The sequence below is a fragment of the Paraburkholderia nodosa genome (assembly GCF_001718195.1).
Classification (GTDB): Bacteria; Pseudomonadota; Gammaproteobacteria; order Burkholderiales; family Burkholderiaceae; genus Paraburkholderia; species Paraburkholderia nodosa_A.
Genome location: NZ_MCNV01000029.1, coordinates 1 through 85118, shown reverse-complemented (window position 1 = coordinate 85118; position 85118 = coordinate 1). Strand labels below are relative to the sequence as shown.

The window sequence follows — 85118 nt, the reverse complement described above, 5'->3', positions numbered from 1 at the left end:
GGTCGGAATCACCGCGTCGCATGCGCACAAGGATGTGACGATACTCAAACAACTCGAACCTCCTGTTGGCCATAGGCGCTCCGTTCAAATGAACGGAGCGTACCGACTTGGAAAGTTCGAATTGCGCTTGTGCCCGCTACCGCTGGCTTCTGCACGCCGCCCGCAGGGTGGCTCCTTTGCGCCGCCCATGCAGTGGCTCGATTACGCCGCCCCTGGACTGGCTCTATTGCGCCGCCCATCAGGTGGCCCGATTACGCCGCCCCCGAATTGGCTCTATAACTCCGCCCGCTGACACTCGCCGACCCGGCTTCTTGTGCTCGCCGTCGCGTATTCGGTCGCGAATCCGCTGTTACATCACCTCTGGTTTGCGTTGACCGGTGCGACGGGGCATTTCTCCGAAAGCCTGTTCAGCATGTTTGTGGGCGACCTCGCCGGCACGCTAATCATGCTGTATGCGATGAAGGGATTGCTGGCTTTGCTCCCGAAACGGCCAGGCGATTCCCGCCTCACGAACGGGATGTTCAGCATTCACGTTGCACTAACGAATGCATATAACAATCAGGCTCCACGCTAGCGTGACGAAGGGGTTGCGATGAGGCGCAATCGCAGCCCGTCTCGTGGCGCTATGTACGATTGTCGCCATCGTGCGTCTCGACGTTGTGTTGCACCCAGGCTGCAGTGTCGCGATTCGCGACGACCGCTAGGCGCACTCAATGCTGGGCGGCCTGCCCCGACTCACGCCCTCAATCCCGCAAGTGTGAGAGCCTTCAACGGCCCTGTTCGAGCCCGGACGGGCCGTGCGCCCCATATCTGCCGTCAAGCCAGGCGGTTGTTGTAGGCGAGATCAAGGGCTAGCCGGATCCTGAACATGCCGTCGGTCATGCGTGAGGACTGGCTGGGATGCCTGGGCAGCAGGGCAAGCGTGCCCTTCACGATATAGACGAGAATCAGCGCGCCCAGCAGATCGCCCACAAACATCGTGAAGAAACTCTGCAGGATGTCCTGCGTACTGCCCGTCATTGCGAACCAGAGATGATGCAGCGTCGAGTTCGTGAGTGCGACAGCAAGCGCGAGCACTATAAGGCGCCTTGGCGTGAGATTCGTCAGCGACGCCTTCAGGCCATAGCGTTCCAGGGCGAGGCGATGGACCGCGTACGGGCCGGCCGAACTGAAGATCGCGCCCGCGATTGCCCGCACGGGGTCGTTCGGGAAGTAATGAAAGAAATCGACCAGCAAGGCGGAGACCAGCAGCCCGATCGCACCGTCCGAGCCCAGCAACAGCGTACTCAAAAGCCGGATGCCAGTCGGAAGATAGTTCCACTTCCACCCAACGCGGAAACGCGGCATGCAGGAAGATCAGTTCATCGACCTCATCGACCCAGAGCGTCAGCACATAGACAAACACAGTCCCAGCCATCCGTTGCGAGTCGACTTCGGCATCCTCGTCGTTGAGCCGCGCACCTGCATATGTCATATTGCGACATATTATTTATGGGAGCCTTACGGTGACCGGTACTGCGGTGGATGACAGTCTACGCAGAGACAGACGCGATTCACGTGGGCGGCGCATGGCCTTGAGGGAACTGCACCTAGCCCCGACCGACGCAATCCGGGCATCGTGAAGGCCTTGGCGGGGTCACGCGAGGGGATGGGACCGCGATCTCCGACGACAGTGCAACGCGATCGCACACGACCATCGCCGAACACATACCCGGTTCCAACATCCGGGAGCAATACGATGTTTGCCACACCGATGTTTCTCGTCGCCCTTTTCGCTTTAATTGTGGCCATGCACCGCGGCGTGACCCGCAAGGCAGACGCGAGCCTTCGCGCACAATTCGATGCGCAAGGCTCTGGCAGCGCAGTGTCGCGCCAGATGATGCGAGTTGCGGGATTTAGCGTCTGAGGACGGAAGCAGACCATCGCGTCCGGGTAGCTCACGCGAAAGGGAGAAAACGCGGGGCGCCTCGGCCCCGCGGTTGCGCTACTGGCGCGGCGCCAGCCATTTAGGTCCGCTCTAACATCTCTACTGCGAGCGCGGCGGTGGCGCGGCGTTCGCTACAGCGGCCACAGGATCGAACCGCCTGAATCCAGAGCCTCGGCTCGTCCTGATAACCGGAGATCTCACGGACGAGGGTCTCCCGGAAGAATACGAAATGCTGCAACTGCTGGCGCAGTTGACGCACCCCAATATGGTCTTACCCGGCAACCAACGATGACCGCAGATGTCTGCGCGGCGCGCTCGACAATCAACCGCGGCTAACATGCGCGGGTGGACTCAATTTTCGGCGTCGATGTCGGCTATGTGCGCATCCTTGCGATAGACACAAGAGTCCCAGGCTCCCGCCACGGTGAAACCGGTCCGGCGGCGCAGTTGTGGCTGGAACGCGAGCTCGTCGAATACGTGAACCGACCGGTTGTCATCCATGCGTCATCCGCCGTTTCGCACCGGCATCCCCCATCTCGAACTTTTCGGCATGCAGACGACTGACGCCTTGCGACTTCTTCTATCCGGACATCACAACGTTGAGCGCATCGTCACCGGGCACGTTCATCGCGCGTTGCACGCGCGTCCTGGCGCCGTACCCGTGTTGACCTGCCCAAGTTACGACAACGCAGATTGCATTGCGACTCCAGCCAAATGCGAATCCCGCGTCGTTGCTCGAACCTCCGGCCATCCAGTTGCACTGCTGGCAGGATGGCGCGAGTAGTGGTGCATCGCATCTTTGCCATATCGGCGAATTCGGTGAACAGTTTCCCTTCGCATGACTGAAGTTGCGCTGTTCGACACAGTGCTTTCCGTAACAGTTGCAAACTTCGAGAGCGCGATCAGTCGCCGGACCAGGCGGTGATGCGTCGCCGCAGACATCACCCGCGGCGTTTCGCGGTTTTCGATGCAGCGGGCGCACGCACAGTGGGCTTTGGGGATGCAGCCGAACGTGTCGCCTTCGAGACGCCGGGGTCGGTTTTACCCTTTGGCTTCTTCACGGCAGAAGCACTGGCTTTCACGTCTGGCGGCACGGCCTTGCCTTTCGGTGTCACTTTCGCGTTCGAAGACGCCTCCGATGCCGTCGATCCCGGCGTGCGTGCCTTTTGTGAGGCGGTTTCCTTGCGCGTGCGCTTGCTCCGGGCCGGGGGCGCATCGGCAAAGGGCTCCGTGTCGATAACGATCCCGAACACATCCCCCAGGTCCACGTTGTCGAGTACCTTGCCGGACGCCAGGCCGGCTCCTGCCCCGGAGAGGTTCGCACCGGTGCTGCTGACGAGATCGCCAGGGTCGACACCACGTAACGTAAAGAGCAATTCTGGCTGCTGGTCGAGCCGCGCGCCGACGCCATAGAGTACGGCGGCGACGTGCTTGCACATCGCCGCCCAGTCCAGGCAGTTGCAGCCGAGTTTGATCTCCTTCGGCGCGGGGAAGAGCCCGCTGCCCGGCTTGCAGATGCGGCCCATCACCGCAGCCGACAGCTTGCCCTGCAGCAGTTCGACCATGGAGTCAACCGACGATGCGCACTCGACACTCAACGCCCGCCACTGTTTTTCCGGGCAGGCTGTGACATCGATTTCGATCTCGTACACGCTGGACCCCATGACCTGTGCGCGGATCCTGCCCGTCGAAATCTGAAGATCGATCACGGAACCATTGCGCACATAGGTGCGACCGCGTGGCAGGCGACTGGCGTAGTCACTGTAGTGCTCAAGGTTATCGCACCATGCCTTGCCCCAGAAGGTCTTCGCAATGGCCCCTCGATAGGGTGCGATGGGCGACAGCGTCTTGCCGGACTTGATCGCTTTCGCAACCAGTTGCTCCGCCTGCTTTCTGCGCTCGGCCACCGGGACGTAGGGTTTCCATCCACCGTAGTCAGCCATCGGCGTTCCTCTCCCTGATCAGTTTGCCTGCGCGGAATGGATATCGAGCCTGACCAGATCGAGCAGTTCGCGGTCACTTATCTCGGTCAGCAGCAGCTCCGCGCCGCCCTCAAGCACATCCTTCACCAGCTGCTGCTTTGTTTCGATTAACTGATCGATCCGGTCCTCGACCGTACCCCGGCAAACGAACTTGTGTACCAGAACATTCCTGCGCTGGCCAATGCGGAATGCCCGGTCCGTCGCCTGATTCTCGACCGCCGGATTCCACCAGCGATCGAAGTGGATCACGTGGGAGGCGGCAGTGAGATTCAACCCCGCGCCGCCCGCCTTGAGCGAAAGCACAAAGAACGGAACCGATTCATCTTCCTGGAATTGCCGGACGAGTTCGCGGCGTTTGGCGACGGGCGTTCCACCGTGGAGAATCAGACCTTCCCGGCCAAAAAGCGAGCCGAGGTGGGCAGCCAGGGGCTCCGTGGTTTCGCGGAACTGCGTAAACACGAGCACCTTTTCCTGTTTCGCTGCGATCACGTCGACCAGTTCGCGCAACCGCGCGAATTTGCCGCTGGCTTCCGGCTGCCACGCCGCATCGCCAAGCCACTGGGACGGATGGTTGCAGATCTGCTTGAACCGCATCAGGTAGCTTAATACGATCCCTTTACGTTCAATGCCCTCGGTACCATCGAGCGCCGCAGCCAGGTCCTTGACCGCGCGTTCGTACAGGGCGGCCTGGATGGGGCTCAGGTGACACCACGCCTTGAGTTCGGTTTTTTCCGGGAGATCGGTAATGACACGCCGGTCTGTTTTCAGGCGACGAAGGATGTAGGGCCGCACAAGAGTGCGAAGCGGGCCGAAATGTTCGGCTTTTGCCAGACGCCGGGTCAGACCGGCAAAGTCCTTCGCCGAGCCCAGCAGGCCGGGATGCGTGAAATCGAAAATGGACCACAGATCCGACAGGCGATTTTCCACCGGGGTGCCCGTCAGGGCGATGCGTGAGCGGGCCTGAAGCTTCTTCACCTGTTTCGTCTGCCGCGCGCCGGGGTTCTTGATCGCCTGGGCCTCGTCGACAATGGCGACGCGCCATTGCATTGTTTCCAGAACGGGCTGGCGCAGCAGCGAGCCGAAGCTGGTAATAACGAGGTCCGTCTGCGCGAGCCGGGCGCTGTCCAGGGCGCGCAGTTCGTCGGCAGGCGTCATGGACGGGTGCACCACCAGCACGCGCAGGCCCGGCGCGAAACGCTCCGCTTCCGCGGCCCAGTTTGCCAGCAGGGACGCCGGGGCGACCAGCAGGCTCGGGCGCGGGTCGACCGGGTCGCGCCTGAGGATCAGTAGCAGGGAGAGGACCTGCATCGTCTTTCCGAGACCCATATCGTCGGCAAGACACGCTCCGAGCCCGAGCTGGCTGAGCAGGTAGAGCCAGCGCACACCGGCCTGCTGGTACGGTCGAAGCTGCGCTTTCAGATCGGGACCCGGATCGACCTGCGCCAGCCCTTCCGGCTGGCGCAACTGCTGCAGCATCTGTGCAAGCCAGTCGCCAGCCACGACCTGCGCCCAGTCGCGCTCGCCGAACGCGTCATCTTCATCACCGGAGACGCCCGCCAGCAGACGCAGCGCATCGTTCAGCGGCAGTCCCGCCTGCGCGGCCTTTTCCAGACCTTCAAAGCGCTGAAGCAGGCGGCCCAGCCTCTTCGTGTCCACCTCGATCCAGCGCCCGCGAATCCACTGAAGGCCGTCGGCCCCCTTGAGCAGACTCCGGATCTCGGCCGGACTCAACGCCTCGCCATCGAGCGACACCTCCATCCTGAAGTCGAGCAGTGCTTCCCTGCCCAGGCGTGACGGAGGCCGCGTCCCGACGCTCGCCCTGACCGCGGGCCGCGCGGGGCGTCCCGCGGCCCAGCTCGCCGGTAGTCGAACCATGATGCCGGCCGATTCCAGGGCCGGCAAATCGGAGAGCAGGCGAAACGCGTCGGCCGGCATCCAGCGCAACGGGTGGTAGATTTCGCGCGATTCAACCATCGCGCGCAACCAGTCGCAGCGTTCAGCGGCACGCTGGACCGGCATCAGGAGGGAGAGAAGCTGTGCCTTGTTGCGCGCACCGGAGAACTCTTCGAGCGCCCGCGAAAGGGGTTGATGCTGCGTCTTGCCATGGGCCGACAGGCGCGCAGCGTATGTAGCCAGGAACGCGAAAGGTGCTTCGGGATCCTTGCGGTTTTCGGCAAGGTTGAAGTGAACCCGGCCCACCAGATTCCATGCAGGATGACGCGACCTGAGGAATGCCTGAAGTGACTCTCCCGATTCAGCGAGCTCGTCGCGCAGGGCGCCATCGATTTCGCTCCACAGTGCCGCCAGAACATCCGGAGTGAGATATTCAGCACCCGTCATGGGTGGCGCGTCGTCGATCAGTGTGCCGAGCTCCGTTGGGTCTGGCTCTGCGACCGCGATTTCCCCACTTTCCGTCGTAGTGCACAGGGCCGTGACATAGCGGGCTCCCAGTTCTCGCCACCACGCCCAGGCGGGCGGCAATGCCCGCCCGATGGTCGCGCTTCCCAGATAGAGCAGCCCGTGACCGGCGCCGCGCGCGAAAGCTGCGCCCAGCGCTACGTCATCGGGTAATGCAGGCGCCTCGATGTCGGGTGCGGCAAGCAGATGGCCGGCCGGGGTGATTCTTGGCGAGAGGCGATCGGTATCGGTCAAGGACATGAACAGATGATGGGGAAGGCCCGGTTTCAAATGCAGACGGAAACGATCACGTATCGGCTGCGCCGTGGGAAAAATGACCGGTCCTGGTCGTGGGACGGATTGTTTCGCAGCACGTCACATGACATCGCCGGGCAACGCATCCGTTCACCGCGCGCAACGCCAGGCCCTTCCGGGTGCGGGCGCGCTCAGCATTGCGACGCGGGCGCCGGTCCGTTACCGGTTACCGGGGCGATGTCGCGCATGTTGACCGTGCTGAATGCTTCGGCCAGCGCAGCCCCATCGGTCGGGAACGGCTCGTCCCAGACGGTGGACGTCCCGGACGCGTCGATGATTTCCAGTATCCAGCCGTCGCGACCTTCATCGCCGGCGCGATAGATGTGCGCATCGACAGACGTGCCGCCACGCGTGATGCGCGTAGCCAGCGGGGACAATGCCAGCGGGTGAAACGCGTCGTCCGTCAGTCGACCGATCGAATCCACGAGGAACACATCTTTGGACACGCTCCCGTCCCGCGCGGCCCGATTCCTCGCGGTGATCTGCGTCGCCGGCTTGGCTTTCGACCACGAACCCGCCGGAATCGCACCTGGCTGCTCGCCCTGCTCCAGCGATCTCCGACGTTCCTCACACACGTAGCGATGGATATTGAGTACCGATGCTGCGAGCTGGAGGACAAACGACCGGCGTTGCCCGACCGTGTAGTCCCGTCGCGCCAACTCCTCGTATCCGGAGGCGGTGCCGAACAGCAGGATGATATTGAACCACCAGGGGTGCCGTTCGATCAGCGGCTCCCAGGCCTCCCGGTCGATGTCGATGCCCTTGCAATACCCCTCGCACCATTCGTCGAGGACGGGAACCTCTTCGCCCTCGTATACGCTCGTGCGCAGCGGGAGTTCGAACAGGTCGGGGCATTGATTCAGGGTGTCGTTGATGTCGTTCCAGTACTGAAAAATCAGTCCTGTGACCTTGCGAGCCCGGCCTGCCGACAGGAATCTGGGTTGACGGGTTGCGTGCCTGGCATCCCAGATCCAGGGAAGGATCGCGCCCGGCATGATCGCGTTCGGTCCGGAGATGACGGCAGTCAGAAATCCATGCAACATGACCGCACCCATCGCATCGTCGCAGACGGCATTGCCCGAAAGAAAGCGTTCGAGGAATTCCAGCTCTTCGTCAGTTAACGGATTGTTGAGTTCGGGATCAGGATGATCGAATTTCATGATTTGTCCGTGCAGTATGCGGCAACCGCGATGCAGTTCACTCGCGCTGGCGTTTCCGTTGCCGTCGACGTTCAGCGCTACGCCGCGCTCGTGAGGCATTTCGGCCAGTGTCGCAGTCCCGGCATTTTATCCGAGGCGCGATGCATGGACCGGACGCCGGGCGACACGCGATGAATGCTTTGGCTGCCCTGTCGGCAGTTTTTTTGCCAGGGTGTACCCGTCACCATGGCAGGCGCGCGCGGCTCAGTCCGAACCGCACGTGCTGGCTGGAACGCATCCACGCCGGCCAGGCATCGCGGATGCCCGCGGTGCGGCGGCGCATTGTCATCACGCCACCGGTCAGCCAACCCGGGCTGTTGGGGCGACGTCGTCGCAGCAGTGTCGGCCCGCGCCCGGTTCGCAGCGGTCGCGGGGTAGCCCCATTGCTTACCGACAGTCGTACGGCGAACTGCTGGTCTCGGCCAGAAACAGACCTTAGCTCTGCCTGCCTGACCGTCAGCTTTGGTAGCGTTCGCGGCCTTTCGACCCGAGGCCGCAAACAGTTACTCCGCCGCCTGGCGGCGAACGAGCGCGCAGGTAGCGTCCCGTTTCGTGCCACTAGGCCTGACCGGTCGGCCGGGAATCTGGACGAGCACTTGTGGGCGCGGGTCGCAGTACCAGTACCATCGTCCCCGAAATCGCGCCGGGCTTGACATGGCAGTTCGGCAATTCAATGCGAGCGGTCGACCATTCACGAGCGACCGCCGTGAGCGTCCCCACTTCAGCTTCTATTAGCAAATTCCGCGATGCTGGCATCGTATCGACCACCCTTGCCGCCGAGCGCAACGGTCGCGCGTTTTGCACTGACAAGTAAGGCCGCAACGGCCGCGTCGATGGTCGAAGGAGTACAAAATCTCTCTTTCGGTCCCGACAGCGTGAGCGCACCCACCAACTCGCCAGTCGAGTCGAACACGGGGACGGACGTCGAAGCGGTTTCGGGATCGCGTTCACCAAAAGACGCCGCCCAAAGAGCGTCGCGCACTTCGCTCCAGCGAGGATCCTGTGCCTCAGTGAAAGCGAGCAGCACCTTGCCGGAGGCACCTTTGTCGATCGGGAACTCTTCGCCGACGCGAATTGACACACGCACGCTCCTCGTCGGCTCGACACGATAGAGCACCAGTCGATGATCGCCCTGCCGCACATAGAACGACGCCGTTTCCCCCAGGTCGCGGCTCAATTGCTGAAGCAACGGCTCGATAACGGGCCCGACCTGGAAGGATCGCTGATAGAGCGCGGCGAGCCGTAGTGGCTGGTGGCCGACGCCGTACTGCCCGTCACTCATTTTTCGGATGAAGCCTCCATGCTCCAGCGCGCCCAGCAGGCGCAAGGCCGTGCTTTTGTACAACCCCGTGCGCCGCGAGAGTTCGGTAAGCGTCAACTGGTCGTCGGTCGGCCCGAACGCGTTGAGGATGGCGAACGCACGGTCGAGCACAGCTACGCCGCTGGAACTGTCATTGGCAGTGTCGGATGGCTCAGGCGTTGAAAGGGCATCAGCGGTCACGGCGTGTTTGGTCGTCTTGATCATAAGTGGCATCGTATCGTTCTATCTGACAGAACTCAAGTTCTATTTCCGTGGGTTTACCCCGCTTTCGCGGGTGTTTGGATGCGCCTATAGTTCTGTCTAACGCAACATTGGTCTGTCTGCCAGAACTAAGGAGCCAAATATGAGCACTTCAAGTCCGAAGGTGCTGATCAGCGAGGTCGGGCCGCGCGACGGTCTACAAAGCATCAAGAGCGTCATGCCCACTGCTGCGAAGCTGCGATGGATTTCCGCACTCGCGGCTGCGGGAATCAAGGAAATCGAAGTGGGATCGTTCGTGCCGGCGAAGTTGCTGCCGCAGATGGCTGACATCCGCGAAGTCGTGGTGCATGCCCTCTCAATCCCGGATCTGCACGTCGCGGTTCTCGCACCAAATCTTCGTGGAAGCCAGAGCGCCTTCGAAGCGGGTGTGCATAAGGTGACGCTTCCCGTTTCGGTGACCAACGAACATTCGCTGGCCAATATCCGGAAAACCAACGAGCAGATGATCGAAGAAGTCCGCAATATCGTCGCGCTTCGCAACGAACAGTTTCCGGGCGTGCAAATCGAGGCAGGCGTTTCCGTTGCCTTCGGCTGCACGATTGCGGGCACCGTGAGCGACGATCAAACGATGCGCATGTGCCAGGCAATGGCCGAGAGCGGCGTCGACGAAATTGGCCTCTCCGATACCGGCGGCTATGCGAATCCGGCACAGGTTCGCCGACTGTTCCGTCGGTTGCAATCGGAATTCGGCGCGAAGGCTGGCGGCGCACATTTCCATAACACGCGCGGACAGGGTTTAGCGAACGTCGTCGCCGCGCTCGAGGTCGGTGTGACGACAATTGATTCGAGTCAGGCCGGCCTGGGCGGCTGTCCTTATGCGCCAGGCGCCACCGGCAACATCGTGACCGAGGATCTGGCGTTTCTGCTCGAAGCGATGGGCTACGACACCGGTGTGGACATCGACAGGCTCATTGCCGCGCGCGCCATTCTCGCGGAGGCACTGCCTGGCGAAGCGTTATATGGACACGTGCAGGACGCGGGTCTTCCAAAGGGATTCGCGTATGCGGATGGCCGCGCGCCCAGCGCGCCGCAACCGGAAGGCTGCCTGATTGGAGTAGCGCAATGAGCGACGTGCAAGCAAACCAGAATCTGCCGTATGGCGGCGTACGCGTCGTCGAGATGACGCACATGGTGATGGGGCCGACATGCGGCATGGTGCTGGCGGACCTGGGCGCGGAAGTGATCAAGGTCGAGCCTATATCCGGCGACAGCACACGTGTTTTGCGCGGTTCCGGCGCGGGCTTCTTCAGCACGTTCAACCGCAACAAGAAGAGTATCGCGGTCGACGTAAAAGATCCGCGCGGCGTCGAAATCGTGCACAAGCTTCTTGGTGGTGCAGACGTTTTCAGCGAAAATTTCAAGAGCGGCACGATGGATAAGCTCGGCCTCGGTTACGCCGCGCTGTCCAGGCTCAATCCGCGTCTTGTCTACGTGTCGCATAAGGGCTTTCTGCCCGGCCCGTACGATCATCGCACCGCGCTCGACGAGGTCGTGCAGATGATGGGCGGCCTCGCTTATATGACCGGACCCGACGGCAGACCGTTGCGAGCAGGGACGAGTGTCAACGACATCATGGGTGGAATGTTCGGCGCGATCGGTGCGATGGCAGCGCTGGCTCAACGCGTACGCACGGGGCGTGGTCAGGAAGTACAGAGCGCGCTGTTCGAGAACAATGTATTTCTCGTCGCCCAGCACATGATGCAGTACGCGGTGACCGGTAAGGCCGCGGCACCGATGCCGAGCCGCATTTCAGCATGGGCGGTCTATGACGTGTTCTCGGTCAAAAACGGCGAGCAGATCTTCCTCGCGGTTGTCTCGGATACGCAATGGCACCTGTTTTGCGACGCTTTCGGGCTTGCAGAACTCAAGGCTGATGAGCGGATCGCTTCCAACAATCAGCGTGTGCAGGCCCGTGAATGGTTGTTGCCGCAGCTTCGAAAACATATGGAAGCGTTCTCGGCTGCCGAGATCAGCGCAATCTTCGAGCGCTGCGGTCTGCCGTATGCGCCGATCACGAAACCGCAGGATCTGTTCGATGATCCGCACCTGCTCGCTACCGGCGGACTCGCCGAGGTGACTTTGCCGCCCGACGCAAGCGGCGCAGGGCAGGCTATTGCGACGCGGACTGCGCTGCTGCCTTTGACGCTTGGCGGTGAGCGTCTGCACCTGCGTGCGGCGCCGCCTTCGCTGGGTCAGGATACCCAGGCGCTGCTGACGGGTCTCGGCTACACGCCGGAGGATCTCAGGCAGTTGACCGAGGCCGGGATCGTCAAGTGTCAGGACGCTCAGCCTGGCGATGCGTCGAACCCATCGGCGAACGAACTCGCCAGCGCCTGACGTTGCAACACCCACAAAGAATCACCGAGCCGCAGAGGCCACTGAGCCTTCTGCGCGCCTTGATTCGTCTGGAGACGAGACATGACATCCATTTCATCGAACACCACGACAGGCAGCGTGGTGGCTTCCACCGTCGAGCAGTCTGCGGTTAGAAAAGCCGCGTGGCGGTTCATTCCGCTACTCGCGCTTGCGTATTTCTTCAATTATCTTGATCGCACCAGCGTCGGTTTCGCGGCGTTGACGATGAATCACGATCTTGGCTTGAGCGCCACGCAATTCGGCTGGGGTGCGGGCATCATGTTCGCCGGGTACTGTGTGTTCGAGGTTCCGAGCAACCTGGCGCTATACCGCTTCGGCGCGCGACGCTGGCTTGCCCGCATCATGATCACGTGGGGCTTTTTCGCAGCGGCAACCGCGCTCGCCGTGGGGCCAAAAAGCTTCTACGTGATCCGCCTGCTGCTCGGTATCGGTGAGGCCGGCTTCTTTCCGGGTGTGATCTTTTTTCTCGCGGTCTGGTTTCCGGCTAGCTATCGCACTCGCGTGCTCGCATGGTTCACCGTCTCCACGCCGCTGTCGTCGCTCGTCGGTGGTCCGCTGTCCGCGGGACTGCTCCATATGGACGGTGTCCTGGGACTGGCGGGCTGGCGGTGGATGTTCATCGTTCAAGGACTGCCCGCGTGTGTCCTCGGTTTTCTGGTACTGAAAATGTTGGCGGACAAACCCGCCGATGCGAAGTGGTTGTCCCAGGAGGAACGGCAAGCTCTTCAAGGCGCGTTCGATCGGGAAGGCGCGTCCGGTCAGAAAAAGAAAAATTTCGTCGCAGCGTTGAAGGACGTACGCACCTACATTCTTGCGATGATCTCCTTCGGCTTCACGATGGGCTCTTACGGCATCGGTATCTGGCTGCCTCAGATGCTGAGGGCTCACGGGATGAGCGTGACGCAGACCGGCTGGATGTCGGCCGTGCCTTATTTCTTTGCCACAATCGCATTGCTCTGGTGGGCAAAGCGGGTCGATCGTCGCGGCGGCCCGATCGCCAATCTCGCCGCAGGGCTTTTGATTGGTGCGATTGCGCTGGGTGTCTCGACGTATTTCCATCAACTGGTTCCGGCCATGACCGGCATTACGCTGGCGTTGATCGGTACGATTGCGGGCCGCACGATCTTCTATACGCTCCCGGCCCGGTTCCTTTCCGGACAGGCGGCTGCGGGTGGCCTCGCCTTCATTAACTCCATTGGTGCGCTCGGCGGATTTGCGGGACCGTACCTGGTGGGTTATCTGAAGGACAGTTTCGGTACGTTCTCGGCCGGCATGATTGGTCTTTCGATCGTGCTAGGCATCACGACTTTGCTGACCTTGTCGCTTTATGCCTTTGGCCGCGGGGAACAGGAATGAACAAATGCCCTTCGCCGCGGCGCCGGCAGCTGATTGGCGCTGCCGCAGCATCATTGATTTTCCCCGCTGTCACTCTGCGTCAGGCATTTGCAAGAGAGGAAACGCATCCCGTGAGTACAACCAGCAACTATCTTTCCGTTCGGGCTGACTGGCTCGCTTCCGGCACCGAAGCGGCGCTTGAGCCCGACCTGCCGATCGTCGACGCGCATCATCACTTTTATGATCGTCCGGGCTGGACCTATCTTCTCGATGAGTATCTTCAGGACGCGCAAGCGGGCCATAACCTCACCGCGTCGGTGTTCATGCAGGGGCTGACACGATATCGCCCGTCTGGTCCTGAGTCGCTGCGCCCGGTCGGAGAAATCGAGTATGTTGCTGGCGTCACGGCACCTTTGCAAAAAAGCAAGCCGGAGGTTGCGAAGGGTATGGTCGGCTATGCAGATCTTCGCAGGGGAGCGGCGGTTCGCGATGTTCTCGAAGCAGAACTGCATGCCGGAGATGGTCGGTTCCGTGGCGTTCGACATCTCGTTACCTGGGATGCTGACCAGACGCTCGTCAATCCATTGTCGGCGGCGCCTCGAGGGCTGCTGCTCGACTCCGGCTACCGGGCAGGCGTCGCACAACTGGCTCCGCTGGGCCTGTCGTACGACGCATGGCTATTCTTCCCGCAGTTGCCGGAGCTGTTCGACCTGGCGAAGGCCTATCCTGATACGCCTTTCATCATCAACCATTGCGGAGGCGTGGTCCGGATTGCCAGCTATGCAAATCAGCGCGCAGAAGTGTTTGATGCCTGGTCCCGCTCGATGCGTACGCTCGCCCAGTTGCCGAATGTCTATGTGAAGGTGGGCGGCCTCGGCATGCGCATTAATGGCTTCGAGTTTGAAAAGGGCGAACGTCCGTCGTCCTCGGACGATTTGGCCAAAACATGGAAGCCATGGATGTACACATGTATCGAGGCGTTCGGTGCAGAGCGCTGCATGTTCGAGAGCAACTTCCCGGTGGACAAGGGTTCCTATCCATTCAGCAACGGTTGGAACGCCTTCAAGAAGTTGACTGCGCACGCTAGCGCTGGCGAACGCGAGGCTTTGTTCCGCGGGACCGCGCGCAAGGTTTATCGCCTTACGTGAGCGCGTCGCATGGAGCGGCGGCAGGCGGCAGGCGGCAAGCCTGGAATGACCGCTGTCCTTCCGACAGCTGCCTTCGGGCAATCCGTTGCGTATGACCGGATGGGGTCGGCTGCTGCCGAACGTCTGGACTTCGTCAAACGCTGAACTCCTATACCTTTTCCCAAATTCGGCGTAAGCCGCCGACGAACGACCCTGGCGAAGTGTGCCCACACGTCGTCAACGCTTACGTCGGGGGCAACAGATCAGAAAACCGCATCCGTTGTCATTGCTCGCCAGACCGCCACGCGGCGACGTGACCTGCCCGAGGAAAAGCCCTTTGTCGGACGTGCCGTCGCCGAAGTTCGGCGCTGGCGATTAAGCGCCCGTTCGCAGCGGCCCACCGGAAAGTGACGAACCGGCCCAAGTCGATATGCCCCCTGTTTAACGCCCACCTGCCGTAAATGTATGAGCGGGGAAGCGGCTCCCGAAGAACCCGGCTAAGGATCTGCTAAGTCTGAGTGTTCAGACTGCAGGTCTGTCACCCGATTTCCGAGGAGCCACCGCATGACCTACACGTCCGATCGACCGGCGACACGCTGGCTCAACAAGGTGCCCGCGATCACTTTCGCGTTCTGGATCATCAAGATCATGTCGACCACGGTCGGCGAGACTGGTGCCGACTTTCTCGCGGTCAACGCGGGATGGGGACAAGGCGCAACGCGCGCGCTGATGACGTCGCTGCTTGCGATCGCGCTCATTCTGCAGATGCGCACGCGCAGGTACACACCATGGATCTACTGGCTTACGGTCGTGCTCGTGAGCGTCGTCGGCACGCAGATTACCGATTTGCTCACCGACGGCCTCGGTGTCAGCCTCTACATCAGCACGGGCGTATTCGCCATTGTGCTCGCGGCATTCTTCGCGATCTGGTATCGCGTCGAGGGCACCCTGGCGATCGACGCGATCGACACGGCGCGTCGCGAAGGGTTCTACTGGGCCGCGATCCTCTGCACGTTCGCGCTCGGCACGGCCGCCGGGGATCTCGCGACCGAAGCGCTGGGTCTCGGCTTCTCGCTCGGCGCGATGTCGTTCGGCATCCTGCTGGCTGCGGTCTACACAGCATGGCGAATCGGCGCGAACGCGGTTCTCACGTTCTGGATCGCGTACATCCTGACGCGACCATTCGGGGCCTCGCTCGGCGACCTGCTCACGCAGTCGCGCAGCTACGGCGGGTTCGGCATGGGGGCCGCTTCGACGAGCCTGCTGTTCCTCACCGTGATCGTCGTGCTCGTCGCCGTCGCGCAGATCGGCGCGAGTAGCCGCGCGCGCGTCGAGAGCGCCGAGTGACCGTCACGTTTCTTTCAACATCGAATCGAGGATTTTTCATGCGTTATCCCACCACGCTTTCGCGTCTGCTCGTTGCCGTTTCCGTGTGCGCTGCGCTCGGCCTCGCGGCCGGTTGCTCCAGACAGACCGGCAGCGCCGCCGCATCGACCACGGCGTCCGCCGCCGCACAGGGCGGTTCGCCCGCAAGCGCGTCGAAGCTCGGCGACCTCTCCCAGTTCCGCAGGATCGCGACCGATGTGTCCGTTCTCGTTGCCAGGGGCGACCTGGCTGGCGGCAAGACACGCATCAAGGATCTCGAGATCGCATGGGACGAGGCTGAAGCTGGCCTGAAGCCACGCGCGGCCGGCGACTGGCACGTACTCGACAAGGCGATCGACCGCGCGCTCGAAGCGCTGCGCGCCGACCACCCGCAGCAGAGCGACTGCACTGCCGCGATGGACGACCTCCTGCACACGTTCGACACGCTCGCCGGCAAGACCTCGTGACGCGCATGCGAAAATCACAGACGCTGATTCCGGCTATCGCTCGTGGAGTGGAGGCATGCGAATACTGCTTGTCGAAGACGACCCGATGATTGGCGAAGCTGTCCAGGCTGCGCTGAAGGACGCGTCGTACGCGGCGGATCGCGTCACGGACGGCGCGCTCGCGCTGACCGCGTTCGCCGCGCAGCGCTATGACCTGATCCTGCTCGACCTCGGCCTGCCCGGCCGGGACGGCCTCGGTGTGCTGGCCGGCATCCGCGCGAAGGGCAGCGCGGTACCGGTCATCATCATCACCGCGCGAGACGGCCTCGACGACCGCCTGCGCGGGCTCGACGGCGGCGCCGACGATTACATCCTCAAACCCTTCGAAATGGCCGAACTGCTCGCGCGGATTCGCGTGGCGATCCGGCGTCAGGTCGGCTCGGCCGCGCCCGTGATGAGCAACGGCATCGTGTCGCTTGACCCGGCGACACGCGAAGTCGCGGTCGGCGAGTGTACGCCGGTACAGTTGTCGAACCGTGAGTTTTCGTTGCTACGCGCGCTGCTCGTACGCCCCGGCGCGATCCTGTCGCGCAGCGAGCTCGAGGACCGCATCTACGGCTGGGGCGAGGAAGTCGAAAGCAACGCAGTCGAAGTCCTGATCCACTCGCTGCGCCGCAAGCTCGGCAGCACTGTGATCAAGAACGTCAGAGGTGTCGGATGGATGGTGTCAAGAAACGGCTGAAAGAATCGATCCAGTTCCGCCTGTCAGTCGCGCTCTCGGTTGCGATCCTGGTCGTCGCGACCGCGGCGGCGGCCTTCTCGTTCTCGTCGGCGTACGTCGAGGCACATGAATTCCAGGACGACGTGCTGCGTCAGATTGCGACGCTGCTCGATCGTCAGAGCGCGCCGATGCCTGCTTCGCCGACCGGCAGCGCCACACGCACGCCGGAAAGCGACGAAGTACCGCGCGTGATCGTCGAACCGCTGAACCGCGACGGGGCGCCGCTTGCTGCCAGCGACCGGCGACTCGCCGGTGCAGCGACGCTGCCGGACGGTTTCCATACGCTCGATGCGGACGGACAGACGCTGCGCGTGCTGATTCACACGCTCGCGAACGGCGAGCGTATCGCAGTCGCCCAGGATGCGGGCGTGCGGGATGACACCGCGCGCGAAGGCGCATGGCGGACAGCGATGCCGCTCATCATCCTGCTGCCGATTCTGCTGCTGGTCGTCGCCGATCTCGTACGCAAGATGCTGCGGCCGGTCGCGTCGCTGTCGGCCGAAATCGACGCGCGCAGCGAGCACGACCTGCAGCCAGTCGAGACCGATCACCTGCCCGCCGAGGTGCGGCCGTTCGTCGTGGCGATCAACCGGATGCTCGGACGTGTGGCGCAGTCGGTCGATGCGCAGCGCCGCTTCGTCGCCGACGCAGCGCACGAGCTTCGCTCACCACTCACGGCGATGTCGCTGCAGGCGGAGCGGCTCGGCGAGACGGATCTACCTGTTGACGCACGCGCGCGCCTGACCACGCTGCGCGGCGGCCTTGAGCGCAGCCGCAATCTGATCGAGCAGTTGCTCGCACTCGCACGGATACAGGCGAAGACAGCGCGGCCCATGGAACCGGTGTCGGTCCACGCGACCTGGCGGCGTGTGCTCGAAGACCTGATGCCACTTGCTGAAGCGAAGCATATTGATATCGGCGTCGAAGACGGGCCGGATGTGCGAGTGAGCGTCGACAGCATCGAGCTGACGACACTGATCAAGAATCTCGTCGACAACGCGATTCGCTACACGCCAGACAGGGGACGAGTCAATCTGGCCGTCCGGGAGACAGGAAGTCAGGCGCTGTTGACCGTTACCGACAACGGCCCGGGCATCTCGCCGCACGAGCGTGCTCGTGTGTTCGATCCGTTTTATCGCATCCCGGGTAACGAGCAGATCGGCTCAGGGCTCGGACTGGCAATCGTCCGGACGATTGCCGAGCGGATGGGTGCCGAAGTGAGTCTGGCACCCACCGACACGCATACGCAACGCGGCTTGCGCGTGTCGATGCGGATTCCATCGCAATCTCGCTGATCTCGCTGATCTCGCTGTGAGCGCACATCTTCCCGCCTCCGTCAGTCCGTACCCGGGGTGTCGTCAAGCCTCGGAAGTTTAAATTGACCCGGGCGGCGAGCGCTGATGGTCGCAAAGCCACGGACTTGATGAGCGGCCAATCCGCGATCTGACGTCCTCGTACAGGGAGCAGGGACGTAACTGTGTCATGGATGAAGCGGAACACCACGGCCACTACCACCGGTCACTCCGCAAGCGCGCCATCCTGATCAGAAAAGGCCGCCCTGCCGCGTGTCCCGCGCCGGGGGCAGCGACGCCCGGGCGCGCCGGGCCGCCGCACGTGCGCGACCAGTTCCGCCCTCGCCGCTCAGGAAGCCCGTCTCGCTGCCAAGCGTCAGGCCATCGGATCGATACGAGCCCGACACGTCAGGAGGTACACCACTCCCGCAGTTACCTCACTTGCTGGAGACGGGGGTTTTGCACCGTCTGCCTATGCTGGGAGGTTGGGCGCCGAAAGACCGTTAGTCGCATTTATCGGCCGGACGACCATCGCGGTTGGCAGCAGACGGGATTTGACAGTTGGCCCGGTAATGTTGAAAAAGGCGCATTCGGTAATGGGCGCCCCGCAGCCGTCAACCATTGCGCACGGCCGCAACGATATTCACAACGGTCGGCAAGCTGTGACGCCCCCCAGCATGGCCGCTACCCAGGCGTCGTGGTCGGCGTCGCGCTGGTGATGGCGCGTGAGTCGCCGGCAAGAAGCGGAGCATCAATCAGAAAGATGAGCGGCTGACGGGGCACCGTGAATCGTTCAGACTGGCCTGGTCTGCGAAACACCGGCGAGATGCAGGATCTTTGCTGCGACCCTGCGGAAAAACGCGTCGTCCCGTTCCTTCTGGGCAGCATCATCAGCGACGCGATGCTCGATCAGAATGCCGCGGCGCTTCATGATTTCCTGAGTACGCAACTTGCGCTCGAGGTAGTCAGGATCGTCGGCGCCCATCGTCTCGATGACGATACGGTGCAGCCGTGCCGCAACGCCAACCGCTGCCACCGATCGGAACGTCAGTTCAAAGTCGGGGCGGCACCACTGGCTCGGCGCGTCGGTCCGCCTCACCTCCCGGTCAAAGAGCGGTTTCCAGAGCGTCACGTCAACGCCGTGCTTTTTGACCCACGCCATGACGTCGAACAGCAATTTCAGCGTGACTCGCTCATACCGGCTGTCCAGAGGTACGGGGCGCGCAAACGAATACGCATGCTGCGCGAACGCTTCCCGAACGCGCGCGTTGCCGTCGCGATCGCGGTCTACCACGCCGAGCACCCAGTAAGGGGGCTGCGTCAGTCGCTGATCGCGGCCTCCGGCGCGGATACCCTTTTCCGGGCGAAGAATGCACTCGCCCATGCTCGTTTTCTTGATTGCAGCGCCTGCGCGAAGCTCGTCGGCGACGAACAGCAGTAGCGCACTGCGTGCCTTCTTTTTCGGCCATACCAGGGCGTCGACCTCTGTCATCTTCTCGTTGAGATGTGTCCATGGCTTGAAATAGAGTATCTGCGAGAGTGATAGCTGCGGGCTCAGCGCCTGATCTGCTGCATATGCCTCGAGCCGCTCCCACGTTCTGGACTTGTCATTTAACGCGTCGACGTGCAGCCGTGCGAACCCGGCGTCGTCAAGAAGCGTGTGCAGGATGCGTCCGAGCCGCGGCAGGCGGCGCCCCCTTTCGCCAACGCCGCCCCCTGATCCCGTCGAGCCGCCCGGTCGTGCCGCGCCTTCATTCAGATCATCCAGGTAGTCAAGCGCGTCGCCCACTGGTCTGAGCGGATTGTGCTGGCCAGGGCGCGCGCAATCATCGTCCGGCTCAACGTCTTCCGGCTCCGGTGTCTGCCGGAACGACGCCAGGGCGCAGTGGTGCTCGCCGTATTGATGCATGCGCACGAAATGACGCGGGCCGTCTTCACGCATCCGAGCGGTCAACCGCGGCCGGCCACCGGGTGCTCTGACGCAGTCGCACTCGAGCCACAGACGCACATGTCGTCCGTCGTGCATCTCTTCGAGCACGGCTTCCACGAGTCTGACGTCCTCAGGCCGCACTTGCTGTCCGTCGCCGCAGAACCGCCGCACAGCTGCAGCTTCTTCAGCACTCAGATGTCGCCTCACCGTCCCGGGGTGATCCCGCTCGACAAGTTCCATGTTGCGCTCAGTGTGAGAGTCGGACGAGCATTGCGAGGCTGTGCACGCGCAGGAGCGAAGCCTTGTAGTCCAGAAACCCGCCATGCATCTGGCGGGCGAACGGTGGGATGGATACAGCTGCGCGTGTAGCCGTGTCTGATACAAGCGGTGCCAATGGTTCGGGGCGCGAACGACAGCCGTTGAAGGCGGACGATGCGTGATGACTGACTGCTCATGCGCACAAGACCGTCTTCGGCAAGAGTGCAAAGCATGTCGTTGATCTGCACCATCGACGTATCGAATCGCCTGGCCAGCTCGCCCGCAAGGTACTCGCGGCTCGACTCCATGATCTCAAGCATTCTTGCAGAATTGAGTTTCATCGGACTCCCCAGGAACAATGCTGAGAATATACTGCCGTCGCCAGGGTCCCGTCGCCGCCCGCGCATGAAAAGCCCGAAGTGCACAGCTGGGAGCACGCCAATTTCGTGCTCACGGACATCGCGCACGCCGACGCCTTTGCGAAGATGCGCATACAATTCCTTTGGTGAAAAACTCCTGGTGCGCCCAGACGCACGTGCCACCGGTCTGTCTGCAAAGCAGCGCCGAGCGCGCTCGTTGGCGGCGGCTGCCGGGTTCTCCAAGGGGTATCCCCTTGGAGCACGCTATATGTAGACGGAAATGCGTCAGCATTTCCGTCTACATATACGTCGTGCCTCGCCCCGCAGCCAAGCGCCGGTCGATAGATCACGTATGGACCAAAATGAATCGACGCTCAATCATTTCTGGACGGCCTGCGGATCATGAAAGATCGCATACCTAACAGATAGGATGCACCTTTCGATCATTCGCGGCATACTGTGTCCGTTCCCCCTGACGTGAGCGCTCAAAATGGACGCCCTGATTGCGGTACAACGCGCGCAACGCCTCGACACCCTCGCGGCTTCGTCCGATGGCCGGTCCAAGACCGCCCAGCTTCGCGACGTGTTCGAGAGCGTTGAACGTGCCATTCGCTCGGGCGTCCGGTACGCCGCGATCATCCAGGAACTCGCCGCAACCGGACTCGTCTTCACCTATCAGACCTTTGCTCTGACACTCAAAAGAATCCGGCGCGAACGGGGCATCGTGTCCCGCCTCACGCGCGCGCCACAGGCGGAAACTGGCCCGGCAGTCAGTCGCGCTCCCGCAGACGTGCCAAGGCAGGCGGCTAACCCGGTAGCAGCCGAACGCGGTGTGCCCGACAGTGAAACTGGCGTGGCCCCGGCTGTGGCGGCCGCGCGCCCCGCGGTGCGTGAGCGGCGCCCGATTGCGCCTGTCGGTGCAAAGCTGCCCGACGACTGGCTCACCGCAGAACTGACGCTTGAGCAGAAACACCTGTTGACGCACGAACAACGCATAGCGCGCGCAGATGCCAAGGTCAAACAGTACTGGCCCAACCCGTTCGACCCGGTGCCCCCCGAAAAAGACCAACCGGCATGAGCGCCGGTAATTTGACCCTGCATTCGCACGTGCAATGAAAAACCGCCCGGACTTCCATCCGGACGGCTTCGTGTGGACTACTCGAATGCGCGCGACGCGCGCTCAGTACGGCGCGTCTTCCTCCTCGCCAGGCGAGGCCTGCGCTTCGGACACTCCGTCCGCTTCGGCTGCAGCGGCGTCGCCGTTTTCGTCGTATTCCTCCTCGTCATCCTCGTGGTAGCCGTACGTGACGCGCTCCGGTACCTCCCGGTTACGCAGCACTTCCGGCAGCCAGCCCGAGTCCGTCATGCGAAGTTCCGCCGTCGTCGCTGCAGCGTCCTTCTTCATGCCGCGCACTTCGCTTGCCGCCTGGGGCGATACGCTTTCGCCCACAACGGCAGCAATCCGGTCTTTCGCCACGTGTTCGAAATACCCGGAGCGCGTCGGCTTCCAGTAGCGCGAAAGATCCACCGCAAGCGTGTTCGAGATCTCGTTCACCGCGTGCGGGCGGTCTGCGCTGCTGATCCCGTCCACCGTCGCCGCCACGCAGAACGCGAAGAGATTCGACAGCACGTCCTCGCCCTGTTCCAGCAGCCATGGCAGCAGGTCTGCCGCGCGCCTGGGCAGCATGCGTGACCACTTCTCGCGTTCGCCTTCCAGTGCCTCCCAGGCCACGCTCTCGCCCATGTCGTCGGCATTCGATACCAGCGCCTCGCGCGTCGTGTGCACGTCGATCCTGACCGCGTAGTCCAAATACGCGCGCCCGTACACGTCATCGAAAACGACCGGAATCATGCGCTGCATCAGCACAGCAAGGGCTACGGTCGGTTGCTGCGCAAGCTCGATCTGGACGGCGGCGGTACGGTGCGCGGTCAATCGTTTGCACAGCTTCTCTCCGTGCAACGGACGCTCCTTCGGTGCGCGCGCCGCACCTGCGCTCACCGCGTGCGTTGCGCGTGCCTGCGCAGTCGGTGCCTCCTCGCGTCGCACCAGCCCCCGCTCAATACAGACTCGGCCCTCGTCATCGAGATAGACATATGCGCCTGCCTGCTTCATCTCTTCCGGGTCGAACGCCTCGAAGCGCTCCGCGTACTGGTCCACGGCAAACGTCGCCGCCGTGGCCTCAGCCTCCAGACGCTCGCCCCGTTCTTCGTCCGGCTCACCGTCCTCGTCGTTGTACGCGTTTAGCGCGGCCTGAGCGGCGTCGGTCGTTGCGGTGAGCGCGGCCAGTTCGGCTTTCTCGTCCTTCGTCGGCTTGCGGGTGGTCGAGCCGATCCGGCCACAACGCAGGATCTCCATCGCCGGGTATTGCGTCCGTGCCTCGATCCATTGCCAGCCTTCCCTTCCGACCGCCTGGGATAGCTCGATCAGCCGTTCCGTTGCGAGCCGGTGCAACAGTTCGGCATCTTCCAGGTATCCCGCGTTTGCGTCGTCGCTGAACAGGTCGCGCCTCACGCGTCCGCCTGCCGCCTCGTAGGCGTCCAGGCCAACAAACCGCGCCAGGGCGCTTTCGCGTGCATCGATTGCCGCGAGCGTGATGGCCTTGCGCAACTCGTCCGGTCGGCGCTGCCAGCTATTGACGGCTTCGCCCCATACGCGTTCCTGCGTCGCGCGGTCATCAGCCAGGGCCAGCACCTTCGCCTGTTCGTAGTCGAGCCTGTCATTACGCAACAGGTCGAGCAGTGACGGCGAAAGGTTGGCGATTTTCAGCGCGCGGCGTACCGCAACATCCGGCACCGCGAACAGCGCTGCGATATGCGCCACGCTCTTTCCTTCCTCCATCAGCAGCCGGAATGCCACGCACTCATCCGCCAGATGCATCGCCTCACGTTCGCGGTTTTCGATTAGCGACGCGGCGACGGCTTCGCCCTCGCTGACGATCAGGACAGGTACTTCGTAGTCTTTAGTAATCCGCCCCTGCTCAACCAAAAGGTCGAGTGCAGCCAGGCGGCGCTGGCCCGCGCATACGCCAAGTTTCGGCAACTTCGCGCGGCCCTTCATTTCATGCACGACGAGGTTCTGCATCAAGCCTTTTTCGCCAATGGTTTCGGCCAGGGCTTCGATGCCGGTCGGCGCTTTCTTGCGAACGTTCAGGGATGACAGGCAAAGGCGGTTGTATGGAACGTACTGAATTCCACCGGCTGCGTTCGAGGTGGGTTCGGTCATCAGATTTCTCCGGTTCGGCCATCGCTTCATTGCGAGGCACAACTCTATTATATAGGGCTTTTAGCCCTTATAATGGCAATTGAAAAATATGATTTATCATCTATTTCAGTATACACATCCAATCAAAAAGCCGTAATCATTCATTTATAGTTAGGGCTTTTAGCCCTAATATAAACGTGTGCCTCGCAATGAAGCGATGGCCGAACCGGAGAAATCCGATGACCACTGAAGTTCAAAACCGCGTTACTTCTTCTGTCGTTCCCGACGAGTTGCGCCTGAAAGTGCTACTGCGCTACCTCGGTCGTCACTACCTCACAGGGGAATCCTTGGTGTATGACTGGGCCGCTCGTCTGTGCAGCAGATACGAGGGAGGTTTCTGGCATTTCTTCTCCCTCTCCAATGACGGCTTTTACATGGCTCCGGCCGATTCGGGCCGCGTGCATGTGCGCTGGCATATGAACGGCTACAGCGACATGATGGGCGCGGATGCCTTCGGCATTACCGTCACCCTCTTCGCCCTCTGTCACCTCGCGGAAAAGACCCTTGATGACACGATCATCGAGCGTTACCACCAGTTGCGTGAGTTCGCCACGCAGCACGTTGAAGCCGCGAACATCCTGCGCGCCATCGACTAACCGACCGGCCCCGGCCCCCGGGCCGGGTTGGCTCCTTCATTGGGGAATCAAATGAACAAGCTTACAACTCGTTTTAGCGGGAATGCCGTCGCGCTGCGTTCGCAGCATCCTCTGACGAATGACCAGATTGCAGAGGTTGCGCCTTCCATTCTTGCCCACACCGCGCACGAAAGCCGTTCGGCGCGCTACAGCTACATTCCGACAGTCGATGTACTCGACGCCCTGCGCAAGGAAGGGTTTCAGCCTTTCATGGTCTGCCAGACCCGAGTGCGCAATGAAGACATGCGCGATTTCACCAAGCACATGATCCGCCTGAGGCATGCCGACCAGATCGGCGGTCGCGAAGCCAACGAGGTTATCCTGGTCAACTCGCACAATGGCGCATCGAGCTACCAGATGATCGCCGGAATGATTCGCTGGGCCTGCCAGAACGGCATCGTATGCGGCAACGTGACGAACGATATCCGCATCCCGCACAAGGGTGATGTGATTGGCGAGGTCATCGAAGGCGCATTCAAGGTGGTGAAAAGCTTTGATGAGACGGCAGCGCAACGCGAAGGGATGGCGGCAACGGTGCTCGATGAGGGCGAACAGGTCGCCTTCGCCCGCGCAGCGCTCGCGTTGCGCTACGACGAGGGCGCGCCTGTGCCAGTGACGGAACGGCAGATTCTCGCGCCGCGTCGCGTCGAGGATCAGGGCTCCGATATCTGGACCACCTTCAACCGTGTGCAGGAAAACATGATTCGCGGTGGGCTGCACGGTCGGAACGCGAAGGGCAAGGCGACCACGACCCGAGCCGTCGCGGGCATCGATCAAAACATCCGTCTGAATCGTGCCTTGTGGGTGCTGGCTGACGAACTGCGCCGCCTGCGCGGCTAACCGGATCGCCCCGGCTTTGCGGTCGGGGCGCACCCAGAAAGGGGATCTCACATGGATCTGCTCAACACCCGTCCTACGTGGCTGTCCGCGCTGCTGCCGCTCCTGGCTGTTTGGCAGTACGGAGACCGTGACATCGTTCGCGGCGAACTATATCGCATGGCCCTGTCGGCTGACGCGGCGGCACAATCCGCCGATGCGCTCCGGCGCATTGCCAGCATGCTCGATCACAACGGCAATCCGGTAGAGATGCGTCGCGAGGAATTGCGCGCCATCGCCCGCGTCGCCCTGGCTGGTTTCGAGCGCGTGCCACCCTACGCACCTGTTGCCACGCTCATGGAGCACGACGGGAATCTGCATTAAATTTTGACATCCTTAATAATATTCAACGCCCGCGTAGAAATCGCGCGGGCCCGTGACGCAACCATGACTACCGTCTTAACCATTACTGAAATTGAACAGGCAATCAACTACTGGTGCGCACAGGAATCGCGTGGCCAGGGCGGGGCGCTGTGTGCGAAAGCGCGCCCCCTGGCTGAAGTGTACGGCCTGATGATCTACGAGCGCGCCACGTCTGTAGCGGTGTCGCGGCTCACGCCCGAACAGGTCGACGCCGTCCGCAAGGCGCTTGGAAACCAGCAACCGCCACCGTGTTAGCCTCGCGATCTGTCGCGACGCTAACCGAACTGCCGCGCGCTGGCGTCCATCCCCCTGCAGGCCAGGAGGTTGGATAATCGCGGGAGCATCGCGCGCGCCGCGCGCCCGGATCGAGGCGCACGGGGTCCCCGATGGCCGCATCGTCGGACATGGGGAGAGCGCCGGCGCGCCGCGTAAGCGGCGGGACGATCCGGTACGGCCCAGGCCGACCAGCCCGGGTCGTCAAGCGTCCGCAGGGCGCGTGTATCCCCCGCGGCGTAAGCCGTGGGGGCTGGATAATTACGGGAGTATCGCGCGCGCCGCGCGCCCGGATCGAGGCGCACGGGGTCCCCCATGGCCGCGTCGTCGGACATGGGGAGAGCGCTGGCGCGCCGCGTCAGCGGCGGGACGATCCGGTTTAGCCCAGGCAGACCATGGGCCGGGGTCGTCAAGCGCCCGCAGGGCGCGTGTATTCCCCGCGGCGTAAGCCGTGGGGGCTGGATAATCACGGGAGCATCGCGCGCGCCGCGCGCCCGGATCGAGGCGCACGGGGTCCCCCATGGCCGCGTCGTCGGACATGGGGAGAGCGCCGGCGCGCCGCGTCAGCGGCGGGACGATCCGGTTTAGCCCAGGCAGACCATGGGCCGGGGTCGTCAAGCGCCCGCAGGGCGCGTGTATTCCCCGCGGCGTAAGCCGTGGGGGCTGGATAATCACGGGAGCATCGCGCGCGCCGCGCGCCCGGATCGAGGCGCACGGGGTCCCCCGTGGCCGCATCGTCGGACATGGGGAGAGCGCCGGCGCGCCGCGTCAGCGGCGGGACGATCCGGTTTAGCCCAGGCAGACCATGGGCCGGGGTCGTCAAGCGCCCGCAGGGCGCGTATTTCCCCCGCGGCGCGAGCCGTGGGGGCTGGATAATCACGGGAGTATCGCGCGCCGCATGCTCGGATCGAGGCGCACGGTGTCCTCATGACCGCAAGTCGAACATGGGAAGAGCACCGGAGCGCCGCGTAAGCGGCGGGACGATGCGGTAGAGCCCAAGGCGGCCACCAACCGGGGTCGTCAAGCGCCACAGCGCGCATGTTTCCCCCTCGGCGTAAGCCGTCGGGACTGGATCGTCACGAAGTACATGGAAGAATTAGCGGTTCGAGGTAAGGATGAGCTATCAAATTGAAATCCGGGCCGCCTGCCTGCGATCGGCGGAGGACGGCTGGGAACAGCCGAACGGAGCCGAAATTCAGGAGGTTATCCGTCGCACCGGCTTGCCGGGACGCGCGGTTGCGCGTTATCTCGGCTTGTCAGAATACGGCGGTCGGCAGGTGCGCCGCTGGATCAGCGAAGACGCCGCAATCCCTTACTCGGCTTGGGCCTTGTTGTGCGACCGGGCCGGGCTCGGGTGTATCTGGCGCCCAGCAGCAGACCGCGCCGGGCTGGATCCACTCCCATGACCGTGCATGTTTCGCCCGCGCAGACTCGAGGGGATGCTTTCTAGATGCAGTTGGCAATCGGGAAGCGGGAACTGGAAAGCGGGCGGGTGATGCACGAGCTCGTCAACGCCCGCCGCGCGTCGACGAACTGCGAGGCGGAAATCACTCACCTGCGGGTGACGACCCACAAGATTTGCCGCATGTGATCCATCACGCTTGAAACAGGCAGGTCGGCAGTATTCTTGCCTGACTGGGCGCCTCGGGCCTCCTGCTTCACGACGCGCGGGTTCGGTAACGCATAGCGGCGATCGCACCACGGTGCGTTCTAACAGCTATCGATCGATCCCTGCTGATGCCCAACTATGCTGATGCGGATTTTCGCTTGCACGCGATGCGAAATCTCAGCTAGGAAAATCGCCATTCTATTTTCAATGCCATTCGATCAGGTCTCTCACGCACCCGACCTATAACTCGGCAATCCGGACGAATTGTTGCGGAAGGTGAATACCCGTCATAAAGCGAGATCGAGTGGAAGATCGATATGCGCGCTACCCATCAACCGGTCTGTCTCCAACTCAATAGGCAAAGCGTGGAGGTGCATCCGCGACGCGGCCACCTTCAGCTGCCGCACGAGAAGCATGGTGGTGAAACGGTCTCGGTTAACGCAACAACCGCGAATGCGAGCTAGCGAGCTAGAGGGAGATGCTGAGCAGGTCTACAAGGTGTAAAGCCGAGAGCTCGCGTACCGTTAAGCCTTGGAGGCGGCCTTCGCTTTGGTGCGCAGAAACACGAACGAGTAGAGCGCAAAGGATAGATCCTTATGCGCCAGCACGTCCGACTCATGAATCGTCGCCGGGTTGAGCTTCACCCGCTTGATGGCCAGTTTACCGGCCGCGGAGGCGATAAAGGAACGCATGAAGTCTTTTTGCGCCTTACCGTCCGCCTTGTGATACGCCTCACGGCCGAGGTCAGCATTCTCGACGGTCTGTGTTTTGCTGCGCTCCTCTGCCGCCGCAGTGCTTGCGGCGACGGCCGCTGTCGCCAATTGCTTCGCGCTGAACTCCACCCTCTCCTGTTCCTGCTGCTGTTGCTGTACCGTTAGCATTTTGCGATCAGCGTCCGATAGCTTGTAGCCGTCGGTGATAGCTTTTAGCAGGTAGGCGCCCGGACTCTTCTTGACTTGGCCGGAGTCGACCTTGGCGCGGGTGTATTCGATCGCCTGAAGAATACGCTCATCCGACCACACGGCGCGGTTTTGCGAGATGGTGTTGAACTGCTTTTCTGTGAAACCGAATTCGTTCTTCAGCGTCGTGTATATCTCTTGCGCGCCAAGCAGGCTCGCTCGAACGGCCCCAGCGGTTTCCTTTCGCGTCAGCCTGAAACGAATCCGGTCAATCTTTTTCGACTTCGGGCTCACGGTGCGAGTCTCGTAGCTCAGATCGATGTCCGAGACTGCGTTTATCTGCTTAACCGCCTTGTCGAGGTTGTCGCGTTTGAAATACTTGAATTCGGTTGCAGTCGACGCAGCCTTCCCTGGCCAAGCACGTACCACATCGATTTCGATCCACTCGGTTATGCCTTCCGCCACGTAACCGATGACGTGGTCGTAAATGGCTCGAGCATAGGTAAGCGTAAAGGCAGAGGTGATTCTCAGACTCAACCAGTGCGACTTTACCGGGTCCTTGATGTGCGGAATGAGCGGCTCAGGAACCGCAAAAGTGATGCGCCCTTTGTCGATACCCACGATACCGATGAGCTGTACGGACACCCACTTCTCGTCCTCCGCGGACGTACTGCCAGGGGGCGAGGCCGAAACTTGAATTAAGGCTTTTTGAGCCTCGGACACCACTGTTCGCAGGTGCTTGTAGTTGTAACTGTCATAACGCATGAGCCATCGGAAGTAGCTCAGCTCGACGTCATAAACCTTCGGGGTGGTCGGCTCCTGCGCCACGATGAAGTGCGCTGCATCCAGGAATCGCCTGGCTGTAATGCCAACATCGGTAATGTCGATAAAAACGTTGTTACGCTGATAGCCAATCTCCTTCGTCGATTCGTTGATTGGCGTATCGGTGGCGAGCATCTCCTCGAACAGCTCAAACGACAGCTGGCGCGAGGTTGCGCGCGTCATGATGTTGTTTGCCATCGAGGTGCCTGTCCCTAGTTGCCGGTCGCGCAGACTGTAGCACACGTAGGTGAGATGTCAAAACAAAAAGACTCACCATGACGGGGACCGTTTCAACAAATCTGCTCACCTTCCTCTAGGCACATGTCCGTTCAACAAATCTGCTCACCTTTCTGCTTTCGAGAGGCAGAAAGCCTCGGGGCGACGGTTGTATGTTTTTCAGAATCTCTTAAAAAGCAAAACGAACGAACAAACTACAGCGAAAAACAAAGATTCTTAAAAACAATGGGTTAGTCCCATGTAGGTGAGCAGTTTTGTGCCTGAGGTGAGGACTTTTGTGGACCGAAAGTGAGGAGAAATCCATTGCGAGCGTGAGAAGTTTACCAGCGCAAAGTGAGGGATTCTGTGGCCGCAGATTGACGGTGAGCATTTTTGTTGAATGTTGCACCCGGTTGCGGAAAGCCTTACCTGACGGGGTCCTCGGCCGAAAATCGCTCGAAATGGGTGAGTCGTTTTGTTGAAGCATGGTGAGTGCTTTTGTGGCGCAGCGCAGCTGGGCTGCTCGGTTTACCGGCATGAACCGTAACAAGGCTCGCCGCACGGCAGGTTGCGGTCTGGGCATCTGTGGATAAGTCGATAGCCGGTGGACGATGGTGAGCACTTTTGTAGGCAAGTTGCCGTCGACCCTGCGTTCAACGCTTACGTTATGGGCTGCCGGGCGACTTACGACCAGGCTGCGGAGGAGGTTTCTGAGGCAAAGGTGCCTCGCGTTGTGTGCCAAGGCGATATGCCTGCAATTGGATGGTGAGAGAAATTGTTGAAAGTGCGAGGCAGGGCGCATCAATTGGCAGATTTCAACAATTCTTCTCACCCACCTTCACCCCTCCTCCACCGACTCCTCCAGCGAATTTCAACAATTTTTCTCACCATGAAACGTCGGAATGCTTGCGCACGAACCGCCAATTCTGGCCCTTCCGTTGCTTCGTTCGATCTTTTTGTGTTGTTTTCCAATGGGTTAGGTGGAAAATTTAAGAAACTTACTATCTGGAAGCGATTTTTCTAATGTTTTCGAGTATTCTACGCTTCGTCCCGATTTCCGGTGAAAGTGTAAAAACCATGTCTAAAGCCGAATTTCCCGCTATCACACGCAAGGTTCCCCTGGCGAAGATTGCCAAATTTGCGAAAAAACTGGACGGGCTGACGGCGGAGCTGCGCGAGCAAATCCTCACGCCGAGGCCGCGAAAGGCGCCGCCAAACTTTACGACTGCCGAAGTGGCAGACCTGTGCGGCTTGGACCGAACCAAGCTCCACTACCAAGCGACGCGGGAAGGAAGCGCGTTGCCGCCGGGCGTTGCGCACGGCACGGGCCGTAGCCGCCTGTTCACCTTGGCCGAGGCGCGTACCTACGTACAACAGTTGTCGGAAATCTATCAGTCGCCGCTCGTGACTGGTCGCGACGCCGACGGCAAGATTCTTCTGGTTGCCAACTTCAAGGGTGGGTCGACGAAGACCACGACGACGATGTGCATCTCGCAAGGGTTGTCGTTGCGCGGACGGAAGGTGCTCGTGGTTGACTTGGACCCGCAGGCCTCTCTGTCCGAACTCTGTGGACTCTATGCCGAGAACGAGGTCGACGAGGATTCGACCGTTCTGCCTTTTATCTATAACGAGGAGATGGAAGGCGGACTGGAATCTGCCATCAAGGAAACTTACTGGGACGGGCTGGATGTAATTCCCGCGCATCCATCGCTGTTCAGTGCTGAGTTCTTCATCCCCTCGATGCTTAAGACTCGCCCGAGCTATCAGTTTTGGGCAATCCTGCGCAAAGGCCTGGAGCCGCTGCGCAAGAAGTACGACTACATCATTCTGGACACAGCTCCCTCCCTCTCCTACCTCACATTGAACGCGCTGATGGCAGCTGATTCGATGGTGATGCCCTTGGTGCCGGAGAGCCTGGACTTCATCAGCTCGGTATCGTTCTGGGGGCTGTTTTCGGATATTGCCGCGAACTTCATGGAGAAGGAGTCAGACAAGGTCTACGACTTCATCTCCGTGATTCTGTCGAAGGTGGATACAAGCCCGACGTCGTCAGCACCCATCGTACGCTCGTGGACGCAACGCGCCTACGAAGACTGGCTGACCACCACCGAGATTCCCGCGAGTTCGGTGATGAGCAACGGCGCGCTCGCGCTCTCGACAGTGTTTGACCTCAGCAAATCCGACGGGGTCTCAAAGACGGTGCAGCGTGTACGCCAACCACTGGTTGAATACTGCAGGTGGATTGACAACATGTACATCGACGAATGGAGTCTCGCACAATGAGCAGTATTCGTGACCGTATGGCTCTCCAAACCGCCAACCTCCGGAAGACGTCCTCAATCTCTGACGATGAGATGGACGCGACCAAGCTCGCGGTCGAGAAGCCGAAGACAGGGCCTGGGATGGCAGGGGCGTTGGCAGCCGCACAACTCAAAATTCAAGAGTTGGAAGCGAGTGGTGGCCAGGCAACGATTCCTGTTGCGGAGGTTGTGCCTAATCCATGGCAACCGCGGCGGATTTTTGCCGAGGCCGAGCTTTCGGATCTTGCCGAGTCTATTCGCGAAAAGGGGTTGGTTCAGCCGGTGGCGGTGCGGCGCGTTGATTCCGTCTACCAGCTGGTCGCTGGCGAGCGGCGATTGCGTGCGCACAAGATGTTGGGCATGGAGCAAATCAAGGCGGTCATAGTCGACTGCTCTGATGAGGACATGGTTGTTCTTGCGTTGGTAGAGAACATCGGGCGGTCCAACCTAGCCGATTATGAAATTGCGATTTCGCTGCGTCGTGCGGAAGCAGAGTTTCCGAATCGAAAGCGGCTCGCCGAGTCCCTCGGTATGTCTCGCACCGGACTGTATCAGTTCTTGGCGTTCGACAAGCTGCCTGATTTCATTAAGGATCAATTGGACTTGCAGCCCGCGCTGCTTGGGTGCAATGCTGCAGAAGAAATTGTGTCGGCTATCAAAAAGCATGGCGCTGCCGGTTTGGCTGCGGCAAAGGACTTGTGGCCAGACGTTGTCAAAGGAGAAATTCTTCAGGGACGATATGCTGCCGCGATCGTAGCGCAGGCCACCCGTCAGGGTTCGAGAGCGGCGGCCCGCGAGCGGAGTATCGCGAAGTTCTTTTCGGGAAAGGAACAGGCCGGGAGCATTACGAAGGACGTGAACTCGTTCACCGTCAAAATCAAGACCGGGTCCCTTAGCGAAATTCAAGAGACTCGAATCCGGCAACTTATCAGCGAGCTTTACAGGGAAGAACCAAGCGCGCAGCAGTAATCGAACTTATTGGACAGAAGCCCGCAACTTTGCGGGTTTTTTTCGTCCCCAAAGCGATACGCCCGTAACACTAGAGTGTCGGCAATAAGGGAAGTTACAGGGAGCGCTCGGAGAGCGCGTGCCCGCGAGGTTTCGACGCGCTGAACCCGACATGGCCCCACGGCTCGGACGACGTCGTGCGGTGTCAGTAGTACCGACACTTCGGCCTTTCGTTCCGACCTGACCCGCACCGCACGTTGTACCTCGAGCGGACGTCAAGGTGTCAGTATTACTGACGCGCTGAACCTCCGGATAGCGCCATGGCTCGGGCGACGTCGTGCGGTGTCAGTAGTACCGACACTTCGGTCTTTCGGTGCGGCTTGACCCGCGCTGCACGTTGTACCTCGAGCGGATGTCGAGGTGTCAGTATTACTGACACGCTGAACCTCCGGATAGCGGCCATGGCTCAGGCGACGTCGTGATGTGTCAGTAGTACCGACACTTTGGCGACCTGTGCTTACGCCAACTGCAGGTTAGGTGTTGCCTGAATGAGAACAGGCTTAAACGAGGCCTGCCTGTCTGGAAGACGTTCCGTCGAATGGACCATGTGACGGAAGAACACGCCAAGCAACTCGAACGCCAGTATCCATGGCCTCCAGTGTTCCCGTCATCCTGACTTGAGGTCGATCGCTAGGCGTGCCCACCTAGTGCATCGCCGTCCGCCAAACGCTAATTCAAAGCGCCGCCGCCGGCCCTTCGCCGGCACGGTGTCGGCGACGCCATGCGGGCCCGTGGAGCTTCTGGCTTGGCGTATCAGAGACCCGCCGGTTCAGCGCGCCGGCAACCTTGCATGATGTCGTTGAGACTGACCGGAGAAGGCGGTGCCGGCATTTACCGTGAGCCGTGCGAGGCGATCTGCAAGTCGTTAGCAGCCTGTTTTGCGCGGGGATGGTTGCGCGCAGCCGGCGGTCGGGGCGGCCGAGATGCCGCGGTTCAGTCTTGCCTGCGGTGTGCGGGTGCGAATCGTGGTGTCGGCCCGGAGATGATCGTTTGGCATGAGCAGGAAATATCATTCATCAAGCCTCCACGCCAGCATCAACTAATAACTTCTAGGTGGCGCGCACCGTCCGGCACCGCATCGACCACCAGCCGGCGGTCGAAGGTGCCCAAGGCGCCCTCATGCAGGCGCGCGATCGCGAGCAGGTACGTGTCGGTCACCTGGTCGGTCGCGAGGATGCGGCTCGCGTCGACGTGCTCCCGATCGAGCAGGCTCAGGCCGTTGGACCAAAAGATGTGGCCAGGATGAGCGCGCAGCTTTGCGACGAGTGGCGCGACCGCGGCCGACGTCTCAATTGCTTTCGGGTAGCGCGATGATGCGCACGCCGTTTTCGATCAACGGGCAGGTTGCCCACGCCGGGTGGTTGACCCGACCGAACCATTCGTGTGCAGCTTCGCTCTGTACGTGCCCGGCGTCGAGCAGCGCAATCAGTACGTTGATGTCAAGCAGATACGCCATCAGGGTGCCTCGTCGCGGCATCTGGTTGACGGGTTCGGGCGTGACGGAGCCGGCGGCGTGAGCATGGCAATACCGGCAGGCCGTCGCGCGTGGTGGTTGCGGCTGAAGGGCGCTGCAGCGCCGTGCGGGCGAGCTGCGAGATGACGCGGCCGATCGACACGTGCTCGCGGTCGGCGCGCGCGCGGGCGAGGGCGAGCACGTCGTCATCTATATCGAGGGTGGTTCGCATACAGGGGCCTCCGCAGATACCCGGTTGTTCCACACCCGTCAGGATCGTCCGGTTCGCATCAAGCATCAAACATCATTCAGGAGTCCTTCTGACTTGGGCTGCGTTCTCCGGTAATCTGCGATGAACGACAAAAACCGGTTGTTGAGATCCGCTCTAGGCGGCACTTTGCGAAACCCGATCGCGATGAGGGCCGAAGAAACCTAGGGAACCTTCAGGCGATAATAGGGCCAATCTGTCGTCCCCGTGAAACATTCCATGGCGCATGCCGTGTCGGCGAAAATCGTTGTCTGGCAAGGCTCGCACAGTGATCGCCGAGGAATGTTTCACGAAAAGCAGGGTGCCGGCGCGTGGCCCGTTCGCCATTCCGACCTTGACCGATGGGCGACAGTGCTTTTGTCCCCATTCGCCTGCACGTTGTAGCAAAAAGAACGTAATTTGTAGCGTTCCCGCGCGCCCATGTGTGGTGCATGATCGCTGGGTGGCGGTCTCCGGAAACTGCCGACGGGACGGGCGAACTTGCGGCGGCCGTCACATGACCCATTCCGGCAGCAGAACATTGGCCGGCGCGCGCCGTCGTCAGCGGTACTAGCCGCCTTGCCGGCGGCGTGAAAGACCGCGGGAGCAGTAGATATCCATTTCACATAATGAGAAACAGTTTGTAACCGTTCCACGATTTGAACAGGTTCTTCCTCAGACTATTCGTGTCGTTGAAGTCTTAGGGGAACCAGCGATGGCCTTGTCGAAATTGCAGAGAGCTGCCTTGGCTCCTGGTCGTCTGGCCGAAGTTTTGAGCGCCTACGCGGACCGCACTTTCACGTTCCCGCTTGTCGCGCTGGTGTTAATTGCGTCTATCTGGGCAGTTACCGTTCAACGTATTCACGACGAGGGTGAGCAGGCCCATACCGCCGCGGCCGTCACGAGTTCACGGCTGGCCAGCGCCTTCGCGGCGCACATCGCAAAAACTGTTCACGACGCCGATGTAGTCGTGCAGTGGGTCAGGTATGAGTACGAGCGTTCGCCGGCGACATTTTCGCTCTCCGACTACAAGCAGCGAGGGCTTGTCTCGGCCGATACAGCGTTACAGGTAACGATCGTCGACGCGGCGGGGCAGGTTGTGCAAACAACGACGCCGGACGCGCGCGCCGTGAACCTATCAGATCGGCTGCACTTCCGGGTTCATGAGAAAGGGAACATCGGGCTCTATATCAGCCAGCCAGTGCTCGGACGCGTTTCGTCACACTGGACCCTTCAGTTCACCCGCCGACTCAATCATCTTGACGGTACATTCGCAGGGGTGGTCGTTGTCTCAGAAGATCCAAATTTTCTGACTGACGGGTTCTACAACCTTGATGGCCTTGGCCTCCACGGGATGCTGACTGTGCTGTCCGACAACGGCTATTTGCTATCGCGACTGGCCGGTGGGGCGCCCGCGTCGCCCAATGGGCCACCCGCCTCGGCCTATTCGGCAATGACCGGAGCGAAGGGAAAGGTTGTTAAGGATCCGGTGGATGGCGTTCAGCGTGTAGTTTCATATCGCCATCTGTCTGCGTATCCCGTCTCAGTAGTCGCGGGCGTTTCGGCCGAGGACGCACTGGCTCCGTATCGCCGAGCCAAGGTGCTCTACTGTGCGATCGCCTCCTTTTTGAGCCTGTCGCTTTTGGCTGCTGCTGCTTGGCAGGTGGTAGTGACCTGTCGATTTCGGAAACTGGCCGAGACGGACTCACTAACTGGACTGCCGAATCGGCACCTCATGCTGCAAACCGCGCGCCGATGGATGCGCAATGAAGAACCAGGCATGGTAGGGCTCCTATACGTCGACCTGGATAACTTCAAGGTCATCAACGATACGTTGGGGCATAAGGTTGGGGACGACCTGTTGCGTAACGTTGCCTTTCGTCTTCAAGAGTGTGCGACATCAGAAGATTTGCTCGCGCGGATAGGTGGCGACGAGTTCGCGTACGTCCTGCGAGGCGAGCACGCACTCGCGCACGCCGAACGGATAGCTGTCGATATCATTCAGGCGTTCAAACGTGTATTCGTCATGCGTGGTCACGACTACACCGTCAACGTCAGCATCGGTATTGCCTTGCATAGCGATCCGGATGACAGCGAGTTTGGACTACTGTCGAAAGCTGACCTGGCGATGTATGCGGCCAAAGAACGTGGTCGCCAGGGCGGGGAAAGTCGGTTTCATATCTATACCCGTGACCTTTCGGATCGCGCGCTATCGCTGATCGAGCGACAGCAGGCGTTGCAATACGCAATCACCAATCGTGAATTTTTCGTGCTCTATCAACCGATTGTTAGCGTCGAAGGTACGCTACGCGGCGTAGAGGCGCTTGTCCGATGGAGGCATCCGCAGAAGGGCGTATTGAAACCCGACCAGTTCATCCCCCTCGCGGAATCCTCCAGTCTGATAGTGCAACTTGGTGAGTACGTCTTGCGGCAGGCGTGCCGCGAGTTCCAGGCCTGGCAGGAAGCGAGTGACAACCGGCTCTTTCTGTCGGTCAATGTGTCGCCGGTTCAACTCGCCCGGGGAGGGTTGGCGCACACCATCAAGGAATGCCTTAACGACAATCTGATGGATCCCGATGTACTCCAGCTCGAGATAACCGAAACGGCGGTGCTTTCCGGAAGCCGCGAACTGCGATCACGGCTTCAGGATATTCGCCGACTGGGCGTCAGGGTTGTGCTGGATGATTTTGGCACCGGTCAATCGTCGCTATCGCATCTGACCTCGCAGACCGTCGACGGTATCAAGGTCGACCGGCAATTCACCGAAGCGGCGCCGGGCCAGAAGATGGCAGCGGCCCTGGTTGAAAATCTTGTTCGGCTTGCGCGGGACGTCGGGCTATCGTTGGTGGTTGAAGGTGTCGAGACCCGGGAGCAGGCAGCATGGTTATCGCGTTTCAAGGACGTGTCACTTCAAGGATACCTTTATGGTCGTCCGGCACCGATCACTGAACTAACGGCAATGCTCAAGGTAGGTCAGTAATGTTCGGCTCGGTGGTCGAAAAGTTACCAAATGCTCGCGCGAACGTCGTGTATCAACGACGTGAGAGGGGCGGGTCGGATAGCGTCATTTTGCGCCTGCGGGATTATGGCGAGGGACGCTTGATCCTCGAGCGCGTGATCTCCCGTCCGGATGATGTGAGTCTTACGCTCCTTCTACCGCTGCGGGGCGAGCGGGCGCTGCAGGAATTTTCGGGCGCTGATCCGTGGGGCGACATTCTCGCGCCGGCCTACGATGCGATCAAGAGTGCGTGCCGACAGACGTTCAATGGGAGGAAGCGCCCGCCACGGCGCGTTCGATCCGTGAGCGTCGACGATGTGCTGGCAAGCATGCCTGCCTGCACCAATGAATACGATCTCGCAGCGCTGTTGGATGACCTTTCTAGTTCGCTTGGTGCTGAACAATACTGCATCACCTGGATCGATTTCGATAGTCGTGGCGACAGGGCGGAGCATCGGTATCTCGTCGGATGCGATCCTGCTTGGATGCAGAAGTACGTGTATCGATCGGGCTACATGAATGACCCATTGCTCGAATATGCGAAGCGAAACGCATCTCCGGTAACGACATCTGATCTTCAAAACGGAGCGACAGAACACTGGTTACTTCAGGAAGCGCAGGGCCATGGTTTGTACAGCATGCTCACGTGTCCAGTGCACGAGCCCGCGAGATCGACATTAACAATTCTGCAGGCAGCTGTCGGGGCGAACTGCGCCGATGGCGATGGGATCCTTTCGCGCAATCAGAACAGGTGGCGTAGCGCCGCTGGCGCCCTGTCGGACTGGCGGCTGAATCAGCTGCGCGAGTTTGCAGGACAGTTTCAACTCGTTGGTGAGGAGTTGACCGTGTTGCGTGCCTTATTGCATTGGAAGGACAGCTCTGCAGAGACGATCGCTACCGCACTGGATATGCGTGCGCGCCACGTCAGACAGGTCGTATACCCAAGGATTACTCGAAAAATGGGTGTCTCTCACATCAAGGAAGCGGTAGCACTTGCTTTTAAATGCGGATTGATTAACTAAACAATTGGTCGCGCATATAGGGTTATCACATTTTTCAGGTGTTGGGAATAGAAAATAGAAAGTGGAATTTACGCAGGCTTGTCGGCTAAATTGACTCCAAGTTTGCGAGCCGGTTCTTCTATTCCTGACGATGAAAACTACGATTCTCGCTCGATCCGTTTGCTTCGCGGTAGCGTGCCTGCTGGTCGCTAGTGAGTCACGCGCAGCTCTCGGAGATAAGCAAGTGTACTGGTCGATGGTCACGTCATACCCTGAGGACACCGTATCAGGCCACGGTCTTCGCTCGTTCGCCGAACACGTCGCAACGGAAACGCAAGGTTACATAGCGCCGCACATCCAGTATCGGACAAGCAGGCGCGCGGCACAGCTGGTCGACGACGTACGAGCGGGCGATGTCGACGCAGCAGACATCTTCGGTGGCAATCTGGCCGCCCTCGATCCGCTGTTCGAACTGTCAACGTTGCCATTTCTTGCGCGTAGCGAAGCGGACGCGAAAGCATTGGCGTGCATTGCGGAGCCAGCCTATCGTCGCGTGCTTGCGAAAGTCGGTTTGCATCTGCTGGTGGTGTCGCCCTGGCCGCCCACGGGGCTCTGGTCGCTCACGCCTCTCAAGAACGCGAGCGATATCACGCATCTGAAAGTTCGTACCTATGACGAAACGTCGGCGACCGTGCTGGGCAACGTGGGTGCACAGGCGGCCAGTTTGCCTATGGAGCAGGTCAAGTCGTTAGTTGGCGAGGGTGGTATCAATGCAGTGCTGTCTTCCGGGGACGGATCGGTCGGTAACACCCTCGCCGGCATACTTCCGAATTTCGCTGCAGTTCGATACGCCTTCCCGGTTTCGTTTCTTGTGATGAGCGAGAGCCGCTTCAAAGCGCAGTCGGCCCAGCGGCAGCGGCAAATCACAGCTGCTGCTCGTGGTGTGCAGAGTGCGGAATGGCAAGCACTTCCTGAACGGATGGCGATCAACTATGCGCACATGAGGAATAACGGCGTGGTCATCGAGGATCCGATTTCGCCAGAGCTGCGCGCGACGCTGCAGAACGAAGGCCGGGCTAGGGCGCGCGAGTGGCTGGGTAGGGTGGGGCCAGCTGGTCAGGCCATTCTTGATGCCTACATTAATCGTCAGACTGCTCCGGCCGGCACTGGGTGCCGGCTGGGAGTGGTGGAAACACTCGACGCGGCGGTCTGGGATGAATAAACGAGCCAGGATTGTTTTCGTTGTCGCGGCAGCGAGGTGTGCAACTCGAGGAATGAGGTGGTTGGTGATGGTGCGATTTCGGTTGATACGCACTGCGAAAGTACTGTAAGAGTTGATGTGAGGGAAGAAATGAATGCAAAGTCAATCGATCTGAACGTCGATCTCGGCGAAGGGTTTGAGCATGACTTCGAGCTGATCAAGCTCGCGAGTTCGGTCAACATCGCCTGCGGCTGGCATGCTGGCGACCCTCTGACGATGCGACGGGTCACAACAGAGGCGATTCGACAAGGCGTCGCAATTGGAGCGCACCCGAGCTTTCCTGATCGCGAGAACTTCGGCCGCGCACCGATGTACCTACCGGCTGACGAAGTTTATGCCGGCGTGCAGTATCAAGTGGGTGCGTTGGCGGCTGTCGTGGCGGGCCTCAACGGCCGCCTGGTGCACGTGAAGCCTCATGGGGCACTCTACAACATGGCTGAGGTAAACGACGAGCTCGCCGTCGCCATCGTGCAGGCGATAAAAGACTACGACCGGGGGCTGCTTATCTACGGACTCGCTGGTGGTCTGCTCGTCCGCCTGGCCCGTGAAGCGGGATTGCTTGCAGTTGACGAAGGCTTTGCTGATCGCGCATACACCCCGGAAGGCAAGCTTGTGCCGCGATCGCAGGCGAATGCCGTGTTGGATAGCGATGTAGCGGCGTGTCAGCAGGCGCTGGGCATGGTGCGTGATGGCCGGATCAAGGCAATCGATGGCCGCTGCATCAAAATTCAGCCAGGGACACTGTGCCTTCACGGGGGCGGTGCCCACGCTGTGGCGTTTGCGAACCAGATCGGCGATGCCTTACGCGACGCCTGCATTGCTGTCAGGGCGCCGCAGACTACGCGGCACGTTTCGGAGCACGCGTGAAAAGCGAGGTCGCCTAAAAGGCGAGATCGATTGCTTTCTTGACGAGCAACTGATCGACCTGACCGGAGTCGGCGGCACTTTGGTAAATGAGGGCGACCAGTTTGGACTTTTTCTCTGTGTCGATGGGACGCTTTTCAAGCGCGATATCGACCGAGACGAGGACGCGGCACAGCATATGTTCATCGACAGCGCCGTGGCGCATCACACGGGTTCCCGTCACCAGGTACAGAATGTCGAAGCCGCGCTGAGCGAGAGCCGCCAGATAGCCGACATCAGGCAGACGCACGCCCTGTTCGTAGTTGAATTGCGCACGACGACTGACGCCGGATATTGCATGCATCTCGCCTTGGGAAAATCCGAGCCGTTCGCGTTCCGCAATAAGTCGCGAGCCAAAGGTTTCTGGCATAAATGTTCTTAAAATTGACAAGTGGCACAAACGTGCCTATATTCTGCAAATGTGATCAAACTTGCTCAGTATAGAGGGGCTTGAATGGCACTCAAAACCCTGGAAGAGGTTCGGCATGAATTCGATCGATGCGGCGTCCCGGTATCAAGCTGAGGGAATCAACGCAGACGCCGCCCAATCTATCGTAAGCGGAGTGTTGCCGGAACGGTCCAAAGGCAAGTTGAGGACATGCTCATTGTGCGGCCGCCCGTATCTGACGCAGTACCACCGGAAAGGGAGGGGTAGGCGACGGTGAGCAACTAAAGCGGCGACTTCAAGCGGGCTTCGTTGCTGAAGCTGACGGCACGAACTACGGTCCGCGCATCGCGGCAAACGCGCACGGCCTTCGCTGTTGCCATTGAGTGATCTCCATCGAATGAGAGTGCAGTGCGAATCTTCAGTCGCTATATATAAAGCAGTCCTACTTATATGATAAGGAAACCTGAGTGAGGTCTGTGCGCCAGTCGAAATGGTGTGTGCAGCTCATCCGTATGCGCATCGCACGTCGAAATCGCAACTCGCCGCTTCTTCGACCAGCCAATGCACGAGTTGGCCTGTCGCGGCTTCGTTCGCGTGTGTGATGCTGGACAGGAGAGATAGCAGGAAGGGCTCCCCGGGCCGATGGCGTGCCCGTGGGAACTGACCACATCGGAGGGCACGGAAATGGGCGCAGTTTTCGGGTTGATTCAAAAGGGCGTGTGCGCACTGCTGCTGTTCGTGGCGGTGACGTCTTTCCTTGGCTTCGCGTACTGGTTGGTTGAGCGGCATTCATCGCCGCGTGATCTGTTTGCGGTGGCGATCGTGGGTTTGGGTTGGGCCGCGATCGGCTGCGTTGCCTACAGGCGCGGTTGGCCGCGCGAGAAGCGAGGGGGGTGAGCCATGCGGAACCTCTTTGGAGATCGTCTTGTAAAACGGGGCTCAATTGGCCTGTTGCAGCTGGGCGTGCTCGCCGATTGGGGCTGCGGCGGTCCGGGCTGGCTTCTCGAACACTACGTACGCTGGGTCGACCAGCGGATGCAGGGGCTGTCGCTATCGGCCATTGTTCCGGCCGCTCTCGACTCGGGCATGGGCGGTACGGCTGCAAAGCGGGTGACGCCCCAACTGCCTGCGGTCGCGGTTGCCGTCGCTGTAGGCGTCGCGCGTCGGCTCAGGCGCGACCGAGGCGCCACATGAAAGCCCGCCTCGTGTTTGGGCCCGCAACGGAGCGGTCATGATGCCAGTCGACTTCGCGATGCTCGCGCAGCAATGCGCCCCGGCCGTCTATCCGACCACCCTGCAGGCGCTCGTCAGAGCCGAATCCGGTTTCAATCCCTTCGCCATCGGCGTGGTCGGCGGCCACCTGGTGCGCCAACCGCGCAACCGCGACGAGGCGGTGGCGACCGTGCGCGCGCTTGAGGCGGCTGGCTGGAACTACAGCATGGGCCTGGCCCAGGTCAATCGCGCGAACCTGCGGATCTATGGCCTTACCCCTGAAACCGCGTTCGATCCGTGCGCGAACCTGCGGGCGGGCGGCGCCATCCTCGCCGAATGCTACACCCGCGCGGCCGCCGGCGGACGCGTGCCGCAGGATGCCGTGCGTGCGGCGCTTAGCTGTTACTACAGCGGCAATTTCACGCGCGGCTTCAAACCGGATGTGGGTGGCACGAGTTATGTCCAGCGCGTGGCTGCGAACGTCCCCGATAGCGAAGCCAGCGCTGCTGTCGTGCCGCCGATCGCTGTCGTACCGGAGGGCAAGGCACCCGTTGTGCATACAGCATCGCGCGCAGTAGTGCACCCGGCCCGTGTGCGGCGGGCCGATGACTCAGTGAGCACCGACACCGGGGCCGAGCACGCCCAACAGGTCAATCACCATCCAGCCTGGGACGCCCTGGGCGATTTTTGACGGAGCAGGCAGATGAAGAAGATTCTTCTCGAACCCTTGACCGGCCGTGCCGCGGCTTTGGTGCGTTTGCGTGGCAGGAATGCCGGGCGCATCGGCGCCGTGGTCATGTCGATGGCCGCCCGCGGAGCCCGGGCGGGCGGTGGCCTGGCAGCGGGCACGTCGGCGGCCAACACCTTCACGCTATGGTTTTACGGATTCTGTGGCGTGATGGCTGGTTCGTATCTGCTGTGGGTTGGGGTCCAGTGCTGGTCCAACAAGGCCGACTGGATTCATGACTTCGGCGGCGGCATCGCGAAGGTGGCCGGCGTGGGTTCGGCACTCGTGCTCGCCGGCTGGGCTTTCGGACTCTTCGCCTGAATCACCATGGAAGACGAACGCACGCTGTACCCCTCCTACGCGGGTCTTAACCGTACCGCGATGATCGGCGGCGTCCCGATGTTTCCGGCGCTGATCATCGGCTGTACATCGCTGATCACCAGTATGGTCGGTGGGTTCGTGCTCGGTCCCGGTGGTCTGTTGATAGGCTCGGCTGGTGTGCCCGTCTTCCTGTTTTTCCGGCATGTCTGCGAGACAGATGACCAGGCACTGCGCCTGACGTGGCTGGAATTTCGCTGCTGGCTGGACCGCCGTCGTGTGTCGGTATTCGGCAGGACATACACGCTCGCACCGATGCGGTATGGCCGCGACCTGAACGTGTACACCCGCTCGTTTTCGCGCGGCCGGGACCTTGAGCGCTTCGAGGCGCTGCGTCAGCGCCTGCTTGCGCAGGCAGAGGAGGACGAAGATGAATGACCGCAAGCCTGCGCACAATCCTGCGCTGTCAACAGATGGCGCTGCCAGTGCGTGCACGCCTATTGTGGGCTACGCCATGACGGCTGGTGCTCCCGGTTCGGGCAAGACAATGTATGACGTGTTTCGCCGGCTCGCGGAGGAGCGCCGTCGCATTTGCGGCGCGGACGACATGCCGTACGCGGGAGACGAAGCATGCGCGTGACCAACGAACTGAACCGGCTTGTTACGTCCGCGGAGGACAAGCTGCCGCGCATCGGCCGTCCGGTGTCGGAAACGGTGACAAGCGTCGACAACGGCGGCGCCTTCCTGGTGATGCGCGTGAACGGCGTGCCGTTCGAATCGGTGAGCCGTGGCGAGATCGAAGCACGCTACGACGGCTGGAACCGTCAGCTGGCCGCGATGACGCTGGAGAAAGGTAATCGCCTGTCGCTGTGGACCACGTTTCGTCGGCGCAGCATCTCGTTCGGCGACGAGTACCGCTTCTACAATCCGTTCATCCAGCAGGCCGTCGACAAATACCTGCGGCGTTTCCGCAGGCACGATCACTTCGAGAACAGTTTCTACATCACCGCGATCCTGCAGGGCGACGACCTGGACGAGACGGTGCGCGAGCTCGAGGAGCTGGGCGAGGGACTGATGAAGGCTATCGTTGCCTACGATCCTCAACTGCTCGAAGCATACGGGCACAACGGCATCCTGTTCTCGGAGGCGTATCAGTTCATTGGCGAACTCGTGAATGGCGTCGACGAGCGCGTGCCGGTCACGCAGGCCACCGGACGCGACCTGATCCCGACGTCGCACCTGCATTTCCACTACGACACGGTTGAGATCCGCACCGATCGCTCAACCCGGTTCGCGGTCTGCTACGACCTGAAGGATTTTCCGAAGGCCGGCTGGGGGCAGACGAATCCGCTGCTGTCGCTGCCCGTCGAATTCACCTTCACGCAGAGCCTGGGCTGTCTGAGCACTGCCGAAGCGATGAAGGCGATCGAAGACCAGATCAATCACCTGAGGTCGGTCGAGGACAAGGCGAAACACCAGATCAAGGAACTGGAGGATGCGGTGGCGCTGATCGCCGGTCGGGATCTCGCATTCGGCGACTATCACGGGGCGCTCGTCGTGTACGGCGACACGCCGGAGAAGGCCATCAGCAACGGCGCGTACGTAACCAGTCGGGCGCTGAACGATTGCGGTTTCAAGTTCGTGAAGGCGACGGCATCGGCACCGTTCACGTACATGAGCCAGGTGCCGGGATTCAGGACGAAGCCGCGGCCGATGCCGAAATCGACCCGCAGTCTCGCGTCGTCGTTTTCGATGCATACCTATTCGGCCGGCAAGGCACGCGGCAATCCGCTCGGCGATGGCTCGGCCCTCATGCCGGTGCAGACCGTTGCGAAAAGCCTGTTCAGCCTGAACTGTCACGCTTCGCGCCTGGATGAGGACAGCGTGGGCGAGAAGGTTGCCGGCCACACGCTTATTCTCGGCTCGACCGGCACGGGCAAGACCACCCTAGAGACGATGCTGCTCGCCTTCCTCGAGCGGTTCGACCCGAAGATCTTCGCGCTCGATCTCGATCAGGGTCTGCGGATCTTCCTCGAGGAGATGGGAGCTGTCTACTACACGCTGCGCGAAGGCGAGCCGACCGGTCTTGCGCCGTTTGGCCTGCCCGAGACGAAGCGCAACCTCGCGCACCTTTACGACCTGGTGGGTGCCTGCTGCCGCGACGAGAACGGCAAGCTCAGTGCTGACGACCAGCGGCAGATCAAGCACGCGGTCGACACGGTCATGAAGCTCGAGAACATCGAGCACAGAACCTTCAGCCGCCTGCTGGAGTCGATCCCGGATACGGGCGACGAGAACGGCCTGTGGGTCCGTCTTAGCCAGTGGTGTGGTGCAACTAACGGTCGATTCTCGTGGGCGCTGGACAACATACCGGATGCGTTGACGAACATTGCCGAGGTGCGCCGGATCGGTTTCGACGTCACTGACTTCCTGAAGAAAGACTATGCCGCCACGGAGCCGGTGCTTGCACACCTGCTGTACCTCAAGGACCAGATGCAGAAGAGGGGCGGACTGCTCGCAACGGTGATTGCCGAATTCTGGCTGCCGGCCAGCTACCCCACCACGCAGGAGCTGATCCGCAAGTCGCTCAAGACGGGCCGCAAGGCAGACGAATTCCTGATCCTGGATTCGCAGTCGCCGGAGGACGCAATCCAGTGTCCGGTGTTCGCCGAGATCCGCGACCTGACGGCGACAAAGATCTATCTGCCGAACCCGGACGCGACGCGCGACGGTTACAAGCTCCTGAACCTGACCGACCGCGAATTCGACACGCTCAAGAGGCTGTCGAAGGAGTCCCGCACGTTCCTGATCAAGCAGAGCAACCAGTCGGCGTTTGCAACACTGGACCTGGGCGGCATGAACGACGAGATCGCGGTGCTTTCCAGCAGTCTGGACAACGTTGCGATCTGGGAAGAATGCACGCGCGACGCACATGGCGACACGGACCTGCGAATGCAGCTGTTCCAGGCACGCCGCAAGGGCAAACGCGATCGAAAGCACGAGGCCGAGGTTGTTGAGGAAACCGAATGACGACGACACACGATCTTCAGCGCTCGTCGTCGATCGAGCCAGCGACGGGCGAACATCCTAGCAGTCCAGCTTGGGAGCGCGACGATGAAAATTATTCGCAATTTGACGGGCGCCGCATTGATCGTGGCCACATTCACGATGCAGGCAGCGCAAGCGCAGGGTGTCCCGGTGATCGACCTGCAGGCGATCGCGCAGGCGATCTCGACTGTCAAGCAGCTGGAGCAGCAATACAGCCTGCTCTCTGACCAGTACCAGTCGACGATCGGCAATCGCGGCCTAGGAAACATCTTCAATGACCCGTCGCTGCGCAACTACCTGCCGGATCAGTGGCAGTCGGTCTACGACGAAGTGAAGAGCGGACAGTTGAACGGAATCAGCGGCCTCGCCAGCAGTATCGAGAGCCAGGAGGGGATGACCGCGTACACGCCCGGGCAGCAACGTCTGAACGATACTCTGGCCGCCAACAAGGCAATGGCGATGCGCTCGTATCAGGCGTCGATCGACCGGCTGACGAACATCCAGCAGCTGATGCAGCAGTCAAACCTCACGCAGGATCCGGCGGCGAACGCCGATTTGCAAAACCGGTGGGCGGCAGAGAACTCGTCGATCAACGCGGAAAAGATGCGCCTCGATCTCGCGGCGCGACTTCAGGATGCGGAGAAGGATTTCGCGCAACAGGCTGCCCATAACGACATGCAGCAACGGCTGAACGGCGACGACGACGCCGATCAATAACGCGGAGTGCGATCGTGCAACTGCAAATCTTTACCGAAATGTTCAACTCGTTCGATCAGAACGTGCTGAACACGATCAATACCGGCTCGGCCCGGATGATCTCACTCATCAGTCCGCTGGTCGCTGCCTGCTTTAGTCTCTATGTCCTGCTCGTACTCGTGTCGTACTGGCGTGGCCACAACGACAGCCCGATATCCGACTTCCTGCTGAAGATGGCAGGGTGGGCGGCTGTGCTCACGCTCGGGATGAATATCAGCTATTACAGCGAGTACGTGGTGCCGTTCTTCAATGGCCTCGGGGACGATCTAAGTAGTGCCTTGATGGGTGGCAACAGCCTGAGTAGTGGGCTCGATACGCTGTTGAATCTCTATATATCCGCTATCAAGAGCATGTACAACGGATTAGGCGTTACTGATGTTGGTCTATTCGTCGAGGTTTCAGTGCTCGCACTCTGCATCCTCCTAGTTGGTGTGCCATTTCTTGCTATTGCTGCGGCCTACATCATCCTTGCGAAGTTCGCACTTGGATTGCTGCTTGCGCTAGGGCCTGCGTTCATCGTTGCGGCGCTGTTTCCTGCCACGCGGCAATTTTTCCAAAACTGGGTTGGGCAATGCCTGAACTATGGTCTGCTCGTTGCGCTGTTCGGTGCCGTGGGTGCAATCGAGGTGAGTTTTATGACCTCGATGCTGCCGAAGAACTTCAGTGTCAGCGATGTCATGCTGACCTACACCATTGAGGGAAAGATTATCGCTGCAGGGCTGGTGTTCATCGTGGTGTCGCTGAGCATGCCGTCACTTGCATCGCAATTGGCAGGTGGCGTAGGTATCTCATCGATGGTCGGTAAGATCGGCAACGCGGCCAGTGGAGCCATGAGGGCGATGAAGCTGATGGGTGGTTCCAGAGGTGACGCATCGTCAGCGTCCACTAACTCAATCGGCCGCGCCTGATCTTGACTACTACCAGGAGGAATCGATGAGGGCCATCCGGTTTATGACTGCGGCAGTTGTGGTCATTGTTTCATTGACACAATTCGGTTGCGGTAAGCATGACGGCAACGAATTTGTGGGCACATGGAAACGCGTCAGCCAGAACGGCTGGTTCGAAGTGAACATTGCTCGGAATGGTGATGGAGACGACTTCTACGTTTCACACAAGGTTCCCAATCTCGGTGCCGATGGCGAAGCGGATAAATGGAAAATCGTGCGGGAACCAGCAGTAGCGCAGGACGGAAAGATGGTTGTAAGTGGTGGGGTTCCGTACGTCATCACGATCGACAAGGCAACTGGACATCTTGTTGTTCCCGGTGCCGAGTTTGAACGCTCGAAGTAAATGATGCGCCGTCCGTCGGAGCAGCCAGCGACGGCGGACACTACACCCCGATCGGAGATTGACGTGAAATTAGTCGTCGTGCTTTTCGGCGCCGCGCTGCTTGCTGCGTGCTCGTCGGCGCCAAAGCCGACCCAACCTGAGGGGCCGTGGATGCCTGTCAACCATGCGACACAGGGGAGTGCGCCATGAAATGGATGCCATGGAAGCCGGCGCGGGTGCAGGCTGAGCCAGTCGCGGTTGCCGTCGACGGCAATTGCGCGGCCGCGCTGCAGCACATTGCGGCAAAACTCGCCGACGCCGAGCCGCGCGAGATGGCGCGGATGTATTTCAGGGAAGCGCTCTCGTTCGAGAAGTCCCGGCAGCAGCTGCAGGAAAACATGACGAAGATTGCATGGCGCGTTGCGGGCGGGGCCATGTTCATCGCACTTATCTCTATTCTTGGCTCGTCAGCCTTAGTACAACTAAAGAGACCGTCACCACCCGTGATTATTAAGGATAACACCGCGACCGGCGACGTGCAGGTGATTGATGTCGCGCACAGTGGATCCGTAACGTTCGGTGAACTCGAGGTGCGGGCAGCACTGCGCACGTATGTGAAGCTACGTGAGAAGTACGACTGGTACACGATCCAGGACGCGTACGACACCGTGACGCTGATGAACTCACCACGCGAGCAGGCGTTGTACGCGGCGCTCTACAACCGCAAGAACTCGCCGCAAAACGTGCTCACCGACAAATATCGCGTGATTGTGCGCCCAGGTGCAATTACGTTCGTCGGATCCACCGCACAGGTGTTCTTCTCGAAGACGATGCTTTCGCTGCCGTCGCAGGGCGGCTCGACGTCACCGCCGCCTAAAACCGAATACTGGGTCGCGACGATCACCTACGAGATAGGCGATCTGCCGACCCGCAGCGACGAACAGGAGCTCAATCCAACGGGCTTTCGTGTCACCAGCTACTCGGTTGACCGCGACTGGACGCGCAGCACCGCAGACGGCGCGACACCGATGCCGTCCGCGGCCACATCGTCCCAGTCGGCACCGTCGAGTATGTCGTTGAGTGCACCGGCCGGAGGGGCCAATCCATGACCATCCGGTTCCCGAAAGCGCTTACTGCAGCGTCGATCGCTGCCGCGCTATTCGGCATGTGGCTACCGGCTGTCGCCGAAGTCGTGCCCGGTGCATGCGGCAGCGACCGGCACATTGCGTGCGCCGTGTATGACCCGAATGAGACGTACCGGATCGCCTATCGCCCGGGCGAGGCGACTGTCCTCGTCTTCGAGAAAGGCGAAAAGATCGACGGCGGCGGCATGGGCGACGGCAAGGCATGGACGGCTGGCCCAGCCGGCAACGGCTTCTTCTTCAAGCCGAAGGCACCGCAGGCGGCCACCAACCTGATTCTGCTCACGAACAGACGTCGCTATGTGCTCAAGCTGGTCCCGGTCAGGAGGCACGAGGAAGCAGTCTGGTCGCTGACCTTCGATTATCCGGACACGCGTGCAAAGGCGTCGGCGGCGGCCGCGGTGCGCTCGGCCGAAGCGCGGGCACTGCTGGCGCAGACCGTCAGCGCGTCTGGCGTGGGCAACTTCAATTACGACATGCATGGTGATACGACACTCGCGCCAACGGCGCTGTGGGATGACGGCCGCTTTACCTACTTCGAGTTCAGTACGAGCCGCGACCTGCCGCAGATCTATCGCGTGTACGGGGACGGCAAGGAAGCGCTCGTCAATCCTGATGACGTGCGCGGCCCCGTGCTGGTGGTGCACGACACGGCGCAGCGCTTCAACCTGCGCCTGGGGGACGCCGTACTCGGCATTCGCAACAATGCATACCGGCCAGACGGCCAGCTGAACCCGACAGGCACGACGATTCCGGGCACGGTGCGGCTCGTGAAGCAAAAGGAGGCGGGCGGTGAGTGACGATATCAATCTGAGCGGTCCGAACCCGGCGAACCCGACACCGGTCGAGCCCGCCGGCATAGGCGAGCGCGGGGTGCCGGGTGTTGGCCGCACGAAGCGCAAGAGCCCGTTCCGGATGTTACCGATCGTCATTGGGATGGTGCTGGTCCTGCTGTTCGGTGCGATCGCAGTGGGTGTCGCGATCAAACGGTGGTCGGCGCAGCATCACGCCGAGTCCGAGGCGGCAAGGGCGGAAGCGGCAAAGGACAAGCCGTCAGATGACCGGCACGACTTTGCGCGCGACAAGGCAAAGATCGAAAAGCAGCGGGCAGAGGAAGCGGCGATGGCGTCGGAAGCGGCTGTAGCAAGCGCGGCGCTTGCTACACCTGCGCATGCGAACGCAGCCAGTGCAGTGAATGGAAACGGCGCCGCTGCAGCGACGGCGGCCAGCGCCGCCGAGACGCCGGCGCAACGCAAGCTCGATGGCGACGTGCTGCTCACATCAAAGGATGAGAGGACGACCGACGCGGCAGCCCCTGGTGGCACGCCCGGATTGACCGGTTCGCATGCCGGATTCGCGAAGGATGGACTGGACAGCAAGCTGCAGCCATCGAAGCTGGAAACGGTGAAGGCGGAACTGATGCCGTCGCGAGACTTCCTGCTGATTGCGGGGACGACGCTCCCGTGCGTGCAGGGTGCGGAGATCGTGACCGACTACCCGGGCATGACCACCTGCCACGTGGCGAAAGATGTGTACTCGGCGAACGGCAAGGTGCTGCTGGTCGAGCGTGGCTCCGAGGTCGTGGGCGAGCAGCGGCAGGCGCTGATGCAGGGGCAGGCGCGGATCTTCGTGATCTGGACGCGGCTGACGACGCCTGATGGCGTAAAGGTGCAACTCGATTCGCCGGCGGCCGATGCGCTCGGCGGCAGTGGCCTGCCGGCCTACGTCGACAACCACTTCTGGACGCGGTTTGGCGGCGCCATGATGGTCAGCCTGATCAGCGATGCCGGTCAGGCGCTGTCGACACTGGCCGCGAACTCGGGCAGTAGCAGCATCCAGTTTAACAACACCACGAATGCCGGTGGTGAGGTAGCGGCCGAAGCACTGCGCAACACCATCAACGTGCCGCCGACCGCGTATTCGCAGTACGGGTCGATGACGACGATCTTCGTTGCGCGCGATGTGGACTTCTCCGACGTGTACGAACTGGCGACGCCTTGATTCATTTAATTCGAGCTGCTTATGAGTATGCAATACGACGACAGTCTTACGGTACGCAGTCACCTCAAGACACTCGGCATCGCCGCAATGCTGGCGATGCCCGGCGTCACCGAGTTTGCGATTAACCGTCCGTATGAAGGCTGGACCGAAACGCTCGACGGCTGGCAGCGCCATGATCTTCCGAATGCGTCGCTGGAAATGCTGAACCAGTTTGCACTGGCTCTGGCCATCTACAACAAGGCGAAGCCGCCGCTATCGGCGGCCGAGCCGGAGAAGCCGGTGCGCCTGCCCGACGGGGAGCGCGGCCAGATCGTGATTCCACCGGCGTGCGAGCCGGGCACTGTGTCGCTGACGATTCGCGTGCCGAATTCAACGCGCCTTTCGGTACAGCAGTGGTCGGATGCCGGGCGGTTCGCCAGGTTCCGTGATGTGGTCCGGGGCGGACCCGGCGGTAGTAGCGCAATGACGCCGGGCGAGATCGACGCTGCGGCGGCACGGGCAGGCTCAGAGGGCATGGACGTCAGTCGTGCCACTGCGGTGTTCAATCCGTCCCGGGCGCTGGGCGCTTATGGCTTGGCGCGCTTCCAGCATGAGATGCTCGACGCGCTCGCGCAGCGCGATGTCGTGCGGTTTCTGAGGCTGGCCATCCTGAACCGGCTGAACATCGTGCTCGTGGGCGGCACGGGCTCCGGCAAGACCACGCTGATGAAGGCGCTGGCGGACCTGATCCCGATCATTCCGCGCGAGGCGCGTCTGGCGACGATCGAGGATACCCACGAGCTGCCGTTGCCACTGCATCGAAATCACGTTCACCTCTTCTACAGCGAGGCGGTTCCAGCGCGACGCCTGGTGAAGGCGACGTTGCGCATGAAATGCGATCGCGTGCTGCTTGCGGAGTTGCGCGGCGACGAAACCTGGGACTACCTGACGCTGCTCAACACCGGACACCAGGGCGGGTTGACGACGGTGCACGCGAACGACTCGATCGCGACGCTCACGCGCATCGCCACGCTGGTCAAGCAAAGCCCGGTCGGCCAGACGCTCCCGTTCGATTACCTGATGCGCGAGATCCGCATGACGGTCGACGTGGTCCTGTTTATGGAGAACCGGGACCTGACAGAAATCTGGTTCGATCCGGTCAGTAAAAACAGGCTGCTGCGAGGTGATGCATGAGATTGCGATCGAACGATTCCGCCATTGGTGACAGTGGCAGGCACACCGGCCGGGAACCCCTTGAGCGGCAGACGCACGCGGCAGCGGCAGCGGGAGCGTCAGCATGAAAGCCCGTCTCCTTGTTGGCGGCCTGCTTGGCATTGTGTCCGGCGCAGTCGTTTTCGCCGCCGGCCGTCTGCTTCATCTCGACGCGATCAGCGATCCTGTCGAAATGGGGGCCGTGATTGCTCTCGTCGTCGTGACGTGCGCGTTGTGGGGCGTGTGTGCGAGCGCCGTGCTGCTAAAAACCGCGACGCTTGCCGACCGGGTCATCGCGGCCGGTCTGCTTGCACTGGTGGTTCTGATCGGTCTCGCTGCGGCCGGCCAGTACGTCGGCGCGATGCTGTTTGCGAAGCTGGAAAAGTTGCCGGACTCCGCAATCGGGCTGTGGACGCTGCACGACTACTGGCGCGCCTTTGGCGACGTGAAGGCGGTGAAACGCTCGCTGCTGATGGCGACAGCGGCATCGGTCATCGTGCCGCTTGTGCCGGTAGCGGCGATCGTCGCGGCGCTGGTCATGAAGCCGAAGCGCGAACTGCATGGCGATGCCCGCTTCGCCTACAGCTACGAGGTTCGGCGGTACGGCCTGCTCGATGAGGCTAACGGGCGCGGTCGAAACAGGGGCGGCCGCAAGGGCGATCACCGCGACCCGTCGATCATCGTAGGGCGGTACAAGGGCAAGTACCTGACGTTCCGCGGAACGGAGTTCGTGATGGTTGCTGCGCGAACGCGTTCACGCAAAGGTGCAGCCATTGTGATCCCGAATCTGCTCACCTTTCCGGATTCGGTGGTCGTACTCGATGTGAAGGGAGAGAACTACGACCTGACGTCGCGGTACCGGCAGGCCTGCGGCCAGCAGGTGTTTCGCTGGGCGCCATTTGATCACACTGGCTACACGCACCGCTGGAATCCGCTTTTCAGGATTGCGAAGAGTGCATCCTTCGTGCGGGTCGGTCGCCTGCAGGCGATTGCAGCGCGCCTGTATCACACGACCGACGGTCGCAACAAGTTCTTCTATGAGCAGGCGAGTGACCTGTTCATGGGCTTCGCGCTCTACCTGATGGAGATGACGGGTGACTGTACGTTCGGACAGGTGTTGCGGCTCGCGACCACGCCCGACAAGAAAGTGCGTGAGCACCTTTCGGATCTGATGCAGCACGAGCCGCAGAAGGGGGTGCCGCTGTCGGGCGATTGCCTGGGCGCGCTCTCGCGCGTGCTGGCCTCGCCCGACGAGACGATGCTGAACATTGTTGCGACGTTTAACGCCGGTCTGCGCCTGTTCAGCAACCCGATCGTCGACCAGGCGACGAGCGCATGCGACTTCGAGCTCGACCGCGTGCGGCGCGAGCTGATGTCGATCTACGTTGTGCTGCCGGTGCGTGAGCTTGCCGTCGCGAGCCTGCTCGGCAACCTGTTCTACACGCAGTGGATCGAGGACAACCTCGACGTGCTGCCGGGCGACGATCCGGCCATCAAATATCAGTGTCTTGGCGTGGGGGACGAATTTACCGCGCTCGGTCGCATCGAGGTACTCGACAAGGGCAACGCGTTCATCGCGGGCTACTGGATTCGCCTGCTCACGATCCTGCAGTCGAAGGCGCAGCTGGAGCCGAACGATCTGTACGGGCCGGCCGGGGCGCGCACGCTGATCACCAACCACGCAGTGCTGGTGGCGTACGCGCCTGGCAACCAGCAGGATGCAAAGGAACTGTCCGAGACGCTGGGGACGTTCACCGAGAAGGCAACCTCGAAAAGCCGTAATCACGGCCGCAACACGTCGACCGGCACGAACACGTCGGATCAGGGCCGCGCGTTGATGCTCGATCAGGAACTGAAGCGCATGGAGCAGGACCAGGAAATCGTGCTTGGTTTCCAGCGTCCGATCCTGTGCGAGAAGGCGACCTATTACGAGGATGACCTGTTCATCGACCGCATGCGCTCGGTCAGTCCGATGCTCGCTGCAATCAACAAGCGCCTGCCCACCGAAGACGAAATCAAGGCGGCCTGGCGTGCCGGTGAGCTGCGAGCGAACGGCATCCCGACGCACAACCCGGAGACGTATCACGCGGCGCTGTCCGCGAGGGCCGCTGGCGAAATCCGACTTGCACGTCAGGCCGGTGCGAAGCCGCTGACCGCGGCCGAGCTTCTCGTGCTCGACCAACGCGCGCCCGGGCCACTCGCGACCGGCATGGCGCTCGCGGGCTTCGAGGCTGACCTGGCCGAGCTTGGCGTCGCGATGCGCGAGGACGTGCGCGAAATGCTCGCGGGCATCCGCATCGATTTCAACGTGGCAGGCGGGGATGACGCTGTCCAGGACCGGATTGAACCGGCGCTCGCGTCTGTCGCGCCGGCGGACAACGAGGCAAAGGAGGTATCACATGGCTGACCCGAACAGGCCGAAAGGCAAACGGACGTATCTGGACGTCCCGTTCAGGGAGAAGGACGCGGCGCACGATCTGGGCGCCAGGTTCGACCGGCGATCGAAAAAATGGTACGTGCCGCGCGGCACTAACGTGGCGCCCTTTGCGCGGTGGATGCCGACGCAAGAGCCGCAGGCAGGGCAGGCACCCGGAGCAGTGCGCGGGCAGCCGCAGACGCTGTTCGGCAGTGAAGCCGACATCGAGCGGGAAGCCGTGCGGCTGAGCGAGCTAATGGGTCAACCGCTCGATGAGTCCCGCGCCTTCGTGCGGGACTCCCTTCAGGCCGCCGCGGAAAGGGCGGGACTGGAGGCACGGGACCGGTTGCGCGCGCAGGGTGCCTCTGCGTTCGAGATGATTGACGGAGTGCGGGAAGCCGGTGTCCACGCGCGGCACCAGTATTTCGCCGACCGGCAGCATCTGTATGGACGGGGCGCGCGCGTTGGCCAGCAGGCTGCACAGCCGAAGCTCGACGACGCGGCGCTCGGCCGGCGCTTTCGCGAAATGATCCAGTCGATTACGACAGCGGTCACGCTGCGTGGCAACGAGGTCAACCATACGCTTGCACTTGAGCAGCGGCTGGAGTCGATCCATCGTGAAGCGTGGCGCAAGTCCGGCAACGCTGTTGATGGCGAGCGCGCGATTGGCGAGCAGATCCGCAACCGCACTGGTTTTGCGGCGGAGACCCTGCCGCCACGGGCAGCCAAAGCGCTGGCCAAACTTCGCGATGAAGCGGGCTTGAGTCCGATGGAAATCGACGAGCGCACGCCTGCGCGCGACGTGACGGATTCCGACCCGGTGGACGACGCGCTTCCGGTTGACGGGGCAAGCGTCGCGCCGCAAAACCGGCATCGCCATCGCGAGCCAGAGCGCAGCGACGGCATTGCCACCTTCGCGGACATCGCCGAAGCGTTCGAACCGGTGGCGACGATGCCCGCGACCGGTAGTGAGCAGGAGGACAGAACGGACTGGTCGATGGTGGCGAAAGACCTGGCCGACTTTCGGGGGATGACGGGGCGTATCAGGGAGGAGTTCGGGAAAGGCAAGACCGCGCCTGAAGTTGCCGCCGCACTTGATCAAGAGCTTGCGTTTCTGTCGCCGGCCGCCCGCGAGCCGTTCGTGACCTACGTGCGCGAAGCACTCGACAGGCAGGTCGATGCATCACTGGCGCAATCTCCAGCCTCGCAGGCGCAGCCGGACGTCAAGACGGATGGCGATTTGGTGACCTTTGCCGACGTCGGCGATGCAGCGGCAATCAACGACGCAATGCGCCGCCGTGGCATCACAGGAAATGCCGTGCCCGGCAACGAGGACGTCGCTCGCCCGACTGTCGACGCGGCGGCGGCGAACGAACCCGTTGTTCAGCCCGGCCGCGCTGCGAACGATACGTCGATGGACACACCGGCGGTGTCGGGCATGATCGACACGCAGATCGGGCGCACGCAGACGCCCGCGCAGAATGAAACGGACGCAAGAAATCCGGCGAACGATCCGGAGCGCCCGGCGTTTGACTCCGTGTCGACTCAGGATCTGGAGCGCGTGCGCACGGTGCGCGAGGGCGAGCGAGTGGCCGCCGAGCGGTTGCTTCGCGAACAGGGCAAGCCGATGCCAGGGCTGCACGCGGGCGACGCCGGTGCAGCGGCAGACGCGCACGAGGCTGGCGTTGCGGGTATCGCCGACAGCAGCGACAACCAGATCGGCGTCGATCCTGCCTCACGCAAGCCGGTCGTGACGAAAGACGGCTACGACGTGCCCGCCCATATCGCGGCGCGCTACATGGTGAAGGATGGCCGGTTCTGGAAGCTCGATGGCATGGAGGCCGGGTTGGGTACGTCGGGCGCGCAGCGGGATCCGACAGCGACCACGCAGCCGCACTTCGAGGATGTCGGGGCACGCCTGTACTCCCGGCAGAACGATCGCTCAACGATTGCCGACATGATGGCAGTAGCGAAGGCCAAGAACTGGGATTCGATCGTGGTGCGCGGCAGCGAAACGTTCCGCCGCAACGCGTGGATCGAAGCGTCCCTCGCGGGTGTGGATGTAAAGGGCTTCAGGCCCGCCGAGAGCGACGAGGCATTGCTCGAGGCCGTGAAGCGTGAACGTGCGGCGCTGACGATCAAGGCCGGAACGTCGCCGACGCCGGATGTCGCGCAGAAGACGAACCCGGCGAAGGAGAATCCAGCGGCCGCGCCGTCAAACCCAAAACCGGAAGCGGCGGCCAGCGCAGCGCGTTTCTCGCCTGCTGCGGACATGGCGGCAGCGCCCACGCCTGAAGCACTCAAAACCGTCGCGCAGTTGCGCGAAGTCCTCGAAAAGTCACTTGAGCGGGCACCCGCGCGCATGCGTGCCGAGGTGATTCGCCGGTTCGATGCTCGCATGCAGGCGGGCACGGAGATCGAGGCCCGGATTGCACGCGGCGAACTGGGTCGTGACGCCGGCCCGGCCGAGATCGACAGGCGCGCGGCCGAGCTGCATGCGGCGTGGATGGCACCGAAGGCCGCGCCTGCCCAGGGCCCGTCGAACATCCCGCTGCCTGCGCAAGCGCAGACAGGCGGCATGGCACCGAAGATGATGTAAGTGGCGGCACTCCAAATATTGATAAGGATTGGAAAATGAGTATGGCTATCGTGAGCTGCTCAGGCAACGTCGGCAAGACTACCGTGACCCGCGAACTGCTCGCGCCAAGGCTGCCGTCCATGTCGGTACGCCAGATTGAGTCAATCAATACGGATGACTCGGCCGGCCCGAAGGTCGAGGTGATGATTGCCGCGCGCTTTGACGAACTGCATGACGAGCTGATGCGCGGCCGTGATCTGCTGGTCGATATCGGTGCATCGAACGTCGAGGAGTATCTCAACCGCCTCAATGGTGCCAAAGGGGCACAGGAGGATTACGCGTGCTTCGTTGTGCCGGTCGAACCGGAGAGCAAGCAGATGAAGGACTCCATGAAGACGATCAACATGCTCGCGGATCTCGGCGTCGAGCCTGGGCGCATCCGTGTGCTGCTCAACAAGGTCGATCTGGTCAGGAGCGAGGACCGCGAGGTAACGCTGCGCCGGCACTTCGGGCAACTGTTCGAACTGCATGAGAGGGAGCGGACTTTCGAACTGAATCAGGATGCGCTGATCCCAAAGAACGACGTGTTTGCGCTTGCGGCGGCCGCCGGTCGTACGATCCACGATATTGCGACAGACGGGGTGGACTACAAGGCGCAACTGATCGACGCTGCGAGCGCCTCTGAGAAGGACCGTCTCGTGAGGCTGGTTGGCCTCAAGCGCAAGGCGCAGTCGATCAAGCCGTTGATGGACCAGGCGTTTACCGCACTGATGGAAGGGGTCGATGCATGAACGAGCCGACGCCGCAGCCGGATCACGCCGGGCGAGCGTCTGAGCGCCTGGGCCGGGTGATCGCCACGATGCCGGCGTCGAACGAGCTGGCCGTGCTCGCGGAGATCCTGATCGAGCAGATGAAGGTCGTGGATGCGCAACACCATGTTGTCGCGCTGATGGAGTCCACTGACCAGAAACTGACCGCGACGGTGCAGGCGCTGCGCGAGGAGAACACGCAACTGACGAAGCTGCTCACGCAATCGCGCCAGGCGTTCATCGGCGAGGTAGCCGCGAAGGCGGCTGACCAGGCGCGACGTGCGGCAACAGCGGATGTCGTGGACGAACTGGCGCGGCTGCGGGCTGCCGTTGAATCGCGTGGTCGCGTCGTGCCCACGAATCCGGCAGTTGCAGCAACCGGATCGCTCGTCGCCTTCATGGGCATTGCGTTCTGCGCGGGCGCCGCGCTCATCTGGGTCGTTGCCCGTCTGGCACACACGCTCACCTAGCCGAAAACCACCGCATCTCATGGAGGGGAACCTTAGATCATGAACGCAATGAAACGACGGTCGATTGCGGCCGCGCTGTGCAGCGCGGCACTGGTCTGTGCGCTCGCCACGCCGTCGTCGCACGCCGATGATAACCAGGATGCGTGTGGCGCGGTGCTCTGTCTTGCCGGTTTGATCATGGGTGGCAATGGCGGCAAGACATGCGCCGAATACGAGGCGGGCTACTTTTCCATCGTCCGCTTTCACCACGGTCACTTCGATGAGGGCGGCACGGCCAACGCGCGAGGCGATTTCCTGAACCAGTGCCAGTCGGCCGGGAGTGACGTGAAGGGGCCAGTCAATTCGCAATACGGGCGAACCCAGTACGGCCCCTGACTCTTGCACGCCGGTGGCGGCAGTTCGCCGCCCGATGTCTCTCTGGTAACGGAAAACATGCGATGAGCGCAGACGATCTCAATGTTGTGGCGGAAGCCAGGCGCCGTGGTCGCAAAAAAGCGCAGAAGGCCCTTGGCAGGCCTGTCAGCACGCGGCTCACCGACGACCAGTGGCAGGTCTTCAATGAAAAGGTCGCACGCTCCGGCATGAGTCCGTCTGTTTTTTTGCGCGAATGCATCCTGACGAACCGCACGCAGATCGTCGCGCGCCCACCCGCGACCATTGAGCGACAACGGATCATGTACGTGATCAACAAGACCGGCAACAACCTGAACCAGCTGGTCCACGTGGCGAATACGGCGCGCGTGGCTGGCCAGCTATCCGAATCCACGTTTGTCGCCCTGGTCGACGAGCTGGAGTTGATCACGCAACTGCTGAAGGCCCATCTCCATCGTGTTGATTAGAGTGGACGGCCGTCACGACGGCGTGAAGCAGTACCTCGAGGAAGGCCGCAAGGTTGGCCGCGACCTGGATCGCGATGACCTTGACGAACGTGTGGTGCTCGCCGGTGATCTCGACCTGACCGACGCAGTGATCCAGTCGATCAGTGCCGCACCCGGTGTCGAACGTTACCTGTCCATCACGCTCTCCTTCAAGGAGGATCACGTCACTCGGGAAACGATGTTTCAGATCGTGCGGGAGTTCGAGGCGTTCGCGCTGCACGCCTACCGCCCGGACGAATACAGCTTCTATGCCGAGGCACACCTGCCCCGGATCAAGAGCTATGTGGACCAGCGGACTGGCGAACTGGTTGAGCGCAAGCCACACATCCATATCGTCATTCCGCGCTGGAACCTGCTGGCTGAAAGGCACCTGGAACCGCTCGGCTACGTGCGCTCCAACCTGAGCTTCATCGACGCGTTCCAGGAGCATGTCAACGCGCGGTATGGCCTTGCGAGTCCGAAAGACAACCGGCGCACGCTGCTGACCGACGCATCGGAAATGATCAGCCGCTACCGTGGCGACCTGTTCCGTTCCAACAGTCGCGAGCTGAAGGAACAGATTCTCGACGCGGTGCTGGATCGCCAGATCGAGACCCATGCGGATTTCATGGCGCTGCTGCACGAGCACGGTGCCGTGCGCATGCGCAATACCGGTCTCGACAGCGCCTACCTGAATGTGAAGCCGGCTGGCGCCGACAAGGGCGTGAACCTCAAGGAATACGTATTCACGCCTGAATTCATCGCACTGCCGACCGCCGAAAAGCTGCAGGCGCTGTCGGCAGATGCGGCCGACTGTTATGAGGCTGGCGTTGCGCCCAGACGCACACCAGCGCATATAGCGACAGTGCTCGATGAGTGGTACACCACCCGCGCGCGCGAAGTGAAGTATCTCAACAGCGGTAGCCGTCAGTACCAGCGTTACCAGGAATCCTCGCCCCACGACCGCGAACTGATGCTTGCAGATCTCGAACGCGGCTTCTACGCACAACATCTGAAGGTACATCATGAACGAGCAGACGACTCCCTACCCGGCTTCGCAGGACACCTTCAACGAAGCGGACGCGCATTTGAATTCGGCGCCCAGCCGCCCGACGTCGTCGACGGGCCAGGCGCGCGCGAATCAGAACACGACACGTCCGAACCCTTCGACGATGGATACGGCGGGCTCGATGCCGAGTTTGACCTTATCCCAGGTGGGGCGTACCCGGCGCCCGAACCCTTCAACTCTGTGCGAAACGTGCCCGGCCGCCCTGTGGACGGCATCAGACATCGATCTGCAGTGCTATTGCCGCATCATGCGTTTCACCAGCTGGAGCCAGACGGCGCCGTATCCGCGCACGGCCTGCGACGGGCTGCAGATCGCGATGGAGAGCCTGCAGCGCAACGAGTAGGGCACGCAGCCCCCCCAGTCGACGGGCTGGACGCGTACCACCGTGCGCTTGAGAGGCACTATGCGTTCGGCGATCCGTTCGACAGCCTGCCAATGATGCGGTCGCATCCGGCATGGACACCATCCGGCACGTCGCCGCCAGGCTGGTTTTCCGGCAACCGGCGAGACGCGTTTCCAGACCGGTTCGACTCGATCGACGCGTCATTCGAGTTCGAGGCAAGCCGGCGAATCCTGCGGACGCCGGACGCATTCGCGGTTGATGCTCCAGCGTACCGGTCGCGCCGCTCTCGCGCCGACGACGCCACGTATGCCACACCGCGACACACGGGCCGCGTCTCGGACAACGTGGTCTCGCAACTCGCGCGCGAGCTTCGGCAGCGCGATGAATCAGGTAGTCAGCACACTGAGTTTCGTGAGATTCGCCAGGGTCTCGATGCCAGTCGCCTGCTTGCCGAACTGTCGCACACCCATGGCGTGCGGCCCGCGAAATATGCGGTCACGACGGGCCGCGACGGCGCCGATCGTATCCGCGCGGGCTCGCGCAACCTCAACGTGTCGGACTTCCTGACTAAAGAACTGAATCTGTCGTGGCGTGAAGCCGCACCATTGCTACGCGCAGTGTATGAGCGACAGCAGGCCGGTGAGCCGGTTCCGGCTCCGCGCGAGCTGCCACGCGCGGCACTTTGGCGCGAATACTCGGTCGCGTGCGAAGCGCATGTCGTGGCCCGTAGCGACGCGTGGCTCACACAGCGCGCAAATGAACAGTGGCGCCGCGCTGAGATCCGCGCAGCGTTCGACACCAGGCGCGCGGAAATCCGGCAGGATGTGCGGCTCACACCGGCTGGTCGACGAGCGGCGACGTCACTCGCACGCGCCGGGCAGCTGGGCCGCGACGACGCGCTGCGGGAGTCGATCTCACGCGAGCGGGCGGCACTCAAGGAAAAATTCGGAGCCGCAGGCGGCCTGAGCTTTTCCGGCTGGCTGCGCACGCGGGCGGAAGAGGGCGATGAGCGCGCGCTCGAGGAGTTGCGACGCACTGCGGGCCCGGAGCGTGTATCGGGCGCGGTCAAGGTCGATGCCGAGATCGGCGGCGAGGCGTTCAACGTGATCCGGCCGAACACGCCACGGCAGCACGCGCAGGACGAATACAATGCGATCATTTTCCGCTCGCCGGGCCTATCCTGGTCGGTCAACGAACGTGGCGACGTTACCTACCGGCATGACGGCCGCGACATTGTTCGTGATCGTGGCACAAGCGTTCAGGTGCTGCAGGCGGAGCGGTCCGCCATCGAAGCCGGGCTGCGGCTCGCGCAGGGCAAGTTCGGCCGCACGCTCGAACTGACTGGCGACGACGCGCACCAGATGGCGGCCGCGAGGGTGGCCGTGGACGCAGGGCTGCGCGTGCAGTTCAGCGACGAGCAACTGAACCGGGCGATGGATCAGTATCGCCACGCTCGCGTCGACCAGCAGGTGCAGGACACGCTCGGCACGTCTGGCGCCTGTCCGCCCGCCGATCCACTGCCACAGGCGCAATCCGATCGACCGGCACAGGATTGGCCGAAGCCCTCCGAGGACGGTAAGCCAACCCTCTGATGCTCGATCGGACCGGCAACTCCGCGTCGAGCGCCTCGTGTCCGCTCGTCACCGTGCGGCCGTGCGCCGAAGCCAGTTGCGAGGCTCGCCACACAGATCCGGGTGTATCGTCTCGACGTTCAGTAGCGGTAGCGCCATGGTGCCCCCAAAGAATGCCTGTATATATATACAGTAATCGTGTCGGGTCTGCTCGCAAAAGTCACGCGGTCAGTCGGTGCGTGACTGCTTTATATTCAAATCATGCTGAACTGCGATCTTGCGCCAGGACGCACTTTCTGTAACTCCAGAAAGTCCTTGCGTGCTCCTATTTTTCGACACTACAATAAGTTGCATGCGAATCACATTTGACCTTGCGAAGGACGCGTCGAACCAGGAAAAGCACGGCGTATCACTCGCCGAGGCTGCGCGGCTCGACTGGGATGGGATGCTGGTGGTCCAGGACATTCGGCACGAGTACGGAGAGGATCGGTACAGGGGCATCGCCCTGTTAGGGGGCAGGCTGTATAGCGTGGTTTTCACGCCCCGCGACGAAACCATGCGCATCATCAGCCTGCGCAAGGCGAGTAACACGGAGATTGACGCTTATGAGCAAAGCTAAGCTGACACGCAACACCGCCGCAGAGGAAGCGGCAATCCAGCGCGGAATCGAGTCCGATCCGGACAACCCGGAATGGACGGCTGCGGATTTCGCCAGCGCGCGTCCATTCGCTGAAGTCATGCAAAAGCGCATGGGCCGCCCGCCGAAGGAGAATCCGAAAGAGCAGGTCACGATGCGCTATGACGCAGAGGTTCTGGAGGCGTTTCGTGCAACCGGCGCAGGCTGGCAGACGCGCATGAATGACGCGCTAAAAACCTACCTGAAAGAGCACCCGCTCAAGGCAGCATAAGAAAGCTGTGGAGTGGCTTGTGGTTGAAACGGAGTTCGTCGCGCTCCCTCATATCCATCGTCCAGGTCGGCGTGCTGTTCGTCCCATTTCATGGTGGGAAGATTGTCGTACAACGCATCCATGTGCGCTAAGCCTCATATCAAAAGGTATCCTGAATATCTCGCGAGCGGCGTCCTGGCAATGGGGTCGTGGCCAGGCAGTAGACGGCACGCTTGAATGCCGATCAGGCAGGCGGGGCGCTCGACCGGAACAGATCGGGATGGATTGGCCTCGACGTCCAGTAGTGACAGCGCCATGGTGCCTCCATAAAATACTGTATAAATATACAGCTATCGTAGCTGCTCTATCCTGGAAAGTCACGTCGGAGGCGCCGGTCGGCTGTGCCGGGCTGCGGAGAGCGGATTTGCCGTAAGTCAGCGGTCGCCCGCGATCGGTGCCGCGCAGACTGCACAACAGGCAAGCTCAATCTGTGGCAAAATGCCCGTATTGATTGGGCATTTTGCTTGGAGGGTCCATGGCTACCGTTGAATATCGTCCCACTGGACGGGGCAACCCGCGACATACCGAGTTTTCGCTGCTGGGAAACCTGCTCCAGGCGCACATCCGGTCCGGGAATGACCTTGCTGCGCTCGCGACCGAGCGCGTCGGCGTAGAGGTGCTCGACCGCCTGGGCGAGCACGGCCTCAAGGCTGAAGAGCTGCTCTTCATCATTCCGCGTCGAACGCTCTCACATCGTCGCCAGAATGGTGAGCGGCTCTCGACTGACGAGTCGGACAAGGCCATCCGCCTTGCAAGGATCGTTGCACAGGCGGAGACGGTCTTTGGAAATCCGGAAAAAGCCATGAACTGGCTTCGCGGCAGCAAAGATCGATTCGCCGGGAAAACGCCGCTTGAGATGGCCGCAACTGAACACGGTGCACGGCTTGTCGAGGATGCACTGGTTCAGATCGACGAGGGATACTTCGCCTGATGGAATTCTGGAGGATCAGTAATTACGCGGACCTTCGCGGCATAGGCGGGTTGAGGGCGTCTGGCCGGTGGCATTACCAGGGGCAACCCGTCGTCTATCTGGCGGAAAATCCCGCGCTTGCGCTGCTTGAGACCATGGTGCACCACGAATTCGGGTCTCCGCAGGCGTTGCCTGATAACTATCAACTGCTTCGCGTGGAAATTGCGGAGGGCGCCGCGATCGCGGAACTCACGGCAAACGTTATCCCGGATGACTGGCGTGAGAACGCGGACTGGACGCAGGCCGCCGGTAGCGAATGGCTGGCAGCCGGGCAGGAACTGCTCCTTAAGATGCCAAGCGCCATCCTCCCTCATTCGTACAACTATCTGTTTAATCCCGCCCAGCCCGGAGCAGGCTCGGCGATTGTCGCGGAAGTGCTGAAAGTGCCATACGATCAGAGAATTCGGGCTATCCTGGGTGATACGTAAGCGTGGCCGACTTACTGGAGCCCATTCGCGTAGCGGGCAAGATGATGTTCATCACCGGGGCAGGCGGTTGGATCACCCGATTTTCACTGCAGACTCATCTCCTTTGGCCTCGTCTCCAGAATTCGACGTTGCACGCAGCTTGTCCAGCACTTCCCGATAGCTGTCATGCAGTTCTGGCCAGTCTACGCCAGGCTCCAGTGCCGCTGAATCAAGTCGACCAGAGACCACTGCCAGGCGCACTGCGGGATGGTGGTGTCCGACTTTCGCCAACCATCCCGCGCACGCGAATTCCTCTCCTTCCCTGGATTGATGGCACGCAAACATGCTGGCTCCAAAATCGGGCCCCATGCCGCGGTCATCAGGGCACGTATCGGCCAGCTTCTCTGCCAGAGCGAGATCGAAGTTTGGAATATCTCCTGCACCCGCAGCGCGACGCCAGGGACATGATGCGCAAGGCTTTCCTGATGTTTTCATGATTCAATCGTTGCCCTTAACTTGGTCGGACTCCGGAATTCCAACTTCTTGCGTCCAGAAATGGGGCGCAGCCTTTCACCCTGTAACAGTATTTGCGCCCCTCATCTGCCAGGAATGAAATCGCGTAAACGTCCGAACCGATGGGGCAACGAGGGTGATTCCTGACGCTGGATTCTAGCTGGTTCCGGTCCAGCTCTCAGGCGCCAACGCCCTCTGTTTTGATTTTCGCCAGTCTGGTGCCGGCAAACGGGTCGTTGCGCCAGTCGGCACCGGCGCGTTTGCCAGGTTCCTGGGTCGATGCCGAATCAATTGCAAAATGCTCAAGAGACTGTCCGGCGCTGGTCGCCTGGACCACCCATTGTGGCGGAGCGCCTTTGCCGTCCCATGAATTGCCAGAGGCGTCGCGGAAACGCACTGCCCGCAACCGCTCCTGATCTGCCGCAATTGACGTGGCGATGTCTTCCGGTTTGATTCCAAATTCAGCCATCCGCCGCCGTAGATAGGCAACGATGCTTTCGCGCTTTCTTTCATCCATTCGGTGTACTCTCCGCGCAACAATCTGTTGTTGAGCAGGTAATTGCAAATCGCGTGCCGCCAGGATACCACGCGACCCAACGCTGCCCATGCTGCAGGCGCGAAGAGGGTGGAGCACTTTTAATCGTTTTGCTGGGAACGGCACACGGCAGGTGTCGCGACTGGCGACAGGTGTGAACCCAGTATAAATCAATCCGCAAGCGACGCCAGGTTTGCTTGCGCACCTTACGTCATCTTTTGTAGCGTGAACGATTCATCCTGTGGAAAGAAGAGGAGCTTCGCTCACAGGATCGATGATTCGTGCGTACATGTCTGGACAATTGAGAATTGAGTGTTTTGCTGCAAGGTAGCATTCGAACGGAAAAGGAGCGTTGTAGTACCCGCCGGCAACACCGGACGCAGCTCAATTTTAATCTCCAGTGACAATTTAAATCGCTGCGCACCGTGCGATAAATTTGCACGAGCGTACTGATGAAGTCATAATCACGACCGCGACGATGGCGTCAATTCTGACGGGCAGACCGAACTTCGAAGTGCCTGGGAAATAAGCCAGGGAAGTTCCAGGATCGCATGGACGGTAAACCCCACAGGGAGGAATAGACATGGTTACCTTGGACGCAATCAACTCGAAAATTGCAAAACTCCAGAAGCAGGCAGTAGCGATTGCCGAAAAGCAGTCGTCGGTGGGCCTGACCAAAATCCGTGAACTGATGCACAAGCACGGACTGACTGTTGCCGATATTGAAGGCTTTGTCGCTAAACGGCGCGGTCGCAAGCCGGCTACGGGTGCGAAGGCAGCAGCAAAATCCCCGCGGGCGGCCGTGCATCACGTTGCGCCGAAATACGCGGATCCGAAAACGGGCGCGACCTGGTCGGGCCGAGGACTTGCACCGCTCTGGATTCGCGATGTCAAGGATCGTTCGAAATTCCTGATCGAAGCCGGTGCAACGGCAAAGGTCGCCGGCGTCAAGGCTGCTCCCGCGAAGAAGGCTGCTCCTGCGAAGAAAGTTGCCGCGAAACGTGTCGTGGCTAAAAAGGCAGCGAAGACGACGGTCGCGACGAAAAAGGCTGGCCGGGCAGCGGCTGTTCCCGCAAAGGGTGTGCGTGGACGCAAGGCTGCAGCACCCGCGAAAAAGGCTTCGGCGCCGCGCAAGGTTGCAGCCAAAAAGGCACCGGCCGCAGTTGAGACTACAGCGACGCCTGAAGTCGCCGCGGCGTAACGGGGAACGGGCGATCCAGTCGTAGCTGGCGGAGCAAGATGCCGAACGCAGTGCTTTGGCGTCCCGCTACGACTGATCACTCAGGACCCCTTGTGCATCGCCTCCGTCTGGGCGACGCCACGTATGTACATGAGGAAGCACGGACACAGAACCGTACGCCTTCAACCCGATGGCACACCGTTTCGAGCTTGTTTCTCTAGCGTTGCCGGCTGATTGTCCACCGGAGTCGATTCCTTCGGTGGTCAGTCGGCTGATCTCGCTCGCGTGGCCGGGTATGAGCCGTGCACAGCTCGTGGACCGTGCTCGTCGGCTCGACATGCATGCTTCGCTGCGGGCGCAGCCCGGTATCGGACCGGATGGGCTGACGCAGTTCAGGCTCACGCTCAGCTTTGCGGACGCGCATTTCGTTCTGGTTGCCCACGTACGTCGTCTCGCTCGCCGACGCGCAGGCGCAAGACGCCAGAAACCGTCACTGCCTCCAGCGCGCGATATCAGGCAACCAAGCCTTTTCTGAGTTTTTTCGAGGCCGCGCAACAACGCCGTTCGTCAGGCAGGTGTCACCGCGGGATCACCATCTGCTAGAGAATCATGAGATTGCGAATCTTTCCGATTGTCGGGGAGCGTTCGACGATCAGGCCGGTGATGAACTCCGGCAACAGCGCGCGCGGCACGTTCGCGGGAATATCGGTCACGAGCTGCGAGGGCACCAGAACGATGAATTCTTCCGGCGCGGACGCCAGGCTGTGTTCGTAAGCGACGCGGATTTCCATGTGGTTTTTTTTCTTTGGGGACGTGGTTGTCAGCCGCACAATTTATCGCGCGCAGGACTAAGCAGGGATGTGGACGCAGTGTAGCGCGGGATGCACCTGTCTTCGTTGCATTGAGCGTTACTGGATTGTCTGTTGTGAGCGCTTGCGCGCTTTCCCAGACAATTGCAGGCTGTACCGCTGGCGATCCACTTTACTTCGCGACACACGCGCAGGGTTTGGTCTCTATCTATGGGGGCTGGTTACCATCGGGCTGGCGAATACCAACCGTATGACGTTTGCACGCGACCTTCTCTCGCCCGTGCGTATTCACTTGTCCGGCGAGCTTTCATGCATGTCGCCCTGACGGATCCGTGAATCCGGCACGCGATCCGACGTGAAGTTACCGTGCAACCTGGAGTTGACTGTCGTTGGTGTGCGTGTCTCTCGCAGCCAGAGCAACAAGTTTTCCAAGGTGATCACTCGCCCGGACAACGATCTCCATCCGGGTCGCGCAGAGCTGGCGGTCGTACTCGTTAATCACGTTCGTGAGTCCCGCGACCAACGATTCAGACACATGCCACCTCCGGTGTGATCGGCCTCGCTAAGTACCTCTCCGAGGCCACGCTCAACACTTTCGATCTCCGCGATATCGAGCTGCCCGTGTCCCGCCCGGCTGATGAAGCTCGTGATGATAGCCACCTGCGAGACAAGATTGACGAGGGAGCGGTCCGCCACACCATTGCGCAGACGCTCAAGCGCGATCCGTGCACGCAGTGCGAGATCCGAGGCTTCGTGGCGGGGCATCGGGAGATAGAGCGACTTTGCGTGCGTTCCGGCAACTGGCCGACGCGTGGATCGAGAGTTCTTCTTGTTGGGCATGTCCGGTAGGCGGTTGATCTGGATTTGACACGTCATATTGAGATCGTCACCCCGGGATCAAGAGCGCCCACCCGATTTAATTTGCATGACCGGGTCAGCGAGTTCGGTGGCGGGTCCAGACGAAAGCGGCCGCCCAGTGTGATGGTTCCGGCGGTCCTCTATCACTCCGATGAGTTCGCCCGACGCTGCGCAGCGGACGAACTCATCGGAACGGTGCGTCCGCGCAAGACTGTGTGCCGCGCGGCGAAGCTTCCTGGTCAGGTGGGACTCCCGGGCAAACAGCACCGGGAATCATGAGTACCAGATGCAACTAACCGTCAATCGCCACTTCGAACCACGAACGCCTGTCGGCGGCAAAAATCGACGTGCAGCATGGGACTGACCTGTCAGACCGTACGTCGAGGCCAGGTAAAGTCACGGCGCAAGTGAAAAAGCGCCCAGTTCGGAAGTAGAGATCAGCAGCGCCTGTTCGGGCGGGATGCCGGTAGCTCCAGGCAGATTCCACCAGCAGCTTACGTGCGTAGCTGTTGCCGGTCTTCGTAATGCTGCCTTGCCGTCGTTTCCCACTTGATGAATGTTCTGAAGGCGTCACGCCAATCCACGCCATCAACTGCCGCGGATGTTCGAAGCGCGCGAGGTCGCCCAGCTCCGAAACCAGTCCGATCGCCGACGTAAAGTTGATTCCGCGCATGGCCTGCAGGGCAAGTACGACTGGATAAAACCGCCAGTTAGTTACCGCTTCGCGCAATGCCAGTTCCAGCCGCTCGCATTGCGCGAGCCGGTCTTCAATCGTGCGCCGATGTTCGTTGAACGCCAGTTGCTGCCAGGCGCTGTCGCATGAGAACGTACTTAACCAGCGTCGGTGTGTCGGTCCCCAGTTGGGACGGCCGAGATAATGGACGCCGTGGGCAAGCAGAAACGATTTGAGCCTGCAGCGTGCTGCCTTCAGGTCTTCTCGAGCCGCCGACCAGGCGCGGGTCAGGTCGCGGAACGCTTCGTCTTCAACTGTTGGTACATGTACCGCCGACAAGTCGCCGGCGCGCAAGGAGCGCACCAACTTGATCGCGTCACGGTGGTCCGTCTTGACACGATCACCCGGCCTGCGTGGGGTGAGCGATGGTGCGCAGACCATGCAGTCGAAGCCTTTATCGACCAGCCTTCGATACAGGCCGTATCCGCATGGGCCCGCTTCATAGACAAAGCAGATGTGCCGTGCCTTCTGCTGCAGTCGCTTGCAGAGCCGGTCGACATCAATCTGCATGGCGCCCACCTTGCCGAACAGTTCGACGGTGCCCATGCCGATCGCATAGGCAACCGTGATCGAGTCCTTGTGGACATCAAGCCCCACATACAACGTGCTATCGTCTTCCATGCTGGCCTCCGCGGCGGAATACACCGTTGAGTGGCGGTTCCGTCGCCACTCAATGCGGCTCTGGCAGCCATGCTAACCCGCGCAAACTTCCCCACGGCGGCCAGCCTCGCCGAATGGGAGTCATACTGACTTGCTGAGGCTGCGCGTGAAGCATCTGGCTTTCCATGAATCTGCATACCGCGGTAGGCGGCACCGGCTTTGCTCCTCTCCATCGTGATTCACGACGCCCGAGCGTCCGCCATTGTGGATGGAGTCGCGAGGCACCTCTATCTGCAAAAAAATCCACCGACACCAGCCTGACGCAATGCCCGGCGACCGTCGTCCCAGTTCGGATCAGCGACATACGAAAGTCACTATCATGACCCAGTGATTTCCATATGCGGGAGACGCTTCGTGGCAACGTACAGGGAACTGAGAGCGCAGATCGCCGAGCTGGAGAATCAGGCAGCAGCAGTCCGTCAGGAGGAGTTCGACGCCGTCCTTGCCGATATCCGTACAAAGGTGGCCTATTTCGGATATACACCACAGGACATCTTTGGACGTCGCCGCGGCAGGCCGAGAGGTTCAGGCGGCGCGCTGCCAGCGAAATACCGTGATCCGGCAAGCGGCGCCACCTGGTCTGGCAGAGGGCGCGCGCCGAACTGGATCAAGGACGTCAGGAACCGCGACCGGTTCCTGATTCACAACTAGATGGCGGATTCAAACCGGAGCCGGTCGCTGCGAGCGCTATTCACCTGCGCCCGCGGCGAACCTGGTCAAAAGTAATGAACTGCGCCGACGACCACACCTTGCTGTCGTCACGCTGCCGCCCGAAGAAGTACACCGGACGAAAACCAAACGGCGCGTTCTGCGCGGCAACCTCGACACTGCCCGCCAGATCGACCGGCAACGGCCTGTCGGTCAGTCGCTCGACCGCGACGAACAACTCCGTGCCGCCGAGCGCATATGTTGCGCTACCCCGCGCAAGCAGATCCGCGCCGCGAATCTCGAAGCGAAACGCGGGCGCATGCGCGAATGGATTGCCTGCGAGCGGATCGCCTACCTTCACGAAGCCGTCGATGGTGCCTTCGATCACGATGGTCGCCGCGGCCAGATTGCTCACATCGATCTCGATGCTGTCCGCGTCGCCGTACGTGTCGCTACTGAATTCGATGTCCGTTGCGCCTGTGCGCCACGCGGATTCCTCGACGTGTTCGAAGCCGTGAGAACCGAAGTTGTGAATCGTGCCGTTGAGAATGCGGATGCGGCCACGCCACGCCGCCCAGCGATACCGGTCCCGAATGCGCGCACCACCCCAGCGCACGCGGATCAGACGCTCAGCATAGCCGAGTTCCTCATGCAGGTTCCGCTCCCATATCAGGCCATTGTGGTCATAGGCGGCGACGTATTCCCAGCCGGCGCGTCCGAGCAGGCGGTAATCGAGCGTGGCCGGACCGCGCTGCGTGAACGCGTCGCCTTGCCAGTGATCGCCGCTGCGCACGAGCAGCGCGCTGTGTTCGCCTGTTGTCGCCCACGTGCGGCGTGAGCGTAAGGCCTGGCCGACCGTATGCCGGTCGAGTGCATCGGCGAGCACGCCCGTCAGACCACCATGCACGCCGAATACCTGCACGCCGGGCGCGCCGCCGCCGGGACGTCCGCGATGTTCGTCGCCGCTCGCAGCCACGCCGAGCTGGTAGCCCCGTGCGATGACGTCCTGGTAGAGCCAGCCGAAGTGGCCCCACGTCGAAGCGATTTCGACGAGCCGCTCAAGCTTCGGATGGTGCCAGTCCGGAATGTAGCGCCGCCCGCCAACGTGCGGCATGACGAGGTGGTGTTCGGCGTCGTCGGCGTAGGCATCCCACAGTTCCTCGACGGGCCAGCGACCGAGTTCGACCGCGTTGCCTTTCATGTCCTCGTTCCACACAAGGGTGCGGTTGTGCTCACCGCGCGCGTTGTACGGAAAACCGGGACGTTCGTCGCCGAGAAATACGACGTTGTGGTCGCCACCCGCCGTCGAACTGCCACACCACTCCTGCACGGGATAGACGACGAAGCGGCCGGGTTCGTTAAACTGATCGACGGCCTCGACGCCCAGTTGCCAGTTCGCATCCGTGATCTGGAAGTCGTTCGCTGTATAACCCAGGATGTCGATTCCACCAATATCGCGCGCGTACTGCGCGTTGCATGCGGGACTGTTGGTGCCGACCGTGTCGTGCGCATGGACGTGAAGATCGGCATAGAGTGCGCGCGGGGAGGGCAGTGTGGCGTCGACCGTGAGCCAGGCAACGGCTGCGCGGATTTCCGGTCGCGTGGGCACATCTGCGACGATGTGCAGCGTGCCCCGGTCCGTTGGGAGGTCGTCGAGCGCGAGCGTCGCGAATCCCTGCGTCGGGAATGCATGCTCCCGCTGATAGACCGTTGTGCCTTCTGCGTCGCGGGCGATCACGTTGGCGGTCAAACTGGCGATCGAATTGACGACTACCGGCCGTGCCTTCGCGTTCGCGCCCAGCTCGCGACATGCGTTGCCCCAACGGTCCTGCAACGCAAGGCGAAACGGCGCAGCCTCGCCAGGACGCACGAAGCGCGGCCCGTTGAGTAGTACGTCCGTTGGATCGCCCGGATGGATGTCGATGGCAATGTCGCCAGGCACTGCAACGAAGCGCGACGTGCCCAGCGGATCGACGTAGAGGCGGAAGCGGAAATCGTCTTCGGAAAACGTTTGGATGCGCGTGCCGGGACCCCGTCGGCGATCACCAAGACGGATCACGATGCGGTCGCCTGCGTTCAGATACCCGTCGACGACATCGACGATCACGGCCTTCTGGTACGGCCGCTCGTGGCCTTTCTGGTCGAAGCGCACATTGAGCGCCTGCACCGTGGCGGGACTCTGGCCCGGCACGAGCGGCGCCGCATGATATTCGGCGCTGATGTAGTTCGCCGCGGTGGGGTCGCTTGTCTGGAAAAGCGCCCAGTCCGAGTAGAACTTGAACGCGGTCTTCAGCCACCCGCCATCGGCAATGCCTGACGAGCCGACTTCGTAGTCGAGCACGACTTCGGCCCAGCTGCCCGCTTCGAGTCGCGAAACGCTGCAACGCACGCTGCCGGCGAAGGGGCGCTGTTTCAGTTGTTCATAGAGGCCGGCAGGGGCGACATGCTCGCCAAGGCGCTCGCGCAGGGCACGCGCGCGGGCGTGCAGACCGGTTTCGTTCGATTCGCTCATCTGGGGTGGGTGTCGACAAGACGGGTAAGGGATCGCGCGCACGTGACCATGCGAGTGCGCGCAAGTATCAATGCGCAAACGGCCATGCCGCGGACGCGTCCCAGACGGGCACGCCCATGAACGCATACCACGGTGCGATCACGCACAGCCCGTACAGGATCGCGATCAGCACCGAGACCACGCCAACGCGGGCGTAATCGGCGGTCGTGAACACGCCGCTGCTGTAGGCAATGACGCCCGCCGTGATCTGTGTGGGCAGCAGGTAGGCGAAGCTGTCGGTGTCGCTGACCAGCATCGTGAACGCAACCGGATGCAGGCCAAGGCGCGGAGCGAGCGCAAGCGCGATCGGCGCGATCATGGTGACAGCAGCGACGTTGGACAGCATGCCGATACGGATGATGTGCGTACCGGCCATGACGATGCCAATGGCGAGCCACCAGCCATGACCGTGCGCGACGCGATAGATGTGATCGGCGGCCCATTGGGCGAGCCCCGACGAACTGATCGCAGAGGACAACGAGAGCGCGCCCGCGAGCAGGAACAGCGTGCCCCAGATCGTGCGCTGCTCGACTTCGGCCCAGCCAAAGCGCAGCACGCCTGGCGCGAACAGGATGGCAAGCGCGATCAGCGCGACGATTTCCGACGACAGGTGATGCAGCGGCTCCGTTGCCCACAGGACCGCCACGCCCGCGAACAGGACCAGCACCAGCCAGTCATTGCGCGAGGCAGGCGGGAGTGCGCGACGCATTGTCGCGATGGCGGCGCGTCCGCCGGGAATCTGGACGGCACGAGAGCGGAAATAGTACTGGACCCAGCACTGCGTGATCGCGAACATGCCCAGATACGGCCACTGGAGCTTGAACCACGTGAAGTATGAAATGTGGATCCCGAGCTGCTTTTCGAGCAGGCCTGACACGACCATGTTCGGCAGATGCGCCGTGAGAATGCACATGCCGCTGATCATCGCCCCGTAGACAAGCGACTGGATCACGATGGCCTTTTTCGCGGCATGCTCGCGCGGTGAATCGCCGAACAGGTGGGCGATGCCGTTGGTGACGGGCAGCAGTGCGGCCGAGCGCGCATTCGCGGCCGGCACGACCATCGACATCACGAAGTTGACGGCGAACATTGCCCAGATCACGCCGTTGGCGGTGCGCACCTTCAGGCGCTCGAGCAGCGCCAGCGCAATGCGGCGGTCGAGGCCGCTTGCCTGCATGATCGCTGAAAAGAGGAATGCCGCGAGGCAGAGGAACACGACGGGCGCGGCAAAACCGCTTGCGGCCTTCTGAAACCCCGGACTCGCGTGTGAAAGCACAAGCAGCATCGGTATCAATATGCCGCTCACGCCGACGGGAATGGCCTCGGTCACCCAGACGATCGCGACCCACGCGACCACGGCAAGCGTGGCCTGGCCGTTCGCGTCGAGTCCGGTGGGTGTCGGTATGAGCCACGCGAGCGCGATGAAGGCGAACCATGCGGCCACGAAGCCAAGGCGTGCGCGCAGGAGCGCGGCGCCGCTGCGCGAGCCGGTGTGGCCGTAAGCGCCAGCAGGTAAGGTTTCGCGCGTATGGAGGGCCGCTCCATCATGTGGTGGGCGCTCAAGCGGCGGCGCGTCGAGGATCCTGTCGGTCACGGTCATGCTTTCCTGCGTTCGTTATTCGAGCCGATGCTGCTATCGTCAGTGGGTCTGGATGGCATAATACGTATTAATACAAGTGAGGCCATCCAATTGCTTTTCATATCGATATCGCGAATCGTGTACAGGGCGTGACGCGAGTGCAGCGAGGGACTTGAATCATGTTGGTGCGGGAAGATGTGACGTCGCTCTATGAGCAGATCGCGACGACGCTTGAGCAGGAAATCGGGCAGGGCATCTATGAGCCGTCGGGCAAGTTGCCGTCGGAAGCCGAACTGGGCGAGCGCTTTGACGTGAGTCGGGTGACTGTCCGGCTGGCGCTCGGCCGTCTGGTGGAGACGCACGTCGTGGAGCGCAAGCAGGGCAAGGGCACGTTCGTGAAGCCCCGGCGTCTGCAGCACCGGCTCGACGTGTTGCGCGGCTTTTACGACTCGCTCGCGGCGCAGGGCGCGCGGGCGAGCATGGAACTGCTGCGCATGCAAGCGTGCGCGGTGCCGCCCGGCCTGCGCGAGACCTTCGCCGCCGATGTCACGCATTGTGTGTATCTCGAACGCCTGCACCGCGTCGATCGCGCGCCTGTCGCGCTCGCGCAGACCTGCCTGCTGCCCGAAGCAAGTGTCATTTCGCGCGAGGAGGCGCAAACTCTCCCGTCGTACGAGATGCTCGAACGGCTGCCGGGCTGGCATATCGTCGATGCCGACATGACCATCACGGCGGTTGCCGCAGCGAGCGATATCGCCGCGTATCTGGAAGTGTCCCCGCGTGCGCCGCTGCTCGTGCTGCGCCGGACCTCGCGACTTGCTGACGGGCGTGCGTGCGAGGCGACGGTGTTCCATATTCGCCCTGAGCGTTTCGATCTGGCGGTACGCAGCGGGCTTGAGGCGCGGGTGGTCGGATAACGACGCCAGGCGCGGGTCACCCTGCGGGGGACCTTCGTGCCTGGATCTTTGCCGATGTTATGGATTCCAAAAAATGTCGGCAACTGGCGTTGTGCGACCGCTCGCTACCAGGGAGGGGAAGAGACTGGCGCAGTCGCGAACGCGCGGAATCTGGCCTGCGGCGTAAGCGTCGTTGCCGTCGATCAGGATAGCCGTGTAATTTCCCGCGCACCATGACTGTGCGCGGCTGAATCGGACAATGCTGACTGCTCCAGGGACCTCCGTTGTAAAAAAATTCTCGCGGCGAAAACGCATAATTTGTATGAAGAAATAAATGATGCCGCCGATAACCGAGTCAGGTACTGCGCTGTTCGCGTGCCCGGGCGTCAGGGCCAGACATCCATCGCACCATGAAACCTGACTTGCACGTGCTCGTTTAATCGATACAGGGTTGCCGGCCTTTTCGGGATTGATACCGCGTCGAACTGGGCACGAACCCGCTTGTCCGTCTCGGTATCGGCATCTGGATGATGCGTAGCGTCACCCGGCAACTGGGTACCGAGCCTTCGACCGCCGCCGCCGTGGCCAGAAGCGTGGCCACACCCTGCTCGAACGCCAGCTGGTTGCCCTGGAGACACTTGGCGGGGCCATACGGCCTCGCGTTACGCGGGACGGCGATTCGCTCCTTCGTACCCTCGCTCGGCTGCACTGAAACGTTGATACCGTGGCGCGTGAGTGGGCGGTGTGATGCCTGAGCCGTCGCGATCAGCTCCGGCCTGCATCTGCCCGAAGCTGCCTGCGGGCACTGCATGCATTCGACGTGTGAGGCGCGTGCGCTGTCACAACAGCTGCGTCACCAGACTGACCGACCGCCAAAGAACATTTCTGCGCCGCGGGGATTCCCGAAGTCCAGAGTCACACTGCGTCCTGGGATCCGGCATTTCAACAGTTTCGCGTCGGCGAGCGGGCGAATGACTCGTCGCTAACCTACGCGGACGTTTCGACGGGCGCGCGACAGGCCAAAGCCCGGCACGTGCGCGTGCGTTTAGCGGAACGGGGAAGAAGAACTCACTGCATGTTGTGAAACCGGTGTGGACCGACCATACTTCCCTGTAGCGGAATGCTGGAGTCGTATATTTTTAAGGCCTGTCCCGTAGGCTAGGACTCCCAAAGTCGACGCGGTTATCCGACGCGCCGTTGCGCGACTTGCGCTGCCCGTCGTGTCCTGCTCCGCGGGTGGAACTGCGGTCGCAGGCGGGCAGCCTGGCGCGCTTCGCTCTAATGGGAACACGCGGTTGAGCCGGCCCGAACCGCAATGCTGAGCCAGTATTGGACGATTATCTCCAGCATCGTTGCGCGACGCACCACGGGATCTACACTGCGCCGGACATCTTCGCGCTTTCGAGGGATGCATCCCTCCGTTCCGGACCGTGGACGTGCCGACCACGTTGGCGTGCCGCTTTGTCACCCAGGCTGCGGCGCCGCGCTGCGTGTGCCGGTCCTTGACGGAGACGGTCATGCAAGGGCCATCGGATAGCTGGCGCCGGGCAATGCGGCGCGTCACTTGCGCGGCGTCTTTTTTCCGCAGGCCTCGGCATTGAAAATTATCAAACAATTGACCGGGATTCCAGCCTGGCCATCTCGTGGACGGCGATTCGCTAGCGCTCACGTCCTTCGCGGGATGAATGGACAGCGCAATACGGAGCGGATGGTGCAGGACACGACTCTTCAGGAACGCGAACCTGCACGAATGGGCCTGTACGGCCAGCTCGCGCGGCTGGAGCGCCGCTTCGCAGTAACCGTAAGCCGCAGGAGGGCAGCGATGACGACGTTGATACGTAGATACTTCGTGTGCGTCAACGGACACGACGGCGAAGAGGTGGCGTGCGATGACGATGAACCGTACTCTTCTCAGTGGGACTCGATTCGCACGACCGGACTGGTGAACAACGGCAGGGACTCGCACGGATACGCCTCTTATACATGCAAGACGTGCGGCGAGCTCATGTCGGAAACCGGGAAAAGGTGATTGATAGAAAGCCAGAATCGTGGCTCGACGTTCTGCATGGACGTGCGCGATCGACTGCCGCAACCGGAATTTGAAAAACGTAAGTTTGCGTCATTCTCTTCATCAATCGGCTAACAGGCTTCGAAGTCCTGCATCTGGTGAGACCCGATGCCCGCGCGCAGGCATTGGGTGGCCCTCGGCGTGCTAAAGCACGCGGACGGGGCCACAGACGTTGGCCCAGCGATGCGCCGGAACATGAATTCGAGACGTCGGCGATTCGTCAGCCGGTGCGTGGTGAGAAGTCCGACAATGAGGTCGCGGACCGGGCATGGCCCGAACAAATCCTAACCGATGCGCCCGGTACCGCCGGGTAACCTTGTACCGTTCGCCTGGGGTATCGGACAGGCGAGGGGTTGGTGGCCTGAGGAATTCCAAGTTGATTGCAGTAATTTTCATAAAATTACTGCAATCACGAACTCGCCTTTTGCAGTAAAATCCAAAAAATTACTGCAATTTTCTGGCATGCACGGACTTCCTCTTTACCAGCGACACGATCAGGCATTTTGCTCCCAGTACGCGAACGTCGAGCAGGCGGCCGCCAGCCAGGGGCGGGTTCTCGTGGGTGCGCCGGGCACGATCACCGAGCACCATCGCGGGAACGCTGTCTACTACTATCGGCAGTTCATGAACGCGGAGGGCAAGCGGCAGCAGGAGAGTCTTGGCGGACCCAAGGGCGATCCGGCGGCCGAGGAGCGCGTCGCTGCGGTGATGGCACAGATCGAGCAGTCCAAAGACCTCATCAGCCGCATTCGGGAGCTCGCGAAGCTCGGCTTCCAGATTGCCGACAACAAGACCTACGCGACCATGGCGGTCCTCCACAATTACGGACTTTTCGAGGCCGGCGCGGTGCTCGTGGGCTCTCACGCGTACGCGGTTCTGCTCAACAGCCTTGGCATCAAGGCGCTTGCCTACGAGACCGAGGACATCGATATCGCGCGCGCCCGCCAGCTCGCGCTACAGGGTGTGCCGTCAGGTGGCCTGCTCGAAATCCTGAAAGAAACCGGAATCGACTTCGTGCCGGTGCCGGGGTTCAACAGGGGCGATCCGTCCACGTCGTTCAAGCAGGCGGGTCGGACGCGTTTTCACGTCGATCTGCTTGTGCCTTCGAAGGACAACACATTTCCGACCGTCGCTGTTCCAGAGCTCGGTGCGCATGCGAGCGGCATGCCTTATCTCGCCTACCTGCTCGGCCAGTCCCACATGGGCACGCTGCTTTCAAGGCACGGCGCGGTGCCGGTTCGTGTGCCGGACCCCGCACGCTTCGCGATCCACAAGATCCTCGTTTCACGCTTGCGCACCAACATGCTGGTCAAGTCGCAGAAAGATATCCAGCAGGCGTGCGTGATGCTCGCGATGCTCGGCGAGCACAGAAGCGGCGATATCGAGCTCGCCTGCTCGAATCTCCCGAGGTCTGCGCGCCCAATGGTTCGCCGTGCGCTGCCCGATATACGCACCATGCTCGAGGCTCACGAGGGAGCGCTATTCGAATTTGAGGAAAGCATTGCCGCCTGACGGGCCATGTCGCGCTCCGACTGGCCCGGAATACGTATGATCAACCCCCGTGCTGTATGCCATCCCGTCACCGCGCGTTCCGTGTGTGGATGCCGTCATTCCGGTTGTTCGCGCATCCCACAGGCACTGTCCTTCAATGGCGTCGCGTCGGATCCTTAGCCAGCTACCGTGCACCGAATATGAGTACGGGCTGGACTACGGACGCGTTCAATAGATTACGCAAAACAGTCTGGGCGGCCGTTGAAATTGCAATCATTCGAGCTGTAATGTCGACTCTGGTGAAACTTCATCGTTGGTCACTGAGTGTCGTCACCTCATATCAATTCGTATAGCGAATTAATTGTGCGACAGCCGGCGAGGAATGCCAGATAGTCCAATCATTCTCTGCATGGCTGACACACGATTTGCGTGCTGCCCGGCTCAAGGATGTGAATACGGATTCTGAAGCGGTGACGGGTGGATTGGATGGTGCCGATGGTGCTGCCGGTGCTTCGACTTCGATTTCGCCTTTGGTTGGGACTCTAACGTCGGTTTCGTGTGCGGATGCGGCTCACCCTGGGGCAGCGGCTCCGTAGTCTGGGCTGCGGGCAGTGGCGGAGGAGAAGTGGTACGAGCACGTTGCGGCGAGTCCTGGCCTTCGCCGAAGTGAAACGTCTGCGAGGCTTGCGCGTAAGCGGTGGTGGACAGCGGCACTGCCATCAGTAACAGGAATTTCGAAAGCTTCATGCGTGTTCCCTTTGGGCGGACGCTTCAGGATAACGCAATGCGCAGCCTTTGCCGCCTTGTCCTGTTCATTGCTCGCGTGGCCGACAAGGTGTGCGCGGTGTTCAAAACTGCATGATGCGCCGCTTCAAGGGTCCGTCGTGTCCGCCGACCCTCGTAAAAAGCGCTGGAACGAACTGGCCACGCGTCAGTCCATCCCTGCAAAAGAGTGTGAACGTTCGTCATGGAACGGCCGCCGAATATTGCCCGTGATTTGCGAATTCGCGGACACAGGCCCAAGGCCGGACTCGTCGATCGGTCATCCCGATTCGGATCAATGCCGTGACAAAGTCACTATCATGACCGCGAGGACTCCACATGGGGGAAGTCCGTGGCAACGTACAAGGAACTGAAAGCACAACTTGACGAACTCAAGAGTCAGGCGGCCGCTATGCGGCAGCAGGAGTTCGACACGGTGCTTGCCGATATACGTGCAAAGGTTGTGGAGTTCGGATATACCGAGCGGGATATCTTCGGGAGCCGACGCGGCAGACCAAGGGTCGCGCACGGTCCACTGACTGCGAAATATCGCGATCCTGCTACCTGGTCCGGGCGGGGACGCGCGCCAAACTAATGGAATGGGCGCCCCCACCCGAAACGGCATCGGTGTGCCAAAGTGGAAGTGTCGAAGCTACCACTTAATCGAGGAGGGCGCCCAACATGAAGATTACGACGATTGGCATTGATTTGGCAAAAACCGTTTTTGCAATTCATGGCGTGAATGAGCACGGTCGAGCCGTGCTGAAGAAAGTGCTAAAGCGTGATCAGATGGCGGCGTTCTTTGCCAACCTGCCGTGTCTTATAGGAATGGAGGCATGTGGTAGCGCCCATTACTGGGCTAGAAAGCTGCAGGGCATGGGACATACTGTGCGCCTGATGGCGCCGCAGTTCGTGAAGCCGTATGTGAAGGCAAACAAAAATGATGCCGCGGATGCCGAGGCTATCTGCGAGGCCGTCGCGCGGCCGAACATGCGCTTCGTCCCGATCAAGAACGTTGAGCAGCAGTCGGTGCTGTCGCTGCATCGCGTCCGTCAAGGTTTCGTTCGGGCGCGCACCGCACAAGCTAACCAGATACGCGGTCTGCTAAGTGAGTTTGGGCTTGTTATCCCACAAGGAATCACACACCTCGCCGGGCGAGTACCCGGCTTGCTCGAAGACGCGACCAACGAATTGACAGGATCCTTTCGGCAGCTGATTGAGCGTCTCCTGGAACACGTGAAGGAACTCGACCGCCAGGTCCGTGAGCTGGAAGCGCAAATCCGGGTGATGCACCGCGAAAACGAAGTCAGCTGCAGGCTCGCGCGCGTGCCGGGCATTGGTCCGATTACTGCGAGCGCGCTAGTGGCCTCTATCGGTGATGCCAAGAGCTTCGCAAACGGGCGCCAGCTTGCTGCATGGCTGGGTCTGGTGCCCAGACAGAACTCCAGTGGCGGCAAGAATGTGCTGCTGGGCATAAGCAAGCGAGGCGACACCTATTTGCGGACGCTGTTGATACATGGAGCGCGTTCAGTCATCTACGCGGCCAATCGGAAAGAAGATAAGGAGAGCTGGTTGCATAACTTGCTGCAGCGGCGCAACGCGAATGTTACCGCGGTAGCACTCGCAAACAAGAACGTGCGCGTCGTGTGGGCACTATTGACTCATGCACGCGAGTTCCGAAGTGACTACATGGCGAGCGCGAGTGCGGCATAAACTTCGATGCACCTATAAATTGTAACGAACAGCAGGAGACTTCAGCCGATTGCACAGGCTATCAAGATGTGATGGCGAGATAGGTAAGACCGTGGTCAAGAAAATCTGATTGATCCAGTGTGCGCGAGAGCACGCCAAACTGATGAGACCTTGACCAGCAAATTCCATCAGGGACCGCCGGCGAGTGCCGTGCGAAGTCCGAATGCATGGCTGCAATCTTGACCTATAACCTGTCACAAACTGAGCGCTTGGCAAACTGGGGGCGTCCATGCATGGATCAAGGACGCGAAGAATCGCGACCGGTTCCTGATTTACAAATAGATCACCTCGGCGGGCATCGATAACAATCGCATGCCCGCGGCCAATACTTGAATAAAAGCCATTCCTGTTTGCGGGCCCACCCGCCACGATTCGGAAAGATATGAGACGCATATTCGAGTTGCTCGGTGCAGGAATTTAGTCTCATTGATGTCAGTGGGAGCAAAGCGCCCTGGCATGTCCGTATGGCGCTTCCCCGCGTCCCGGGCGCCTGATCAAGTGTGACGGACAGGGCCGCGTCGCTTCATCCCCATGGCAGACCCTTGCACGCAGCGCAGCCATTCGTTATTATTTTTATAACGAATGGAGATCAGCATGGCTACGCTGCACCCGGGCCTTCCGGAATTGAATCTGCCTTCGCGTCAGGGTGGCAGTCCGTCAGTCAGTTCATGGCTGCTGTCCTACCCGATGTTTCGCGACGCCCTGCAACGCGAGGAAACGGATTTTGTCGCACTGCCGTCGTATGAAACGCTCTGTTCGATATTTCCTGCGGCCCGGGTGCCTCTTGTGGCGAGACCTCCGTGCCTGCTCAGTCCCGGCGTGGGCTTTTTCCTCGAGGGTTGGGCGCGCTTTCTCGCGTACTGGTCCCGCAATGACAGGACGATCCCGTTGCTTGCCGTCGACTGGCAGGCCCTGTATGGGCGCCTGACTGACGATCCGCCCAACGGCGCCAAAGCCGCGGCGAAAATCCGGCCATCGCTTTTCTGCATGGCGTGAGGCGACGTAACTACGTCTGGTCCGCGGCGGTGGGCGCTCCTGCAGGCGTTACATCGGGTCTGGATGTTCTGGAACCTGCTTTTGTCGAAACCAGATGCACTTGCTGGCGGCTCACCGCAGCCTCGAGACGGTAGCGGGGCCCTTTTTGTGACAGGCGCAAAAATACCGAACTAAGCTTCCCCTGGGCGTTGTTTTAAGCCACTGCCAGGTTGCCTTGGCCTCGCAAACCCGGTATGTTTACTGTTCCAAAAGTTATGACGGTTTGTGAAAACCCGAGCTTTTGGCGTGTGTTTGCGAACCCACTGCCCGATATGGTCCGTGGGTTCTTTTTTAGTTACTTCGGATCGCGAACGATTTCTGTGCGATTGGGAAGGCCGCTCGCAATCACGCAGCACGGCTGAACGGGGACAACTGCCTTGATTAGCCGATCCGGGCAGAACGCCCTCTATTGGCGGGCTCGGGATCGCGGGGTATGCCGCCGGCTCAGGTGCCCTTCGCTGCCTTCGAGAGCGCTTCGGCGAGCTTGTCGAAGTAGCGCAGCGCGGCAGGCGTGAGTTCGATCTGCTTGCGCCGGGTGTCCTCGGTGTCGGAGAGGGTGAGCCATCCTTTCTCGCGCATGGACGCGATGCGACCGTGAAGTGTCGCAGGAGAGCCCAGTTCACCGTGTCCAATCATGTCCCGGACCGACAACCGGTCCTTGTTCTGTGACGCGCGAGCCACGAACTCGAGAATCTTCTCTTCAAGCGGATCAAGCGCTGGCAGCGTGGGCAAGCCACGAATGGCTTCAGTCAGTTGCAGGAAACGAAGATAGATGTCTGCAGGTCGTTTCATCGCTTTCGCCCATACGCGATGGGTGCGCACGCCGCGAAGGCGCGGGTCAGCTATGATTGGGGAAGGAAAAGCGAATGGAACAATTATACCGTCGTGGGAAGCTTGCGCTTACATTTCTGGTCCATAGCTGGCGGCTGGCCGCACTGTCGCGAAACAGGCGGGCAGCGATGACGCCAGTGACCAGTCCGGGCATCACGAGATCGCTCAGGCATCGCTGCAAATCCAGCAGTGAATCAGCTGCATGCTGTTGCTGAACCAGCAACACGCATGCGGTTTTCCCGACCTGCGCACACCTGGTCCCCGGCCAACGATTGGCATGACTTCTGCTTTATCGGTAAGGAACGAGGCCCGAACACGGGCCACCCATCAAGCCGGTACCTGGAGCCCCTATTACCGCATTGAATCTCGCCAGCACGGTGGCACTTGCTCCCGTTCTTTCTCCCGGTACGGATTACGAGCGTCTCGCTTCACGTTTTCGACCCGTTTTCGCCCGCATCGCAGAGGGCGTGCTCGAGCGTGAGCGCGATCGCAGCCTGCCCTATGAGCAGATCGAATGGCTCAAGGCCGCCGGATTCGGCGCCGTTCGCGTGCCGGTCGAGCATGGTGGCGCGGGGGCTTCGCTGCCGCAACTGATTCAGCTGCTGATCGAACTGGCCGAGGCGGATTCGAATTTGCCGCAGGCACTGCGCGGCCACTTCGCGTTCGTCGAGGACCGGCTCAACGCGGAGCCAGGCCCGGCGCGCGACGTCTGGTTCAGGCGATTTGTCGACGGCGAACTGGTGGGAAACGCCTGGACCGAAGTCGGCAGCGTGGCGATCGGCGACGTGATCACGCGCGTGTCACGTGATGGCGCACGCTGGGTGGTGAACGGAGAGAAGTACTACAGCACGGGCAGCATCTTCGCTGACTGGATCGACGTGTTTGCGCGCCGCGACGACACGGGCGAAGACGTGATCGCGGCCGTGCGCGC

Annotated in this window: 74 protein-coding genes and 1 pseudogene; 55 read left to right on the top strand and 20 right to left on the bottom strand. The window is 61.3% G+C overall.

The window, feature by feature from the left end; all coding sequences use genetic code 11:
* Positions 1-816: 816 nt before the first annotated feature.
* On the bottom strand, positions 817-1290 hold the full coding sequence (locus BFD71_RS32775; RefSeq protein ID WP_256095013.1) for a hypothetical protein: 474 nt from the start codon (positions 1288-1290) through the stop codon (positions 817-819).
* A gap of 448 nt (positions 1291-1738) precedes the next feature.
* On the opposite strand from BFD71_RS32775, the gene BFD71_RS41655 reads away from it, so the two are divergent.
* Together BFD71_RS41655 and BFD71_RS42910 are read left to right on the top strand one after the other, a co-directional pair.
* Positions 1739-1906: a hypothetical protein gene (locus tag BFD71_RS41655; protein WP_176732991.1), complete on the top strand. Its 168-nt coding sequence runs from the start codon at positions 1739-1741 to the stop codon at positions 1904-1906.
* A 178-nt stretch (positions 1907-2084) separates the two neighbouring features.
* Positions 2085-2219: a metallophosphoesterase family protein gene (locus tag BFD71_RS42910; RefSeq protein ID WP_176732992.1), complete on the top strand. Its 135-nt coding sequence runs from the start codon at positions 2085-2087 to the stop codon at positions 2217-2219.
* Positions 2220-2278: 59 nt separating this feature from the next.
* Here BFD71_RS42910 and BFD71_RS41645 read toward each other — a convergent pair whose 3' ends face one another.
* From BFD71_RS41645 to BFD71_RS32755, 5 genes are all read right to left on the bottom strand, one after another.
* Complete coding sequence (locus BFD71_RS41645; protein WP_176732990.1) at positions 2279-2428, bottom strand: hypothetical protein; 150 nt, start codon at positions 2426-2428, stop codon at positions 2279-2281.
* A 440-nt stretch (positions 2429-2868) separates the two neighbouring features.
* Positions 2869-3870 carry a hypothetical protein gene (locus BFD71_RS32770; RefSeq protein WP_069268406.1) on the bottom strand — a complete coding sequence of 334 codons (1002 nt, stop codon included), beginning with the start codon at positions 3868-3870 and terminating at the stop codon, positions 2869-2871.
* Between the two features lie 18 nt (positions 3871-3888).
* The gene (locus tag BFD71_RS32765; protein WP_069268405.1) at positions 3889-6567 is read right to left on the bottom strand and encodes a DEAD/DEAH box helicase; all 2679 of its coding nucleotides are present in this window, start codon (positions 6565-6567) and stop codon (positions 3889-3891) included.
* A 185-nt stretch (positions 6568-6752) separates the two neighbouring features.
* Positions 6753-7781: a UPF0149 family protein gene (locus BFD71_RS32760; RefSeq protein WP_069268412.1), complete on the bottom strand. Its 1029-nt coding sequence runs from the start codon at positions 7779-7781 to the stop codon at positions 6753-6755.
* A gap of 760 nt (positions 7782-8541) precedes the next feature.
* On the bottom strand, positions 8542-9345 hold the full coding sequence (locus tag BFD71_RS32755) for an IclR family transcriptional regulator (protein WP_069268404.1): 804 nt from the start codon (positions 9343-9345) through the stop codon (positions 8542-8544).
* A 139-nt stretch (positions 9346-9484) separates the two neighbouring features.
* Between BFD71_RS32755 and BFD71_RS32750 the strand changes: the two genes are divergently transcribed.
* From BFD71_RS32750 to BFD71_RS32715, 8 genes are all read left to right on the top strand, one after another.
* On the top strand, positions 9485-10468 hold the full coding sequence (locus tag BFD71_RS32750) for a hydroxymethylglutaryl-CoA lyase (RefSeq protein WP_069268403.1): 984 nt from the start codon (positions 9485-9487) through the stop codon (positions 10466-10468).
* Positions 10465-11739 carry a CaiB/BaiF CoA transferase family protein gene (locus tag BFD71_RS32745; RefSeq protein ID WP_069268402.1) on the top strand — a complete coding sequence of 425 codons (1275 nt, stop codon included), beginning with the start codon at positions 10465-10467 and terminating at the stop codon, positions 11737-11739. The genes BFD71_RS32750 and BFD71_RS32745 overlap by 4 nt, the downstream gene beginning before the upstream one ends.
* 81 nt (positions 11740-11820) lie before the next feature.
* On the top strand, positions 11821-13134 hold the full coding sequence (locus BFD71_RS32740) for an MFS transporter (protein WP_069268401.1): 1314 nt from the start codon (positions 11821-11823) through the stop codon (positions 13132-13134).
* Positions 13131-14261, top strand: a complete 1131-nt coding sequence (locus tag BFD71_RS32735; RefSeq protein WP_069268400.1) for an amidohydrolase family protein — start codon at positions 13131-13133, stop codon at positions 14259-14261. Before BFD71_RS32740 ends, BFD71_RS32735 begins: the two co-directional genes overlap by 4 nt.
* 543 nt (positions 14262-14804) lie before the next feature.
* Positions 14805-15587, top strand: coding sequence for a COG4705 family protein (locus BFD71_RS32730; protein ID WP_069268399.1), 783 nt, complete (start codon positions 14805-14807; stop codon positions 15585-15587).
* A 38-nt stretch (positions 15588-15625) separates the two neighbouring features.
* The gene (locus BFD71_RS32725; RefSeq protein WP_069268398.1) at positions 15626-16072 is read left to right on the top strand and encodes a hypothetical protein; all 447 of its coding nucleotides are present in this window, start codon (positions 15626-15628) and stop codon (positions 16070-16072) included.
* Positions 16073-16127: 55 nt separating this feature from the next.
* Positions 16128-16793 carry a response regulator gene (locus BFD71_RS32720; RefSeq protein WP_069268397.1) on the top strand — a complete coding sequence of 222 codons (666 nt, stop codon included), beginning with the start codon at positions 16128-16130 and terminating at the stop codon, positions 16791-16793.
* Positions 16769-18127: a sensor histidine kinase gene (locus BFD71_RS32715; RefSeq protein WP_069268396.1), complete on the top strand. Its 1359-nt coding sequence runs from the start codon at positions 16769-16771 to the stop codon at positions 18125-18127. Before BFD71_RS32720 ends, BFD71_RS32715 begins: the two co-directional genes overlap by 25 nt.
* 790 nt (positions 18128-18917) lie before the next feature.
* Here the strand turns inward: BFD71_RS32715 and BFD71_RS32710 are convergent.
* Positions 18918-20294 carry a hypothetical protein gene (locus BFD71_RS32710; protein ID WP_069268395.1) on the bottom strand — a complete coding sequence of 459 codons (1377 nt, stop codon included), beginning with the start codon at positions 20292-20294 and terminating at the stop codon, positions 18918-18920.
* Positions 20295-21161: 867 nt separating this feature from the next.
* Here BFD71_RS32710 and BFD71_RS32705 point away from each other — a divergent pair.
* Positions 21162-21749, top strand: a complete 588-nt coding sequence (locus BFD71_RS32705) for a hypothetical protein (protein ID WP_069268394.1) — start codon at positions 21162-21164, stop codon at positions 21747-21749.
* A gap of 102 nt (positions 21750-21851) precedes the next feature.
* Here the strand turns inward: BFD71_RS32705 and BFD71_RS32700 are convergent, their stop codons facing one another.
* The gene (locus tag BFD71_RS32700; protein WP_069268393.1) at positions 21852-23894 is read right to left on the bottom strand and encodes a ParB/RepB/Spo0J family partition protein; all 2043 of its coding nucleotides are present in this window, start codon (positions 23892-23894) and stop codon (positions 21852-21854) included.
* A gap of 218 nt (positions 23895-24112) precedes the next feature.
* Here BFD71_RS32700 and BFD71_RS32695 point away from each other — a divergent pair, with 218 nt between their 5' ends.
* The 6 genes from BFD71_RS32695 to BFD71_RS41640 all read left to right on the top strand — a co-directional run bounded on the left by BFD71_RS32695 (position 24113) and on the right by BFD71_RS41640 (position 27671).
* A complete protein-coding gene (locus tag BFD71_RS32695) occupies positions 24113-24529 on the top strand; it encodes an antirestriction protein (RefSeq protein ID WP_069268392.1) in 417 nt (138 codons plus the stop codon).
* 51 nt (positions 24530-24580) lie between these two features.
* On the top strand, positions 24581-25408 hold the full coding sequence (locus BFD71_RS32690; protein WP_069268391.1) for a DUF932 domain-containing protein: 828 nt from the start codon (positions 24581-24583) through the stop codon (positions 25406-25408).
* 51 nt (positions 25409-25459) lie between these two features.
* Positions 25460-25768, top strand: coding sequence for a hypothetical protein (locus tag BFD71_RS32685; RefSeq protein ID WP_069268390.1), 309 nt, complete (start codon positions 25460-25462; stop codon positions 25766-25768).
* Between the two features lie 63 nt (positions 25769-25831).
* Positions 25832-26062 carry a DUF3717 domain-containing protein gene (locus BFD71_RS32680; protein ID WP_069268411.1) on the top strand — a complete coding sequence of 77 codons (231 nt, stop codon included), beginning with the start codon at positions 25832-25834 and terminating at the stop codon, positions 26060-26062.
* 1133 nt (positions 26063-27195) lie between these two features.
* Positions 27196-27486, top strand: a complete 291-nt coding sequence (locus BFD71_RS32675) for a transcriptional regulator (protein WP_069268389.1) — start codon at positions 27196-27198, stop codon at positions 27484-27486.
* Between the two features lie 44 nt (positions 27487-27530).
* The gene (locus BFD71_RS41640; protein ID WP_176732989.1) at positions 27531-27671 is read left to right on the top strand and encodes a hypothetical protein; all 141 of its coding nucleotides are present in this window, start codon (positions 27531-27533) and stop codon (positions 27669-27671) included.
* 542 nt (positions 27672-28213) lie between these two features.
* Here BFD71_RS41640 and BFD71_RS32670 read toward each other — a convergent pair.
* Positions 28214-29608, bottom strand: a complete 1395-nt coding sequence (locus BFD71_RS32670; RefSeq protein WP_069268388.1) for a replication initiation protein — start codon at positions 29606-29608, stop codon at positions 28214-28216.
* A 1095-nt stretch (positions 29609-30703) separates the two neighbouring features.
* On the opposite strand from BFD71_RS32670, the gene BFD71_RS32665 reads away from it, so the two are divergent.
* Both BFD71_RS32665 and BFD71_RS32660 read left to right on the top strand, forming a co-directional pair.
* Positions 30704-31909: a ParA family protein gene (locus tag BFD71_RS32665; protein WP_069268410.1), complete on the top strand. Its 1206-nt coding sequence runs from the start codon at positions 30704-30706 to the stop codon at positions 31907-31909.
* On the top strand, positions 31906-32895 hold the full coding sequence (locus tag BFD71_RS32660; protein ID WP_069268387.1) for a ParB/RepB/Spo0J family partition protein: 990 nt from the start codon (positions 31906-31908) through the stop codon (positions 32893-32895). Before BFD71_RS32665 ends, BFD71_RS32660 begins: the two co-directional genes overlap by 4 nt.
* 1074 nt (positions 32896-33969) lie before the next feature.
* Here BFD71_RS32660 and BFD71_RS42400 read toward each other — a convergent pair.
* Both BFD71_RS42400 and BFD71_RS42395 read right to left on the bottom strand, forming a co-directional pair.
* On the bottom strand, positions 33970-34092 hold the full coding sequence (locus BFD71_RS42400) for a hypothetical protein (protein ID WP_256095012.1): 123 nt from the start codon (positions 34090-34092) through the stop codon (positions 33970-33972).
* A gap of 130 nt (positions 34093-34222) precedes the next feature.
* The gene (locus BFD71_RS42395) at positions 34223-34390 is read right to left on the bottom strand and encodes a hypothetical protein (protein ID WP_256095011.1); all 168 of its coding nucleotides are present in this window, start codon (positions 34388-34390) and stop codon (positions 34223-34225) included.
* Positions 34391-35349: 959 nt separating this feature from the next.
* Between BFD71_RS42395 and BFD71_RS32650 the strand changes: the two genes are divergently transcribed.
* The 4 genes from BFD71_RS32650 to pxpA all read left to right on the top strand — a co-directional run bounded on the left by BFD71_RS32650 (position 35350) and on the right by pxpA (position 40761).
* Entirely contained in the window at positions 35350-37614 is a 2265-nt protein-coding gene (locus BFD71_RS32650; RefSeq protein ID WP_069268386.1) for a bifunctional diguanylate cyclase/phosphodiesterase, read from the top strand.
* Positions 37614-38654 (top strand): helix-turn-helix transcriptional regulator, encoded by a 1041-nt coding sequence (locus BFD71_RS32645; RefSeq protein WP_069268385.1) that lies wholly within the window; start codon positions 37614-37616, stop codon positions 38652-38654. The genes BFD71_RS32650 and BFD71_RS32645 overlap by 1 nt, the downstream gene beginning before the upstream one ends.
* 223 nt (positions 38655-38877) lie before the next feature.
* On the top strand, positions 38878-39855 hold the full coding sequence (gene dctP, locus BFD71_RS32640; RefSeq protein WP_176732987.1) for a TRAP transporter substrate-binding protein DctP: 978 nt from the start codon (positions 38878-38880) through the stop codon (positions 39853-39855).
* 129 nt (positions 39856-39984) lie between these two features.
* Complete coding sequence (gene pxpA, locus BFD71_RS32635) at positions 39985-40761, top strand: 5-oxoprolinase subunit PxpA (protein ID WP_069268383.1); 777 nt, start codon at positions 39985-39987, stop codon at positions 40759-40761.
* A gap of 13 nt (positions 40762-40774) precedes the next feature.
* Here the strand turns inward: pxpA and BFD71_RS32630 are convergent, their stop codons facing one another.
* A complete protein-coding gene (locus BFD71_RS32630; protein ID WP_069268382.1) occupies positions 40775-41167 on the bottom strand; it encodes a helix-turn-helix domain-containing protein in 393 nt (130 codons plus the stop codon).
* Between the two features lie 702 nt (positions 41168-41869).
* On the opposite strand from BFD71_RS32630, the gene BFD71_RS32625 reads away from it, so the two are divergent.
* The 24 genes from BFD71_RS32625 to BFD71_RS32505 all read left to right on the top strand — a co-directional run bounded on the left by BFD71_RS32625 (position 41870) and on the right by BFD71_RS32505 (position 65307).
* Entirely contained in the window at positions 41870-42082 is a 213-nt protein-coding gene (locus BFD71_RS32625) for a hypothetical protein (protein ID WP_141710878.1), read from the top strand.
* Positions 42083-42416: 334 nt separating this feature from the next.
* Positions 42417-43088: a lytic transglycosylase domain-containing protein gene (locus BFD71_RS32615; protein ID WP_069268379.1), complete on the top strand. Its 672-nt coding sequence runs from the start codon at positions 42417-42419 to the stop codon at positions 43086-43088.
* A gap of 12 nt (positions 43089-43100) precedes the next feature.
* Positions 43101-43445: a hypothetical protein gene (locus BFD71_RS32610; RefSeq protein ID WP_028215745.1), complete on the top strand. Its 345-nt coding sequence runs from the start codon at positions 43101-43103 to the stop codon at positions 43443-43445.
* Positions 43446-43451: 6 nt separating this feature from the next.
* Positions 43452-43880, top strand: coding sequence for a VirB3 family type IV secretion system protein (locus BFD71_RS32605; RefSeq protein ID WP_069268378.1), 429 nt, complete (start codon positions 43452-43454; stop codon positions 43878-43880).
* Positions 43873-44082, top strand: coding sequence for a hypothetical protein (locus BFD71_RS32600; RefSeq protein ID WP_069268377.1), 210 nt, complete (start codon positions 43873-43875; stop codon positions 44080-44082). Before BFD71_RS32605 ends, BFD71_RS32600 begins: the two co-directional genes overlap by 8 nt.
* Positions 44073-46472: a transporter gene (locus BFD71_RS32595; protein WP_069268376.1), complete on the top strand. Its 2400-nt coding sequence runs from the start codon at positions 44073-44075 to the stop codon at positions 46470-46472. Before BFD71_RS32600 ends, BFD71_RS32595 begins: the two co-directional genes overlap by 10 nt.
* Before the next feature lie 102 nt (positions 46473-46574).
* Positions 46575-47207, top strand: coding sequence for a type IV secretion system protein (locus BFD71_RS32590; RefSeq protein WP_256095008.1), 633 nt, complete (start codon positions 46575-46577; stop codon positions 47205-47207).
* A 14-nt stretch (positions 47208-47221) separates the two neighbouring features.
* Entirely contained in the window at positions 47222-48154 is a 933-nt protein-coding gene (locus BFD71_RS32585) for a type IV secretion system protein (protein WP_069268374.1), read from the top strand.
* A 25-nt stretch (positions 48155-48179) separates the two neighbouring features.
* Positions 48180-48536 carry a hypothetical protein gene (locus tag BFD71_RS32580; protein ID WP_069268373.1) on the top strand — a complete coding sequence of 119 codons (357 nt, stop codon included), beginning with the start codon at positions 48180-48182 and terminating at the stop codon, positions 48534-48536.
* 185 nt (positions 48537-48721) lie between these two features.
* Positions 48722-49624 carry a virB8 family protein gene (locus BFD71_RS32575; protein WP_083245603.1) on the top strand — a complete coding sequence of 301 codons (903 nt, stop codon included), beginning with the start codon at positions 48722-48724 and terminating at the stop codon, positions 49622-49624.
* Complete coding sequence (locus BFD71_RS32570; protein ID WP_069268372.1) at positions 49621-50457, top strand: TrbG/VirB9 family P-type conjugative transfer protein; 837 nt, start codon at positions 49621-49623, stop codon at positions 50455-50457. The genes BFD71_RS32575 and BFD71_RS32570 overlap by 4 nt, the downstream gene beginning before the upstream one ends.
* A complete protein-coding gene (virB10, locus tag BFD71_RS32565) occupies positions 50450-51658 on the top strand; it encodes a type IV secretion system protein VirB10 (protein WP_069268371.1) in 1209 nt (402 codons plus the stop codon). The genes BFD71_RS32570 and virB10 overlap by 8 nt, the downstream gene beginning before the upstream one ends.
* Before the next feature lie 21 nt (positions 51659-51679).
* Entirely contained in the window at positions 51680-52831 is a 1152-nt protein-coding gene (locus tag BFD71_RS32560) for an ATPase, T2SS/T4P/T4SS family (protein ID WP_069268370.1), read from the top strand.
* 103 nt (positions 52832-52934) lie between these two features.
* A complete protein-coding gene (locus BFD71_RS32555; RefSeq protein ID WP_069268369.1) occupies positions 52935-55256 on the top strand; it encodes a type IV secretory system conjugative DNA transfer family protein in 2322 nt (773 codons plus the stop codon).
* Positions 55249-57864: a DUF5710 domain-containing protein gene (locus BFD71_RS32550; protein WP_069268368.1), complete on the top strand. Its 2616-nt coding sequence runs from the start codon at positions 55249-55251 to the stop codon at positions 57862-57864. The genes BFD71_RS32555 and BFD71_RS32550 overlap by 8 nt, the downstream gene beginning before the upstream one ends.
* A 35-nt stretch (positions 57865-57899) precedes the next feature.
* Positions 57900-58634, top strand: coding sequence for a StbB family protein (gene stbB, locus BFD71_RS32545; protein WP_256095007.1), 735 nt, complete (start codon positions 57900-57902; stop codon positions 58632-58634).
* Positions 58631-59122 (top strand): hypothetical protein, encoded by a 492-nt coding sequence (locus tag BFD71_RS32540; protein ID WP_069268367.1) that lies wholly within the window; start codon positions 58631-58633, stop codon positions 59120-59122. Before stbB ends, BFD71_RS32540 begins: the two co-directional genes overlap by 4 nt.
* A gap of 39 nt (positions 59123-59161) precedes the next feature.
* Positions 59162-59497 carry a killer protein gene (locus BFD71_RS32535; RefSeq protein ID WP_256095006.1) on the top strand — a complete coding sequence of 112 codons (336 nt, stop codon included), beginning with the start codon at positions 59162-59164 and terminating at the stop codon, positions 59495-59497.
* Between the two features lie 62 nt (positions 59498-59559).
* Complete coding sequence (locus tag BFD71_RS32530) at positions 59560-59961, top strand: plasmid mobilization protein (RefSeq protein ID WP_069268366.1); 402 nt, start codon at positions 59560-59562, stop codon at positions 59959-59961.
* A gap of 22 nt (positions 59962-59983) precedes the next feature.
* Complete coding sequence (locus BFD71_RS32525) at positions 59984-62983, top strand: LPD7 domain-containing protein (RefSeq protein WP_256095005.1); 3000 nt, start codon at positions 59984-59986, stop codon at positions 62981-62983.
* Between the two features lie 331 nt (positions 62984-63314).
* Positions 63315-63581, top strand: coding sequence for a BrnT family toxin (locus tag BFD71_RS32520; protein ID WP_069268364.1), 267 nt, complete (start codon positions 63315-63317; stop codon positions 63579-63581).
* The gene (locus BFD71_RS32515) at positions 63568-63870 is read left to right on the top strand and encodes a BrnA antitoxin family protein (protein ID WP_069268363.1); all 303 of its coding nucleotides are present in this window, start codon (positions 63568-63570) and stop codon (positions 63868-63870) included. Before BFD71_RS32520 ends, BFD71_RS32515 begins: the two co-directional genes overlap by 14 nt.
* Before the next feature lie 514 nt (positions 63871-64384).
* Positions 64385-64840: a type II RES/Xre toxin-antitoxin system antitoxin gene (gene parS, locus BFD71_RS32510; protein WP_069268362.1), complete on the top strand. Its 456-nt coding sequence runs from the start codon at positions 64385-64387 to the stop codon at positions 64838-64840.
* Positions 64837-65307 carry an RES family NAD+ phosphorylase gene (locus tag BFD71_RS32505; protein WP_141710877.1) on the top strand — a complete coding sequence of 157 codons (471 nt, stop codon included), beginning with the start codon at positions 64837-64839 and terminating at the stop codon, positions 65305-65307. Before parS ends, BFD71_RS32505 begins: the two co-directional genes overlap by 4 nt.
* A gap of 72 nt (positions 65308-65379) precedes the next feature.
* On the opposite strand, the gene BFD71_RS40945 is transcribed toward BFD71_RS32505, so the two are convergent.
* Complete coding sequence (locus BFD71_RS40945) at positions 65380-65781, bottom strand: DUF6283 family protein (RefSeq protein WP_141710876.1); 402 nt, start codon at positions 65779-65781, stop codon at positions 65380-65382.
* Between the two features lie 196 nt (positions 65782-65977).
* Entirely contained in the window at positions 65978-66316 is a 339-nt protein-coding gene (locus tag BFD71_RS39665) for an H-NS family nucleoid-associated regulatory protein (protein WP_406954414.1), read from the bottom strand.
* A 601-nt stretch (positions 66317-66917) separates the two neighbouring features.
* Between BFD71_RS39665 and BFD71_RS32500 the strand changes: the two genes are divergently transcribed.
* A complete protein-coding gene (locus tag BFD71_RS32500) occupies positions 66918-67535 on the top strand; it encodes an H-NS histone family protein (protein ID WP_069268360.1) in 618 nt (205 codons plus the stop codon).
* A gap of 578 nt (positions 67536-68113) precedes the next feature.
* Here the strand turns inward: BFD71_RS32500 and BFD71_RS32495 are convergent.
* The 3 genes and pseudogenes from BFD71_RS32495 to BFD71_RS32485 form a co-directional block, all read right to left on the bottom strand.
* Positions 68114-68305: a hypothetical protein gene (locus BFD71_RS32495; RefSeq protein WP_069268359.1), complete on the bottom strand. Its 192-nt coding sequence runs from the start codon at positions 68303-68305 to the stop codon at positions 68114-68116.
* Between the two features lie 516 nt (positions 68306-68821).
* A complete protein-coding gene (locus tag BFD71_RS32490) occupies positions 68822-69199 on the bottom strand; it encodes a hypothetical protein (protein WP_256095004.1) in 378 nt (125 codons plus the stop codon).
* 421 nt (positions 69200-69620) lie between these two features.
* A pseudogene (locus BFD71_RS32485) lies at positions 69621-70535 on the bottom strand (IS110 family transposase); the annotation flags it as partial.
* Between the two features lie 393 nt (positions 70536-70928).
* Here BFD71_RS32485 and BFD71_RS39655 point away from each other — a divergent pair.
* Positions 70929-71225 (top strand): H-NS histone family protein, encoded by a 297-nt coding sequence (locus tag BFD71_RS39655; RefSeq protein ID WP_083245599.1) that lies wholly within the window; start codon positions 70929-70931, stop codon positions 71223-71225.
* Positions 71226-71265: 40 nt separating this feature from the next.
* Here BFD71_RS39655 and BFD71_RS32480 read toward each other — a convergent pair whose 3' ends face one another.
* Positions 71266-73734, bottom strand: a complete 2469-nt coding sequence (locus BFD71_RS32480) for a hypothetical protein (RefSeq protein ID WP_069268358.1) — start codon at positions 73732-73734, stop codon at positions 71266-71268.
* A 67-nt stretch (positions 73735-73801) separates the two neighbouring features.
* Positions 73802-75373, bottom strand: coding sequence for an SLC13 family permease (locus tag BFD71_RS32475; RefSeq protein ID WP_069268357.1), 1572 nt, complete (start codon positions 75371-75373; stop codon positions 73802-73804).
* Positions 75374-75531: 158 nt separating this feature from the next.
* On the opposite strand from BFD71_RS32475, the gene BFD71_RS32470 reads away from it, so the two are divergent.
* The 5 genes from BFD71_RS32470 to BFD71_RS32450 all read left to right on the top strand — a co-directional run bounded on the left by BFD71_RS32470 (position 75532) and on the right by BFD71_RS32450 (position 83317).
* The gene (locus BFD71_RS32470) at positions 75532-76269 is read left to right on the top strand and encodes a GntR family transcriptional regulator (protein ID WP_069268356.1); all 738 of its coding nucleotides are present in this window, start codon (positions 75532-75534) and stop codon (positions 76267-76269) included.
* Positions 76270-78607: 2338 nt separating this feature from the next.
* Positions 78608-79828 carry a GSU2403 family nucleotidyltransferase fold protein gene (locus tag BFD71_RS32460; RefSeq protein WP_256095003.1) on the top strand — a complete coding sequence of 407 codons (1221 nt, stop codon included), beginning with the start codon at positions 78608-78610 and terminating at the stop codon, positions 79826-79828.
* A gap of 1093 nt (positions 79829-80921) precedes the next feature.
* Entirely contained in the window at positions 80922-81164 is a 243-nt protein-coding gene (locus BFD71_RS39645) for an H-NS histone family protein (protein WP_083245596.1), read from the top strand.
* An 86-nt stretch (positions 81165-81250) separates the two neighbouring features.
* Positions 81251-82282 carry an IS110 family transposase gene (locus BFD71_RS32455; RefSeq protein ID WP_069268353.1) on the top strand — a complete coding sequence of 344 codons (1032 nt, stop codon included), beginning with the start codon at positions 81251-81253 and terminating at the stop codon, positions 82280-82282.
* A 633-nt stretch (positions 82283-82915) separates the two neighbouring features.
* Positions 82916-83317, top strand: a complete 402-nt coding sequence (locus BFD71_RS32450; protein WP_141710875.1) for a hypothetical protein — start codon at positions 82916-82918, stop codon at positions 83315-83317.
* 483 nt (positions 83318-83800) lie between these two features.
* On the opposite strand, the gene BFD71_RS32445 is transcribed toward BFD71_RS32450, so the two are convergent.
* Positions 83801-84148, bottom strand: coding sequence for a transcriptional regulator (locus tag BFD71_RS32445; RefSeq protein WP_069268351.1), 348 nt, complete (start codon positions 84146-84148; stop codon positions 83801-83803).
* A 389-nt stretch (positions 84149-84537) separates the two neighbouring features.
* Here BFD71_RS32445 and BFD71_RS32440 point away from each other — a divergent pair.
* A partial coding sequence (locus BFD71_RS32440) for an acyl-CoA dehydrogenase family protein (RefSeq protein ID WP_256095041.1) occupies positions 84538-85118 on the top strand: 581 nt, incomplete at its 3' end.

Bases quoted from the DNA above. Each gene is read 5' to 3' on its own strand.
- BFD71_RS32695 (WP_069268392.1), top strand. From the start codon at position 24,113: ATGACCACTGAAGTTCAAAACCGCGTTACTTCTTCTGTCGTTCCCGAC.
- BFD71_RS32535 (WP_256095006.1), top strand. From the start codon at position 59,162: ATGAACGCAATGAAACGACGGTCGATTGCGGCCGCGCTGTGCAGCGCG.
- BFD71_RS32475 (WP_069268357.1), bottom strand. From the start codon at position 75,373: ATGACCGTGACCGACAGGATCCTCGACGCGCCGCCGCTTGAGCGCCCA.
- BFD71_RS32680 (WP_069268411.1), top strand. From the start codon at position 25,832: ATGACTACCGTCTTAACCATTACTGAAATTGAACAGGCAATCAACTAC.
- BFD71_RS32470 (WP_069268356.1), top strand. From the start codon at position 75,532: ATGTTGGTGCGGGAAGATGTGACGTCGCTCTATGAGCAGATCGCGACG.
- BFD71_RS32715 (WP_069268396.1), top strand. From the start codon at position 16,769: ATGGATGGTGTCAAGAAACGGCTGAAAGAATCGATCCAGTTCCGCCTG.
- BFD71_RS32745 (WP_069268402.1), top strand. From the start codon at position 10,465: ATGAGCGACGTGCAAGCAAACCAGAATCTGCCGTATGGCGGCGTACGC.
- BFD71_RS32595 (WP_069268376.1), top strand. From the start codon at position 44,073: ATGCGCGTGACCAACGAACTGAACCGGCTTGTTACGTCCGCGGAGGAC.
- BFD71_RS32670 (WP_069268388.1), bottom strand. From the start codon at position 29,608: ATGGCAAACAACATCATGACGCGCGCAACCTCGCGCCAGCTGTCGTTT.
- BFD71_RS32515 (WP_069268363.1), top strand. From the start codon at position 63,568: ATGAGCAAAGCTAAGCTGACACGCAACACCGCCGCAGAGGAAGCGGCA.
- BFD71_RS32740 (WP_069268401.1), top strand. From the start codon at position 11,821: ATGACATCCATTTCATCGAACACCACGACAGGCAGCGTGGTGGCTTCC.
- BFD71_RS32685 (WP_069268390.1), top strand. From the start codon at position 25,460: ATGGATCTGCTCAACACCCGTCCTACGTGGCTGTCCGCGCTGCTGCCG.
- BFD71_RS32725 (WP_069268398.1), top strand. From the start codon at position 15,626: ATGCGTTATCCCACCACGCTTTCGCGTCTGCTCGTTGCCGTTTCCGTG.
- parS (WP_069268362.1), top strand. From the start codon at position 64,385: ATGGCTACCGTTGAATATCGTCCCACTGGACGGGGCAACCCGCGACAT.
- BFD71_RS32625 (WP_141710878.1), top strand. From the start codon at position 41,870: ATGGGCGCAGTTTTCGGGTTGATTCAAAAGGGCGTGTGCGCACTGCTG.
- BFD71_RS32700 (WP_069268393.1), bottom strand. From the start codon at position 23,894: ATGACCGAACCCACCTCGAACGCAGCCGGTGGAATTCAGTACGTTCCA.
- BFD71_RS32675 (WP_069268389.1), top strand. From the start codon at position 27,196: ATGAGCTATCAAATTGAAATCCGGGCCGCCTGCCTGCGATCGGCGGAG.
- BFD71_RS32735 (WP_069268400.1), top strand. From the start codon at position 13,131: ATGAACAAATGCCCTTCGCCGCGGCGCCGGCAGCTGATTGGCGCTGCC.
- BFD71_RS32610 (WP_028215745.1), top strand. From the start codon at position 43,101: ATGAAGAAGATTCTTCTCGAACCCTTGACCGGCCGTGCCGCGGCTTTG.
- BFD71_RS32460 (WP_256095003.1), top strand. From the start codon at position 78,608: ATGCGCCCGGTACCGCCGGGTAACCTTGTACCGTTCGCCTGGGGTATC.
- BFD71_RS32530 (WP_069268366.1), top strand. From the start codon at position 59,560: ATGAGCGCAGACGATCTCAATGTTGTGGCGGAAGCCAGGCGCCGTGGT.
- BFD71_RS32760 (WP_069268412.1), bottom strand. From the start codon at position 7,781: ATGAAATTCGATCATCCTGATCCCGAACTCAACAATCCGTTAACTGAC.
- BFD71_RS32490 (WP_256095004.1), bottom strand. From the start codon at position 69,199: ATGACGTGTCAAATCCAGATCAACCGCCTACCGGACATGCCCAACAAG.
- BFD71_RS32755 (WP_069268404.1), bottom strand. From the start codon at position 9,345: ATGATCAAGACGACCAAACACGCCGTGACCGCTGATGCCCTTTCAACG.
- BFD71_RS32615 (WP_069268379.1), top strand. From the start codon at position 42,417: ATGATGCCAGTCGACTTCGCGATGCTCGCGCAGCAATGCGCCCCGGCC.
- BFD71_RS32770 (WP_069268406.1), bottom strand. From the start codon at position 3,870: ATGGCTGACTACGGTGGATGGAAACCCTACGTCCCGGTGGCCGAGCGC.
- BFD71_RS32605 (WP_069268378.1), top strand. From the start codon at position 43,452: ATGGAAGACGAACGCACGCTGTACCCCTCCTACGCGGGTCTTAACCGT.
- BFD71_RS32750 (WP_069268403.1), top strand. From the start codon at position 9,485: ATGAGCACTTCAAGTCCGAAGGTGCTGATCAGCGAGGTCGGGCCGCGC.
- BFD71_RS32560 (WP_069268370.1), top strand. From the start codon at position 51,680: ATGAGTATGCAATACGACGACAGTCTTACGGTACGCAGTCACCTCAAG.
- BFD71_RS32710 (WP_069268395.1), bottom strand. From the start codon at position 20,294: ATGGAACTTGTCGAGCGGGATCACCCCGGGACGGTGAGGCGACATCTG.
- BFD71_RS32705 (WP_069268394.1), top strand. From the start codon at position 21,162: ATGGACGCCCTGATTGCGGTACAACGCGCGCAACGCCTCGACACCCTC.
- BFD71_RS32455 (WP_069268353.1), top strand. From the start codon at position 81,251: ATGAAGATTACGACGATTGGCATTGATTTGGCAAAAACCGTTTTTGCA.
- BFD71_RS32480 (WP_069268358.1), bottom strand. From the start codon at position 73,734: ATGAGCGAATCGAACGAAACCGGTCTGCACGCCCGCGCGCGTGCCCTG.
- BFD71_RS32550 (WP_069268368.1), top strand. From the start codon at position 55,249: ATGGCTGACCCGAACAGGCCGAAAGGCAAACGGACGTATCTGGACGTC.
- BFD71_RS32450 (WP_141710875.1), top strand. From the start codon at position 82,916: ATGGCTACGCTGCACCCGGGCCTTCCGGAATTGAATCTGCCTTCGCGT.
- BFD71_RS32445 (WP_069268351.1), bottom strand. From the start codon at position 84,148: ATGAAACGACCTGCAGACATCTATCTTCGTTTCCTGCAACTGACTGAA.
- BFD71_RS32690 (WP_069268391.1), top strand. From the start codon at position 24,581: ATGAACAAGCTTACAACTCGTTTTAGCGGGAATGCCGTCGCGCTGCGT.
- BFD71_RS32665 (WP_069268410.1), top strand. From the start codon at position 30,704: ATGTCTAAAGCCGAATTTCCCGCTATCACACGCAAGGTTCCCCTGGCG.
- BFD71_RS41640 (WP_176732989.1), top strand. From the start codon at position 27,531: ATGCAGTTGGCAATCGGGAAGCGGGAACTGGAAAGCGGGCGGGTGATG.
- BFD71_RS32520 (WP_069268364.1), top strand. From the start codon at position 63,315: ATGCGAATCACATTTGACCTTGCGAAGGACGCGTCGAACCAGGAAAAG.
- BFD71_RS32575 (WP_083245603.1), top strand. From the start codon at position 48,722: ATGAAATGGATGCCATGGAAGCCGGCGCGGGTGCAGGCTGAGCCAGTC.
- BFD71_RS32570 (WP_069268372.1), top strand. From the start codon at position 49,621: ATGACCATCCGGTTCCCGAAAGCGCTTACTGCAGCGTCGATCGCTGCC.
- BFD71_RS32500 (WP_069268360.1), top strand. From the start codon at position 66,918: ATGGTTACCTTGGACGCAATCAACTCGAAAATTGCAAAACTCCAGAAG.
- BFD71_RS32555 (WP_069268369.1), top strand. From the start codon at position 52,935: ATGAAAGCCCGTCTCCTTGTTGGCGGCCTGCTTGGCATTGTGTCCGGC.
- stbB (WP_256095007.1), top strand. From the start codon at position 57,900: ATGAGTATGGCTATCGTGAGCTGCTCAGGCAACGTCGGCAAGACTACC.
- BFD71_RS32645 (WP_069268385.1), top strand. From the start codon at position 37,614: ATGTTCGGCTCGGTGGTCGAAAAGTTACCAAATGCTCGCGCGAACGTC.
- BFD71_RS32650 (WP_069268386.1), top strand. From the start codon at position 35,350: ATGGCCTTGTCGAAATTGCAGAGAGCTGCCTTGGCTCCTGGTCGTCTG.
- BFD71_RS41655 (WP_176732991.1), top strand. From the start codon at position 1,739: ATGTTTGCCACACCGATGTTTCTCGTCGCCCTTTTCGCTTTAATTGTG.
- BFD71_RS32765 (WP_069268405.1), bottom strand. From the start codon at position 6,567: ATGTCCTTGACCGATACCGATCGCCTCTCGCCAAGAATCACCCCGGCC.
- BFD71_RS32720 (WP_069268397.1), top strand. From the start codon at position 16,128: ATGCGAATACTGCTTGTCGAAGACGACCCGATGATTGGCGAAGCTGTC.
- BFD71_RS32600 (WP_069268377.1), top strand. From the start codon at position 43,873: ATGAATGACCGCAAGCCTGCGCACAATCCTGCGCTGTCAACAGATGGC.
- BFD71_RS42395 (WP_256095011.1), bottom strand. From the start codon at position 34,390: ATGGCGTATCTGCTTGACATCAACGTACTGATTGCGCTGCTCGACGCC.
- pxpA (WP_069268383.1), top strand. From the start codon at position 39,985: ATGAATGCAAAGTCAATCGATCTGAACGTCGATCTCGGCGAAGGGTTT.
- BFD71_RS40945 (WP_141710876.1), bottom strand. From the start codon at position 65,781: ATGAAAACATCAGGAAAGCCTTGCGCATCATGTCCCTGGCGTCGCGCT.
- BFD71_RS32540 (WP_069268367.1), top strand. From the start codon at position 58,631: ATGAACGAGCCGACGCCGCAGCCGGATCACGCCGGGCGAGCGTCTGAG.
- BFD71_RS32730 (WP_069268399.1), top strand. From the start codon at position 14,805: ATGACCTACACGTCCGATCGACCGGCGACACGCTGGCTCAACAAGGTG.
- BFD71_RS32630 (WP_069268382.1), bottom strand. From the start codon at position 41,167: ATGCCAGAAACCTTTGGCTCGCGACTTATTGCGGAACGCGAACGGCTC.
- BFD71_RS32580 (WP_069268373.1), top strand. From the start codon at position 48,180: ATGAGGGCCATCCGGTTTATGACTGCGGCAGTTGTGGTCATTGTTTCA.
- BFD71_RS41645 (WP_176732990.1), bottom strand. From the start codon at position 2,428: ATGGATGACAACCGGTCGGTTCACGTATTCGACGAGCTCGCGTTCCAG.
- BFD71_RS32660 (WP_069268387.1), top strand. From the start codon at position 31,906: ATGAGCAGTATTCGTGACCGTATGGCTCTCCAAACCGCCAACCTCCGG.
- BFD71_RS39665 (WP_406954414.1), bottom strand. From the start codon at position 66,316: ATGGATGAAAGAAAGCGCGAAAGCATCGTTGCCTATCTACGGCGGCGG.
- BFD71_RS32495 (WP_069268359.1), bottom strand. From the start codon at position 68,305: ATGGAAATCCGCGTCGCTTACGAACACAGCCTGGCGTCCGCGCCGGAA.